Here is a 114,019-nt window from a genome sequence, read left to right on the forward strand (position 1 = left end):
GCCTTGAACTCCGGCGAATGGTTCTTCCGTTTCGACATCTCTAATCTCCTTATCGTCGAAGACCAGCAGACAACAAATCGTAGCTTACGTCAGTGTCCGAATTTCAGGGGGTAGCTCAACCGGTACGCTCGCGGTTGGTGTCATAAGTGTAGCGCAGCGCATGACCGTCCTGCTCGATCTCCAGCGCATATGAGGCAAGCGTATCGGGCAGTGTTTCAACCGGCTCCTGCAGCTCGATCACCAGTTCCTTTTGCCCCATCCGAGCCATGAGAGAGGCGGTTTTCTCGACCAGCAGCAATTCGCCCTTGGCAATCACACCAACCCGGTCGGCAATGGCTTCGGCCTCTTCGATGTAATGCGTGGTCAGGATGATGGTCACGCCCGAGCGCTTGAGATCGGCCACCACCTCCCACATCTCCTTGCGCAGCTCGACATCGACCCCCGCCGTCGGCTCATCAAGGAAGAGCACGCGCGGTTCATGGCTCAACGCCTTGGCGATCAGAACACGGCGTTTCATCCCGCCGGACAATTCCATGGTCGTGTTGTTGCGCTTGTCCCACAGGGACAGCTGTTTGAGGATTTTCTCAAGATAGGCATCATCCGGCTTGCAGCCAAAAAGCCCGCGGGTGAAACGCACCGCTTTCCACACAGTGGTGAACGGTTCCAGATGGATTTCCTGCGGAACAAGCCCAACCATCATGCGCGCCGCGCGATAGTCTGACTGGATATCATGGCCACCCACGCGCACCTGTCCGGCACTGGCATTCGTGATGCCGCAAACCGTAGAAATCAGCGTTGTCTTGCCCGCGCCGTTCGGACCCAGCAAAGCCAGAATTTCGCCTTCCTGTATGTCCAGATCCACGCCTCTGAGCGCTTCGAAACCGCCGTCATAGACCTTTTTCAGGCCGTTGATCTCAACGATGGGTGTCATGCGCGCCTCCCCTATTCGCGGTGGCAAACTAAACCAATCGGTTCAAATGGCAATGCGCAATCGCACCGGATTTGCGACATCGGCATGTCGCATCCAACCTGTCCCGTCCACCCGTGATGGGGTAGGCAAGGACATGCTTTCAGACGATCAGGACAAGCCTGGGCTTGGCATTGCCTTTATCTGCGCCGGGATTTTCGCGATTTCGATCAACGACTTGCTGATCAAGCTGCTATCGGGCGGCTATCCGCTGCACCAGATCGTGGCCACACGGTCGGCCATCGGGCTGATCTTTTCGCTGACATTCGTTCATTTCTCCGGCGGGTTCCGCATCCTGATCACGGATTGGCACCCGTTGCACCTTTTGCGGGGCCTTTTGGTGGTGATTGCCAACATGACCTTTTACGCCGCCGTTGCGGTCATGCCTCTGGCACAAGCCACAGCGCTGTTTTTCGTGGCACCTCTGTTCATCACCTTGCTGTCCATACCGTTTCTTGGCGAAAGCGTCGGGCCATGGCGGATTGGCGCGGTTGTGGTGGGTTTCCTTGGCGTTGTCGTGATGCAGCAGCCATGGGCCAGCGAGCCATTGAATGTCTCACGCGCGGCCCTGCTCCTGCCGGTGCTGGCGGCCCTCACATATGCGCTGATGCAGGTCCTGACCCGTAAACTGGGCGTCAAAAGCCGGGCTGCGGCCATGGCGGTCTATATCCAGACTATTTTTCTTTTGGTGTCCCTTGGCTTTTTCGTCATTGCCGGGGATGGCCGATATGCCGAAGGCGTCGAGGATGAAAGCATCCAGTTCCTGCTGCGGGCCTGGGTCGTTCCGCCGCCAACCGACCTTTGGACATTTGTCGGTCTGGGCTGTGCCTCGGGGATTATCGGCTATGCGCTCAGCGCCGCCTATCGGCTGGCCAATGCGGCGACCATCGCGCCGTTTGAATATCTGGGCCTGCCTTTGGCGATTTTCTGGGGCTGGGCGTTTTTTGCCGAATGGCCCAGTGCTGCGACATGGGCCGGATGTGCCTTGATCGTGGGCGCAGGGCTTGTGGTGTTCCTGCGCGAACAATTGCAGATGCGCCGCCCCAAAGGCTGGCGGCAGCGCCCGTTTCGGCGGTAGCGGTGGGCAGAAATGCCCACCCTACAGACTACATCGCGCGCACCGTGTCGATCATCAGCTGCACATTCTCCGGATCGGCATCCGGCGTGATCCCGTGACCGAGGTTGAAGATATGCGGACCCTTGCGGAACGCCTCGACGATGGCGCGGGTCTCGTTCACCAGCGCCTGACCGCCGGTGACCATATGCCTGGACGCAAGGTTGCCCTGCACACATCCATCGATCTGCACATGTTCTGCCGCCCATATGGCGTCGACCGAATTGTCCAGCGCCACGCAATCGGCCCCGGTGGCCTTGGCGAATCCCACGTATTTCTCCCCCGCCTCACGCGGGAAGGCGATGACCGGAATGCCCGGATGCTTTTCCTTCAGCGCGACAATGATGCGTTTCGCCGGTTCCAGTGCGTATTTGTCGAAATCATCGCCTTTCAGCGATCCAGCCCAGCTGTCGAACACCTTGACCACCTCGGCCCCCGCCTCGATCTGGCAGGACAGATAATCAATGGTCGCCTCGGTGATCCGGTGCAGAAGCGCCTCGAACACCGGGCGGTTCTCGTCCTTGAGCGCATGGGCCGGGCCCTGATCCGGCGTACCGCGCCCGGCAATCATATAGGTCGCCACGGTCCAGGGCGCGCCCGCAAAGCCAATGAGCGTCGTCTCTTTCGGCAGTTCCCGCGACAGGATGCGCACAGTCTCGTAGATCGGCGACAAGGTGTCGTGAATGTCAGAAGCGGGTTTGAGCGCATCGAAATCCGCCTGTGACGTGATCGTGGACAGCCGTGGCCCTTCACCGGTGACAAACCACAGATCCGCCCCCAGCGCCTGCGGCACCAGCAAGATATCCGCAAACAGGATCGCCGCATCGAACCCGTAGCGGCGAATGGGCTGCAACGTGACCTCGGCGGCAAGCTCCGGATTGTAGCACAGAGACAGGAAATCGCCGGCCTGCGCCCGCGTCGCACGGTATTCCGGCAGGTAGCGGCCCGCCTGCCGCATCATCCAGATCGGCGGGGTGGGCAGGGTTTCCCCGGCAAGGGCACGCAGGATCGTCTTGGTCGGCTGGGTCATGAAGGTCTCCGCTTGTTGCGCTGTTGGTCTCTTGCACGGGCGCGGTTGTCAAGGCGGGCGCTTGCCTCGCCCCCGGCGCGCGGCTAGGAAAGCCGCCATGACACATGCTTTGCCCTCCCCCGACGCACCGCTTAAAATCGGCACTCGTGGCTCGCCGCTGGCGCTGGCACAGGCCCACGAAACCCGTGGCCGGATCATGGCGGCGTTTGACCTGCCCGAAGAGGCCTTTGAAATCGTGGTGATCAAGACCACCGGTGACGACCGCGCTCTGATTGCGAGTGATACACCGCTCAAGGAATTGGGCGGCAAGGGTCTGTTCACCAAGGAAATAGAAGAGGCGCTGCTCTCGGGCGGGATCGACATCGCCGTGCATTCGATGAAGGATATGCCGGTCCTGCAGCCCGGTGGGCTGGTGCTGGAGTGTTACCTGCGGCGCGAGGATGTGCGCGACGCATTCGTGTCGCCCACGCTGGGCGGCATCGCAGAGCTGCCGGAAGGCGCGGTTGTGGGCACGTCGTCGCTCCGGCGGCGGGCACAATTGCTCAACCGCCGACCCGATCTGCAGGTGGTGCAGTTCCGGGGCAATGTGCAGACACGGCTGAAGAAGCTTGAGGACGGGGTGGCAAGCTGCACTTTCCTCGCCATGGCGGGGCTGACGCGGCTGGGGATGCTGGATCAGGTGCCTGCGGCGGCGATTGCGCCCGACGACATGCTGCCCGCGGTGGCGCAGGGCGCGATTGGCATCGAGCGGCGCGAGGGCGACACGGTCACCGCCGCGCTTCTGGAACCGCTGCATGACCGGGAAACCGGCGAACGGCTGGCGGCGGAACGCGCGTTTCTGGCGGCGCTGGACGGATCCTGCGAGACGCCGATCGCGGGGCTGGCGGAGCTGAGCGGCGGGATGTTGCGCCTGCGTGGCGAGGTTCTTCGGCCCGATGGGTCCGAAGTTTTGTCGGATGCAGAAACAGCACCCGTCGAAGATGGCGCGAAGCTGGGCCATGAGATGGGACGGCGGCTGCTGGAGCGCGCAGGCCCGGATTTCTTCAGCTGGCGCGGGTGACGGTGGGCAGAATTGCCCACCCTACGGCGGCCCGCAACGAAAGCGGTCCGGAATTTTTCACGAAACGCGGCGTCCTTTAGCGCTCACGTGACGATTTTGACCTGTTTCCCGCTTGCGCCAGCCTTTATCAACCGGTCTGAGAAGTTTCGGAATCGTGCCCGGTGGCGCGAAAACTCAAGGGAGACCCACGCATGAAGGTACTTGTACCGGTCAAGCGCGTGATCGACTACAACGTGAAGGTCCGTGTGAAAGCGGATGGCAGCGGTGTCGATCTGGCCAATGTCAAAATGTCGATGAACCCGTTCGACGAGATTGCTGTCGAAGAGGCCATCCGCCTGAAAGAGGCCGGCAAAGCCGAAGAAATCATTGCCGTCTCCATCGGCGTGAAGCAATCGCAGGAAACCCTGCGTACCGCTCTCGCCATGGGCGCGGATCGTGCGATCCTCGTGGTGGCCGCCGATGACGTGCATCAGGACATCGAGCCGCTGGCCGTGGCCAAGATCCTCGCCAAGGTGGTCGAAGAGGAACAGCCCGGTCTGGTGCTCTGCGGCAAGCAAGCCATCGACAATGACATGAACGCCACCGGCCAGATGCTTTCGGCGCTGATGGGCTGGAGCCAGGCGACCTTTGCCTCCAAGCTGGAGATCGAAGGCGATAGCGCGAAAGTCACCCGCGAGGTGGATGGCGGGTTGCAGACCATCGAAGTCAAGATGCCTGCGGTGGTCACCGTGGACCTGCGCCTCAACGAGCCGCGCTATGCGTCCCTGCCCAACATCATGAAAGCCAAGAAAAAGCCGCTGGATGAGAAAACCGCCGCCGATTACGGCGTCGATGTCACCCCGCGTCTGGAGATCGTGAAGACCGACGAACCCGCTGCGCGTGAAGCCGGTGAGATTGTCGGCTCGGTCGATGAGCTTGTTGCGAAACTCAAGGAAGCGGGGGCTGTGTAATGGCTGTACTTCTTTTGGCCGAAGTGAATGACGGCGCGCTGTCGATGGATGCCACCGCCAAGGCGGTCACCGCAGCGAAACAGCTGGGCGATGTGACCGTGCTCTGCGCCGGGGCCTCCGCTGCCGATGCGGCGGCAGAAGCCGCGACAATCGACGGTGTGGCGAAAGTGCTATGTGCCGAAGACTCGGGTCTGGGCCATCGTCTGGCCGAGGCCACCGCGGACCTGATCGTGGGTCTGGCCGGTGACTACAGCCATATCGTAGCGCCTGCCACGACCGACGCGAAAAACGTGCTGCCGCGCGTGGCGGCGATGCTGGATGTGATGGTGCTGACCGATGTGTCCGGCGTTGTCGATGCCGACACGTTCGAACGCCCGATCTATGCAGGCAACGCGATCCAGACGGTGAAATCCTCAGACGCGACAAAGGTCATCTCCTTCCGGACCTCGACCTTTGATGCGGCGGGCACCGGCGGCTCGGCCGCGGTGGAAAACATCGCGGGCGCATCCAATGACCTGTCCTCCTGGGTCGAAGACAAGGTCGCCGAAAGCGATCGTCCCGAACTGACCTCGGCGGGAGTGGTTGTCTCCGGTGGTCGTGGTGTCGGCTCCGAGGAAGACTTCGCGCTGATCGAGAAACTGGCCGACAAGCTGGGCGCCGCCGTTGGCGCATCCCGCGCCGCAGTCGATTCGGGCTTTGCGCCCAACGACTGGCAGGTGGGCCAGACCGGCAAGGTCGTGGCCCCGGATCTCTACATCGCCGTGGGTATCTCGGGCGCGATCCAGCACCTCGCGGGCATGAAGGACTCCAAGGTGATCGTCGCGATCAACAAGGACGAAGAAGCGCCAATCTTCCAGGTGGCCGATTACGGTCTGGTCGCAGACCTGTTTGAGGCAGTGCCGGAACTGACCGAAAAGCTCGGCTAAGCCATGCGGGATTGCCCCGCTCTTCGCTGAACCATGCAATAGGCCCATCAACTCCTGATGGGCCTATTTCGTGTCTAGTGACGTTTCTTGAGCAATCCGGACAGAGCCGCGCTGAGCGCATCCGCCGCCTCTTCATGTGCTGCGGGGCCCATAAGCTCTCGTGCGGCATTGACGTCCATGGGATCGTATACCATCCCTTCGGTTCCCGCAGACAAGGCGGCGCGGCTGACCTTGAGTTCGACAATATCGGCGACGAGCGGGCGCAGTTCCTCAAGCATGTCCCGATCCACGAAACAGGGATCTCGCATGCTGGTGTCGTCTCGCGGCGGTGGCGCGTGATCGGCAAACCAAAGCAACAGCACGGGGCTTCTGATACGCTGCAACAACAGGTGCATGCGCGCAGTCCAGGCCTGTTTCAATTCATCGCGCACCATGGCAAACCGGTCCGGGCCAATATATTGCAGTTTGGTCAGCATGTGGCGCGTAAAGTGGAATTCCGTAAAATCCACCTCTCGATAGATTGCCTGAAGCATCGTGGAGGCTTTTACAAACCGGTCATTGCGCCGGGGGTGCACCGAATAAAGACGGTTGGACATGTTTTGCGCCCCCATGATTTGCACCACCGTCGCGCGCGCGCGATTGGCGGCATCCATGAGTTCCGTATCGTTGACGAATGCGTCTATCCCGGCATTCACACAGCCGAAATTCACACAGACCGCGCCAATACGATCCTCTGCCAGATCCGGGAATGGTCGCTCAATGAATTTTCCATAGGTCTCCGTTCCGCCGAGCATCGCGACATAATCGCCCTCAAGCCGCCTGCGCGGACCGCGAAACACCAGACGTGACTTGCCATACCGGCACGGAAGATAGTCGGGGGCCGCGCCCCCGGGATTTGCAAAGGTCATAACACCCACCAATTTCTTTTCACCCGAGGCCAAATTCGCGTGATTCCCTTGCCAAATGCCTAAATGTCGGATTTGCCGCGAGTTTTAGACAGCTGCTGCGGAGGTCCTGCCCTTGCACGCAGGCGGTGAAGCTGCCTATTGTCGGCGCGAAACCTATGGGGGCCAGAGATGGACATTCAGACAATCGGCGTCATCGGTGCGGGCCAGATGGGCAACGGGATCGCGCATGTCATGGCGCTTGCCGGCTACGATGTGCTGATGACGGATATCTCGGATGACGCGCTCAAGGCCGCCGTGGCGCGGATCGACAAGAATATCGAACGGCAGGTGTCCCGGGGAAAGGTATCCGCAGAGGACAAGGCCGCAGCGATGGCGCGCATCCGCACAACGCTGACCCTGACAGATCTGGGCCAGACGGACCTTGTGATCGAGGCGGCGACAGAACGCGAAACCGTGAAACAGGCGATTTTCGAAGACCTTGTTCCGCATCTGAAACCAACGACGATCCTGACCTCCAATACCTCGTCAATCTCGATCACGCGGCTGGCAAGTCGTACGGATCGCCCGGAGAAATTCATGGGGTTCCACTTCATGAACCCTGTGCCGGTGATGCAGCTTGTGGAATTGATCCGCGGGATCGCCACCGACAAGGAAACCTATGAAGCCTGTCTGGCCGTCGTGGAGCGGCTTGGCAAAACCGCAGCCAGCGCCGAGGATTTCCCGGCTTTCATCGTCAACCGCATCCTGATGCCCATGATCAATGAAGCCGTCTATACGCTGTATGAGGGCGTGGGTAATGTCCGCTCCATCGATCAGGCGATGAAGCTGGGGACCAACCACCCGATGGGGCCGCTGGAACTGGCCGATTTCATTGGGTTGGACACCTGCCTTGCGATCATGAATGTGCTGCATGACGGGTTGGCGGATACCAAATACCGTCCCTGCCCATTGCTCACCAAATATGTCGAGGCCGGATGGCTGGGACGCAAGTCGCAGCGCGGGTTTTATGACTACCGTGGTGAGGAACCCGTTCCCACCCGGTGAGCCGGGCCAAATTTCTTACAAGAAATTTGCAAATTCCGTGAACGGAATTTGGTGACTGCGGCGATGTGCCGGTTCAGTTCCCGAGGCTGAGCGTGTGGCTGCGCAACCATTCCATCATCTCGCGCGGTTTTGTGCCCCATTTCCGGATTTCTTCGGCTGTGATGGGCTCCCCGATAATCGGGGATTGCGGGCGTTTGCAGGAATGAACCACTTCGTGCAGCAACAATCCCTGCCGCAGGGTGGCTGAAATGCGGTTGGCTATCTGGTAGACACGCGAATTCTGGCCCGGGAAATGGATCGGCACCACCGTTGCACCGGAGCGCGTGATCATCTTGGCTGTAAAGGGGTTCCACACGGCTTCAACCGCATCGCCAAAAAGCGTCTCAGACGCCGCGACCACACCGGACGGGAACAGCGCAATCACGCCACCATTCTTGAGGTGGTCCATGGCCCTCTGGCGCATGGCAAGGCTTTCCTCGCGGGCGTTTTCCTCATGCGGAAACGGCACTGGAATCATGAATTGTTCGATCTCCCGCACACCGGTCAAAAGGTTCCGGGTCAGGATCTTGTAATCGGTTCGCACCCGGCCGATCAGTTCCGCAAGCACCATTCCGTCCACCAACCCATGAGGGTGGTTGGCCACAACAATCACAGGACCTTCTGCAGGAATGCGCGCAATCTGCTCTTGCGGCGTGAGCAGGTCGATTTTCATCAGGCCCAAGGCCTGAGACCAGAACGCCTGCCCCTCGGCGGGGCCCATACGCTCGAACCGGCGGACAAGACGCAAGAGCGGTAGTTTGCCGGTCATCCACTCCATCGCGCGGATCGTGTTGGCTTTCCACGGGTTGGTAAAGGTATTGGCATAGGACAGCTTGCGCTTGTCATAGGGGACCGGTTGGCTCGCCGTTTGGTCGGCCCGGTCGGCGCCTGATTGCGAGGTGTCCACCATTCTACGTCGTCTGCGTCCTGTATCGCGGGTCATCTGACCCTAGCATTCTTCTCCGAACTTGTCCGCCACAAGCGCCTCGACCGCATCAGCCAGCGCCTCGGCATCCGGGCCAGAGGTTTGGACCTCAATAGTGGTTCCTTTGGACGCTGCCAACATCAAAAGCCCCATGATGGAATCGCCGCCAGCGCTCATGCCGTCGTTCGAAACCTCGGCACTGGCATCAAAGCCTTCCACAACCTCGACCAGTTTGGCCGAGGCGCGGGCATGAAGACCTTTTTCATTCACGATCTTCATCGAACGGGTCACGGTGTCAGTCATATGTCTCTAGTCCGGGGAAATGTTCAGGCTGTCAATATACTTGCGCCCCGCCTCGGTGGCGCGGCGCACCGCATCCGCGACGCTCAATTGGCGGGATTTGGCCAGTTTGATCAGCATCGGGAGATTGGCCCCATAGAGGATCCGGCGATTGTCCGGCGCACAGGCCCGCAAGGACAGGTTGGAGGGCGAGCCGCCGAACATATCCGTGACGATCACCACGCCGCCGCCCTGATCAACGGCATCGGCCGCTTCGCAGATTTCCGCCTGTTTGTCGGCCCGCACATGTTCGGGTTCGATCGCAATGGCGCGAATACCGGGCTGCTGCCCGACCACATGTTCGACCGCGGCCAGGTATTCCTTGGCCAGCCCGCCATGCGCCACGATCACGATTCCGATCACGGTCAGCCATTCCTCGCATTGTTATTGTCCGGGGCGATCAATCCATCGCCGCTTGGATCAAGGGCACGGCGCTCCAGTTCTCGATGCCTAATTGACACCTGCCAGCCCTCATGTGCAAGCCCATCTGCAACGGTTTCAGCCATCGCAACCGAGCGGTGCTTGCCCCCGGTACATCCAAAGCCCACCGCAAAATGCGCTTTGCCTTCGCCACGGGCAGCGGGCAATTGAAACAACAGCAGGTCAAGCACCTTTGCCCGGAAAGGCGCAAAGCAGTCATCCTGTTCGATATGTCGCGCGACTCGGGCATCAAGACCGGTCAGTTCGCGCAAATCGGGCACCCAGTGCGGATTGTCGAGAAACCGGCAGTCGAACACAACATCTGCGCCTCGGGGCAACCCACGTTTGTAGGAAAAGGACTGCACCGAGACCGCCATTCCGTGGGCCGCATTCGTCGCGAAAAACCGCTGCAACTCGATCCGCAATTCATGCGGCGACAGCTCGGATGTGTCGAGCAGGATGGTTGCGTGATCGCGAACCGGGGCCAGAAGTTCAAGTTCCCGCGCAATGCCCGTTTCCGGGGTTCCATCGGGCGCAAGCGGGTGTCGTCGGCGCGTTTCGGAATACCGCGCCTGAAGTACGTCCGGAGCCGCGTCGAGAAACACGAGATCCGCCGCCGCCCCCAAACGGTTGGCAAGTTCCGCCAGCAGGCCAACCAGAGCGGCAGGTGAAAAGTCCCGCGTGCGCACATCGATACCAAGCGCCATATCGCGTCCGGTCTCGCCGCTTTCGAACAAACGCGGGACAAGCGACAGAGGCAGGTTGTCGATGGTCTCGAACCCCAGATCTTCCAGAACGTTCAGCGCAGTCGAGCGTCCGGCCCCTGATGGTCCGGTCACCAATGTCAAACGGCGTTCCGCCTTTGGATCCTGTGGCATGGTTTTTGACGTCCTGATCATGCGCGTCGACCATGCATCACATATTGCCGGATCGCTGCGGGAAAACAGGACTGCGCAACATTGTGAAGCAAAGGCATGTCTACCCCCAAGAGGCGCGTGCTACGAAAGGGGGGAAGCCGGTCGGTTTCGCTCTTGTCCAGGTCAACCACGAGGCAGAGTTTTGTCGGCCCGGCAGCGTTTGCGTTCAACAACCCGACCGCGCGGGCCTCGATCATACCGGACAATGCGTTGGGACAATCTGCAACAACATGGTCTCCGGACCGTGACAGACAGGTCCGGTCATCTGCAACCAGGTCTGCTCCCATCGCCATGAGATTCAGCGCAAGCGTTGATTTCCCGGCCCCCGACACCCCCAGAACAAGCACGCCGCGACCATCAAAGGCCACGGCGCTTGCATGGATGATCTGCTCTGACCCCGGTGCGGACAAGGATCAGACCGGCAAACCGACGACGAAACGCGCGCCCAAGGGCTCAGACGTCACATCGGCTTCGGTCGGGCGGATGTTTTCGGCCCAGATCACCCCGTCATGGGCTTCGACAATCTGCTTGGAGATCGCAAGGCCAAGGCCGGAGTTGTTGCCGAAATCAGTCTCTGGCCGATGCGAATAGAAGCGTTTGAAAATCTTCGACAGTGCCTCGTCCGGTATGCCCGGACCGGTATCCTCGACCACAACGAGCACGCGATTTTCCCTTTGCCGCGCCCAGACGCGAATGGCGTCGCCATCTTCGCAAAAGCTGATCGCGTTGGTGATCAGGTTGACAAAAACCTGCGCCAACCGCGCCTCAAGACCGTGAATATGGATCGGTTTATCGGGCAGGTCGGTGATGAACTCGATGCCTTTGGTCTTGGCGTCTTCGCCAAGGTATTCAGCGAGATTGCCAACCATATCCAGAAGATCAAAGCGCGATTGCTCTTCCTTGACCAACTCGCTGTCCAGCCGCGACGCGTTGGAGATGTCGCTGACCAGCCGGTCAAGACGGCGCACGTCATGGTCGATCACATCGAGAAGCTTTTCGCGGTGATCCTCCCGCTTGACCATACGCAGGCTGCCTACGGCAGAGCGCAGCGATGCCAGCGGGTTTTTGATCTCATGCGCGACATCGGCCGCGAATTGCTCGTTGCCATCAATCCGGTCGTAGAGCGCAGATACCATGCCGCGCAAAGCGCCCGACAATCGCCCGATTTCATCAGGGCGCGCGGTCAGATCAGGGATGCGGATGCGTCCGCCCGCGCTTTTGCTTCGGTCGCGGTCCCGACCGATTTCGGCGGCATCCGCAAGGTCCGAAATCGGATTGGAAATCGTGGAGGCCAGAACCAGCGATAGCCCGATGGACACCAGCGTCGCCACGATGAACATCTGCAAAACGCGTTCCCGCTCGGAACGGACCAGACGGTCAATTTCGCCCGAGGCAGACACCAGCGCGACCGCGCCAACAACGCGATCCCCCTGAAAAATCGGCGTGCTGACCGAGAATACGGTGCCACCGTCAGGTGCCGACGTCGTCTGAACCCCGTTCTTGCCTTCTAGGCTTGGCTTGATCATGCGGGACAGTTCAGCTTCGAATTCGACGCGCGCCTCTTGCTCGGACGGGCCGGTCACAATGCCCGCAACCGCGCCCCAGATCCGGGCCAGCAAGTCCGTGATCAGCGTATTGCCTGTTTCCTCCTGTGGAGTGTTTTCCGCGAGCGGAGTCGCCTTGGTCCGGCCAATGATGGTGCTTTCGGGGTCAAAGACCAGCACCTCGGCACCGCGTCGCAAGTCAATCCCGTCCAGCGTCGCCGCAACATTCACTCCGTCGCCGGTCGCAAGATTGACTGGCGCGCTGCCGGGCAGCTGCGCCTCGAACACATCGGCGATCAGCTCCACCTCGGCCACCAGACCGGCCGCGCGCTGCGTGGCCAACCCGTCACGAGACGAATTCAGGTAGAGAATTCCCCCCACAAGAACGTTCAAAGCGATCAGGTTGAAGGTGATGATCTTGCGAGTCAGCGGAGACGAGCGCAAGGCCAGCAACCCGCCCCTGCGCTTTCGACTGTCCTGCAGCTCTTTTTCAACAGTGCCATCGGGCGCGACCCAGTCGTCACCCAGAACGACATCACCGCGCCGCTTGGAGCCTGCGTTCTGCACGCTCATCTCCTCAACCAGAGCCATTACTCTTCGTTGTAACGGTAGCCGATACCATACAGCGTTTCGATCGCCGAAAACTCGGGATCGACGCTGCGCATCTTTTTGCGAAGCCGTTTGATATGGCTGTCGATGGTACGGTCATCGACATAGACCTGATCATCATAGGCCACATCCATCAGCTGATCGCGGGATTTTACAAAACCCGGCCGTTGCGCCAGCGCCTGAAGCAAAAGGAACTCCGTTACGGTCAGCGACACTTCCTGACCTTTCCAGGTCACCGCATGGCGCAGCGGATCCATCCGCAATTCGCCGCGTTCCATGACCTTGGTTTCCTCGGTTTCGCCGACCGCGCCGGTTTCCATCGCGTCCTGACGACGCAGAAGGGCGCGGATACGTTCCACCAGCAAACGCTGCGAAAACGGTTTCTTGACGTAGTCATCCGCCCCCATCCGCAGGCCTAGAACCTCGTCAATCTCGTCATCCTTGGAGGTGAGGAAAATGACCGGCATGGTGGTTTTCTGGCGCAGGCGCTGCAACAGGTCCATCCCATCCATGCGCGGCATCTTGATATCAAGCACAGCCATGTCGGGAAGTTTCTTGTTGAACGCGTCCAGCGCGGATTGACCGTCGTTATAGGTTTCGACCTCAAAGCCCTCGGCTTCGAGTGTCATGGAAACCGATGTCAGGATATTCCTGTCATCGTCCACAAGGGCGATCTTAGACATTTTGCCTGTCCTTATACTGCTCTGCTGCATTATTTTTTCCTTACTATGCCTTGATTTCGCCGTGCCAATCAATCCCAAACTGCGAATCGCCCACGCGTGACGCATCAATGGAAGCGGAAAAATCCTTAGGAATGGCTAAATTGCCTCACCTTTCGGCACCCATCCGCCCATCACGAAATTTGATTGCGCTAAACGTATACTTGGTGGCGCTAACTGTGCGTTTGCGTCCTGTTCACCATCGCAACCGACATGTTAAGACCCGATCACCGGGACCGTTTACGGGGCCCGGCGATGGAGTGTTTCATCATCTGACTGAAGACAACCGCCCAGTATTGCGCGCGGACACAGGAGACAAGAAATGGCATTTGGACGGGTAAACCCGCAGTTCCGGCTTGAAGATCAAGGGATCGAAGGTCTGGGCAATGTCTATTATAACCTCATGGAGCCCGCGCTGATCGAAGAGGCGCTTCAGCGGAAAGAAGGCGCGCTGGGCCAGGGCGGGGCGTTCCTTGTCTCGACCGGCAAGTTCACCGGCCGTTCCCCCAAAGACAAGCATATCGTCAAGACCGACAGTGTTGCCGACAGCATCTGGTGGGAAAACAACGCCGAAATGTCGCCCGAAGGGTTTGACGCGCTTTACCAAGACATAATCGCCCATATGAAAGGGCGTGACTACTTCGTGCAGGATCTCGTCGGCGGTGCTGACCCGGCACATGCCATCGACGTGCGCATGGTCACCGAACTGGCCTGGCACGGGCTTTTCATCCGTCACATGCTGCGTCGCCCGGAACGCGAGGAACTTGATGAGTTCACCGCTGATTTCACCGTGATCAACTGCCCGAGCTTCCAGGCCGACCCAGAGCGTCACAACTGCCGTTCGGAAACCGTGATCGCGATGAATTTCGACCGCAAGCTGATCCTGATCGGCGGGACGGAATACGCGGGCGAGAACAAGAAATCCGTGTTTACCCTGCTGAACTACCTGCTGCCGGAAAAAGGCATCATGCCGATGCACTGCTCCGCCAACCACGCCGTCGGCAACCCGGTCGACACTGCTATCTTCTTTGGCCTGTCCGGCACCGGCAAAACCACGCTGTCGGCTGACCCGGCGCGGGTTCTGATCGGTGATGACGAACATGGCTGGTCGGATCGCGGCACCTTCAATTTCGAGGGTGGATGCTATGCCAAGACCATCAACCTCAACGCCGAGGCTGAGCCGGAAATCTATGCCACCACGTCCAAGTTTGGCACCGTGATCGAAAACATGGTTTATGATCCCGACACCAAGGAACTGGATTTCGAGGACGACTCTCTCACTGCGAATATGCGCTGCGCCTACCCGCTGGAATACATTTCCAATGCGTCGAGCACGGCACTGGGCGGGCATCCGAAAAACGTGATCATGCTGACCTGTGACGCGTTTGGCGTGCTGCCCCCGATCGCGCGGCTGACCCCGGCGCAGGCGATGTATCACTTCCTGTCGGGCTTCACCTCCAAGGTGGCAGGCACCGAACGTGGCGTGACCGAACCGGAACCCACTTTCTCGACCTGCTTTGGCGCGCCCTTCATGCCGCGCCGCCCCGAAGCCTATGGCAACCTGCTGCGCGACAAGATCGCCAAGCACGGTGCCACCTGCTGGCTGGTCAATACCGGCTGGACCGGCGGCGCCTATGGCACCGGCTCGCGCATGCCGATCAAGGCAACCCGTGCGCTGCTCACCGCGGCACTGGACGGCACTCTGGCCGAAGCCAAATTCCGCAAGGACCCGAATTTCGGCTTTGATGTTCCGGTGGATGTGCCGGGCGTGCCCGAGGTTCTGCTTGATCCGCGCCGCACCTGGGAGAACAAGGACGAGTATGACGCACAGGCCGCCAAGCTGGTGCAAATGTTCGCCGATAATTTCGAGCAATATGTGCCCTTTATCGACGACGACGTGAAAGCGGCGGCCATCGGCTGATCCGACTGCACCGAAAAAACGAAAAACCCCCGGCGCAAAATGGCACCGGGGGTTTTTTGATGTCCGGACGGTGTGGGCGTGTCTCACCTCGCCCTTAGATATCCGGCAACGGGATCAGCTTATGAAATCAGCATATCCTCAGGCGACACGCCACGCTCCAGTGCGGAGATAAACCACGCGGGTTTGCGGCCACGGCCGGTCCAGGTCTGCGATCCGTCGTCGGGATTGCGATACTTGGGTGCGGAGATCTTGCCACCTTTGCCCGTTGTCAGGTCGGACAGCGAAAAACCCATTTCCGCGGCCTTGGCTTCCAACGCGGCAAGCGCCTCTTTTTTCCTGCGATCTTCGAATGAAGATATCGCTTTGGTTACGTCTTTTTGCAGTTGCTTGAGCTCTTTCAGAGACAAGCTATCAAGATTGAAATCGGTCATTATTGCTCCCTTGAGTGTTAGTAATAATGGCCACAGCTAATTCAGCCTTGAGAATCAGTCAAATTCTTTCGCATTTACCTATGGTTAACGGGAATTCCTTGTTCTGGTTGGCGTCAATATTTCTAGCCATAGTTGCAATTTCAAAATCGCATGACGCGAATTAGAAGCAAAATCCGCTGTTCTGAATCAGGAGTGTGCCGGGTTTCCGATCCAGTAATTTAGGCGCCGCCGCTTCAGGAATTCAAGCCTTGGTGAATTCCGATCCGCAACTCCCGGATCAGAATAGCACCTGAGCCTGTCATGCATTTCGACCGGCAGACCATCCAACGCATTCGCTCGCGGATGCGCGATCGGCTACACGTCAAGGACGATCTTGCCAAACAAACCGCCGCGTTCCACAGCCTCATGTGCGCTCACGATATCGGCGAGCTTGTACCTCGCCTGAATATTGCCTTGCAGCCAGCCGTCCGAAAGTCCGTCGGTAATCTCGTTGATTGCGACCTGACGAAAGTCACAGGGTTGTTCCGAGCCGGAAATGAAATGCACTGTCAAACCGTGTACCTGGAACATCAGAACGGGAACGCGCGGGAACATGTCTTCCACAGATCCCACCACCACGACACGGCCATGTTTGCGAACATATTGCGTGTAATCGGCGCAATTGGCGCCAAAATTCAGATCAATGGCACAGTCAAACCCCGTCGGTCCCGCCTCGGCCTTGAACAGATCGAGCGCGTCGGGATCCGTGTAGCGCAGCGTTTGATCCGCACCCACGGCCCTGGCTGCCGCGGCCTTGGCGTCGTCGCTCACGCTTGCCACGACCCGTGCGCCGCGCCGCTTCAGGAATTGGATGGCGAACTGACCCACCATTCCGCCGCCGCCCTGAACAAGCACGGTTTGTCCCCGCACATCACCCAGCACCGAAACCGACCGGTGCCCGGTCAGCGCGGGCACGCCCAGCGCCGCGCAGATGTCATATTGTCCATCCGGGAGGTTCGCAGGCACCGGGACGGTTTGACGGGCGGGCAGTACGGAATATTCCGCCGCCGTCCCAAAGGGGCGTTTCCATTGCGCATTCCAAAGCCAGACCAGATCACCCTCCTTGCGGTCCATCACCCCCTGCCCCACAGCTTCGACATAGCCGTAGCCATCGGAATGCGGGATCACGATGGGAAACATCCGATTGCGTCCGGTTTCACCGGCCCGGCGCTTCACATCCGCAGGGTTGATACCCGAGCCTGCGATGCGCACACGGACTTCGCCCGGCCCCGGGAGGCGCGCATCGAATTCGTCAACGGCAAGCACGGTCTTGGCATGGCCGGTCTGGGTGTAAAAAGCTGCAATCATCTTGTTGCTCCGGATAAGGGGCGCCACGCGGCGCGGCTAAGGAAGGGATCAGGCACAGATTTCGCGAAACCGCATGAGTTCACGAAACAGGTAGAGCCCCTGATGAGAGGTGTGGTGATCAATCTCGATGCTGGGTCGGTTGCGCAGAACCTTGGTGGCATTCACATCGCGTGCGACCTGTTCGAAACGCGCCACATCTTCGGTGATGACGCTGACGGCCAGTGCCGTGTGCCCCTGCTTTTTCAGCGTTGAGCGGTTGAACAAGGCAACGACATCTTCATCGGCGCGGTAGGGCCGCAAGGCGCAGACCGGATAGGGCATTTCCTCAAGCAAAAGCGCGTCGTCATCGCTGGCCTGAACCAGAAGCACGTCCTTGTCATAGAGCACTTTGGAGCCGCCGATGCGCATATCCGTCACACGGCGCGCGTCGGAGGCCAGCCGTCCGATATCGGTATTGGGATCTTGCGGCGCACCACGGGTCAACGCGTCAGCCCCGGCCACAAGGCGCGCGGTGAGTCCCGCCATCATGGCTTCGGGCACAAAGACCTTCTTGGTCGAATAGCAGCGATTGCCCCGGTCCTCAGCCACGCCTTTCAACACGATCTCGGCTGCATGGTCCGGGTCCGCATCGTCCAGCACGATGGCGCCTGACCGCCCCGACAGAAAGGCGATCTTTTTGTGCGTGAGCGCCACGTCCGAGGAGCCGTAGATCGTCTGCAACGTGGCATCGGCGCCGTAAATCACCGATTGCGCGGTATTGCCGATCAGCTTGGCGGTTAGCGCTGTCGCATCCTCAGCCCCGGTGTCGATATAGAGCAGGTCCGGCACCTGTAGCCCGTATTCCATGACCTTGCGCAGGAACAGAACCGGCGCGAGCGGCTCGTATTTGCTGCCCTTGGCAATGGTCCGCGATCCCGACAACATCATATGGCTGAGCGCCAGCGGCCCCAACGCGCTGGCATCGCCCGCCAGAACCAGCGTCGAGGTCAACCCGCCGTGCCACAGCCCCCGCTCTGAGCGGTAGCCATCCGGCCCCCGTGTGCCCAGTTGCGAAACGAATTGCGGCAGCTCGGCCAACCACGCGTTGAGCCGTGCCATGGACTCGCCCAGATAGGAACGGGCACAGCCAACGCGGGCCGAAATCAGGTCCATATCCTCGTCGGTGATCCAGTCAGCGTTGCGCCCGATCTCGGACAAGACCTCGACCACGCGCCCGATATCGTTTGCAGGGCGATTGCGCGCGGATTTCAGCGCCATCGCAATGTCGCGCGGCGCGGCCGGCGGTATGGTCCAGCCGTCGAAGTCAAAGCTGTCTCGCACCGGTTGCGACCGGTTGCCGATAATGGCGGTGATGTCGTGGCGCTGGATGGTGGGGCTGATCTGGTTCATACCGCCACCTCGGTCGAGGCACAGCCCCGTTGCAGGCGCGCCATATCTTCAAACCTTGCGATGTCGCTCAGGCGCGGGGTGGTCTGGCCGCAACTGCACGGCCCGGTGTGGATCACTGCTTCGTCGCCCACAACATAGCGCAGATACCGGCTGCCCCCGCGCGTGGCGGTCACCACGACAATGCCGCGCTCGCCATCCGCCAGGGGCAGGCGTGTTTCGGGGTCCACCACCTCGGTATGGACAGGCCCGCCGGTCAGGTGCAGACCACCATGCTGGCAGCGCACGGCAGCGATCCCCACCTCGGCGGCCCCGTACCATTCGACGATCTGGATCGGCGGCTTGCCCGCCATTTCGGTCGCCTCATCCAATTGCTGGCGCAGGTCGAAATCACCCGAAGTAGCGGCCCCGGCTGTGATCACCGTGCGGATGTTCTCGCCGATCACATTGTCAAAGTCGTGCTCCAGCAGGTCGGCGATGGTTGCCCCCTTGGACACCGCGCCGGGCGTAAACGGCGGCGCCGCAAGGCAAGTGAAATTGCCCAATGTGCTGAACCCAAGCGTCAGTTGCGCAAGGACCTGTTCGGGCGTGGTGGCCGTATGATGGCGGTTCAGGACCAGCGACCCGAGCATCGGGAAAGCATCATTGATGAACCGTCCCGCGGAGTGGGTGGCGGCAAAACAGTTGAAGATGCGTGCAAAACCCGTCGGATCAGCCCCTGCCGTCAGGCGCGGAAGCGTCTCGCGGTAGTTGATCCAGTCGGCCTCGGTATACATCGAGAGTTTCGGCGCATTTCCGGAACTGGAACTGGTTTGCGAGATGCGTACGATGCGGTCTGCCTCGTCAAATCCGGCAACGCTTCCATCACGGATCGCGGCTGTCAGGCTGTCGGCCAGAATGGCCTGCGGACCCGCCGCGCTCACCTCGGCAGAGGTCATGAGCGGGACATCGGTGAAGTTGCGAATGGCCGCAGACTCGGGCAAACCGGCACGAGTCATCCTTTCGCGGTGGAAACTGCACATGGCATGGCTTTCCCGCGCATAGTCCAGCAGCACAGGAGGATAGGTTTGGGCGGCTTGGGTCATGTCAGTGCTCTTTTCAGGAAGTCTTGGAAATTCAGGCCTTGGCCGGTCTGCGGCGGGCGGCTTTTAGAGAGTTCGGCCCGCGTGATATGATCGCTCAGGCGCGGGCCGGAATCTGCCGCCATACTGTCCAGAAGGCTGGGCGTGCGGGCCGCCGGGCAAAGCGGGAAATCCGGCGGCAGCAATAGCGACAACGCCTTGAGTGGGCTCTCCGTATCGGCGTCAATCCGGGCGAGCCAGGTCTCGTAAGGGACAAGCGCGACCGGCGCGCCGGCCTTGGACAATTCATCGGCAAGCTCGCGCATGGACAGGGCATGTTCACCCACAAGGTGCAGCGCCTCAGCCTCGGATGTGCCGTGCAACACGGTGCCGACGATTGCGCCCGCCACATAATCCACCGGCGCAATCGACAGTCTGATCCCAATATCGGGCAAGGCACCGATGCGGATGGAACCGGTGATGAAATGGGTCAGGAAATCCGCCGGGTTGCCATGGCCCGTCTGGCTGTCCCAACCGATCAGACCGGGGCGGTAGATGGTGTTCTGAAGCCCGTCTCTCTCGGCCTCATGCAGCATCAGCTCCGCCGCAAGCTTGGTCTGGCAATAGCCCTGCGCCGCAGAAAACGCGCCGATCCGAGGCCGCGTGTCTTCGGTCACCTCGCAGCGGTTGAACGCGTGGGGCGAGAACACCGCAACGCTGGAGACGTGGTGCATCCGCATACCAAGGCTCGCGAGATGTAACAGGTGGCGCAGCGACATCACATTGGCGCCGCGTGCCTGAATGTAGCGGTCGGTAAAATTCACCCGTGCGGCACAGTTGATGATAGTGTCCGCCTGGGCAATCCGCGGCAAAAGCCCCGGGGTGTCCTGTACCGGCCGACTCAGGTCATGGGCCAGCACCTGCAACCCTGAGAGGTTCAGCCCCTCGGCTCCGGTCTTGGCAAGCGCCTCCAGAACCCTTTGCAGGGCGGTGTCATTGTCCGCGGCGCGGGTCAGGCAGGTGATGCGCGGCCCACCATTGCGTAAAAGCGCCGCCAACACATGGACGCCCAGAAACCCGGTCGCCCCGGTCAGGACAATGTGCTGCACCGGCGCGCCTTCGGAGACGGGTGTAAACACGAACCCCTGACCCAACTTGGCGTCCGCCGCGATTTTGCCGTCGAACCCCTGCGCGCCCTGTTGCAACATCTGAAGCGTGACGGCGCGTTTCTGCCCGGTTGATATCAATGTTTGCATGTCTTCATTCCGTCCTGTTTGCGGGCGCAGCGCCCTAGCGAATGATCTTGCCGGTGGCCGTTTCCGCGATGGCGTCCACGAACTCGATGGCGCGCGGGACCTTGTTCCTGGACAGTTGCCCGCGCAGGTGCTTGAGAAGCCCGACCTGATCGATGTCGACGCCCTCGGCGGGGACAACCTTGATCTTGATCGCCTCTCCCGCAGACGGGTGCGGCATGCCATAGGCCGCGCTTTTGACGACCCCGGGGAAGGCATTGACCGCGATCTCGACCTCGGTCGGCACGACGTTTTCGCCATTCACGATCACGATGTCCTTGAGCCGCCCCGACACATAAAGCTGCCCGTCCCGGAAGCTACCCAGATCACCGGTCATGAAATAACCATCGGAAAAGGATTTCCGCGTGGTCTCCGGATCGTCGAGATAGCCCTGCATCATGGACGGAGCACGAACGGCGATCTCGCCCGCACCGCTGGCATCATGGTTGAGGATCTTGACCTCGACCTCCGGCACAATGGCCCCCGACGATCCGGGCGGCGTCAGCGGTGTGCCAGGCTGGTCCATGGTGGCGAGGATGTATTCCGAACAGCCATAGCCATTGCGGACCTCGATCTGCGGATGGTTTTCCGTAATCTTGCGAATGGCCGCCACATTGGCCGGAGCGCCCCCTGTGATGATCCGGCGCAAATTGCTCAGATCAAAGCCACGGATATCACCGGCGGCAAGTGCAGACAGGACCGGCGGCGGCGCATGCATGAGCTGGATGTTGTGATCTTCCAGCATGTGCAGCGTTTCGGGGTAGGAAAAGCTGGTCAGTACGGTTTCGCATGCGGTCAGGCTCCCGGTCAGGATCACCGCCACCTGGCTCCAGACATGGTAGATCTGGTTGACCGACAGAACCTTGTCACCGGCTGAGAGGCCAAAACATGTGGAGGTGTTTTGTGCGGCGGCCAGCAAGCTGCGATGGGTGTGCACGATACCTTTCGGCAAACCGGTGGTGCCGGATGAGAACACGATGGACGCGGTATCCTCTGCATCCGGTTCGGCCCAGATCGGTGTATCAGACGACAAGACGCGGAGGTTCCGGACATTCGGACCGCAATCGTCATCGGCAAAGAAGGCCACCGGGGCCAGATCGCCATGATACGCCGACGTGATCTTGTCCAGACGGTCGGCCGCAAAGATATGCGCCTTGGCTTCGGCCCGCTTCAATGTCTGATGTAGCTGTGCGCCGTCCAGGTCCCCAATGGCCACCGGCACAGCGCCCAATTTCCAGATTGCCCAGAAACTGGCCCATGTCCAGCGCGAGGCCGTCATGCTGATGACAACCCGATCCTGTGCGCCAATGCTCGCCTTTCGCAATTCCAGCGCAATACCATCGGAAATCCGCGCCAATTCCAAAAACGTAACGGCACCTTCCTTATCATGAAGGATATTTCTCTGTCCATGCGCTTCAATTGCTGAGCGCAAGGCCTGCGGGATCGAATTTAATTGGGTCATCTGCCACTCCTGATATTCATATTTTCCGCCAATTCCATTTCAGATCACGCGGCCAAAAGAAGTGTGTCGTTAATTGCGCTCATGAGATCGCCAAACGTGTGGACCTGAATGCTTTCATCGTAAAGAAGCGCCTCACCGAGCGCTTGCTCGATGCGCAACTGAACGAACATCATGTCACTGGAATCCAATCCGATTTCGTCCCGCAGGTTCGAAGCGTCGTGGATTTCTGACACAGGAAACGCCACCAGCTCTGCGATGCGTTCCTTGATCCAGTTCTCTGAAATTGTTTCGGCGTACATTTTTTCCTGCCCCGATGTGGATTAAAGACAACAAGAAAATACGATACCGCCCGCACAACCGTCAATTGTATCAAGTGCTGTATTCCACCTCGGGACAAAACACTATTGATGTCGATATTCTGTGACATTCGGCTAATTCAAATTTTGTTTTGAGGCCTCAAATATGAGCAGGGCAGCAAGATAATTTCCGCCGGCAGAGTTTTTCAATGTCAGGACGGGCGGAAACGTTGATGCCAGACAAACCCGATTCGAATGCCCATGCTGCAAAACGACATGACCGGGGCAGCTTGGGTTGCTGCCCCGGTCACCAAACCTGCTCGATATTTGCTGGCGTCAGATTGTGGCGAACATCAGCCGTGCGCCCAACCCCATGAAACAGGCCGCAAAGCCATAGCGCATGGCGGTCAGTGTTTTGGGCTGGTTGAGGATCCGGTCACGGGCAAAAGAGGCGCCAAGCCCATAGACCACGAACACAGCAAAGGTGATCAGCGTGAACACCGCCCCCAGACCCAGCATATCGGCCGTGGGTGTGGCACTGTCCCGGGTGATGAACTGCGGCAGGAATGCCAGAAAGAACATCGACAGTTTCGGGTTCAGGATGTTGATCAGAACGCCCTTCGTTGCGATCCCGACAAATCCCGGCGTCTCTTCATGACCCACTTCGAATTTGCTGCGGTCCTTCAGGGTCAGCCAGGCAAGGTAGACGAGGTAACAGGCGCCTGCGTATTTCAGCAGGTTGAAAAGTGACGGGCTTGTCTGGAGGATGGCGACAAGGCCCAGCACTGCGGCCGCGAGATGCGGCAAGGTGCCCAAAGTCCCGCCCACAGCCGCGGCAAAGGCCGCCCTGCGCCCCCCCGATATGGCGCAGGCCAGGGTGAATACCACGCCGGTGCCGGGGGAAATGCAGACGATAAGGGCTGTGAGCAGAAACTCGGGGCTCATGGTGACGTCTTTCTCTTACAGACCAAGGGTCTCGATGACGAAATCGATGTCCTTGTCCCCGCGACCGCTGAGATTGAGGAGGATCGACTGATCGGGCGACATCTTGGGCGCCTGACGCATAGCGTAAGCGACAACATGCGCACTTTCGAGGGCAGGAATGATGCCTTCTGCGCGGGACAGCTCCATGAAGGCGGCGAATGCTTCTTTGTCGGTGGCCGATTCATAGCGCGCCCGGCCTGCGTCCTTGAGATAGCAATGCTGCGGCCCGACGCCCGGATAATCGAGACCAGACGCGACCGAGTGCACCGGCGACGGCTCACCATCGTCTTCCTGCAGGTAGTAGCAGCGGAAGCCATGCATGACGCCCGGCTTGCCCAGGGTCAGCGTCGCCGCATGATCCGATGTATCAAGCCCCTTGCCCGCCGGTTCGACACCGACCAGTTGCACATCGGGTTCATCGAGGAAGCCGGAGAACAGGCCAATCGCGTTCGATCCGCCGCCGACACAGGCCGCGACTTCGGTGGGCAGGCCGCCGGTCTGGTCGATGAACTGCTTGCGCGCCTCCTGACCGATGATGGACTGGAAGGCCTGCACCATGCGGGGGTAAGGCGCGGGGCCTGTAACCGAGCCGATGGCAAAGAACATGTTCTCGGGGTCTTTCATGTAGGAGATGAACGCACTGTCCACCGCGTCCTTGAGCGTGCCGGTCCCCATGGACACGGGCACCAGGTCACAGCCCAGGATCTTCATGCGGGACACGTTCGGGTGCTCCTTGGCGATGTCCACCACACCCATGTGGATTTCGCATTCCATATCCAGAAGCGCACAGGCGGTTGCCAGCGCGACACCGTGCTGACCCGCGCCGGTTTCGGCCAGAACGCGTTTCTTGCCCATGCGCTTGGCCAGCAGCACTTCGCCGATGCAGTGGTTGATCTTGTGCGCGCCGGTATGGTTGAGATCTTCGCGCTTCAGATAGATTTGCGCACCGCCCTCGGGCGACAGGTTGCGGGCGTGATAGACCGGGCTCGGGCGGCCAACGTAATGCTTGCGCAGGGACATGAGCTCATCGGTGTAGGTCGGGTCGGCCATGCATGTGTCGAAAGCGTCCGAGATCTCCTGCAGCAAAGCGGCGATCCGGGGGTCATCAATCGGTCCGCCATATTCGCCAAAATACCCGAATTCATCGGGTGCCAGCACGGCCATCCCACCCGGGTTTGCGTCAATTCTGATATTCATTGTTCGTCTCCTCTAGCATGCAATTCTAAGTTGCTTTGTCTTTTGACATGCCATGAAGCTAGCGCCTGACGCCGTGACTTAGTGTCGAATTATTTTCCGTATGGTAGCAGTTTGACGACCCCGCCCCATACAACGCCATCTTTCCTCACCTATCGCCACGTTCCAGCGGGTTTAGGCGCATATGGTCATAAATTCTTGGTTAATCTGCCAACCATGGATGACATCCCCCTTTGAAAACGCGTCACTCACCTCAGCGATATTCTACCCGAGGGGCGCGAATTTCATGCAAAGGAATCCGAACAATCGGTTCCGAGCGACATACGGAAATACAATTTCAGGTTGCTCTTCACGCACACCCAAACCACGGACGTGCTCAGATACGACAGACTTCCATTCGGAGGCTGCCGGACCTGAACCCGAATACTGGGGCAGTATGCCACGGAGGAAGGGCTTGCGCGGTCACGCAGCTGGGTATACGTCGGTATACAAATTCGCCAGGCCGGTTCACGAGCCCGACTCGCAGCCGGTTTATGTGCTCCCTTACACTCTAACAAGCCGAGACCGCCATGAGTTTGTATGCAGCCTACCTCGAAGAGATTGAAACACGCAAAGCACAGGGCCTGAGCCCCAAGCCGATTGATGACGGCGCGCTGACCAAAGAGATCATTGACCAGATCAAGGACAGCAACAATCCGCACCGCGCGGAGTCGCTGAATTTCTTCATCTACAACACCCTGCCCGGCACCACGAGCGCCGCAGGGGAAAAGGCCGAGTTCCTCAAGGACATCATCCTTGGCAAGGTGGATGTGCCGGAAATCACCCCCGATTTCGCCTTTGAACTGCTGTCGCACATGAAGGGCGGCCCCTCGGTTCGTGTTCTTCTCGATCTTGCGCTTGGCGACGATACGGCGATTGCCCAACAGGCTGCCGAAGTGCTCAAGACCCAGGTCTTCCTCTACGAGGCAGACACCGACCGTCTGAAAGAGGCCTTTGAGGCTGGCAACGCCGTGGCCAAGGAACTGCTGGAAAGCTACGTGCAAGCCGAGTTCTTCACGAAGCTTCCTGAGGTGGAAGAAGAGATCAAGGTCGTCAGCTATATCGCCGCCGAAGGCGATATTTCGACCGACCTTCTGTCGCCCGGCAACCAGGCGCATTCGCGCGCTGACCGCGAATTGCACGGCAAATGCCTGATCTCGGAAGACGCGCAGAAAGAGATCGAGGCGCTGAAACTGCAGCACCCCGACAAGCGTGTGATGCTGGTCGCCGAAAAGGGCACCATGGGTGTAGGCTCGTCGCGGATGTCCGGCGTGAACAACGTCGCGCTCTGGACCGGCAAGCAGGCCTCTCCTTACGTGCCTTTCGTCAACTACGCCCCGATCGTGGCAGGCACCAATGGTATTTCGCCGATTTTCCTGACCACCGTTGGCGTGACCGGCGGGATCGGTGTCGATCTCAAGAACTGGGTCAAGAAAGTGGGCGAGGACGGCAAGCCGATCCTGAACAATGACGGCAACCCGATCCTTGAGCAGAAATACTCGGTCGAAACCGGCACTGTTCTGACCATCAACACCAAGAAAAAGAAGCTCTACAACGAAGCAGGTGATGAGGAACTGGTGGACATGTCCTCTTCCTTCACCCCGCAAAAGGTCGAGTTCATGAAGGCGGGCAGCTCCTATGCCATCGTCTTCGGCAAGAAACTGCAGACATTCGCCGCCGAAACGCTTGGCGTCGAAGCACCGCTGGTCTTTGCCCCGTCCAAGGAAATCAGCCACGAAGGCCAGGGCCTGACCGCGGTTGAGAAGATATTCAACGACAACGCGCTGGGTGTGAATTCGGACGCACCGCTACACGCCGGGTCCGACGTGCGCGTCAAGGTCAACATCGTGGGCTCGCAGGACACTACCGGCCTGATGACCATGCAGGAGCTTGAGGCCATGGCGGCGACGGTCGTTTCGCCCAGCGTCGACGGCGCCTATCAGTCGGGCTGCCACACCGCGTCGGTCTGGGACCTCAAGGCCCAGGCCAACACCCCGCGCCTGATGAAATTCATGAACGATTTCGGGCTGGTGACCGGACGCGATCCCAAGGGCGTCTACCACCCGATGACAGACGTGATCCACAAAGTGCTGAACGACATCACCGTGGACGACCGCGCCATCATCATCGGCGGTGACAGCCACACGCGTATGTCCAAGGGCGTGGCATTCGGCGCAGACTCCGGCACCGTGGCGCTTGCGCTGGCCACTGGCGAAGCCTCCATGCCGATCCCGGAATCGGTCAAGGTGACCTTCAAGGGCAAGATGGCCGATCACATGGACTTCCGTGATGTGGTTCATGCCACACAACAGCAGATGCTCCAGCAACACGGCGACAACGTCTTCCAGGGCCGCGTGATCGAGGTACATATTGGCACGCTGCTGGCAGACCAGGCGTTCACCTTCACCGACTGGACCGCGGAAATGAAAGCCAAGGCATCGGTCTGTATCTCGGATGACGAGACGCTGGTCGGTTCGCTGGAACTGGCCAAGTCGCGCATCCAGATCATGATCGACAAGGGCATGGAGCATGAAAGCGGCATGCTTCAAAGGTTGATCGACATTGCCGACAAGCGCATTGCCGAGATCAAGTCCGGCGAAAAGCCCGCCCTGCGCCCCGATGACAACGCCAAATATTTTGCCGAAGTTGTCGTGGATCTGGATCAGATCGTCGAACCGATGATTGCCGACCCGGACGTGAACAATGCCGATGTGTCCAAGCGCTACACCCACGACACGATCCGCCCGATTTCCTTCTACAACGCCGAGAAGAAAGTGGATCTTGGCTTTGTCGGCTCCTGCATGGTGCACAAGGGCGACATCAAGATCGTCGCCCAGATGCTGCGCAACCTTGAAAAAGAGGCGGGCACAGTCGAGTTCAAGGCACCGCTGGTTGTCGCTGCGCCGACCTACAACATCATCGACGAGTTGAAGGAAGAGGGCGATTGGGAAGTGCTGCAGAAATACTCGGGCTTCGAGTTCGATGATGCCGCGCCCAAGACCAAGGCCCGCACCGAGTATGAGAACATCCTCTACCTCGAACGCCCCGGCTGTAACCTCTGCATGGGCAACCAGGAAAAGGCCGAAAAGGGCGATACGGTGCTTGCCACCTCGACCCGCCTGTTCCAGGGCCGCGTTGTGGCGGACAGCGAAACCAAGAAAGGTGAATCGCTGCTCGGTTCGACCCCGGTTGTCGTGCTCTCGGCGATCCTTGGCCGCACGCCCACGCTGGAGGAATACAAGACCGCGGTGGAAGGGATCGACCTGACCAAATTCGCGCCGCCGCTGCAAACGCCCGCAGGTGCACGGTCTGTGCATTTCTAAGACCGGTAAAAATCCGAAATCACAGAGCGGGGCGCCATGGTGCGCCCCGCTTTTTCATGTCCTCCCGGGTTGGATCAATCGGGCCTCATTCCTCCGGGAACAACGCATCCCGCAAACGTTCGGCTGCATCCACAAGCACGCCGCGCCGTTCAATGGCATCCGACAGGTCGATGCGCTGCGACGGTCCATGAAAGGCCAGCGCCGCGATGAAGCGCCCGTTCGGGTCACGGACCGGCACCGAAATCGCGACCATACCGTCGAGAAACTCCTCCCGGTCCAGCGAATAACCAAGCCGCGCGATCTCATCCAACTGGTCCAGCAATTCCTGCGGGTCGGTCAAAGTGGACGCGGTCATACGTGTCAGGTCAAGCGACGCCACGAAGGTCTGGCGCGCAGACGGGGCAAGGCTGGCCAAAAAACATTTGCCGCTTGCGGTGCAATGAAACGGTACATTGGTGCCGACCGGCAACTGGATGCGAAACGCCCATCCGGTCTCGACCCGATCCAGATAGCTCATACCGGTATCTTCGGGCACGACATAGTTGACCGTTTCGCCAAAATGCTGCGCCACATCGAGCAGGATTTGATGACGGACCATATGATCACGGGAATTGTAAAGCAGACCTGCCCCCAGTTCCCGCAAGCGCCGCGCCACCTGAAACCGGCGTGATTTGCCTTCGCGCGCGATGAAGCCGTTTGCCTCAAGCGTGATGCACAACCGGTGCACGGTCTGCTTCGGCAGCCCCAGTTCTGCATTGATTTCGGTCGCGGTCATCGCCCGGTCACTCTTCCCCAAAATCTCAAGGATCAGCAGCGTCCGCAGGTTTGTGGGGATACGCTCTTCCGCTGATGGCTCTGAAGCCGGCGATGGAAAATGAGTCTTGCTTTGCATGCGAATCATTGTAGCGTCTTACCTGAGCAAAAATCGAGATAAAAAGTCTCATTTTTTGAACTTCGGGGTGGTATGGAATTTGATTTCGTCGTTGTAGGCGCCGGTTCAGCCGGATGCGCATTGGCCAATCGGCTCTCTGCCGATGGCCGCCATACCGTCGCCCTGCTTGAGGCCGGCGGGCGCGACACCAACCCGTGGATTCACATTCCGGTTGGCTATTTCCGCACCATGGGCAACCCGAATACCGACTGGCGCTACAAGACACAGGCCGATCCCGGTATAGCCGGACGCTCCATTCCGTGGCCCCGTGGCCGGGTACTGGGCGGGTCGAGCTCGATCAACGGGCTGCTCTATGTCCGTGGCCAACCTCAGGATTACGATCACTGGGCCCAGCTTGGTTGCACGGGCTGGTCCTGGGACGATGTGTTGCCCTGTTTCAAACGCGCCGAGACATGGAACGGGCCGGATGACACCGGCTTGCGTGGCAGGGACGGCCCGCTTTCGGTTCAGAATTCGCGGCTGTCGCGCGACATCGTCGATCTCTGGGTCGATGCGGCAGAGGCGGCAGGCTACAAGCGCAACCCCGATTACAACGGCGCGGATCAGGAAGGCGTCGGGTATTTCCAGCTTACCATGAAAGGCGGGCGGCGATGCTCGTCGGCTTTGGCCTATCTGAAACCGGCGCGCGGGCGGCAGAACCTTGAAATCCTGACCAATGCCCAGACCGAAAAGCTGCTGATCGAAGATGGCCGCGCGGTGGGCGTCCGCGCCCGGGTGCATGGCAAGATGACGGATATCCGCGCGCGCTGCGAAGTGATCCTGAGCGCCGGGGCCATCGGCTCGCCGCAGATACTTATGCTGTCGGGCATTGGCGATCCGGACGATATCCGCCCGCACGGCATCGAGATGCAGGCCGAAGTGAAAGGCGTGGGCAAGAACCTGCAGGATCACCTTCAGGCCCGCCCGGTCTTCAAGACCGATCTCAGCACGATCAACACCGAGACCAATAACCTGTTCAAACAGGGCATGATCGCGCTGCAATATGCGCTGACCCAGCGCGGCCCCATGACCATGGCCGCCAGCCTTGGCACCGGGTTCCTCAAGACGGATGAGCGGCTGGAAACCCCGGATATCCAGTTCCACATTCAGCCCTTCAGCGCCGACAGCCCGGCAGAGGGCGCACATAAATTCTCGGCCTTCACCGCCTCGGTCCTGCAACTGCGCCCGGAAAGCGCGGGGCATCTGACGCTGAGCTCGGCCAATATGGACGACCACCCCGAGATACATCCGAATTACCTCGCCACAGACACCGATTGCCGGACCATCGTCAAGGGCATCCAGATTGCCCGCAGGATCGCACAGACCAACCCGCTCAAATACCATATCAGCGAAGAACACGCGCCCGGCGCCGGGGTGGCGTTTGACGATGAAGACGCAACGCTCGACTGGGCACGCCGCACGGCGGTGACAATCTATCACCCGACCGGCACCTGCAAAATGGGCGTTGACGCAATGGCCGTTGTCGATCCACGCTTGCGGGTGAAAGGCGTCGCCGGATTGCGCGTGGCCGATGCATCGATCATGCCGCAGATTGTCAGCGGCAATACCAACGCCCCCGCGATCATGATCGGGGAACGGGCCAGCGATCTCATTCTGGAGGACGCGGCGCGATGATCTGACAGGTTCGAATTTGCCCTTTCGGCGGCCGGAAGAGGAGCCGCGCCATCCGAAAGACAAACATGCCGGGGCAAGGCCTTCGCTCCCGGCAAAAATTCATAACCAAGAAGGCATCCATCAAGGGAGGAAAATTGATGATCAATCTCAAAACCCTAACTATTGGCGCAGCTGTGCTTGCCATGACGGCAAGTGCCGCCATGGCCGAAAAGGTCCTGCGCATCCAGTCGGTTCTGCCGAACACGGCCGACGAGGTCGTCATGCTGAAGGAATTCGGCAACGACGTTGCCGCCCTGACCAACGGCTCTCTGACCATTGAAGTGTTGCCTGCGGGTGCCGTGGTCGGCCCCCGCGACATTATGGATGCCGTTGACGCCGGTCTGGTCGAAGGCGGCTTTGCATGGACCCACTATTGGGGCGGCAAGCACGTGGCAGCCAACCTCTTTGGCGCACCTGTCGCCGGTGCGGGTGTTGGCCTCGACAACATCGCGTTCCTGAGCTGGTTCCAGTATGGCGGCGGCCGCGAGCTGTATGACCGCCTCTGGGACGAGATGGGCGTGAACGTCAAAGGCTTCATGCTGCAGCCGGTTGGCCCCGAGGCCCTGGGCTGGTTCCCCGAGCCGATCAAATCGATGGATGACTTCCGTCAGATGCGGTTCCGCGCCCCTCCGGGCATGGTTGGCGCGGCCTATGCTGACATCGGCGTTCCCGCCGTGGCAATGGGCGGCGGCGACATCCTGCCAGCGCTGGAAAAAGGCACCATCGACGCAGCTGAATGGTGCTGCCCCAAGCCTGACTCGGTCTTCGGCTTCCAGAAGGTGCTCAAGCACTACTACCTGCAAGGTCTGCACCAGGTCACCGTGAACGCGGACATGTATGTGAACCGCGACTTCTACGACAGCCTGACCGAGCAAGAGCAGATGGCGCTTGAAGTTGCGGCCAATGCCTCGCTGTCCAAATCGCTATCCTACCGGATCTACGAGAACGGCAAGGCGCTCAAGGACCTGACCGACAACCACGGCGTCATCCTTGAAGACACGCCTGCGGACTACTTTACCGAGTATTCCGCCGCCGCAAACAAGGCGCTTCAGGCCGCTGCGGACGAGAACGCGTTCTTCGCGGAAGTGTGGCAGTCCCAAAAGGACTTCGCCGAAATCGCCGTTCCGTTCTGGGCCGGCGCGCAGACCTCGAACGCGAGCCTTGGGCGCGCCTTCGCGGACACTCTGAAGTAACATCGTTTCAGAACGGGCCCCCGCGTGGGCCCGTTCGTTCTTCTTTTTCAAGCGCCGTAGCAGGGTGCTTCGAAAAGAAGAACGTGGATAAAAAATCCTCGTCGACGGGAGGGACCAACCATGGCCGCAGACGAACCGAATCCAGAAGATCTGGAAATCGCGGACGAGTTGATTGCAGAGCGCCGCGCCGAGGCTCCGGGCGAAACGCCCAAGGATATGACGGCATGGCAGCGCCCGATCACCGCGGCAATTGACGTGATCAACTATCGCGCGGGACAGCTCATTGCCCTGCTCATGGTGCCGCTGATCGTGGTGGTGGTTTACGAGGTGTTCTCCCGGAACCTCTTTGCGATCCTGCAGGACGCGGGCTTTGAGGACCTGGCGCGCTCGCTTGGCCTGGGTCCGACGCTTTGGGTCTATGACACCAGCCGGATGATCGCGGGTGTCCTGTTTATGGCGGCGGCAGGCTATGGCCTGATGCGCGGCGTGCATATCCGCGCCGATTTCCTCTATCGCAACTGGTCGGAAAAGACCCAGGCAACGGTGGATGCATCGCTGTACCTGTTGTTCTTCATGCCTTCGATGATCTTTTTTACCATCGTTTCGGCAGAATATTGGTGGCTGGCCTACACCACGGGCGAGACCCTCGCGCTCGACAGCGCCTGGCAGCCGATCCTGTGGCCCGCGCGTCTGGCGATGCCGGTAGGTGGCTTTCTGCTGATGCTGCAGGGCATCCCGGAAATCTTCCGCGCGTTCCATAAGATGGGCAAAGCACGCGAACGCTTGTTCGTGCGCGCGTTGCCGTTCTATCTCATCGGTCTGGCCTGGCTGATCATGGCGATTTTTGCGCCGGATTGGGTGCCGGGCGGCGAATGGTTCACCGACATAATGTCGGCCCGTCCGAACCTCGACAAAGCCACCATCGGGCTGATCATGCTGTTCGCGATGCTGTTTGTCATCTTCATCGGCTTTCCGATCTCGTTCACGCTGATCTTCCTGGCCTTCGTGTTCGGCATTTGGGGTGCCAATTTCAAGCTCACGACCCTGCTGATGACGCTGAACACCAACTCGACCATGCTGAACGACCAGCTTATGGCGGTTCCGCTCTTCGTTTTGATGGGGATCGTGATGGAAGCCGCAGGCCTGATGGAGCGGCTCTTTGCGTCGATCCAGATGATCATGGCGCGTGTCCGAGGCGCGCTGTTCATCGCCGTGTTGATCGTCTCGACGATCTTCGCTGCGGCAACGGGTATCGTCGGCGCATCGGTTACACTTCTCGGCATCATGGCCGGCGCCACCATGAGCCGTTCGGGATATAACGTGCAGCTGGCCGCGGGCACGATCACGGCGGGCGGTACGTTGGGCATTCTGATCCCGCCCTCGATCATGCTGATCGTCATGGGACCGGTGCTTGAGGTCTCGACACTTGATCTGTTCCGGGGGGCCTTCATTCCCGGGGCACTCCTCGCGTCGCTTTACCTGATCTACACGCTCGGGCGCTGTTGGTTGAACCCAAGCCTGGGTCCGATCCTGCCCGAGGAAGACCAGCCCGATACGTCCAATTATTACGGGGCCGAGGTGGCTTTGATCTGCCTGGGAATCCTGACCGTTTGCCGTGTCTTCGGGCTGGGACTTGGTGGTGCCTTTGGTGGGGTCGTCCCCTTTGGTGGCCTGATCGTGATAGGGATCACCGTCGCGGTGGCTTACGCAGCCTACCGCAAGCTGAACGTACTTCGGATCGTCCTCCCTATCGCGGTCCTGTTCCACCTCTATATGATCGTCGCTAATATCGGCGACGACGGCGGCCTGCCGACATGGTCCATCGTCTTTGCAGCCTTCACCGTGCTCCTGGCGGTGCTGGCCCGTCCGATCTACAGCCCGAACGCGGATGAAAGCTTCTACTTCTCCGAACTTTGGGATGAATTCTTTGCGGGGCTGATGCCGCCGACGATTCTGATCTCCTTTGCACTGGGGTCGATCCTCCTAGGTCTTGCAACACCGGCCGAGGCGGCCGCGATGGGGGCCTTTGGTGCGATCCTGCTGTCGATCGGATATCGCAAATTCACGATCCCCAGCTTCTTCGACAGCCTGATCAAAGCTCTGGAAATCACGGTGCTGATCATGTTCCTGGTGGCCGCGTCGAACTTCTTTGGCGCACAGTTCAGCGCCCTGGGTACGCCGAAGATGATGACAGAGCTTCTGCTCGGGTTGGAGATGTCGCCCTACCTCATCCTGTTGTTGGTCATGACGCTGATCTTCCTGCTCGGCTGGCCGCTGGAATGGGTGCCGATTGTGTTGATCGTCGTCCCGATCCTGCTTCCGACTGTCGAGGCACTCTCGGTCCATGGGCTTGAACGCTATGAATTGATGGTCTGGTTCGGGATCCTCGTGGCGGTGAACCTTCAGACGGCATGGCTCAGTCCGCCCGTCGCGCTTTCGGCCTACTTCCTGAAAGGCGTGGTGCCGAATTGGGACCTGCGCGACATCTACCTTGGCATGATGCAGTTCATGCTGGTGCAACTCTTCGGCCTGGCCCTGATCTTCATCTTCCCGCAGATCGTTCTGTGGCTGCCTGCCGTCCTTTCGGGGAACTGATGATGAGCGTGAAACGTAGCACACTCTCCTATCTCAAATGGCCGCTCATTGTCACAGCCGTCGGACTGTTCCTGTCCGGCTGGCTGGGATGGGAAACCGAAGGCACGCAGGCCGGTATCTGGTCCTTTCTGCTGATCGGATCGGTGCTGGCGGCGCTTGAAATATCGCTGTCCTTTGACAACGCGGTGGTGAACGCCAACAAGCTGGAAGATATGACCCCAGTCTGGCAACGGCGCTTCCTGACATGGGGGATCCTGATCGCCGTGTTTGGCATGCGCATCGTCTTTCCGCTGATCATCGTGGCTGTCTTTGCCTGGGTGAACCCGTTCGAGGCGGTACGGCTCGCGCTGGCGGACCCGGATGAATACGCCCGGATCATTGACCAGTCACATGGCGCCATCGCGGCCTTTGGCGGTACTTTCCTGATGATGGTGGCGCTCAGCTTTTTCGTGGATGAGGACAAATCCATCGACTGGATCGAGGCGCTGGAACGCCGCTTGCGCAAATGCGGATCGGTCCGGGGCTTCGAGATTGCCTTTGTGCTGATCATCGTGGCCTCCATCTGCATGGCACTGCCCGAAAGCTATCAGGCCACGTTCCTGTTCTCGGCCATCATGGGCCTGTTGGTGTTCACGATGGTGGACGGGTTGGGGACCTTCCTCGACCAATCCTCCAAATCCGTGGCCGAGATCGGCGCACGCGGCGGGCTGGGGGCGTTTCTCTATCTTGAGGTGCTGGACGCCAGCTTTTCCTTTGACGGTGTGATCGGGGCCTTCGCGCTCACCGCGAATATCCTGCTGATCGCCATCGGTCTGGGCATCGGCGCGATGTATGTGCGTTCCATGACGATCATGCTGGTGGAAAAGAGCACGCTGCAACAGTTCCGCTATCTGGAACATGGGGCGTTCTATTCGATCTTTGCGCTGTCGCTGATCATGTTCCTGCAATCCTTGGTGCACATCCCCGAAACCATCACCGGCGGCATTGGCGTTGCCTTGATCGGTCTGGCACTGATGTCATCCATCCGCCACAACAAGCGCGACGCGCTGGGGTGAACAACTGACACGGCCTCTCAATAGGCCGTGTCCCGCTTTTCCGTGACACTGTCCTCGCCGACGCCTGTTGCCTTGCGGAACGCGGCAACACTTGCAGACGCGGCACTGGCCAATAGCCGGGAATCCCCGCTGACCGTCACCATGTCAAAGCCCCAGCTAACCGCCCGCGCCGCATAGTCTGGCGTCCCGCAATGCAGCGCCGCCTTGATGCCGTTGCGGTGGCAGGCCAACACGATCTGTTGCAGGGCCTCGATCATCTCGGGTTCTTCCCGGTCCAGCCCCGGCGCATATTTCCCCTGATGCAGCGAAAAGGTCAGATCCGCCGGTCCCACGTAAATCCCGTCCAGCCCCGGCGTCGCGGCAATGGCGTCGAGATTGTCAAACGCCTGCTGCGTCTCCACCATGGCCCAGCCGATCACCTCGTCATTGGCGCGTGCTGTGAAATCAGACCCCTGGGCAAAGGCAGCCCGGGTTGGCCCAAAACTGCGCTGTCCCTTGGGCGGATAGCGCATGTAGCTGACGAATTCCGCCGCCTGTTCGGGGGTGTTCACCATAGGGCAGATGATTTGCATCGCGCCCGCATCCAGCATCTTCATGATGATCCCGGGTTCAAGCCACGGCACCCGCGCGCCGATCATCACGCCAGAGGCGCGCATCGCCTGAAACATTCCGAGCGCATCGGCGTAATCCACTGCGCCATGTTGCAGATCGACGGTCACGGCGTCATAGCCTTGTGCGGCCATGATCTCGGCGGTGAAGCTGTTGGCAATCGACAGCCACCCCTGCAGAACCGGGTCGCCCCCGGCCCAAACGTCTCTAAGCGTGTTGCTGATCATCGGCGTATCCTCCCTTGAACGCCGCTGATCAAAACGACGCTTTACGACATTTTGGCCAATCGGTCCAAAACCACAAGCCGAACAACCAGATCCTGCAGCTCATGCACCGGGATCATGTTCGACCCGTCCGAAGGTGCATTGTCCGGGTCTTCATGTGTTTCAATAAACACCGCCGCCACGCCGATGGACACCGCCGCGCGGGCCAGAAGCGGCGCGAACTCACGTTGGCCGCCGCTTGTGGTGCCTTGGCCCCCGGGCTGCTGCACCGAATGGGTGGCGTCGAAAACCACTGGATAGCCGGTCTCGGCCATGATCGGCAGACAGCGGAAATCGCTGACCAGCGTGTTATAGCCAAAGGATGTGCCGCGATCACAAAGCATGATCCGCTCATTCCCGGTCGAGGCGATTTTCTCGGCCACATTGCCCATGTCCCAGGGCGCAAGGAACTGACCCTTTTTCACATTGATCGCCGCGCCGGTTTCCCCGGCAGCCAGGAGCAGGTCGGTCTGACGACAAAGAAAGGCAGGGATCTGAAGCACATCGACCGCCTGCGCGACGGGCGCGCATTGCGCTTCGGAATGCACATCGGTCAGCACAGGACAGCCAAATTCTTCGCGGATCTTCGACAGGATGGTCAGCCCCTCCTCCATGCCCAACCCCCGCTGGGTCGAGATCGAGGAGCGGTTCGCCTTGTCATAGCTGGCCTTGAAGATGAACGGCGTGCGGGTCTTGGCGCAGGCCTCGGAAATCCGCTCTGCCATCATGCGCGCGTGGTCAAGGCTTTCAAGCTGGCAGGGACCGGTGATCATCACCAGAGGATCATTTGCCGAAATCGGGGCCTCGCCCACCTGCACTGTTTTTGCGTCAACCATCCTGCAATACCTTTTCGATCCGGGCCACATCGGCCGGGTTGTTCAACTCCCAGAATACACGGCCCCGGGCCTCGACCTCGACACAGCGCACCGGGGTGCCATGCACGAGAAAACGCAGCTGTTCCAGCCCTTCCAAGGTCTCAAGCGTGCTGACGCCCCAGCTTGTGTATGCCTTCAACGCTTCGGGCCGATAGGCATAGACACCCACATGGTGATAGACCGGGATATCGGTCGCGGGTACCTTGTCCGGGTCGATATAGGGCACGATTTCCTTGGAGAAATAGAGCGCGCGATTGTCATCGCCGAACACCGCCGTCGTGCCGCCCACGCGCCCGTTCTGCCGGTCCTCGACAAACATCGCATAGGTCGCCGGATCGCATTGCAGCACAGGTGTCGCCATTTGAGCATCCGGATCGGCCTTCATCGCCGCGATAAGATCCTCGACAAACCACGGCGGGGTGAGCGGCGCATCACCCTGAAAATTCACGATCAGTTCGGCCGAGACAGCGCCGTTGGCCACCGCTTCTGCACATCGCGCGGTGCCGTTTTCCGCCTCTGGCGAGGTCATGATGACCGACGCGCCAAACCCAGCCGCATGGTCGCGGATGCGCTCGTCATCGGTAACCACATGTACCGCGTCAACGCCCGCGATCTGCCCCGCCGCCTCCCAGGACATCTGGATCAATGTCTTTTCGCTGCCGTCCTTCTGGCGCAGTGTGGCCAGCGGTTTTCCGGGATAGCGCGTGGACGCGTAACGCGCCGGAATGAGAATGACCGTTTTCATGCAACACCTGCCCGCAACACATCGTGGATATGGACCACCCCCACGGGGCAGTTTTCAGCATCGACCACCATAAGCGCGCCGATCTTGCGCTCATTGAGAATGGCCAGCGCCTCGGCGGCCAGTATATCGGGCGTCACGGTCACCGGATTGCGGCTGGCCATTTCGCCTGCCGTCATTTCCATCAACCGGCCCATATTGCGCCGCAAATCGCCGTCCGAAACCACGCCCACCAGCTTGCCATCCTGCACCACAGCCGCGATGCCAAACCCCTTGGAGGTCATGGTCAACAGCGCGTCCCCCATGGCCATATCCGATGGCACCAGCGGCAGTTCTTCGCCGCCATGCATCAGATCCTCGACCCGGCTGAGCTGCGCGCCCAGTTTTCCGCCCGGGTGGAAGACCTGAAAATCCTCGGATTTGAACCCGCGCAACTCCATCACCGCCACGGCCAGCGCGTCCCCCAGCGCCAGCGTCAGCGTTGTCGATGTGGTGGGGGCCAGCCCCATCGGACAGGCCTCGGGCAGTTTCGGCAGGGTCAGACGGTAATCCGCCGCCTTCATCAAGGTGCTGTCGGGGTTCGACGAAATCCCGATCAGCGGAATCGAGAAGCGTTTGCAATGCAGGAGGATATCGCGCAGCTCCAGAGTCTCGCCCGAATTCGAGATCAATAGACACACGTCATGGCGCGTGATCATGCCAAGGTCACCATGGCTCGCCTCGGCCCCGTGCACGAAATAGGACGGCGTGCCGGTCGAAGCGAGTGTCGCGGAAATCTTGCGCCCGATATGACCCGATTTGCCGATACCCGAGATAATGACCCGCCCCTCAACTCCGGCCAGAAGCCGAACGGAGCGTTCAAAATCCGCAGGCAAATTGCCCGCAAGGGTCGTCAGGGCCTCCGCCTCGGTCCTGAGCACGCGGCAGGCCGTCTGGTCAATCTCGCCTTGGGCGTCTGTCATGGGAGCCTCGTTGTCAGTTGTCGCGCACCAGATACACGTTTGGCCCCGCATGTACCAGCAAGTCACGACCGCGCGGCTCAGGCCCCGGACGCGAATATCCCGTCTGCATGATCCGTCATGTAGACATGTAGCCAGGGCGTGAACCGGTCGGGATGGTGGGCCAGCTCCTCCAGCAACGCGCCGCGCGTCACCCAGCGCACGGCCTGAACCTCGTCCGGGTTGGGCGTCACAGATATAGCATCCATTGTCGTGACGACAAAAATCTCGACCACTTCATGCTCGATCAAACCGTCCCCCACATCCGCGCGATATTCGACCTGTTGCCGCCACTTCGGCGCGACACCGGTGATCCCAAGCTCTTCATCCAACCGGCGGATCGCACAGGTCTCGGGCGCTTCATCCCAGTGTGGATGGGTGCAGCAGGTATTCGCCCAAAGCCCCGGGGTATGATATTTGCCCTCTGCGCGTTGCTGCAACAATATCCCCTCGGGGCCGATGACAAAGACCGAAACGGCCTTGTGCCGCAGACCTTTGACATGCGCGTCCAGCTTGCCGACCGGGGTCAGCACGCCATCGACCCATGCCGGGATCTTGGTCGCCAGATTGTCGGTCTGTACCGTCACCATGCCGCCCTTTCTCTGTTGCGCCACTTTGGTCGGATCGCGTCATACCGTCATTCCATGTAAATCAACAGCACGAGACCAGCGCCTTGTTGCGCGTGGGCAATCTGTCGCGCCGCGCCGGGTTGACCATCCCCGTGCCATTTATATCTGTTTGCACCAGAAGCAGAGGAGACATCCAAATGAAGACTCTAGCCATCAGCGGCGCATTCGCCATGTTGCTTGCTGCCCCCGCATTCGCGGAAAGCCATGGTCCCGACCTGACCGCCACCGGCGACGCGGCCAAAGGCGAGAATGCATTCAAGAAATGCCAGTCCTGCCACGTCGTGCAAAATGACGAGGGCGAAGTGCTGGCCGGCCGCAACGGCAAGACCGGCCCGAACCTTTATGGTGTCGTGGGCCGCACTGCCGGCACTGTCGAAGATTTCCGCTATGGCAACGACCATATTGCCGCGGGCGAGGCAGGCATGGTGTTCGACGAAGCCACATTCGTGGCTTATGTCATGGATCCCAAAGCTGCCGTTCAGGAAGCCACTGGCGACGGCAAGGCCCGCTCCAAGATGAGCTACCGCGTGCGCAAGGAAGACGAGGCAAAAGACCTTTATGCCTTCCTCAAGTCGCTCGCGCCAGCGATGGACGAAGAGATGGAAGAAAGCGGCAGCTAAGCCGTCCACGGAATGCGAATTTGAAACCGCCGGTTCACGCCAGAACCGGCGGTTTTCTTTTGGGCCATGTCGATGCGCGCCTGCGTCATTCCGCGCATCCACGGGGGCCGGACCTGTCTCTCACGCGATACATTACCGTTTTATGCGCGCACCAGAGTTCCAACCCGTTCCGCCCAGCCCGTGAAAGGGGACCGGCATGACCGAAATTGACCCGCTCCGCTTTGTCCTCCTATGCCTGACCGAACCGTCCGAGCGCAGCATGTTCGCCCAGATCCGCCGCTGGTGGCGCGGAGAGAAAGCGCCGCTTTGATCGTTCCCAAGTGATGTAAATTCGGGATTTTCTTTTCCCGGGGAGCATGCCAGCCTGCACCGCGTCTGGAACGGGGGCGGCATGGATATCGCACATCTGCAAAGCTGGGTCGGCAAAAGCGAAACGCGCCTTGAACGTATCGCGCCTTTCCCGTCGAATGCGCTGGCCGCGACGCTGGATCGGGACGATCCGCCCTATGCGGACGGGACCGCGCTCCCGCCGCTGTGGCATTGGCTGCATTTCCTGCCGATCTTCAAGCTGAGCGATGCTGGCTATGACGGGCATCAGGCTTTGGGGGATTTCCTGCCGCCCGTGCCATTACCGCGCAGGATGTGGGCGGGAAGCCGGTTTCGCTTTCACGCGCCGATGCATATCGGAGAGACGCTGCAAAAGACCTCGACGGTCCAGTCGGTGACCCACAAATCCGGGCGCAGCGGGGATCTGGTCTTCGTCACGGTCAAGCACCTGGTGAGTTGCGAGGACCGGATCGGCATCGACGAGGAACATGACATCGTCTACCGCGACGCCGCCAAACCCGGCGCTGTGCCCCCTCCCCCGCCAATGGCCCCGGACAGGGGCGATTTTTCGCGAAACATCGACCCCGGCCCGGTACTGTTGTTTCGCTATTCCGCGCTGACCTTCAACGGTCATCGCATCCACTATGACCATCCGTTCTGCACCGGCACCGAAGGCTATGACGGGCTTGTCGTGCATGGCCCGCTGCTGGCGACGCTGCTGCTCGACCTGCTGCGAAGACAGTATCCAGACCGGATTGTGGCCAGTTTCGACTTCCGCGCCCTGTCCACCGTGATAGCCGATCACCCGTTTTCCGTCCATGGCGCACATGGCGACGACGGAGATATCCGCCTCTGGGTCCGCCGCCACGACGGCGCACTTGCCATGGACGCCACAGCAAGGTTGAAAGACGTATGACCGAGACCCATTCCGAATTGCGCGAGGCCATTCGTGCCCTCTGCGCCACGTTTCCACCGGAATATCACCGCAGGATCGACCGCAACCGCGCCTATCCCGAAGAGTTCGTGGACGCCCTGACCAAAGCGGGCTGGATGGCCGCGCTGATCCCCGAGGAATATGGCGGCTCAGGCCTTGGGCTTACCGAGGGGTCGGTGATCATGGAGGAAATCAACCGCTCGGGCGGCAATTCCGGCGCGTGCCACGGACAAATGTACAATATGGGTACGCTCCTGCGCCACGGATCGGAGACGCAGAAGCAAGAGTACCTGCCGCGCATCGCGTCGGGCGAGCTACGCCTGCAAAGCATGGGCGTGACCGAACCCACCACCGGCACCGATACGACAAAGATCAAGACCACGGCCAAACGCGTGGGCGACCGCTATGTGATCAACGGTCAAAAGGTCTGGATATCCCGCGTCCAGCATTCGGATCTGATGATCCTTCTGGCGCGCACCACGCCTTTGGCCGAGGTCACGAAAAAGTCGCGCGGCATGTCAATCTTCCTCGTCGATTTGCGGGACGCCATTGGCCAGGGGCTGACCGTGAAACCCATCGAGAACATGGTCAATCACGAATCCAATGAACTGTTCTTTGACAATCTCGAAATCCCTGCCGAGAACCTCATTGGCGAAGAGGGGATGGGCTTCAAATACATCCTCGACGGGCTCAATGCCGAACGCGCGCTGATTGCTGCCGAATGCATCGGTGACGGGCATTGGTTCATCGACAAGGTCACCGATTATGCCAGCACGCGCGAGGTGTTCGGCCGCCCCATTGGCCAGAACCAGGGCGTGCAGTTTCCCATCGCCGAGGCGCATATCGAGATCGAAGCCGCGAGCCTCATGCGTGACAAGGCCTGTGCGCTGTTCGACGCCGGACAACCCTGCGGGGCCGAGGCGAACATGGCCAAATACCTCGCCGCCAAGGCCAGTTGGGAAGCGGCCAATGCCTGCCTGCAATTCCATGGCGGGTTCGGCTTTGCCGCCGATTACGACGTGGAGCGCAAATTCCGCGAGACGCGGCTCTATCAAGTGGCTCCGATTTCGACCAACCTGATCCTGTCCTACGTCGCCGAGCATGTGCTGGGCCTGCCCCGGTCTTTCTGATCCCATGCAGCCGCTGAAACATATCACCGTTGTGTCACTGGAACAGGCCGTTGCCGCGCCCTTTGCCACCCGCCAGCTCGCCGATCTGGGCGCGCGGGTGATCAAGGTGGAGCGCCCCGGCACCGGCGATTTCGCCCGCGCCTATGACACCCGTGCGCGCGGTATCTCCTCGCATTTCGCCTGGACCAACCGGTCCAAGGAAAGCCTGACGCTGGATCTCAAGGACCCCGACGGGCTGGCCGCGCTGCGCAAGCTGATTGCTACGGCAGATGTTTTTGTCCAGAACCTCGCCCCCGGCGCGGCGGCCCGCATGGGGCTGGACGCGGGTGCGCTGCACGCCGATCACCCCGGCCTGATCCTGTGCAATATCTCCGGCTACGGCCCCGACGGCCCGCATCGCGACCGCAAGGCCTATGACCTTCTTATTCAGGCCGAAGCCGGATTCCTGTCGATCACCGGCACCCCCGAGACACCGGCCAAGGGCGGCATTTCTGCCGCCGATATTGCTGCAGGCATGTATGCCTATTCCAATATCCTCGCCGCGCTGATCGAACGCGGCCAGACCGGCAAGGGGCGCAATGTCAACATTTCCATGCTGGAGGCGCTGGCGGAATGGATGGGCTACCCGATGTATTACGCCACCGATGGTGCCCCGCCGCCCGAGCGTGCGGGCGCGTCCCATGCCACGATCTTTCCCTATGGCCCCTTTGCCACCGGCGACGGCGGCACGGTGATTCTGGGGCTTCAGAACGAACGGGAATGGGCGGTGTTCTGCAAATCCGTCCTGAAACAGCCGGATCTGACCAGTAATGCCAGCTTTGCCAGCAATGCCGCCCGCTCGGAAAACCGCGCAGCTCTGACCGCGCTGATCGAGGCGGGATTTGCCGATCTGGGCGCCGACGATGTCCTCGCGCGTCTCGACGACGCCGGCATTGCAAACGCCCGCATGAACGACATGGCAGGGCTGTGGGCGCATGAGCAACTGGCCGCCCGCAACCGCTGGCAAATGGTGGATAGCCCAACCGGGGCGCTGCCCGCGCTCCTGCCCCCGGGTCTGGATGCCGAGGATCACCCGAAAATGGCGGGCATCCCGACGCTTGGCGCGGATACCGATGCGATCCTTCAAAGCCTTGGCTATACGCCCGAACAGATCGAGGACCTGCGCGCACGCGGCGTGACCTGATCCCTCAGCTCAGCGCCAGTGCCGCCCAAATAATCCCGAGATATGTGATCTGGTGCAGGAACTGGTCCAGCCCGAGGACCAACCAGAACCCTCCGTCACCGGTGCCCAGCGCCTTGCCGGATACAATGCGCTCCTTGCCCCAGTCGATATGGTAATGCACAACCGCCTCGGCCACCGCGATGGCCGCCACCACACCGAAAGCCAGACCACCCAGCGCCAGAACACAGGCTGTCAGAACCCCATGCACCCCGGCATGGGCGATCCCGCCTGCCGCGCCATAGCGGCCCTTGCTTTCCAGCATCCAGCCAGATTGCAGAACATAATCAGCAAGAACATGTTTGACTTGCAGCCCCAGCAGCGCAAGCAGGAGCCATTGGACATCCGTGCTCACGGTGCCAGACACCGATACATGGATACGCGCCCTGGCACGGCCACGCTCCCGTCCGGTTGGACAAATTGCGCAAACTCCTTGCGAATGTCGCGGGCAATCTTTTCACGCGTTGCTTCGTCTGGTGACGTCAGACGATAGAGCGTTGAAATGGGGCCAACATACCGGATCGAATGCATCAGAGCCTCCAGCCCGTTGGGGTGACGGATCATGATCTCGGACCGCCATCCCCTGATGTCAGCGTAGCCTGCCTTGGTCAGGAGCTCTGTTACGTAGCTCACATCCGAAAACGCCAAAGGTCCGGGGGCGGGCGCACCGTCATTCGGCTCCTGCTCCAACGGACCCAGATAGGTTTCGGCGATCTTGAGCGGGATGGAAAACCACGGGTTTCCCTCATCCGCCCAACCATTAAAGGCGACCGTCGCCCCTTGGTTCAGATGCGCGCGAATATTGCCCAGTGCCAGCACCGGGTCGGAAAAGAACATCATTCCGAACTGCGCAGCACAGATGTCGAACCCGGTCTCGTCCAGCGTCTGTGTCTGAATGTCGAGGTCGCGAAACGCGACGTTGTGCATCTTGGCCGCCTCGGCCCGGCGTCGCGCCAGCGCAAGCAACTCCTTGGACACATCCAAACCCAGCACATATCCCGTCTCCCCCGCGATGCGGGCCATGTCCATCGACATGGTGCCAGAGCCACTGCCGATCTCCAGCGCGCGCAATCCGGGTTGCAGCGGCAATTGCGCCAAGAGCTGATTCATCGCATCCCGCAGGAAATCATCAAGATCGCGCTGGTTCTCGGCCCAGTCCTTGCCTGCCTCGCCGTTCCAGATGTCATGCGTCTTGTCGTTGCCGTCGTTGCTCTGTGCACTCATGTCACGCCTTTCTCTGCCCTCTCCACAGCCGTTCGCGCGGCCTTCAGATCCGATGTTTGCATAGTGGGGGGGAAATGCGCCAGTTCGGTCTGCATCGTGACGACCAGATCGGGTGCATGAGGCACGGCAAGGGTCAGCGCGCGCAATGCGCAAAAGCGGGATGTTTGCGACTGCGCGATCTCGATGGCCCTGCGGAAAACGGGCAAGGCTGCGTCGGTTCCGTCGCGCTCCAACAGGAGTTTTGCATGAACCCGCAGCACTTCAGGGAGCACCAAGGCCTCCTGCGAGACGTCGATACGCGCCATGGCCCGCTTTGAGAACTGCCAAGCCGCGTCCGCGTCGCCCCGGGCACCGGCGATGGTTGCCATGAGCGACAGGTAAAGCGGTTGCAACATATGGCTGCCGGAACTGGCGTATTCGGCATAGCCCTGCTCGATGACCGGCCATCCCTGATCGCAACGCCCGTCCTGACACAATCCCCACCCCAAAAGGATACGGCCCACTCCGGAATGGAAGGGAAATTCGAACTTGTCCGCATGCGCGACCGCGTCTTCGGCGATTGGCAAGAGACGGTCGAGGTCGCGCATCTGATGGTATGTAAACGCGGAAAAAGTCAGAGAGCGTGCCATACTGAACGGGTGATCAACCTGGCGGGCCTGTGCAAGCATATCTTCGCAGGTGGTGGCCGCGCGCTCCGGGTCCCCGAGATACCAGTGCGTCGCCCCAAGATAGGCCATACATCCCAGCCCCGGATCATCTCCGTAAAGCGCTACATGTTTTCCGGCATCCTGCGCCTGATAGCCGCGCAGCGCAGTTTCAAGATGGTGCCGCGCGGTTGTCAATTTGCCCAGCATGAATGCCGTTGCGCCCAACGCGCGATGCGCCTCAAGCCGAGCGGCTTCATGTTCCTGCAGCCCCGCATCCTCGGCCAGATCAAGCAGCGCCTGCCCGGAGGTTTCGGCGCGTTGATACTGCGCGCTCATCTGGTGATACATCCAGAGGCCGCGATGAACCGCAAAGCGATCCGGCACCGAGCCGAACCCTTCCGACAGGTCCGCCGCCTCGTGAAACAGCGTCCCGACAGAGTCTGCCCCATACCCATCAAGTGCGGACAGGACCGGCCCCAAAGCCAGCAAAATCCCAAGCCGTTTGACCCGGTTCGCTTCGCTTTCGGACATCCGGTCGAACAGGGCCAGCCCCCGGCGATAATGCTCCGCCGCCTCGCGCAGGGCCGAGCGCCGCGCGGCGCGATCACCCGCCCGTTTCCACCAATCCACCGCTGGTGAAAAACGTTCCGCCACGGTCATGTGATTGGCCACCTGAAGGGCGTCGGCAGCGGGCTGTGCAGCCATCAGATCCGCGATCCTGCCATGAACCTTGCGACGGCTTCGGCGTGGCTGGGATTGATAGGCCGCCTCCTGAATGAGCGCGTGGCGAAAAATATAGGTCGGCTCACCTTCATCCAGCGGCTCGACCAACGCCAGCGTCATCAGACGATCCAACCGACGTTGCACTTCATACTCTGTCTGGCCCGCCACTTTCACCAGCAAATCGCGCGCAAACTTGCGCCCGATGCAGCTCGCCACCTGTGCCAGCGGCTTGGCATCCTCGGCACTGTCCAGTCGCGATGACAGCACCCCTTGCAGGGTTGCCGGGATCGTCATGTGTTCGCCATCGCCCTGTGCGGTCTTGCGTTCCAAAAGCTCACGGGTCAGTTCGTGCACGAATAACGGAACGCCGTCCGATGCGTCGATGATACGCTGGCGGGTTACTGCGGTCAGACCGGAGGCCCCGGCCAACCCGTCAATGATCATTTCGGCGGCATCGCTCTCGACCCGCGACAGGTCCAGCAGGCGCGCATGCGGATGATCCACCCAGTTCGGCTCGAACATCTGCCGGGTGGTGGCCACGATCATGATCCGGCATGCCGTGCAATGCCCGGCGATATGATCCAGAAGCTCTTCGGTCAGCGGGTCGGTCCAGTGCAGGTCCTCAAGGACAAGCAATACCGGCGCACGTTCGGATATGGCGCGCAGAGCTGCCGTGATCGTGGCGAACCACGCGGCACGACGCGCCTCCGCCCCTTGTCTTTCCGGCACCTCGCCCAGTTCCAGAAGATCGCCCATCCCGTGCAGGAAATGCTGTGGATCCAGCCCTGCTTGGGTTGCGATCCGCTCAAAGGCATGACGCCGTCGCGCAACATCATCGCCGGGCTGTACCCCGGCACGGGTATTCAGACAGGACACGACCGGATAAAGCGTTGCATTTTCGTTATAAGGCCAGCACTGCAGCTCAAAGCTCGCAGCCCCCCCAAGCTGACAGGACCGCAGGAAATGCCCGACCAGGTGGCTCTTGCCAATGCCCGCCTCACCGGAAATGCGCACCATGCGCAGGCAATTCTGGTTCTGAGCTTCCTCCCACCAGTGCTGCAATTGCGCCACCGCCCCGTCGCGGCCCTGCAGCGCAATGGTATGACCCGGCGCATTGGCCCCGGTCGGAGCGCGCGCCGTGGTTTGCGACGCGTCCAGCCGCCAAACCCCCATCGGCTCGGAAAACCCCTTGAATGTGTCGGCCCCAAGGTCGCTCTTGGCAAAATGCCCCTCCGGCAAGAGCCGCGCGGTGGAAGCATCCAAAAGGACCTGCCCTGGCGCAGCCTTGGCCTCGAGCCGCGCGGCGAGGTTCGGGGGTTCGCCAAAGACGGTCTCGACCTCGCCCATGCCAGCCTCAAGCCGCCGACCGATCAGCACAAGTCCCGTCGCCATGCCCACCCGCATGGACAGGGCACGGCCATCAGGTCCGCGGAGACCGGCCACCGCCTCGAGCATCCGCAAGGACGCATGCGCCGCGCGTTGAGGGGCGTCTTCATAGGCTTGCGGCCAGCCGAAATAAACCATGATACCATCGCCGAGATAATTGGCGACATGCCCGCCCCAGCGTGACACTTCTTCCCGACACAGGCTCACCACCCGTTCGATCAGTGCCTCGAGATCTTCGGGGTCCATACGTGTGGCAAGCCCGGTGTAATCGACCAGATCACCAAATAGCACCGTGATCTGACGCCGCTCACCCAGTTCCGGCTTGGCCGCGTCTGACGCATCACGCAACGCGTTCATGAAACGTTTGCGCGCACCAAGCGGCAAACCGATCTCGCGCAGATCGTCATCGGTCAGGGTTGCCAGAATATCAACACCGACCTCATGTTCTTCAAACTGCGCAGCATACCGGTCCAGCCCGTGTTGCCGCAGCCATTCTTTCAACGCCACAGGTGTCCCCCGCAATCCTCAAAACCACCGGCACCACAGGAATCGTTAACACGGAAAAGAGTGATCTTGATCACACCTATACCGAATAACCAACGGTAACGATATACGCGACATTCGCTTTTTCACGGGAAGCGTGGCAGGCTTGGTCAGAAACGGGGGACTGGAACATGCACACGCGCAGGCAGATCATGGCGCTTGGGGCCGGAGGCGCGGCTGCCGGTGGCATGTTTGCGCTTGGCTGGTCGGGACAGGCCAGCGCGGACGCGCTTGCGCGGTTTGGGCTTGGCACCGGGGGCGATCTGCGCAATCCGCCCGAAATCAAGAGTGAAAACGGCGTCTTGCGCGCCACGCTCACCATCACCCTGGCGCAGGCGCTTGTGGATGAACAACCGCGCCTGCTGCGCCGCTACAACGGCGGCATGCCAGGCCCGACGCTGCGGGTCCGTCCCGGCGATGTGATGGAGATCGAGCTGGTCAATGACCTGCCGCCCAACATGCCGCTTCAACCCATACGCGACGAAAAGGCGGCGCATGATCATGATGGATCGGATGTTGTGCATGTAGCCCCGCATGATCTGAATACAACCAACCTGCATTTTCACGGCATGCATGTCAGCCCCAAGGGCAACAGCGACAATGTCTTTCTGACGGTCGAGCCGGGGCAGACGCAAAACTACCGTGTGGAAATCCCCGCCAACCACCCCACGGGGTTGTTCTGGTACCATCCGCATTGGCACGGCTCGGTCGCCGCCCAGATCGGCACGGGGATGGCCGGGCTGATCATTGTCGAGCCGGAAGGATACGTGCCCGAAGACCTGCCCGAGCGGCAATTGATCATCCAGACCGTGATTGGTGGCTCGGAAGCCGATTTTGACAATCCGAAGCAATTCATGTCGCTCACCGCGCCACGGTTCTTCACCATCAATGGAGATTTCCGCCCCACGATCCGTCTTCGCCACGGGGAGCGGCAGTTCTGGCGTCTTTTGCTGGCCAATGATTTCCAGTTCTGCCCGCTTGATTTCAAAGCGATGGGGCTCAAGGCATGGCTCATCGGGCGCGATGGCAATCCGCTGCCTGCGCCCGAGGAGATCGAGACGCTGCTGATGTCGCCCGGCAACCGCTTTGACGTAGTGGTCGAGGGGGTTGCACCCGGACTGACCGACCTCGTGCGCCAACCCTATCGTCACGGTCTGGTGGACCTGCCCGCCACGACCATCGGCGCGGTGCATATCGAGGCCAGCGATGCGCCCGCATCCGGCGCGATGCCCGCACAGGCCCCGACCCTGCTCGACATCACCGACGCCGAGATCGTGCGCGAACGGACCATCGTGCTGGGCGAGGTGAAAGACAGCCGCGCAGTGTTCGACCTCGCCTTCACAATCAACGGTCAAAGCTATGACCCCGACACTTGGGACCTCGACCCACGGCTGAACACCGCCGAGGAATGGACCTTTGTGAACACCACCGCCTATCCCCACCCGATGCATATCCATATCAACCCGTTTCAGGTGGTGGCGATCAATGGTGAACCGGTCCCGGACCGCCCCTGGTACGACACCCATATCGTGCCCGCCGCAGGCACGCTCACCATCCGGTCGCGGTTCGAGGATTTCGACGGGGATTTTGTCACCCATTGCCACATCCTGCCCCATGAGGACGCAGGCATGATGATGAATGTAAGGATTTTGCCATGAAGACGCTCACACTTGCCGCGCTCGCCCTTGTCGCCGCGCCCGCCTTTGCCAATCAAAGCGCCGGAATCGACACCCAGACCTGCCTGAGCTGTCACAGCGTCGATGGCGTGGCGCATATTGATCATATCCCGATCATTCACGGCCAGTCGCAGACCTATCTGCAAAACGCCTTGCACGCCTATAAATCCGGCCAGCGCTCCGGCGGGACTGCCGATGTGATGCAGGCCGTGGCCAAGCAGCTCTCGGATGCGCAGATCGACCAGATGGCGGCGTTCTTCGGCACCGATGCCTCGGTGGTTCAGACCGCGCCCATCGCCCATCTGATCAAGGCAAGTGTTGAGGGTGCCGATGACCGTCTGGTCTATCTGACCACACAGGAGGGCACCGACCGCATTCTCGAAAGCCGGTTCAACCGCGATTACTTCCTTGTGGCCCCTTATGTGGAAAGCGAAAAATTCCTGACCTTCTGCTCCATCGCCACCATGGCGGCGGTGCTGAATTCATTCGAGGACGCGCTGCCGCGCCCGATTGATCCCAAGCGCTACCCCTACCCCTATTTCACACAGGAAAACATCTTCAACGAAGACAATCAAAAGGTGAAGAGCTTTGAACAGGTGGTCACCGACGGGCTGACACTGGATCAGATCGGGCTCTACCTCACGCATCTTGATGTGGACGCCAGGACGATCTTTGCCGATGAAAATCCGGTGGACCAGATGCGCAACGCGATTGTCAAAGGCGTGTCGGACCCGTCTGTCCGGGTCATCGTGAACTACAATCGCGGCATCGTCGGCCAGAACGGCGGCGGGCATGTCTCGCCCGTGGCGGCCTATCACGAGGCTTCGGATTCGGTGCTCGTTCTCGATGTGGCGGGCTATAAATACCCGCCCGCCTGGATCCCGATGGAAATGCTCTACGAGGCAATGCTGGACAAGGACAGCGCGTCCGACCGGTCGCGCGGCCTCGCGCTTGTGAGGACGTTCTGATGGCGGGCTTTTCCCGACGTGATGTGGTCCGCCTGCTTGGTACAGCGATGGCAGGGGCCGCGACACCCGCTGCCGCACGGCTGGGGGTCGAGGATGACCTGACCGTGTTTCGCAACCTGATCCACGCCATTGGCGGCACCAATTATATGCCCGCCGAACTGGCCCGCGCGGCGGAGACCGAATTTGCCCGCGCCTACGGGGTCGAGGCTGTGTTCGACCTTGTCGCGCTGGCCCGCCGCCGCCCAACGCTGGAGAGCATGTCTGACGCCGCAAGCACGCTCGCCGCCGATCAGATGCGCTGGATCGCAACCTTTCTCTATACCGGTGAAGTAGACGGTGAGGTGCGCTATTACGATTACTGCCTTGGATGGCAGGCGCTGACATTTGCGACCGCGCCGGGGCTCTGCGGCGGGCCGTTTGGCCATTGGGCGGAGCCGAAACGATGACGGGCCCCATCCCGGATACAACCGATGTTCTGATTGTCGGCGCAGGCATGGCCGGATCGCATCTGGCGCTGGAACTGCTGGAGGCGGGGCGCCGCGTGACGATCCTGGAGGCCGGGCCGCGCAAGCCGCGCATGGACTGGATGTCGGTCTTTACCAACAACCCGACCAAAGGCCCGCAGGCCCCCTATCCCTCCAATGACTGGGCCCCGTTCCCGCAGGACAACGGCTATGGCACCTTCTATGATCAGGCCGGGCCGATGGAATTCGTGGGCGCGTACTTACGCATCTATGGCGGATCGACCTGGCACTGGACCGGCTTTGCCGACCGGCTGCGCCCGGCGGATTTCCGGATGAAATCCACCTATGGCGTGGCGCTGGACTGGCCCGTGTCCTATGACGATCTGCGCCCGCATTACGTGAAGGCCGAGAAAATCTGGGGCGTAGCCGGGTCCATGGACTACACTTGGGGCGCGCCGCGCGACGAACCCTATCCCATGCCGCCCATCCCGGCGAGCTACATGGACAGTCGCGTCGATATTGCGCTCAAGGAAATGGGCCTGCATTCCGGCATTTTCAGCCACGCGCGCAACTCGGTGCCCTTTGACGGGCGTCCGCCCTGCTGTGGCAACAACACCTGCGTGCCGATCTGCCCCATCGGGGCGAAACTCGACGGGTCGGTCATCGCCGACAAGGCCGAGGCGGCGGGGGCAGAGATCATCACCGAGGCCGTGGTGACCACGATCCATATCGGCGATGATGGTCAGGTCTCGGGCATGGAGGTCACCCGGCCCGATGGCTCCAAATCCACCATCACCGCCAATATCTACGCGCTGTGCTGCCACGCGATCGAAAACCCCCGCCTGCTATTGATGTCGGCGCAGGAGAACGCCCCCAACGGCGTGGCCAATGGCTCGGACGCGGTGGGCCGCTACCTGATCACCCAGGCCAATCAGGACACCAAGGGCGTCACAAAGGATCCCGTCTTCCCCTATCGCGGCCCGCAACAGACCAGCGGCCTATTGGAACTGCGCGACGGCGACTTCCGCTCGTCGCACGCCGCCATCGGCACCAGTTTCATGAATTCCGGCCATTCCGGCAATTCCGACGGAACGAATGTTGCCAAGCAACTGATTGATCAGGGTCTCAGGGGACAAGAACTGGCACAGGAACTGAACCGCATCGTATCCCGGCATTTGCGTCTGAACTCCAGCGGTGAAATCCTCCCCGATCCCGACAACCGCCTGACCCTGTCGGACGAGCTGGACAGCGCGGGCCTGCCCAAATCGCGCATCCATTACAGCATCGACGACTATACACGCGCGGGCATGGCCATTTCGCAAAAGATGAATACCGAGGTGCTGCAAAGGCTGGGCTCAACCGAAATATCCTCGAACGAGGTCTACCTGTCCAACGCCATCATCGGCGGCACGGCGCGGATGGGCGACGATCCGAACACATCAGTCGTGAATTCCCACCAGCAATCGCACCAGCACAGTAACCTCTACATCATGGGAAGCTCGGCCCATGTGACCATGCCGGTCAATGCGCCGACGCTGACGATCGCGGCGCTGGCCATGCGCACGGCGGGGCATATACTGGGCTGACACCTGCAAGGGGCGGGCGAAATTCCATTCATGGAATTTGCAAAATTCTTCGAAGAATTTTGGTGCGCCGCGACCTTTCCTCTGCGGAGTCATGGGGATATGTTAGCGCCCAAAATCACAGGGTAGCGCCATGTTTCTGGGAATCGATATCGGCACCTCTGCCGTCAAGGCCTCTTTGGTCGGTTCAGACCTGCAGCTTGTCGACAGTGCCGATGCGGCGATGCGCAGTTCGCATCCACAATCCGGCTGGAGCGAACAGCACCCGGACCTTTGGCGCAACGCAACGATCACAGCCGTTCAGGCGTTGATGTCACGCCACGATGCGGCCCGGGTCCGCGCCATCGGCCTGTCGGGACAGATGCACGGTGCAGTGCTGATGGACGCGACGCATCAGGTCCTGCGCCCGGCCATCCTTTGGAACGACGGGCGCGCGGCCGTAGAATGTGACGCTCTGCAACGGGACCATCCCGATCTTGCCCATGTCGCCGGGGTGCGCCCGATGCCCGGCCTGACCGGTCCGAAACTCCCCTGGCTTGCCAGACATGAGCCAGAAATTTACGGACGCATCGCCCATATCTGCCTGCCCAAGGATCATCTGGGGCATTGGCTGCACGGCGCGCTTGTCACCGATGCGAGCGATGCTGCAGGGACATGGTGGCTGGACCAGAAATCCCATGGCTGGTCCCCGGCGCTCTGCGCGGCGACGCAAACAAACCCAGATTGGCTGCCGCCGGTGCTGCATGGCACGGATATCGCAGGCCATCTGCGCCCCGAAGCGGCCGAAGCGCTGGGCCTGCCTGCGGGCATCCCCGTCTCCGCTGGCGCGGGCGATGCTGCGGCCGGCGCCGTTTCGCTAGGGGCGGTCGCGGATGGTACGGCCTTTATCTCGCTGGGCACGTCGGGGCAGTTCTTTGTGCCCACCACCCGCTGCCGCGCCGCGCCCGAAGTGGGTTTGCATTCCTTTGCCCACACCCTGCCGGACCTCTGGTTCCAGATGGCCGCAATGCTCAATGGCGCACGTCCTCTGAGTTGGTTTTCGGATGTGGCCAACCGCCCGATCCCGGAATTGCTGGCTATGGCGGCGGATGCCCCCGGTGCTACGCCGCTGTTTCTGCCCTACCTGACCGGCGAGCGCAGCCCGCATGGCGACGCGGCCATTCGCGGCGCGTTTTACGGGCTGGAAAACGACACGGGCCCCGGCGAGATGATGCGCGCCGTCATCCAGGCCATCGCCTACAGCCTCTGCGATGCGGCAGACTCCGTACGCCAGACAGCTGCAATCCCGGAACCGCTTTTGACGATTGGCGGCGGCACGCGCTCGGACATGCTTTTGCAGACGATCGCGGATGCCACCGGGCTGACGCTGGCCCGTGGGAAGGGTGCCGATGTCGGTCCCGCCGTGGGTGCGGCCCGCATGGCCGCGGTGGCCTGTGGCGCGGCCTCGGTCACCGACCTGGCACAACGCCCCGAGATCGACCGGGAATTCACGCCCGATCCTGAGCGCCGCTCCTATCATGACGAACGGCTGACACGGTATCGTGCGCTTTACGAGGCACTCAAACCCATGCGCACCTGAGCGGCCTGAAACCCATCTCACAGCGACGTGACGCGGCTGACATGAAATTGGACAAAAGCCCTGACCCACCCCAGATACGCTACATCACCATGTAGGAGGGCATGAATTGACATACCAAAAGAACCCCGACGTGATCGCCACCCTGACCCCCGAGCAATACCGGGTGACACAGGAGAACGGTACTGAGCGGCCCTTTACCGGCGAATATAACGACAACAAGGAACCGGGGATCTATGTGGACATCGTGTCTGGCGAACCGCTCTTTGCCTCGTCGGACAAATTTGAATCGGGCTGTGGCTGGCCCAGCTTTACCAAGCCGATCGAGCCCACTCATATCAACGAGCTGCGCGACACCACCCATGGCATGATCCGGACCGAGGTCCGCTCGGCCCATGGCGACAGCCATCTGGGTCACGTGTTCCCTGACGGTCCGCGAGACAGGGGTGGCCTGCGCTATTGCATCAACTCGGCCTCGCTGCGCTTCATCCATCGTGACGATATGGAGGCCGAAGGCTATGGTGCCTATCTGGATCAAGTGGAGGACGTGACATGACGGACAGGGCTGTTCTGGCCGGTGGCTGTTTCTGGGGCATGCAGGATCTGATCCGCAAGCTTCCCGGTGTTGAGAAAACCCGCGTCGGATATACCGGCGGCGACGTGCCCAACGCCACCTATCGCAACCACGGCACCCATGCCGAGGGGATCGAAATCCTGTTTGATCCCACGAAAATCAGCTACCGGCAGCTTCTGGAGTTCTTTTTCCAGATCCATGACCCGACCACGCTGAACCGGCAGGGCAATGACCTTGGCCTCAGCTACCGCTCCGCGATCTACTATGTGGACGAGGATCAGAAAGCCGTGGCGCTGGACACCATCGCCGATGTCGAGGCCTCCGGCATCTGGCCCGGCAAGGTCGTGACCGAGGTCGAGCCTGTGGGTGATTTCTGGGAAGCCGAGCCGGAGCATCAGGACTATCTCGAACGCTTCCCCGGCGGCTATACCTGCCATTTCCCGCGCGCCGACTGGGTCCTGCCCAAACGCGACGCGGCGGAATGACCTGACACGGCGGATGCCGCTCATGCGGCATCCGTCCCCCTTTGATCAGGACGCGCTTTTCTCAAAGCAAAACGTGTTGCCCGACCCGATGTTCAGCCAGCAATCGCCTTTCACCGGCTTGTCCGACCAGATCGTCTTGGCCTCCCGCCCATTGATCTTTGTATCGCCCCCGCGTTCCACCACGGTTTTAGCCCCGGACGGCCATGTAAAGGTACTGACGTCGCGCTCGGACAGGTTGGACTGAACCTGAATGCTGCGCTCAAACCCACAGGGATCGAAATCCAGTCGCTGGCTGCCCTTGAACACATAACATGTGCCCTGTTCGGTGCTCCGGTCGGTCGGCGTATGCGCCATCACGTCCCGCGTCGTGACATTGGCGTCCTCGGGACGGACCAATGCGGCCAGCGGGGTGCGCGGGTCAAAGAAGGTGGCGGCTGAAGCCTCGAACCCGATACCGTCCTCCCCCATCCGGATCGAGGCGTACTGCCCCCAAAGCCCATCCGCGTCATTGGCACCGGCAGCGGGATCGACATAGAGTTTGCAGTTCAGCGATCCTTCCTGCCCGAATCCGTCCATCACCGCTTCGATCCGGCCCGAGCGGTTCGAGATTTGCGGGCTCCAGCCCCAGCGCTGGGCCGGGTCGGGATCAAAGCCGAACCCGTTTGTCGCAAGCCGGTCCCCCGTCCAAGCGTAATATGAGTTGCAGGCATTCGACACGGCCAGCGGCGTGATCTCGGACGGGCGTACCGTCCCCACCACGGGGATCAGCCAGCGCCCGGCCTTGTGCACAGTATCGACATAGAACATTTCCTCCGGCGGGGTTTTCAGCATCTCGGCGATCAAGGTCTGCGACAGTTTCATGTCGCTCATCCGCGCCATGAGCTGGCCTAGCCCAAATACCGCGATTTTGTACGCCTTGTTGACCTGCGCCTCGGAATAGGCACCTTCGGCGACCTCAAGCGACGGCGCGTGAAAACCCAACCGCGCGCCTGCATGCAGCTTGCGGTTGGCAACGACACCGGCATCGCTTTCGGTGCTCTGCGAGCCGGCCATGAATACCACCGCACAGGCGGATTCACACCGCGCCCCGCGCGGGACGGCCGTGCCCATTGCGCCCTGGATCAGTTCAGCCATGCGCAGCCCTTCGGAAAAGGAACCGCCGGGGCTGTCAAGGCAGATGCGATGACCGTTCTCGTTCATGTATTCAAACCGGTCACCACGCGCGCCGCGCCGGATCAGCTCGGCTTTGAGGACACGCTCCAATACTTTGGCGTCGCCCGGCTGTATCACCCCTTCGATCTTGACGATGCAGCCCATATAAGGGTCGTCATATGCGTTGATTTCCGCCGCTTCCGCAACCTGTCCAAACCCGAGAAAAACGCCGGAACCAATCACCGCAGAAACAAGCCAATGCATCAATTTCATTGAATATTCTCCCTGATGTTTGGAAGAGCCTCCCGCGTGACCGGCCAAAGGTCAAGCGCCGGGCCGTCCTCACATTTGCGAAGCGACCAAATGCTGCGGCTTGCCGCATCCGGATTCCAAACTAACGTTTTGTCACGAACGTCTGAACAACCGACCGGAGAAAACCAATGCGTTTTGCACTTCCGATTGCCTTTGCGACCCTCGCCGCCGCCCCGGCACTTGCCGAGGATGTGAATTACACCGTCGATGGGGAGGCCTTTACCGGCTATTTTGCCGCTGCTGAAAATCCCAAGGGGCTCGTGCTGATCGTGCATGACTGGGATGGCATGACCGACTACGAACGCCAGCGCGCCGATATGCTGGCCGAGATGGGCTATAATGCCTTTGCGCTCGACATGTTCGGCGACGACACCCCGACCGAGACGATGGACCACCGGCGTGCCGCCACCGGCGCGCTCTATCAGGACCGTGACCGTATGCGGGCGCTGATCTCTGCCGGGGTCTCACAGGCGCAAAGCCGCTCCGCAGATCTGCCGATGGTGGTCAAGGGCTATTGCTTTGGCGGGGCCGTGGCGCTTGAAATGGCGCGCAGCGATATCGGCGGCATGGCCCAGGGTTACGCGACCTTCCACGGCGGCTTGTCCACGCCCGAGGGCCAAAGCTGGGATGGGGATGAGCCACCGATCCTTGTGCTGCATGGCGGCGCGGATACGTCGATCACCATGCATGACGTGGCCACATTTGCCGAAGAACTGGAGGCTGCTGGCACCGCCTATGAGATCGAAGTCTATTCCGGCGCACCGCACGCATTTACCGTCTTTGGCTCGAACCGCTATCAGGAGCGCGCCGACATGCAAAGCTGGGCGGCCTTCTCAAACTTTCTGGACAAACGTCTTTGAGGAAGACCGGGGCGGGCCGATGCGCCCGCCCTATCCTGACTCTTTGCCCTTGGAATTTCGCGCGTCGCGACACAGGTTAAGGGCATGACACATCACACGCCCCTTTTTCGCTTCGACAACAGCTATGCCCGCGATCTCGACGGATTCTATGTGCCGTGGGAAGGCGACAAGGTGCCAGAGCCGCGCATCGTGCTGCTCAATGCCGGGCTGGCCCATGATCTGGGACTTGATCCCGACGCATTGGACACGGACGAAGGCGCGGCCATCTTTTCCGGGGCCAAGGCCCCCGAGGGGGCCAACACGCTGGCACAGGCCTATGCCGGACATCAGTTCGGCGGCTTTTCTCCGCAGCTGGGCGACGGGCGCGCAATCCTTCTTGGGGAAATCATCGGCCCGGACGGACAACGCCGCGACATCCACCTCAAGGGCTCGGGCCGCACGCCGTTTTCGCGCGGCGGCGATGGCAAGGCTGTGCTGGCCCCTGTCCTGCGCGAATTCCTGATCGGTGAAGCGATGCATGCGCTGCACATCCCGACCACCCGCGCGCTGGCCGCCACCACCACCGGCGAGATGATCCATCGCGAAGGCCCAAAGCCCGGCGCGGTTCTGGCCCGCGTGGCCGCCAGCCACCTGCGCGTGGGCACGTTCCAGTTCTTTGCCGCGCGCGGCGAACATGCCCGGGTCCGGCAACTGGCCGATTATGCCATTGCCCGCCATGATCCATCGCTTGCCGATGCGCCGGATAAATACCTCGCCTTCCTGAACGCCGTGATCCGTCGGCAGGCCACGCTTTTGGCGAAATGGATGCATGTGGGATTTGTCCACGGCGTGATGAACACAGACAACACAACGATTTCCGGCGAGACCATCGATTACGGCCCCTGTGCCTTTATCGACGCCTATGACCCCAAGGCCGTGTTCTCTTCGATCGACCGGCAGGGACGTTACGCCTATGGCAACCAGCCGGTCATCGCCCAGTGGAACCTTGCGCGGCTGGCGGAAACGCTGATCCCGCATCTGCACGAGGATCAGGACGAGGCCATCCGCATCGCGACCGAGGCCGTGCAGGGCTTTACCGCGCTTTACATGGCGGACTGGGTGGCCGGCATGCGGCCCAAACTGGGGCTGAACACCGCAGAAGACAGCGATACGGATCTGGCCAACGGGTTCTATGCAGCGATGGAGGGACAAGGGGTCGACCATACGCAGGCCTTCCGTGCCCTGACATTGGCGACAGAGGGCAACAACGCACCGCTGCGCGATCTGTTTGATGATCCCTCCGCGCTGGACGCGTGGCTGCCTGCATGGCAGGACCGGCTGGCCCGCGATCCGGCACAGAACCGCGCCGCGGCAATGAACGCCGTCAACCCGGTCTACATCCCGCGCAACCATCTGGTCGAAAGCGCGCTGCAGGCTGCCGAACGCGACGGTGACATGACCGAGATCACCACGCTGTTGGAGGTGCTGCGCGATCCGTTCACCGCGCGCGACGGGCTGGAGGACTACGCCCAACCCGCGCCGGACGGGTTCGGACCCTACACCACCTTCTGCGGAACCTGACCCATATCAAAGACGACTGCAAAATCTTGCGCGCAAACTCTGATCTGACGCGAACAGCATGAGGCACAAAATGGACAAAACGGCACTCAAGACCCGGCTTCTGGAACTGGCCCAATCCGACTATGAGGACGCCCGCGCGAAATACCAATCGACCGTGGCCGACGCCCGGGTCGCGCGTGGCGAAACCGTCGAACGGAGCGAGCAATCGCAGGCCGAGGCGGCGGGCGAACTGGCCGCCGCGCTGGACGAGGCCATGCATGACGACGAGGCGCGGCTGACCCGCCTATCCGAGATCGACTTTGCCGCCAGGGATACGGTCGGAGAGGGTGCCGCAGTTCACTTGGACGACCGGCTTCTGGTGGTCTGCGTCTCCACGTCGGAATTCGACTTTGACGGGCTGAGAACAATGGGCATCTCCCCCGCCGCGCCGATCTACAAGGCGATGGCCGACCTTGGCGCGGGCGACAGTTTTACGTTCAATGGCACCGAGCACGAGATCAAGGGGGTTTACTAACGCCCGGCAAACGCTAAGCCTCCGGGAACAGAGTTCGGGAGGTTCCATGCGTTTGCTATTGAGTGTTGTCGTGATCCTGTTGCTGCCACTATCGGCGTTGGCCGAATGTGTGGGCACGGATCTGCGACCGGGGCTGAGCGACACAGAGCGTACCGCCCTGCAAGCCGCAGAACGTGACACCCCGTTTCCGCGTGGCAATCACTGGCTGGCGGAAAAGGACGGCCAAATCATCCGCGTGATCGGCACCATGCATCTGGGTGATCCGCGTATGGACGCGCTGACCGAACAGCTTGCCCCGCATATCGAAACCGCCGACCTGCTGTTCCTTGAAATCACCCGGGACGAAGAAAAGCGCATGGAGCGGATGATGGCCTCCGATCCCGGCCTGTTGCTGCTCACCGACACGACGCTGCCCGAGGCGCTGGACGAAGAGACATGGGCTCTGATCGCGGATGCCGCCCGCGCCCGGGGTCTGCCACCCTTCATGGCCGCAAAAATGCAGCCCTGGTATCTCTCGGTGATGCTGTCGATCCCGGCCTGCATGATGGAAACGCTGGCCTCGGACGACAATCCCGGTCTGGACGACCGGCTCATTACAGTGGCCGAAGACGCGGGCACGCCCATGCGCTCGCTGGAGCGGATCGAGGACGTGATCTCGATCTTCACCGAAGAGCCGTTCGAGAAACAGGTATCCTTTCTTGTGGCCAGCCTTATGCCGGAACGGGTGAGTGACGACATGATGGCCACCACAACCGAAAGCTATTTCGACGAGGCCAATGCCGAAAGCTGGGCGCTGGCCCGTGTACTGGCGGATCGGTACATGGATATGGAAACGTCCGAGTTGGATGCGGCCTTTGCCGATTTTGAGCAAAGCCTGCTGATCGACCGTAACCTTTCCTGGATGGCGCATATCGAACGCGCGACCGAGACCAATATCGTGATCGCGGTCGGCGCACTGCACCTGATGGGCGAAAGCGGGGTACTGAACCAGTTGGAAAAGCGCGGCTACACGCTGACCCGTCAGCTGTTCTGAGGCCGACGCCTAGGCCGCCAATCCACGCCCCTTGAGCAACGCCTCGACCCCAGGCATCTTGCCCCGAAAGGCCAGATAAAGCGCCTCGGCCTCGTCCGAACCGCCCGCCGAGAGGATATGCTCCTCCAGCTTTGCCGCCATCTCCGGGTCGAATGCCCCGCCCGCTTCCTCGAAAGCGGCAAAGGCGTCGGCATCCATCACTTCGGACCACATATAGCTGTAATACCCGCTGGAATATCCGTCGCCCGCAAAGACATGCGCGAAATGCGGTGTCGCGTGGCGCATTCCAATGGCATGTGGCATGCTCAGCGCTTCCAGCACCTCGGCCTGTTTCGCCATCGGATCACCCGGCGCAGCACCCTCATGGAACGCCAGATCGACCAAGGCCGAGGCGACATATTCCACCGTCTGGAACCCCTGATCGAAATTCGCGGCCTTGAGCACCTTGTCCAGCATCTCCTGCGGCATCGCCTCGCCGGTCTCCACATGGGTGGCGAAACGCCGCAACACCTCGGGCACCTCAAGCCAGTGCTCATAAAGCTGGCTGGGCAGTTCCACGAAATCACGCGCCACGGAGGTACCGGAAATCATGTCATAGGTGACATCCGACAGCATCTGATGCAGCGCGTGGCCGAATTCGTGAAACAGCGTGCGCGCGTCGTCATAGGACAAAAGCGCCGGATCGCCCTTGGCGAAATTGCAGACATTGACCACGATGGGGCGCTGCTCTTGCGGGAACTTCGCCTGCGACCGCATCGCCGAACACCATGCGCCCGAGCGTTTGGAGCCACGGGCAAAATAGTCTCCGATGAACACCGCGACATGCGCGCCCCCGCGCGTCACCTCCCATGCACGGGCATCCGCGTGATAGAGCGGCACATCCAGTGCCCGGAACTCCAACCCAAAGAGCCGGTTGGCGCAATCAAACGCCGCTGCGATCATCTGATCCAGCGACAGGTAAGGCTTCAGCGCCGCCTCATCCAGATCATGCTCCGCCTTGCGCCGTTTCTCGGCGTAGTAACGCCAGTCCCATGGCTCCAGCGCGCCGTTGATGCCGTCGTCTCGCATCATCTCTTCCAGCACGCGCCCATCCGCTTCGGCCCGCGCCTTGGCCGGCTCCCAGACCGCCATGAGCAACTCGCGCACCTTGTCCGGATTGCCCGCCATCTCGGTTTCCAGCTTGTAAGACGCGAAATCCGGATATCCGAGCAGCTTTGCTCGCTCCTCGCGCAGCGCCAGAATTTCCGCCGCAATGTCCCGGTTGTCGGTCTCGCCACCATTGGCCCCGCGCGCGACCCAGGCCTTGTAGGCCCGCTCACGCAGGTCCCGACGCGGCGAGAATTGCAGGAACGGCGTGATCAGCGACCGCGATAACGTCACAACCGGCCCCGTTGTGCCGCGCTCCTTGCCCGCCGCGCGGGCCGCATCCACGGCAAACCCCGGCAACCCATCAAGATCATCTTCGGACAATTCCATGAACCAGTCGCGCTCATCCGCCAAAAGGTTCTGGGTAAACGCCGTGCCCAACTCCGCCAGCCGCTGTTTGACCGCTTTCATGCGCTCGGCTGCGTTCCCTTGCAGCGCAGCGCCCGCGCGGACGAAATTGCGATGGGTCAGCATCAGCACCCGGCGCTGTTCGTCGTTCAGGTCGAGCGAGTCACGTGCCTCCCAAACCGCATTGATCCGCGCAAACAGCTTTTCATTCCCGTAGATCGCTGATGAATGCGCCGCGAGCTTGGGCGAAAATTCCCGCATCAACTCTTCGCGCCTGGGGTTGCTGTCACTGCCCGCGATGTTGAAAAACACCCCCGCAACCCGGTCCAGCGCCGCGCCCGTCGCCATCAGCCCCTCGATCGTATTGGCAAATGTCGGCGGCTCGGAATTGTTGGCCACGGCCTCCACCTCGGCCAGATCCTCGGCCAGCGCGACCTCCAGCGCCGGGGCAAAATCCGCATCGGTGAAATCGCCAAAGGGCGGCAACCCGAACGGCCCGTCCCATTCCTTCAACAAGACATTGTCCACGCTCACCCCTCCTGTTTCTCACCACATACCGGGCAATCCGCCCGCCGCTTCAGCCCGATCTTGCGCGTCTCGCTCCAGAGCGCATCGTAAATCAGCATCTCACCGCGCAAAGGCGCGCCCGCATCCGCCAAAAGCTTGATCGCCTCCACCGCCATCATCGCCCCCACCACGCCGGGCAGCGGTCCCAAAACCCCCGCCTCGGAACAGGACGGGGCCAGCCCCGGCGCGGGGGCCTCGGGGAAGACGCATTGATAGCACGGCGCGCCACGGGACGGGTCAAAGATGCTCAATTGCCCCTCCCACTGGCTCAACGCACCTGAGATCAGAGGCACCCCTTTGGCGACCGCCGCCCGGTTGGCCAGATAGCGGGTGTCGAAATTATCCGTCCCGTCCAGCACCAGATCGTAATCGTCGAACAGCTCCCCGGCGATCTCCTCGGTCAGCCGCCGGTGATAGGGGCGAACCGTCACATAGGGGTTCTGCGCCTCCATCGCCGCCTTGGCGGAAAATACCTTGGGCATGCCGATGTCAGCATCGCGGTGGATCACCTGCCGCTGCAGATTGGCGTTTTCGACCACATCGTCATCGATCACCCCGATGGTCCCCACACCCGCCGCCGCGAGATATTGCAACGCAGGCGCGCCCAGCCCCCCCGCGCCAATCACCAGAACCCGCGCGCGCCGCAGACGCATCTGACCCGGCCCGCCCAACTCGCGCAGCACAATATGGCGCGCATAGCGCTCCAGCTCTGTTTCACTCAGCTTGTCCGTCATAGGCTTCGGCGCATCCTTTTCTTCCTGCCCTCTGGCCCTGTCCCTGACGCGGCCCAGCACCCGGCGATACCCCATCACCAGCGCGACGCCCCCCGCCAGAATCAGCCACAATGCCGGATCGCCGCCGGTCGCCTCGCGCAGCGGATGGCCATCGGGAAACAGCAGCTGTATCCCCATCACGGCCACGAACAAAAGCCCGATCAACGGCCAGCGCGCCGCGCGCGGCATGCCCAGCGCCCAGCCCGCGCCCCAGATCGCCGCCGCCATGGCCAGAACCAACAGCATCAGGACACTCCTGTTGAGCCGAAACCACTCGCCCCGCGCGCCGTTTCATCAAGGCTCTCGACGAGTTCGAAGGCCGCCTGCACCACCGGTGCCAGCACCATCTGCGCGATACGCATACCGTGCGTGATCTCGAACGGCGCATCCCCGGCATTCATCACGATCACCCCCAAGGGTCCGCGATAATCACTGTCAATCGTGCCGGGCGCATTGGGCAGCGTGATCCCGTGTTTGAGCGCCAATCCGGAGCGCGGCCTGATCTGCACCTCGAACCCCTCCGGCACCGCCACCCGCAGTCCCGTGGGCACCAGCACCCGCGCGCCCGGATGCAACACCACCCCGTCGCACTCCGGAAAATTCGCCCGCAGATCGGCCCCCGCCGATCCTGCAGTCTCATAGCACGGCAAGCCAAGCGACCGATCAGCGCCTGCATCCCACATGAGTTTCAAAGCAACCACGCCCCGCCCTTCATCTTGCCAAATAAACTCCCGCCGGAGGCTCCCGAAATCTCAACCAAGCGCCTCCGCCAGCCTCTGTGCCAACCGCTCAGCGACCTGATCCTTGCCCATGCGCGGCCATGCCTCGGCCCCGTCATCAGAGATCAGCACCACGGCATTCTCGGACCCGCCCATGATCCCGGTCTCCGGGCTCACATCATTGGCGACGATCCAGTCGCAGCCTTTGCGCTCCCGTTTGGCCGTGGCATGGGCGACAACATCATCCGTTTCGGCCGCAAACCCCACCACCAATCCCGGCCGCCCGGTCTTCATCTGCGCCACTGTGGCAAGGATGTCGGGGTTTTCCGCAAAGCTTAGGGTGGGCATTTTGCCCACCTCTTTCTTGATCTTGGACGCGCTCGCCCCGTCCACCCGCCAATCCGCCACCGCCGCGGCAAAGATCGCGGCATCGACCGGCAGGGCGGCCTCAACCGCCTCCAGCATCTGTTGGGCTGTCTCTACCTGGTGCAGCACCACACCATCCGGCGGGGCCACATCCGCAGGCCCCGTCACAAAGACCACCTGGGCCCCCAGCGACACCAGGGCCCGCGCAATCGCCGTCCCCTGCGCACCCGAGGACCGGTTGGCGATATAGCGCACCGGGTCAATCGGCTCATGCGTGGGCCCGGAGGTGACCAGCACGCGCCTGCCCGCCAATGGCCCTGCGTTGAAATGCGCCTCCAGCGCCGCAATGATGTCGGGCACCTCCGACAACCGCCCTGGCCCGAACTCACCACAGGCCATATCGCCCGCCTCCGGCCCGACAACGCGCACACCGTCGCCCCGCAGAAGCGCGAGATTGCGCTGCGTCGCGGGATGCTCCCACATACGCACATTCATCGCGGGCGCGATCATCACCGGCGTATCCGTGGCCATAAGCAGGGTCGTGGCCAGGTCGCCCGCCAATCCCTGCGCCATTTTCGCCATCAGGTCCGCCGTTGCCGGGGCCACCAACACAAGATCGGCCACGCGGGACAGCTGGATATGCCCCATCTCCGCCTCTTTGGTGAGATCAAAGAGGTCACGATGCACCTCTTCCCCCGCCAGGGCCGACACGCTCAGCGGAGTGACGAGTTCCTCTGCCGCGCGCGTCATGACCGGCGTCACCGACGCGCCGCGTTCGCGCAGGCGGCGGATCAGGTCAAGACACTTGTAGGCGGCAATCCCGCCCCCGATGATCAGCAAAATCCGTTTGCCTGCCAGCATGTTGTGCATCCCTGTTACCCGCCCCAAAGCTTACGGCCTGTCCAGCATCACCACAACCCATCCAAACGGTTGACCTCTAGGGTGGCAGCCTTCAGGCTTCGCAAAGCGATACGGAGTTTGCCATGCGTCGCCTGATCCTCTTTCTTGCCAGTCATGGCCTTGTTTTTGCCGCAGGCTTCGCGCTTGGCATCTACCTTTTGCCGATCCTGACCGCACCGGACAATCCCGATGCCGCCATGCTCGAAGCCCGGTCGCAAAACGCCCGGTTTGAGGCCGCGTTCACCCGCGATCTTGCAGGCAGTGATTTCCTGCACTGGGGCGAAGGCCGCGTCAGCCTCACCGACAGTCAGATCGTGCATATGGGGGCGTTGGCGCCCGGCCCCGATTACAAGCTCTACCTGACCACCGCATTTGTCGAGGACGAGGCCGGGTTTGAAGCACTTAAATCCGATGCCGCCCTGATCGGAGATGTAAAAACCTTTGGTGGGTTTCTGCTCGATATACCCGAAGGGGTCGACATCACCGAATACACCACGGTTGTCGTGTGGTGCGAAAGTTTTGGGGAATTCATCACCGCCGCGAAATATCGCTGAGCCACCCTGCTAGCGAAAAGTGGCGCATGGATCATCCCGTTCCGGCGCATCGCTTGTCGCCATCTGGTCAAATGACCCGTGTGGCGGTTGATCCGGTTCCCCCTGCCCCAGCGCAAAGACCGCGATCCCCGGTTGCACCCGCGCCAGATAGACCGGAACACCCCAATCCTTGCGCGCATGGCCGTTCCCGGTGATCAGCACCACGGGCGCGCCATATCTGTCCAGAACCGCCAGCACAGAGCGCGCGAAACTCGCGTCCCGCAGCCGCTGCGCCTCGACCATGCCGCCCATCATCTCCATCGGCATCGCCTCGCAATGGGCGGCGAATTGCAGCGCTTTGCGGGCCTCAAGCTCCTCTGGTGACAGCGCCTCGGTCAGCCCATAGGCATCGGCCTCTTCGCCGAACACCGCCGCCGCGCCATTGGAAAACGCCTGCCGCACCTGCTCATGTGGCAACGCCGCCCCAAGGATGCGCGGAGAGGCCACCAGAACCCCGGCATAGTCCGACATATTGAACCACGCCACATCCTGTGCCGCCCCGGCCATGACCTCAGGATCGCGCGCCACGCCGTCCAACATCGCGGCTTCATCCGGTGTCAGCATCTCGAACACCACGGCGCGCGGCGCGATCTCGCGGATCAGCGCGGCCTGCCGCGCGTGGTGGCCGGGATTGTCATGCAACTCCCCCAAAATCACCACATCCGCATCAAAAGAGCCCGCCGCCCAAACGGGCCACGGGCTCAGCATCACCAGAAACGCAATCACATATCTCATGCGAGGAAGTGTTGCACCTCGCGGCTCTGGCCTTCAAGCGACTTGCGCATCTTCTGGAAGGCCGCAGCCTCAAGCTGGCGCACGCGTTCCTTGGACAGGCCCAGCTCATTGCCAAGACTTTCCAGTGTGCGGGCATCCTCGCGCAGCTTGCGTTCGCGCACGATAAAGCGCTCGCGCTCGTTCAACCCGTTCATCGCGGTCACAAGCCATTCACGCAGCTGTTCGGTGTCATGGGAATGCTCAACCTGCTCAGCCGCCTGCGGGCCTTCGTCCTCCAGCGTGTCGATCCATTCCCGGCCCTCATCCTCGACCGATTGCGTGGCGTTGAGCGAAAAGTCGGACCCGGACAGACGCCCTTCCATCATTTCCACATCCGCCAAAGGCACGCCGATCTCGGCGGCGATCTTGTGGCGCAATTGCCAGCCGTCCAGTTCCTCGCCCTGTTGTGCGGCCTCGCGCTCGATCTGGGCCTGAACACGGCGCATGTTGAAAAACAGCGATTTCTGCGACGAGGTCGATCCGGTACGCACCATCGACCAGTTGCGCATCACGTAATCCTGAATGCTCGCCTTGATCCACCAGACCGCATAGGTCGAAAAGCGCACGCCGCGATCCGGGTCAAACTTGTCCGCCGCTTTCATAAGGCCAAGACCGGCCTCCTGAATCAGATCATTCATCGGAGCGCCGTAGCGCCGGAATTTGGCCGCCATGGAGATGGCGAGCCGCATGTAGGCGGTGATCAGCCTGTGCAGCGCCTCTTCGTCGCGCTCATCCCGCCACGCATAGGCCAGTTTCCGTTCCGTCTCCGCATCCAGCAACTCGGCTTTCATTGCCGCGCGGGACAAGCGTCTGTCGTCTGTCATGTCCAGTGCCATGTTCGCTCCCCCGGTTTGACTTTGTTTCTGTGTCTGACACCGTGTCTACGCAGGTCATTGCAAACCGGATCAAAAGAAACACCTGAAACTCTCCTTTAGACATGGGTACCCAAAAGCCATTTCACAATCCGTGATGGAGGGCCGCACAATTGGCAATTGGACGGCAAACAGACATCGCGATAGCGTTCGCGCCATGACAGATATGCTTTATATCGGCGATTACGCCTATTCTTCCTGGTCCTTGCGCGGCTGGCTGCTGTTCCGCCGCTTCGGGCTTCCCTGTGCCGTGCAACGGGTGGATTTCCATGCCGCCGAGGTGCGTGAACAACTGACTGATATTGCCCCTGCGCGCACGGTCCCGTCAGTGAAATTCTCGGATGGCGGGTTGGCGTGGGACTCGCTTGCGCTGGCCGAGGAACTGGCCAGCCGCCACCCCAAGGCCGGGCTGTGGCCCGTCGATCCGGTCCTGCGCGCCACCGCCCGCAGTCTGGCTGCCGAAATGCATTCGGGCTTTGGCGCGTTGCGTGGATTTTGCCCGATGAACACACGGACTGCCTACACGGATGTCCCGGTCTCGGAAGCGCTGCAGGCCGACCTGACCCGGATCGAGGAGATCTGGGACTTCGCTCTGGCGCAGTCAGGCGGGCCATGGCTCTGCGGCGACTATTCGGTTGCAGATGCGTTTTACGCGCCGGTCGCGGCCCGGGTCGCGGGGTATTCGCTGCATGTGGGCGACACCGCGCGTGCCTATGTGGAGCGCCACCTTTCCGACCCGGCCTTCCGCCAGTTCCGCGCCATGGGGCTGGTCTCCGGCGTCACCTTGCCCTGGTATGAACAGGCGTTCCCGAAAATCGATTGGCCCGGCCCCGCGCCACGCCCGGCCCACCCTGTGGACGCTGGCCCATCGGTCAACGCGGCCTGCCCCTATTCCGGCAATCCGGTCACGCATTTCATGGAAATGGACGGACAGGTCTGGGGCTTCTGCAACGCCTTCTGCCGGGACAAGACCGTGGCCGACCCCGAAGCCTGGCCCGAGTTCATGGCCATGGTCGAGACCGGTTGAAACGCTTGCAGCGCGTCAGTTCCCGGCGCGCTGCATCATCATCTCATGTACCGCCTGCATGCCGCGTTCCGCCATATCGGTCACTTCCGCCGCATGGACCTGCATCGCTTCAACCACGTCCGGATCATCGGAGGTCTGGATCACGACAAGGCCCTCATCCGTCACCTCTACATCCGACAGGATGCGCTCGCCCCGGGCAAAGAAGATGTCCAGCGTCGGGCTCTGGATGAAAATCCTGGGGTCATCCTTTTGCCCTACCCGGTCGATCATGCCCACCGCATGGCTGACCAGCGCTTCCATCACCGCCGGGTCCGAAGACCGCGTCACGGTGCGAATGCCATTGGGCAGGTTTTCAACCTCGCGGCTCAGCGTCTGGAAGTTCCGGAACAGAACCGCAAGTTCGGCGCTTTCCTCGGGCGTGGCGTTTTCTCCGCGCAGACCGGGCATATTGACCTCGTCATGGCCCGTCCCGTCGTCCCCATGCATGTGACCATGCCCGCCGCCATGACCGTGCATCTGTGCAAACGCCGCATAGCCACCGCCCAGCGTCAGCACCACTCCGATCACCGCAACCGTGCGCCGTGCAAATTTCGCCATCTCAATACCCCATCACATTCAAAATAATTGATACATCAATCCAGAACGGGCGCATAGCCCGCATGTCTCACCTCTGCGCGAGGTTTCTGGCAGCGCGTTAACCAATCCTAAACGCCTGCGCTCGCAAAACTGGTTAACAGCTTTTCAACATGGGGAGCGGGCATGGTCGCCCTTGCCTATACCGTCGCCTTTGAGGGTGTCACCGCCCGCCCGGTCGAGGTGCAATGCGCCGTAACCCCGGGCACGCCCGCCTTTTCCATCGTGGGCCTGCCGGACAAGGCCGTGTCCGAGGCGCGCGACCGGGTGCGCAGTGCGCTCACCTCCATGGCCATCGCGCTGCCGTCGAAACGGATCACCGTTAACCTGTCGCCCGCCGACCTGCCCAAGGAAGGATCGCATTTCGACCTGCCCATCGCGCTTGGCCTGCTCGCGGCACTCAATATCATCCCCGAAGATGCGGTGCAGGGGATCGTCGCACTGGGCGAATTGTCTCTGGATGGCGGCCTGATCCCGGTGATCGGCGCGCTGCCCGCGGCCATGGCCGCCGCCGAGGACGACCGCGCGCTGCTCTGCCCGCGTGCCTCGGGTCCCGAAGCGGCCTGGGTCGGGGCCTGTCAGGTCATCGGCGCGGCGTCTCTGTCGGACGTTGTGCGCCATTTCACCGGGCAATCCCCGCTGGCCCCGTCCGAACCCGGCGAAGTCCTCCGCGCCCCGCCGGGGCGCGACCTGCGCGATGTGCGCGGGCAGGAACGGGCCAAACGCGCGCTGGAGATTGCCGCCGCAGGTCGTCATCACCTTTTGATGGTGGGCACGCCCGGATCGGGCAAATCCATGCTTGCCGCGCGCCTTCCCACGATCTTGCCGAATCTGAGCGCGGTGGAGGCGCTGGAAACCTCGATGATCCATTCGCTTGCCGGGCTGCTGGATCAGGGCGGCATTTCCCGCACCCGACCCTTTCGCGAACCGCATCACACCGCCTCCATGGCGGCCATTGTCGGCGGTGGTCGCGGTGCCAAACCGGGTGAGATCAGCCTTGCCCATAACGGCGTCCTGTTCCTGGACGAATTTCCCGAATTTCCCCGCACCGTGCTGGAAACACTGCGCCAGCCCATTGAGACCGGCGAGGTCATGGTCGCCCGCGCCAATGCGCATGTGAAATACCCCTGCCGCTTTATGCTCGTGGCCGCCGCCAACCCGTGCAAATGCGGCTACCTGCCCGACCCGGCGCGCGCCTGCTCCCGCGCGCCGGGTTGCGGCGAAGATTACATGGGCCGGATATCCGGACCGCTCATGGATCGGTTCGACCTGCGCGTTGATGTGCCCCCGGTGGCGTTCAGCGATCTCGACCTGCCCGAATCCGGTGACAGCTCCGCCGACGTTGCCGCCCGGGTCGAGGGCGCGCGACAGATCCAAAGCGAACGCTATGCCGATGCGCCTGGTGTCCGTGTGAATTCCGATGCCGAGGGCAAGCTGCTTGATGCCCATGCCGCACCGGATGACGAAGGCCGGGCGCTGCTGCTCAATGCCGCCGAGCGGTTCGGGCTGTCTGCGCGGGGCTATCACCGGGTGCTGCGCGTCGCCCGGACCATCGCCGATCTGGATGGTGAGCCTCTGGTGCGACGCCCCCATATCGCCGAGGCGCTCAGTTACCGGTTGATGGGGGTCAAAGACGTCTGATCCAGTCCGACACCTGACCCAGTGTGGCGCGCGCCTCGGGCAGAAGCGTGTGAAAAAGCGGCCAGACATGCGGCAGATCATGGGCGATCACTTCCGTGACCTGCACACCCTGCTCCCTCAGCCGCTCGGTCATGCGCCGCGTATCGTCCAGCAGGATTTCGGTATCTCCGGCACATAGCCAAACCGGCGGTGCACCGGTGAAGGCAGCAAAAAGCGGTGACGCGCGCGGGTCGTTAGGGTCCGCGCCCTGCAGATACATGTCGGTCATATCCCCCGTCCGCTCTGCGGGCAGTACAACATCCGACGCCGCGTTGCTGCGCAAACTTTCTCCGGAACCGGTAAAATCCGTCAGAGGAGAAAAGGCAAACAGCCCCTTTGGCAAGGGCAGGCCAAGGCGCAGGATTTCCGCTAGAAGCGCCAGGGCCAACCCGCCCCCGGCGCTGTCGCCGCCCAAGACAACGCCGCCGGGCGTCTCCATGACCGCGCTGTAGACCTCCAGCGCATCCTCGACAGCGGCGGGAAAGGGATGTTCGGGCGCTTTGCGATAGTCCGGCAGGATCAGCCCGCACCCGACACGGCGCGCGATCTGCGCCAACATCGCCTTATGCGTGGTGGGCGAACCAAAGACATAGCCGCCGCCGTGAAAATACAGCAGCAATGGCGCCACCCCGTCGCGCCGCAGCACCGGCACACCCGCGATCCGGGTCTTGGTAAACCCGCGACCCCGTGGCAGGAAGAACAGCCGCGCGTTGACCTCAAGCGCCCGGCGCAGGGCTCCCGGCGACTTGGCATTGCGCAACCGCCGCTTCTCCATCACCCGTAGATAAGGGTTGAGAAGGCGGCGCATCAGGCTCATCCGAGCTTGGCCTCGATGGCCTCCCAGATCTTTTCTGCCACGTTGATCCCGTCAAAACGCTCCAGTTCCTGGATACCGGTAGGCGAGGTCACATTGATTTCCGTCAGCCAGTTGCCAATCACGTCAATACCGACAAAAACCTGACCCTTTTCGCGCAGAAGCGGCCCGATCCGGGCGCAGATTTCGCGGTCCCGGTCGCTCAGCTCCACCTTTTCGGGGCGTCCGCCCACATGCATGTTCGACCGGGTCTCGCCCTTGGCGGGAACCCGGTTGATCGCGCCGACCGGCTCGCCATCAACGAGGATCACGCGCTTGTCGCCCTTGCTTACGTCGGGCAGGTATTTCTGCGCGATCAGCGGCTCCCGCGAGAACCCGGTGAACAGCTCATGTAGCGAGGTCAGATTGTTGTCACTGGAGAGCAGCTTGAATACCCCGGCACCGCCATTGCCGTAGAGCGGCTTGAGGATCATGTCGCCATGCTTGTCGCGGAATGCCTTGAGCGTGTCGAGATCGCGGGCAATCGTGGTCGGCGGCGTCAGGTCGGGAAAATCCAGAACCAGCAGTTTTTCAGGGTAATTACGCACCCAGAACGGATCATTGACCACCAGCGTCTGACCGCGAAGCCGGCCCAGAAGATGGGTCAGCGTGATGTAATGCATGTCAAACGGCGGGTCCTGGCGGAGCCAGACCACGTCAAACTCGCCCAGATCAACCTCACGCATCTCGCCCAGTTCGGCGTGAGCGCCCTGCACCCGTTGCACGCGCAGGTCCTGACCGCGTGCGGTGATCCGCCCCTCCTGATAGGCGAGATGATCGGGCAGATAGTAGAAAAGCTCGTGCCCCCGTGCCTGCGCCTCCTCGGCGATACGGAACGTGCTGTCGGCATTGATATCCACGGCCCCGATCGGGTCCATCTGAAAGGCGATTTTCATGGGCGACCCCCGCTGTTGTCGCCTCTTCATGACCCAAGCGGGGGGCAGGATCAACTCGGTCAGTAGCCCAGCAGGGCATTCTCTTCGATCTGCACCCGGCCCTGCCCGTCCACCAGAGCGGCATCAAAACGCCGTTCCGTCAATTGGCCCTGCGGGCGCAGACCAACATATTCCTCGCCCGCCGCATGCAGGCGCGCGATCTGCTTTGGAGTGATTAGAGCCATGGCACTATCGAAATCGCGGCTGGTTTTTACCTCGACAAAAACAACGGTTCCGTCCGCCTCAAGAAAGACGAGGTCAATCTCGCCCGAACGCCCGCGCCAGCGCCGCTCGAGCGGCTCCAGCCCGGCCGCGCGGTAAACACGTTCTACTGCCGCTTCCGCGGCCAGTCCTGACAGGTGGTTGCGCCGCCCCCGGTGGTGCAGCGCGCTATCCGTGTCATGACCCAAGGAACCCAGCGACATCGCCTCCTCCTCTCAGTCCTCCGCCGAGAGTTTTAGGGCCAGTGAATAAATTTTTCGTTTATTCACGCCCTGTCCCTTGGCCACCATCTCGGCGGCATCTCGTACCGACATGGTTTTCAGTGCCTCGCGCAGCTGGGTTTCCACATCGTCCTCGCTGGCCTCTTGTCCGGTGCCGCGCCCGATCACGACAACAACCTCCCCCTTGACCGGCGCGGTTTCAACGCCCTGTGCCAGTTCGCCCAGCGTACCACGGCGCACCTCTTCGAATTTCTTGGTCAGTTCCCGACATAAGGCCGCTTCACGCTCCTCCCCGAGAACCCGCGCGGCGTCTGCCAGCATCGCGCCCACCCTGCGGGGCGATTCGTAAAACACCAGCGTTGCCGCCACATCCGCCATATCCGCCAGCGCGCTTCGGCGGGCGGCCTTGCTGGAAGGAAGAAAGCCCGCGAACAGGAACCGGTCCGTCGGAAGCCCCGCGACATTCAGCGCCGTCAGCACCGCCGATGCCCCCGGCGCGGCCTGAAGCGGCAGCCCCTGCTCAACCACAGCGCGAGAAAGATCAAACCCCGGATCCGAAATCAGCGGCGTGCCCGCCTCCGACGCATAGGCCACAGATTTGCCCTCGGACAGCGCCTGCAACAGCACCGGGCGCATTTTGGCCCCGTTATGTTCGTGATAGGCCAGCACCTTGCGCCCCTCCAACGGAATTCCATGGATTTCCATCAGCTTGCGCAGCGACCGCGTGTCCTCGGCCACCAGCAGATCCGCCGCGGCCAATACATCCATGGCGCGTAACGTGATGTCGCGCGCATTGCCGATGGGCACGGCCACGAAATACAATCCCGGTCGTAGCGCGCGGGCATCCCATTGCCGGTTTCCGGTCTCTTCCCGATTCCCCACTGGACCCGCCTCGCTCTGTGATTATTATCGCGCCTGACCTCCGCGAACGCCCAAATGCCCAACAGAAGTGAGATTTGCCCATGTTTGCCGTTTTGTCCGCCGCCCGCAAGCGGCTGAACCCGCGCCGTTTTACCCGTGTCACTTCCGCGATACTCGGATTGGCGGCCCTGTCCGCCTGTGGTCCGGTGAGCCTTGGCGGGGTGAGCGGCGGCAGCAGCGGACCGCGCATCAACACCGATACGCCGGTCCCGGTCGCGCTTTTGATTCCCAAAAGCGATGCAGGCGCGGGCGTGGTGGCTCAATCGCTTGAGAATGCCGCGCGTCTGGCGATTGCCGATCTGGACGGTGTGAAGATCGACCTGCGGGTCTATGACACGGCAGGCAACCCCGCACGCGCCGGGGCAATGGCGCAACAAGCCGTCGATGAAGGCGCCAAGATCATCCTTGGGCCACTCTTTGCCGAGGCCGCTGTCGCGGCGGGCAATGCGGTTGCCGATGATGGCGTCAATGTTCTGGCCTTTTCCAACAATCCCGCCATCGCGGGCGGCAATGTCTTTGTGCTTGGACCGACCTTCCGCAACACCGCGAACCGGCTGATGAGCTTTGCCAAGCAACAGGGCAAGAGCAGCGTGGCGGTTGTCTATCCCAATAATGTCGAAGGCCAGTTCGGCAAGGCCGCGATTGAAGCCGCCGCCGGGGCCAACGGCATCCGCGTGGCGGGATCGGAGAGCTTCGAATTCTCGCAACAGGGCGTGATCGCCGCCATGCCGCGCATCGCCAATGCAGCGGCGGGGGCAGATGCCGTGTTCCTGACCTCTGGGTCGGCAGGTGCCCTTCCGCTTCTGGTTCAGCTTTTGCCCGAAAACGGCATCAGCCCCGAGGCCAAGCAATATATCGGTCTTGCGCGCTGGGACGTGCCGCCGCAAACACTGGAGCTGCCCGGGGTACAGGGCGGCTGGTTCACCCTGCCCGATCAGACCATGACTGCCAATTTCAATGCGCGCTATCAGGGCGCTTACGGCAAGGCCCCGCATCAGCTTGGCGGGTTGGCCTTTGACGGGGTTGCGGCAATCGGCGCGCTTGTGTCGCAGGGCAAATCCGATGCACTCACCACCGGTGCGCTGACCCAGGGCGCTGGTTTCCAGGGTGTTGGCGGTGTATTCCGCCTGCGCGCCGATGGCACAAACGAACGCGCTTTGGCCGTGGCCACCGTGCGCGACAAGAAAGTGGTAATCCTTGACCCAGCACCCAGACGTTTCGGCGGCGCAGGATTCTGAACAGGCGCCGGACCAATCCGCAGACCTGACACCTTATTTCGAGACCGAAGGGCTGATCCGCCCTTCGGTTGAAATCCTTGACGCCAAGGCCTTGCGTGCGGAAATCGACGCGTTGGACCGGGATGACCCGGGCGCGCTGCGCTCGGCAGTGGTCAGGCTTCTTCTGGCCCGGCGCAAGGCCGGTATGGCCGCCATTGCAGACGGTTTCCGCGCCCAGCCGTTGGAGGCCCGGGCCGCGACACGCAGCTATACCTGGCTGACGGATCAGCTTGTGCTGAATGCCTGGCATGTTGCGCATGACATCCTGCACCCGAACCCCACCCCGACCGAGGGCGAAAAGCTCGCGCTGATTGCGGTGGGCGGGTACGGGCGCGGTGAAATGGCACCGCAATCCGATGTCGATCTGCTGTTTCTGACCCCGTACAAGATCACGTCATGGGCCGAAAGCGTCATTGAATCCCTGCTCTATATCCTGTGGGATCTGCGGCTGAAGGTCGGGCATGCCTCGCGCACGATCAAGGATTGCATCCGGTTGGGCGGCGATGATTTCACCATCCGCACAGCGCTGCTTGAACATCGGTTTCTTGACGGGGACGCCGCGCTGGCTGCGGAACTGAACGCCCGCCTGACGTCCGACCTGTTCAAGGGGTCAGAGCGTGAATTCGTCGAGGCCAAGCTCGAAGAACGCGACGCGCGCCACCGCAAGCAGGGCGGTCAGCGTTACATGGTCGAGCCCAATGTCAAGGAAGGCAAGGGTGGGCTCCGCGATCTGCAATCACTCTACTGGATTGCAAAATACGTGCATCATGTGGACCATTCCTCGGATCTGGTGCCCATGGGCGTGTTTCGCCCCGAAGAATACGACACCTTTCAGATGGCCGAGGCCTTTCTCTGGGCAACACGCTGCCACCTGCACCTGATCACCGGGCGCCCGCAGGAACAGCTCACATTCGATCTGCAAGTCGAAGTGGCCGAAGCGATGGGGTATGAGGACCGTGGCGGTCGTCGGGCCGTCGAGCATTTCATGCAGGATTACTTCCGCCACGCCACGTCGGTGGGCGATCTGACCCGCATTTTCCTGACGTCGCTTGAAGCCGATCACACCAAGGGGCCGCCGCTGCTTGAACGCATCTTCAGCCGCCGCCGCAAGGTCAAGGAGGGCTATGAAGTATCCCACGGGCGGCTCAACATTTCCGACCCCGAAGGCTTTCTCAAGGACAAGCTCAACATGCTGAGCCTGTTCGAAGAGGCGCTGCGCACCGGGTTACTGATCCATCCCGACGCCATGCGGCTGGTCAAGGCGAACCTGAACCTGATCGACGATCAGATGCGCAACGATCCCCTGGCGGCAAAGCTCTTCCTTGATCTGCTGCTGAAACATGGCAATCCCGAACGCGCCCTGCGCCGGATGAACGAACTGGGCGTGCTGTCGACCTTTATCCCCGAGTTCGAGCCCATCGTCGCGATGATGCAGTTCAACATGTATCACCACTACACGGTGGACGAACACACGATCCAGGTGATCCACCATCTGGCCGAGATCGAGCGCGGAGAACTGGGCGAGGAGCTGCCCGTCTCGACCGAGATCATCGAAACCGGTATCGACCGGCGTGTGCTTTACGTGGCGATGCTGCTGCACGATATCGGCAAGGGTCGCGACGAGGATCATTCGATCCTGGGCGCCCGCATCGCCCGTACCGTCGCGCCGCGCCTGGGCCTGAACAAGGACGAAGCGGATACCGTGGAATGGCTGGTGCGCTATCACCTGCTCATGTCCGACATGGCCCAGAAACGCGACATCGCCGATCCGCGCACCGTGCGCGACTTTGCCAAGGCGGTAAAGACGATCGACCGGTTGAACCTTCTGACGGTGCTGACCGTCTGCGACATTCGCGGCGTCGGGCCGGACACCTGGAACAACTGGAAAGCCGTTCTGATCCGCGCGCTTTACCGCCAGACCCGCCGCGCGATGGAAGACGGGATGGAGGCGCTCAACCGCGAGAACCGCGGTGCCGAGGCCAAGAAGCTTTTGCGCGACAAGCTTGGCGATTGGCCCAAGAAGGATATCAAGACCGAAACCGCACGCCATTACCCGCCTTATTGGCAGGGCCTGCACGTCACCGCGCATGTGGTCTTTGCCAACCTGCTGCGCGACCTGGGCGATGACGAGATCGCCATTGATCTGGCCGTGGACGAAGACCGCGACGCGACCCGGGCCTGTTTCGCCATGGCCGATCACCCGGGCATCTTCAGCCGCATGTGCGGTGCGCTCACGCTTGTGGGGGCCAATGTGGTCGATGCACGGACCTTTACCACCAAGGACGGGTTCGCCACGGCGGCGTTCTGGATTCAGGATGCCGAAGGCTCGCCTTTTGAACAGTCCCGCCTGCCGCGCCTGCGCGACATGATCCACAAGACCCTGATGGGCGAGGTCGTGGCCCGCGACGCGATCCAGTCCCGCGACAAGATCAAGAAACGCGAACGCGCCTTCCGCGTGCCGACCCATATCACCTTTGATAATGACGGCTCCGAGATCTACACGATCATCGAGGTGGACACCCGCGACCGGCCGGGCCTGCTTTATGATCTGACCCGGACGCTGGCCAATGCCAATGTCTATATCTCCTCGGCCGTGATCGCCACCTATGGCGAACAGGTGGTGGACAGCTTCTATGTCAAGGACATGTTCGGGCTGAAATTCCATTCGCCGTCGAAACAGGCGGCGCTGGAGAAGAAACTGCGACTGGCGATAACCGAAGGGTCCGAGCGGGCGCATAGCTGATCCGCGTCTGCTTCTTTCCACCACGGCCTTTGGTCGCCGCCGGGCAGCATTCCCCGATGTCCGGCCTTCCCCCGCTCTGTCCTTTGCTCTAATCCAGAGGCGAGGCAAGCCGAGGATAACATGAAACCCATCCGCCTGATAACGGGCATCTTTACCGTCGGGCTGTGGACGCTCCTGAGCCGTGTTCTTGGCGTCGTGCGCGAAGTGCTGATCCTTGGCCTCATCGGTCCTGGTCCGGTGATGGATGCCTTTGTCGCGGCCTTCCGGCTGCCCAACATGTTCCGCCGCTTCTTTGCCGAAGGTGCCTTCAACGCGGCCTTTGTGCCGATGTTTTCCAAGCGGCTTGAGGCGCAGGACAACCCCGAACGCTTCGCCTCCGAGGCATTTTCCGGGCTGGCCTTTATCCTCATGGTGCTGACCGGGTTGTCGCTGGTTTTCATGCCTGCGCTGGTCTACGCCACTGCCGAAGGGTTCGCAGGCACAGAACGCTTTGATCTGACCGTCGAATTCGGGCGCGTGATCTTTCCTTATATCCTGTTCATCTCTCTCGCAGCATTGTTTTCCGGCATGCTCAACGCCGCAGGGCACTTCGCCGCCGCCGCCGCTGCGCCGGTGCTGCTCAATATCTTTGTCATCACTACCATGGGATTGGCCGCCGTACTGGATGGCCCGATTGTGAAGGTGTTGATCTGGACCGTTCCTTTCTCGGGCGTGGCACAGCTTGCGCTGGTCTGGATCGCCACGCGGCGCGCCGGGTTCCGGCTGGACTGGAAACTGCCGCGCCTGACGCCGGATATGAAACACCTGGCTATCGTCGCCCTTCCCGCCGCGCTGGCCGGTGGGGTGATGCAGATCAACCTGCTGGTCGGCCAACAGGTGGCGTCGAATTTTGAAAAGGCCGTGGGCTGGCTCTATGCCGCCGACCGGCTGTATCAATTGCCGCTGGGCGTGGTGGGCATTGCCACCGGTATCGTGCTCTTGCCGGACCTGTCCCGCCGGCTCAAGGCACAGGATGACACCGGAGCGCGAGAGGCGTTTTCCCGCGCCAGCGAGATTGCACTGGCGCTCACCATCCCCTGCGCCGTGGCGCTGTTCGTGATCCCGCTGCCGCTGGTCTCGGTGCTGTTCGAACGTGGTGCGACCACCTCCGACGACAGCGCCGCCATGGCCGTGGCGGTGGCCATTTACGGGCTCGGCCTGCCCGCCTTTATCCTGCAAAAGCTGTTGCAGCCGCTTTTCTTTGCCCGCGAAGACACCAAGAGCCCGTTCCGCTTTGCTGTCTGGGCAATGATCGTGAACGCCGTGCTGGCGGTTGGCCTGTCCTATGTGCTGGGCTGGATCGCCCCGGCCATTGCCACTACGCTGGCGGGCTGGGCGATGTTTGTCATGCTTGCCTTTGGTGCGCGCCGCATGGGCGATGTCGCCCGGTTCGATCCGCGCTTTCGCCGCCGTATCTGGCGCATTGTGCTGGCCTCGCTGCTGATGGGGGTCGTGCTGTGGGGGCTGAACGCGGCGCTGGGGCAATATCTGTTCATGGATTACGTCCGCTACCCGGCACTGGCGGTGCTGATCACGCTGGGATCACTCAGCTATTTCGGCTTTGGCCAGGTGCTGGGCGCGTTCTCCTGGCGCGAGCTTCGGGACACGCTGCGGCGCAGGAGGTCAGGCACGTGACGCTCACGCCACTGATCACTGCGGCGCAGGGATTTCCGGCGCTGGAACGGCTTGTATCCGAGGCGCGCGAAGAGGTGTTCCTGTCCTTCCGGATCTTTGACCCGGAGACACCGCTGCGCCTGCCTGAGGTACGGGCGCGCGGCCTGACCACCTGGACCGACCTTCTGGCCGAGGTTGCCCGTCGCGGCGTGTCCCTGCGCATCCTGCTGGCCGATTTCGACCCGCTCTTTACCGCCGATCTGCATCGTCTGGCCTGGCGTTCTGCACAACTTATCAAAACCGCTGTTGCGGGCGACACCCGCGTGCTCTGTGCCCCGCACGGGCAGGAGGCCGGGCCGCTCTGGCATCTGCTCATGCGCGGCAGGATCAAACGCGCGCTGGACAACCTGCGCAGCCGCGATCCCGGTGACCTCACGCCGGTGGAACAGACCATCCTGCGCGGCAGCACCGTGTTGCGCCCGGTCACCATTCACCAGAAATTCGCCGTGGCCGATGGCCGGGTCAGCGTAATTGGCGGGCTGGACATCAACGAACGCCGCTTTGACACGCCCGACCATGACCGCCCCGCCGATGAGACATGGCATGACATGAGCATGCAGGTCACCGACGAACGCTTTGGCGCGGCGCTGCGCCACCATTTTGCCCAAAGCTGGAACAGCGCGCTGGACTGCGGGGCCAGCCCGTCAGACGGCGATCTGACACCTCTGGACGTTGCCGCACCGGAACGGCTGGAGGATCCGGCACTTGTGCGCACCCTGTCTGCGCCCTGTCGCGGGGCCGGGCGGCTGAGTCCCGACAACCGGATTGCCGAACATGAAGAAACGCTGATCACCGCCATCCGCGATGCCCGCAACAGCATCTATCTGGAAACCCAGTTCCTGCGCCACAAACCCATTGCCAACGCATTGGTACAGTCCGCCGGGCAAAACCCGGACCTCAACCTCATCGCGCTCATGCCGCCCTTTGCAGAACGGGTGCTGTTCAACAGCGACCATGGCTGGGATGCCCGCCACGCCCATGCGCTACAGGTCCGCGCGCTGGCCCGCATTCGCGATGCATTCGGCCCGCGCGCCGCGCTTGTGGCCCCGGCCCGGCCCATCGCGGCGGATGATGTCGGCCCGGCCCTGCATGGCGCCGAACCGGTCTATGTGCATTCCAAGGTAACGCTGATCGACGATGATTTCGGGCTTGTCGGCTCGGCCAATCTCAACGGCCGGTCCTTGCGCTGGGATACCGAAGCCTCGGTCCGCTTCCATGATCCCGGCACGGTGGCCGATCTGCGGGCGCAACTGGCAAACAAATGGTTGGGCGAGGCCGCGAAGGGTGCGGACATCACCCGCGCCGCCACATGGCAGGAGGCCGCCAAACGCAATGCCCGACGCGCGCCCGAGGCGCGCGTCGGGTTCGTTCTGCCCTATCCGCTGGAGCAGGTTCAGCGGTTCTCGCGCAGCCTGCCCTTTCTGCCGGACGACATGTTCTAGATCACTGCGCCAAAGACCAGCCCGGACAGGATCGCGCCCGAGATACCCAGCCCGAGATAGGCGGCAAAGACCCGTGGTTTGACCAGCGACCAAACCGCCGCCATCGCCGGGATCGAACTGACCGCGCCCGCGATCATGAAGGACATGGCTGCCCCCGCCGTCATCCCCTGCTCCATCAACCCGGCCAGAAGCGGCGGAGCCACATAGGAATTGAGATAAGCGGGCATGCCGACAAAGGCCGCGATCACCACGGGCAACGCCCCTTCACCGCCCACGACACCGGCGATCAGTTCTGCCGGGACATAGGTGACCAGAAGCGCCTCAAGCATATAGGCCAATGCCAGCCATTTCATCAGGAACAGCGCGTTCTCGACCAACTGCACACGGAACTCGTCGCGGCGGTTGTCCTTGGTCCAGAAACGCCAGACCGGACTCCCCTCGAACGGCGACGGACCACAGCCGCAGCAGCCGCCCGACTGGCGCGGGCGCAGGACATTCGTGAACGCTCCCGTGCCCATCACTGCCTTCAGAGCAAAGCCGCCAAACAGCCCCAGGGACACAGCCGCCACCGCCTTGCCAATAGCAAAGGGCCAGCCCAGCGCCGCCGCGGTGATCAGCAAGGTTGGCGGGTCGATCAGAGGCGAAGACAGCCAGAACGCCATCACCGCCGGAAGCGGCGCACCCAGCGCCAGAAGCCCGGCGATAAACGGGATTACCTCGCAGGAACAGAATGGGGCCAACCCGCCGAACAGCGCGGCCATGATGATGCTCTGCGTCTGACGGCCCTCAAAAGCCTGCGCAATCATCGCCTCGGCCCCGGCGGCCTTGAGATAGGCGAGCATCAGCACTGCCACGATGATGAAGGGCAGTGTGCCGCCCAGCGCGCGCACGGCAAACGTGATAATCTCGCCAGTGCGGGCAGGGTCCAACAGCGCCACAAGCATCGGGATCAACACCACCAGCGTCCAGGGCGTTTTCAGATGCGCCAGCCAATCACGTTTCGGGGTTTGTGTCACATCAACCATGGTTGGCCGCCTCTCGAGGCTCATCCGCACAGCATTCGCTGAGAATGAATTGCGCAAGATCGCGCAGCTGGGAGTAATCAGCCCGGTTGATGGTCATCCGGCCCTGTTTCTTCTGCACGATCACCCCCGCGCCCGAGAGGAATTTGAGGTGATGCGCCAGCGTCGAGGGCGCTATGCCGCTGCGCTCCTGCAAGTCAGACACGGTCAATCCGCCCTCTCCTGCCCTGATCAGCAGGCGCAGCACCTGTAGCCGTGCCTCTGACCCCATGGCGGCAAATCCTGCCGCGGCCTGTTCCCAATCCATGTCGCCACCTATTTATTCGATATAACTAGTTTTATAGTTTTTATGTCGATCGCGCAACCGCGATGTTTCTGAACCTGACACGGCATGGGTCAGGCGGCAGAAATCACTGGCGAAATGGTCAGGGGGCGGGTGTGAGCCCGAAGGGGACGTGGCCCGCGCGGAATCAAGGCCGAAGGCCGCCGCGCGATCGCCAGACCGCCCGCAAGGGCTGGCGATTTGGGGGCAACGGCGCGTCCTTCAGGGCTTTTGCGGGTTTGGCAAAGATAAAGTGGCCCTAACTGCCGTTGGATCGCCATCCCGCGGTCTGGCCATCGCGCGTCGTGCGCAATGCCCGCTTTGTCCCGCATGTCGGTCACTCGCCACCCAACTTTACAAAGCCCGCTTTCTGCGCGTACCCGACGCTCGAAGCCTCGCAAAGCGGCACCACGCGTCCCTACACGGCTTCACCGGCGCAACCGTTCGAGCATCTTCTGCCACCCGCCCGGGACGAACAGGATCGACAGCCCGAACCCCGCGCCGAACCCCACGAAATCCGCCAGCCAGGTGGCATCGGTCCCATAAAGCAGCGCAAATACCAGCCGGATGAACAGCAACCCGCCGATCAGAATGAAGGCGCGGATCTGCGGCCCGCCCTCTTCGCCAAGACGTTGCCAGAGCAGAAAGGTGAACCCGCCGATCAACCCGTAGACACCCGGAAACCCACCAAAGAGCGGTGCCGGGTCGTCCAATACCAGCGCATAGCCCAAGGCACCCAGAACCGATGCGCCAAAGAAAATCACCAGCGTCGCAATGCTGCCCATGGCCTCGGCCACCATCTTGCCCAGCGCCAGAAGCAGCACACAGACAAACAGGGCATGACTGAAATTGGCCTGCACGAAGGGATAGGTGACAAAGCGCATCAGCTGATCGGCCGGATAGTTCCCATTGGCGATCATCCAGTCGAACACCGCTCCGGAAAAAGCATAGGCCTGCAGCGCCTCCAGCCGCCAGCCCACGGCCCCCGGCCCGCCGACAAAACCGCGCGCGCCCGCCATGAACACCAGTTCGATCCCGGCGATTACCAGGAACAGCGCCACCACCACCGTTGGCAAGGGATTGACCGGCGGCTGATTGTGGGGCTCGGGGGATAAAGGGTCTGACATGCTGGCGCTCCGGCTTCACGGGGCCGGCATCTGCTTGACGGCCCATTGGGGCATGGGTAAGCGACCATGAACCAGAAATCCAGACGGAGACATCCCATGACAGAGGGCGTCCAAACCCCATCTGCCTTCACCCCGCGCGTATTCTCGGGCATCCAGCCGTCGGGCGGGCTGACCCTTGGCAATTACCTCGGGGCGATCAAGCGCTTCGTGGACATGCAGGACAGCGGCGTCGAGACAATCTATTGCGTGGTCGATCTGCACGCGATCACCGCCACCCTGTTCGAACCGGAGACGCTGCGCCGCCAGACCCGCGAACTGGCCGCAGGCTATATCGCCTCGGGGCTGGACCCGGCGAAATCCATCCTGTTCAACCAGTCGCAGGTCTCCACCCACGCGCAGCTCGCCTGGATTTTCAACTGTATCGCCCGCATGGGCTGGATGCAGCGCATGACCCAGTGGAAGGACAAGGCCGGCAAGAACCAGCAGAACGCCTCGCTGGGGCTGTTCGCCTATCCGGCGCTGATGGCGGCGGATATCCTCGCCTATCACGGCACCCATGTGCCGGTGGGCGAGGACCAGAAACAGCACCTGGAACTGACCCGCGACATCGCGATCAAGTTCAACCATGATTACGGCGTCGATTTCTTCCCCATCACCGAACCGGTGATCGAGGGCGCGGCCACGCGGGTCATGTCGCTGCGCGACGGTTCCAAGAAGATGTCGAAATCCGATCCCTCGGACGCCAGCCGCATCAACATGACCGACGATGCCGACACCATCGCCAAAAAGATCCGCAAGGCCAAGACCGACCCCGAGGGCCTGCCCTCGGACGTTAAAGGATTGGAAGACCGCCCCGAGGCACGCAACCTCGTGAATATCTACGCCGCGCTGAATGACCAGAGTGTCGAGGATGTGCTGCGCGACGTGGGCGGCAAACAGTTCTCCGAATTCAAACCGATGCTGTCCGATCTGGCGGTCGAGAAACTGTCGCCGATCTCGGGCGAAATGGCCCGGCTTATGGCCGACCCGGCCGAGATCGACCGCATCCTGTCGGACGGCGCCGACCGCGCCCGGGCAATTTCCGAGCCGATCCTGAAGCGAACCTACGAGATCATCGGGATGGTTGGGGCGTAAGGCCCCGATTCCTTCAAAAGAGTGAGGCTGGAAAACTGTCCGGGGGACAGTTTTCCAGCTGAACGGGCCGAAGTCTTTGAAAGACTCCGGTCCCCCTCACGGCAACTCGTGGCCCAGCGCCAGCGTGTACAGCTCGAACCATGTCTGCCGGTCCATCTCCACGCGTAGTGCGTCGGACAGGCTGGCAATCCGGGACAGGGTATTCGTGCCCATTACCGGCAGGATACGGGCCGGATGGGCCAGCAGCCACCCCACCGCCACCGCCGCGCGGTCCACGCCCTGTTCGGCGGCAATCCGGTCCAACGCCGCCTGTACCGGTCCATCCGCCGTCATCAGCCCGCCGCCACCCAGCGGCGACCAGGCCATTGGCGCGATGCCGCGTTCCTGGAGGAAGGCGAGATCACCGTTGGAGAACGGCTCCGGGCGATTCAGCGAAATCTCGATCTGGTTGGTGACCAGTGGTGTCGCCATGGCGGATTGCAGCAGCGTCCAGTCATACAGCCGGAAATTCGACACGCCCACCGCGCGCGCCTTGCCCGATTGCACCAACGCATCCAGCGCCTGCCCGGTCTCGGCGGCATCCATGAACGGGTCGGGCCGGTGGATCAGCAAGAGGTCGATGCGGTCGGTCTTCATCAGCCGCAGCGAATTCTCGACAGATGCCGTGATATGCGCGGGAGAGGTATCGTAATATTTCACTCGCCGGTCGGCAAAAGGCCCCTCGGGCAGGACGATATCGCATTTCGTGACGATCTCGATCCTGTCGCGCAGTTCCGGGACAAGCGCCGCGCCCATGATTTCCTCTGCCCGGTAGCCGCCGTAGATATCGGCCTGATCCATCGTGGTGATCCCCTGCTCGAGACAGGCTTCGATCTTGGCGCGCACATGCGCAGGTGAGGTGTCACTGTCATCAGCCACCCGCCACATGCCGTAGACAATGCGGCTGAGAGAAAGGTTAGGGCTCAGGTCGATGCGTGGTATCATGGCGAAAAACGCTCCTGCGCCGTCTGGCGTCTGCTTGGTGTATCGCGGCCGCACTGACACGCGCGACGACGCCGTTCTTTTGACCAATTGTCGTATCGGACACAACACCGGCTCGATATGCAGCACTGTGCGCCAATGTCGAGCCGCCTGTGGCCCCAGGTGCATTGCGCACCGCTGCCGGACAGCGCATTTAAACCGAAACAGGAGTTACCACCATGCCCCATGCCCCCGCCCAAACCCGTATTGGCCATGTCCATCTGAAAGTGTCCGATCTCGACCGTTCGATCCGCTTTTACCGCGATGTGATCGGGTTTGAGGTGATGCAACGCTACGGCCCGGGTGCCGCCTTCATGTCGGCAGGCGGCTATCACCATCATCTTGGACTGAACACATGGGAAAGCCTTGGCGCGACGCCCCCACCGGCGGGGCATACCGGTCTCTACCACACGGCCTTTCTCTATCCCGACCGCGCCTCGCTTGGTGCGGCCCTAGCCCGGATCCGTGATGCGGGTATTCCGCTGGACGGGGCCGCCGACCATGGCGTGAGCGAAGCGATCTACCTGCGCGACCCGGATGATAATGGCGTCGAGCTCTACCGCGACCGCGACGAGGCGGAATGGCCGCGCGACGCCAAGGGCGATCTGGCGATGTATAACCGCCCGCTCGATCTCGATGCGTTGCTGGCCGAGGCCGCGGATTAGAACTGGACCTCCCCGTCCCGCGCGCCTAGCTTCGCCCGCGGGAGGACCAAAGACATGGCATCAGGCACCGATATCCGCACCTATTACGACGGCAAATGGCACGAGGGCGACATTCCCGTGATGAAGGCCGCCGATCACGGGTCCTGGCTGGGCACGACGGTATTCGACGGCGCGCGGATGGTGGACGGGATGACCCCGGATCTGGAGCTGCATTGCGCCCGGGTGAACCGCTCGGCCGAGGCGCTGATGATCACGCCGTCTGTCACGACCGAAGAAATGGTAAGCATCGTGAAAGAGGGACTCCGGGCCTATACCCCGGGCACCGCGGTCTATATCCGGCCGATGTATTGGGCGCTTGAGGGCGATTACCTCGCCATCGTGCCCAAAGCCGATGCAACCGGTTTCGCCATCTCGCTCGAAGCCATTCCCATGGCCCCAAAGGATGCCTCGACCACGCTGACCACCACGCGGTTCCGCCGCCCCGTGCTTGAGGATGCGGTGGTCAATGCCAAGGCCGGCTGCCTCTATCCCAACAATGCCCGCATGCTGGCCGAAGCGCGCGCCAAGGGCTTTGGCAATGCGCTGGTGGCCGACGCTTTGGGCAATGTGGCCGAAACCGCCACCGCCAATATCTTTGCGGTCAAGGACGGCGTCGTCTTTACCCCCATCCCCAATGGCACGTTCCTCGCCGGGATCACCCGCGCGCGGCATATCTCGAACCTGCGCGCTGATGGGGTCGAGGTGGTGGAAAAGGTCATGGGATTTGACGAGTTCCACGACGCGGACGAGGTGTTCATGTCCGGCAACATGATGAAGGTCACGCCGGTCACCGCCTTTGACGACACGCAGTATCAGGTCGGGCCGGTCACGCGCCGGGTGCGCGATCTCTATTGGGACTGGGCCGCGTCGCACTAAAGCGTTTCCAGTTTTCATTGAAACAAGGCATCGCCAATGTCCCGAGAGCGCGGCAGGCGTGGCAGGGTATTGCCGATTCAACTTAAACTGGAAACGCTATAGCATGACCGATACTCCCGCACTGGAATTCTGGTTCGAGTTTGCCTCGACCTACAGCTATCCCGCCGCCATGCGCGTCGAACGGCTCTGCCGCGAAGCTGGCGTGGCGCTGAACTGGAAACCCTTCCTGCTGGGACCGGTGTTCAAACGCTTTGGCATGTCGGATTCCCCTTTCAACCTTAATCAGGCCAAGGGGGCCTATATGTGGCGCGACATGGAGCGGATCTGTGCCGAACAGGGCCTGACCTTCCGCAAACCGTCCGCCTTTCCGCGCGGCTCGCTTCTTGCGGCGCGGGTGGTCTGCGCGCATCCCGATGCGCCCTGGCTGGGCGGGTTCGTCCGTGCGGTCTATGACGCGAACTTTGCCCGCGACGCCGAGATCGGCACACCGCAGGTGGTGGCCGATTGCCTTGCCTCCTGCGGGGTCGACCCCGCCCCGGCCCTCGCCGCCGCCGACAGCGACCACGCCAAATCCGCCCTGCGCGCCCAGACCGATGCAGCACTGGACAAGGGCATTTTTGGCGCGCCGACCTGTATCGTCGGCGGCGAGCTTTTCTGGGGCAATGACCGACTCGATGCGGCGGTCATGCATGCCACGGGTGCTGGACAGGCCAGCACGGCTCGGCCATGATCATGGCGAAGGAGATCACCCATGCGTAAGTTTATGGTGGTGCTGGACGACAGCCGCGAATGTCTCAACGCCATGCGGTTCGCCGCCATGCGCGCCGCGAAAACCGGCGGTGGGGTCGAGATTTTGTCGGTGATCCCGCCGGACGAATTCAACCACTGGATCGGTGTGGGCGAAGTGATGCGCGAGGAAAGCCGCGAACGCATCCACGCCCATTTCGAGGTTTTCGCCAAATGGATGCGCGACAAACAAGGCGTCGATCCGGAACTGGTGATCCGCGAAGGCGAGCCGGTCGAAGAGATCATCGCGCAGGTGCACGACGATCCCGAGGTCGGCGTGCTTGTTTTGGGCGCTGGCACCGGCAAGAAAGGCCCCGGCCCGCTGGTCACGCAACTGACCAAGAACTCCGGCTCCCTGCCGATCCCGATCACGATCGTGCCGGGGGACATGACCAAGGAGCGGCTGGAAGCGATCACCTGACCCCCCAGCCGATTTTTTTGCAAAGCCGTGATCACCGGCCGCCCCCAAGGACTGTGGGTGCCGCTCATAATCCGTCTCGTGCTTCTTTGGCTCAAAAATATCCCGGGGGAGTCGCGCAGCGACGGGGGCAGAGCCCCCAAATGCCCTGCCCGACACGGGGCACAACAACTTAGAACCATTCCAAACGTTGACATTCGCGCCCCTCAGGCTCATATCTGAGCAAAGCGATAAGGAACCTCACAGATGTTCATTCAGACCGAGTCGACCCCGAACCCCGCCACGCTGAAATTCCTGCCCGGCCAGACCGTGATGGAGACCGGCACCGCCGATTTCCCCTCGTCCGAAGGCGCGTCCGCCTCCCCGCTGGCGCAGCGCATCTTTGCGGTGGACGGCGTGACAGGCGTTTTCTTTGGCAATGATTTCGTCACCGTGACCAAGGCTGAGAGCGCTGAATGGGATCATCTGAAACCGTCGATCCTTGGCGCGATCATGGAGCATTTCCAATCCGGCCAACCGGTCATGGCAGGCGAGGCCACGGCCCCCTCCGGTCATAATGAGCATTCCGGCGAAGACAGCGAGATCGTCGGCCAGATCAAGGAACTTCTCGACAGCCGCGTGCGCCCCGCCGTGGCACAGGATGGCGGTGACATCACCTTCCACGGCTTTGATCGCGGCGTGGTCTACCTGCATATGCAAGGGGCCTGCGCGGGCTGCCCGTCCTCCACCGTGACGCTCAAGATGGGCATCGAGAACCTGCTGCGCCACTACATCCCCGAAGTGACCGAGGTACGCCCGGTCGCCGTCTGATCCATGCCGACACCGGCATGACATCCGATCCGATCATACTCGGGTTCGACACGTCGGGCCCCTATTGTGCGGCGGCCCTGATCAAGGGGCCGCTGATCATCTCCAATCGGCATGATGACATGGCGCGCGGTCAGGCAGAACACCTTTTTCCCATGCTGGAAGAGATGCTGTTGTCGTCAGGCTCTCGCTGGCAGGACCTGAGCGCGATTGGCGTCGGCATCGGGCCCGGCAACTTTACCGGTATCCGTATTTCCGTGGCGGCGGCGCGGGGGCTATCGCTGTCGCTGGGCATCCCGGCAGTCGGGGTCACGGCATTTGACGCGGCCAGCCTGGGTGTCGAGCGCCCGGTTACTGCCGTGGTCGATGCGCGGCGCGACCGGGTCTATGCCCGCGACTATCCCGGTGAGGCACCGGTTCTCGTGACGCTGGACGATCTGCGGGCGGCCCATGTCACCGGCCCGGCGGCAGAGATCGCCGCGCAGCATTGCGGTGCCGATATACGGCAGAGCCCCTACCCTGTGGCCGAGGCCATTGCACGGGTCGCGCGGCAGCGCTTCCCGGAAACCTCCGATCCACCCGCCCCGCTCTATATCCGCCCGGCTGACGCGGCACCTGCGCGTGACCTGCCGCCGGTCATCCTCGATGACGCCTGAGGCGCTGGCCGGTCTGCATGGCCGTGTCTTTGAGCGCGGCTGGAGCGCCGCAGATTTCGCCGCTTATCGCGACGACCCGGCCTGTGTGCTGATTGCACGGCCCGAAGGGTTCGCGCTGGCCCGGGTGACGCTGGATGAGGCCGAAATACTGACCATTGCCACCGCCCCGGAGCAGCGGCGCAAGGGCATTGCACGCCTGCTTCTCGCCGATCTTCTGGACCGGGTCAGCACGCGCGGTGCCCGCCACATCTTTCTCGAAGTCGCCGCCGACAACGCCCCGGCACGGGCGCTCTACGACGCTGCAGGTTTCAAGCAGATCGCTGTACGCAAGGGCTACTACCCGCGCCATGATGGTCCGCCAGCAGACGCGCTTGTCCTCCGCAAACCCCTGCCGTGACAGTGTTTCCGCAAGGGAAGCGGGCAAGAATCGGTTGACCCTTTCGGTGCAACACGGCCTTAATTGTGCATGATCCGGACCAACCGGGCCAATCCATGAACGCGCAGGGCAAAACCTGCGCGGCAATCAACGGGAGCACTTCATGTCCTTCATGCATAAAATTCTTGCCACCTCTGCGGCGCTGGCTCTGTCCGCAGGCGCGGCGCTGGCCGAACCGGCGCTGATCTATGATCTGGGCGGCAAGTTCGACAAATCCTTTAACGAAGCGGCCTTTAACGGCGCCGAGAAATTCGCCGCAGAGGGCGGCAGCTACCGCGATATCGAACTGCAATCCGAGGCCCAGCGCGAACAGGCCCTGCGCCGCTTTGCCGAAGCAGGTTTCAACCCGGTGATCACCACCGGCTTTTCCATCGCCTCGATCCTGGGTGAAGTGGCCAAGGATTACCCCGACACCAAATTCGTGAACATCGACGGCTGGCTGCCCGAAGTGCCGCCGAATGTGCAGCTGATCGGCTTTCAGGAACATCAGGGCTCCTATCTCGTGGGAATGATGGCGGCTATGGCGTCTGAATCGAACACCATCGGTTTCATCGGCGGCATGGATATCCCGCTGATCCGTCACTTTGCCTGCGGCTATGCGCAGGGCGCCAAGGCGGTGAACCCCGATATCGAGATCATCGCCAACATGACCGGCACCACGCCCGCGGCATGGAATGACCCGGTGAAAGGCTCCGAGCTGACCAAAGCGCAAATCTCCCAGGGCGCGGATGTGATCTATGCCGCGGCGGGCGGCACCGGTGTGGGCGTGCTGCAAACGGCGGCGGATGAGGGCATCCTGTCCATCGGCGTGGACAGCAACCAGAACCACCTGCACCCGGGCAAGGTCCTGACCTCGATGCTCAAGCGCGTGGATGTGGCTGTCTACAACTCGATGAAGGCGGGCACCGATCTGGAAACCGGCGGCTTCACCACGCTGGGTCTGGCGGAAAATGGCGTAGGCTATGCGCTGGACGACAACAACGCGCCGCTGGTCTCGGACGAGATGAAGGCCGCCGTGGATACCGCGCGCGAACAGATCATCAACGGTGAGCTGAACGTGGTGGCCTACTATGAGAACGACAGCTGCCCGGCGCTGAACTTCTGATCGCCAAATCCAAAATCTAGGAGGTGGTGACCTAACGGTCGCCACACTCAATTCAGAAAGTTCACTATGCGCACTGCAATTTCGATCACTCTCCTTGCAATTCTGGGAGCGTGTGTTCCAGTCGATTTATGGTACCGTGAAGGCGCCTCGATTGCGACGCTGAATGAAGACTTAACAAACTGTAGGATTCGCGGCGTCCAATCGGTACCGGTGAACCAACAAATTAGAACCACACCAGTCTACACCACGCCTGCTCAAACGAACTGCTATTCAGTTGGTTATTCGGTTCAGTGCTACACTACCGGAGGTCAAGTATACGGTGGCAACACCTACTCCTACGACGCCAACTCGGAGCTAAGAAATGAACTTGTTTCACAGTGCATGAGCAAAAGAGGTTACCAACTGATTTCGTTGCCAAAATGCACTGAACAGCAATCGGCAAGCAAATCGATAGTTAACAGCAAACTTCCGAAAATTGGCCCGAATGCCTGTGCCGCGGAAACTTCAAAGGGCCATTGGGCAATCATTAATCCTTAGAGGTTCCCAAATTGGGGAAAGGAACACGCGCAAATGGCGAGAACGGGAGCAGTTTCAGCAGCCATCGAACTCAAGGGCATATCCAAGGCCTTTGGCCCGGTGCAGGCCAACAAGGATATCTCGATCCGTGTGATTCCCGGTACGATCCATGGCATCATCGGAGAAAACGGCGCGGGGAAATCGACGCTGATGTCGATCCTTTATGGGTTTTACAAGGCGGACAAGGGCGAGATTTTCATTCAGGGGCACAAGACACAAATCCCCGACAGTCAGGCGGCGATTGCCGCTGGCATCGGCATGGTGTTCCAGCATTTCAAGCTGGTGCCAAATTTCACGGTGCTGGAAAACGTCATTCTGGGGGCCGAGGATGGCGCGCTTCTCAAACCCTCCATTGCCAAGGCGCGCAAGGCGCTGACCGATCTGGCCGAGGAATATGAGTTGAAGATCGACCCCGACGCGGTGGTCGAGACGCTGAGCGTAGGCCACCAGCAGCGGGTCGAGATCCTCAAAGCGCTCTATCGTCAGGCCGATATTCTCATTCTGGACGAGCCCACCGGCGTGCTGACCCCGGCCGAAGCCGATCAGTTGTTCCGTATCCTCAACCGGCTGCGAGAAGAGGGCAAGACGATCATCCTGATCACCCACAAACTGCGCGAGATCATGGATATCACCGACACGGTGAGCGTGATGCGGCGCGGCGAGATGACCGCCACGGTCAAAACCTCCGAGACCAGCCCCGACCAGCTCGCTGAACTCATGGTGGGCCGCAAGGTGCTCTTGCGCGTGGACAAGCAGCCCGCTCAACCCGGCGCACCCGTGCTGAAAATCCACGACCTGCGCGTGGTGGACAAGGACGGGGTCGAGCGCGTCAAGGGCATCGACCTTGAGGTGCGGGCCGGTGAAATCCTTGGCATTGCCGGGGTGGCGGGCAATGGGCAGTCGGAACTGCTTGAGGTTTTGGGCGGATTCCGCGCCGCCACCGGCACGATCGAAATGAACGGCCAGCCCATTGACCTGACCGGCAAGCACTCCGATGGACAGTCGCGACGCGCGCGCGGCATTGCCCACGTCCCCGAGGACCGGCAGCGCGAGGGGCTGATCATGGATTTCCACGCCTGGGAAAACGTGGCCTTTGGCTATCACCACGATCCCGCGTACCAATCCGGCCCGCTGATGAACAATGCGGCGATCAAAGCCGATACCGAGCGCAAGATGGAGAAATTCGACGTCCGCCCGCCCAACCCGATGCTGACGGCCAAGAATTTCTCGGGCGGGAACCAGCAAAAGATCGTCGTGGCGCGCGAGATCGAGCGTAACCCGGATCTGCTTTTGGTGGGCCAACCGACGCGCGGCGTGGATATCGGCGCCATCGAATTCATCCACCAACAGATCGTTTCCCTGCGTGATGCAGGAAAAGCGGTGCTGCTGGTCTCGGTGGAACTGGACGAGATCCTGTCGCTTTCCGACCGGGTGGCCGTGATGTTTGACGGGCATGTGATGGGCGAACGCGACCCGAAACAGACCGATGAGAAAGAATTGGGCCTGCTTATGGCCGGGATCACCGAGATGCCGGACAAACCGATCATCGAAGCGGTGGAAGAGCAGTTGAAAGCCAAGCAAGCACGGGAGGCGGCGCAACATGGCTGACCGGGGAACGAACCTACCGTTTTCTTTAAAAGAAAACGGACCGAAATCTTTTGAAGATTTCGGCACCCCAAGCGGAGCACTGACCGATGGATAGAATGCCCGCATGGGCCGACGCGGTCCTTGTTCCTCTGTTCTCGCTGGTGCTGGCCGCAATCCTGTCGGCGCTGGTGATCATCGGCATAGGCGAAGACCCGGTGGCCGCCTTCAAACTCATGGTCGATGGCGCGCTGATGCGCTCGTCCGGTTGGGGCTATACGCTCTATTACGCCACCAATTTCATCTTTACCGGGCTGGCCGTGGCCGTGGCCTTTCATGCGCGCATGTTCAATATCGGCGGCGAAGGTCAGGCGATGATCGGTGGGCTGGGGGTGGCCTTGGTCTGTCTCTACCTCCCATGGCCGCATTGGACGCTGGCGCTTCTGGGCTCGGCGGCGGGGGCGGCTTTGTTCGGGGCGCTCTGGGCGCTGATCCCGGCCTATCTGCAGGCCAAACGCGGCTCTCACATCGTGATCACCACGATCATGTTCAATTTCATCGCGGCAGCGCTGCTGAACTATATCCTCGTCAACCTGCTGCGCCCGCCCGGGGCGATGGACCCCGCCTCGGCCAATTTCCCCGAGGCAACCCACCTGCCCACCTTCCGCGACATGTTCTCGACCGCCGACACGATCCTGTTCCGCGGCGCGCCCGCCAATGTGACCTTTTTCATCGCGGTGCTGGCCTGTGTGTTGGTCTGGCTGCTCATGTGGCGCACGCGGCTGGGGTACGAGATTCGCGCTTTTGGCCACTCTGAAAGTGCCGCGAAATACGCGGGCATTGCCCCGGTGCGCATCACCGTTGTCGCCATGCTGATCTCGGGCGCTCTGGCCGGGCTGATGGCGCTCAACACCACCCAGGGCGAAAGCGAGCGGCTGATCCTGAACGCCACCGAGGGCGCGGGATTTATCGGCATCGCCGTGGCGCTGATGGGGCGGTCGCATCCGGTGGGGGTGTTCCTCGCCGCGATCCTGTTCGGGTTCCTCTATCAGGGCGGTGCAGAACTGGCGCTGTGGACAAATATCCCGCGCGAATTGATTGTCGTCATTCAGGCGCTGGTGATCCTTTTCACCGGGGCGCTGGACAATATGGTGCGCATGCCGCTGGAACGGTTGTTCCTGGCGTTCCGGCGCAAGGAGGGCTGAGCCATGGACCTGTTGACGATCCTGCAAGTGCTCGATTCCACCGTGCGGCTGGCCACTCCGCTGCTGCTGGCCTGTCTGGCGGGTCTCTTTTCGGAACGCGCGGGCATCATTGATATCGGGCTAGAAGGCAAGATGCTCGGCTCGGCTTTTTTTGCCGCTGCCATTGCATCGCTCTCGGGATCGGTCTGGTTGGGCCTGCTGGCCGGGATCGGCGCGTCACTGGTGCTTTCGGCGATCCACGGGCTGGCCTCGATCACCTATCGCGGCAATCAGCTGATCTCGGGGCTGGCGATCACCATGCTGGCGCAGGGCATGACCGTGCTGATCGCGCAGGACTGGTTCAAACAGGGCGGGCGCACCCCGTCGCTTGAGGGCGGCGCGCGGTTCGAGCCGATCACCCTGCCCTTTGCCGAGGCGCTGCAGGGCGTGCCGGTTCTGGGGCCGATCTACCATGACCTGATCTCCGGTCACACGATCCTCGTCTACGTGGCCTTTATCATGGTGCCCGTGACCTGGTGGGTGCTATTTCGCACCCGGTTCGGACTGCGCCTGCGTGCGGTCGGGGAAAACCCGGCGGCGGTGGATACGGCGGGCGTGTCGGTCGTGGGCTTGCGTTTCGCGGCGGTGATGATCTGCGGCGTGCTCTGCGGATTGGCGGGGGCCTATCTGGCCACCGGGTTACAGGCGGGTTTCGTCAAGGAGATGACGGCCGGGCGGGGCTATATCGCGCTGGCGGCGCTGATCTTTGCCAAGTGGCGGCCGTGGTACGCACTATATGCCTGCCTGCTCTTTGGCCTCTTGCAGGCCGTGGCGCTGCGTTATCAGAATATCGATCTTGGTGCCTTTGTCCTGCCGGTGCAGTTCATGGATGCGCTGCCCTATATCCTGACCGTGGTGATCCTTGCCGGTTTCGTGGGCAAGGCCATCCCGCCGCGCGCAGGGGGTGAGCCCTATGTCAAGGAGCGGTAAGAGCAGCCCTGTTGCCACCCCGCAGATAAGTCCAGTTGCCCGCATCCATAGCGCCAAGGACAATTTCCCGGCCTGGCGGGGTGTAAATCCCCGCCAACAGCTTGAAACCGTTTCAGTCTCGGGTCTAATTGGGGCATGCAAATATACCTGCCCATAGCCGAGGTCTCGGTGAATGCCTTTCTCCTTCTGGGGTTGGGCGGGCTGGTGGGCATCCTGTCCGGCATGTTCGGCGTTGGCGGCGGGTTTCTCATGACGCCGCTGTTGTTCTTTATCGGCATTCCCCCCGCCGTGGCCGTGGCGACCGAGGCGAACCAGATCGTTGCCTCGTCCTTTTCCGGCGTGCTGGCCCATCTCAGGCGAAAGACCGTGGACCTCCGAATGGGGGTCGTGCTGCTGATCGGGGGATTGGTCGGCGCGGCGCTCGGGGTTCTGGTCTTCAACTACCTGAAATCGCTGGGGCAGGTCGATCTCCTGGTGCGGCTTTGCTACGTCGTTTTCCTCGGTGTGATCGGTGCGCTGATGTTCGTCGAAAGCCTGCGCGCCATTCGCAAGGCCAAGCGCTCGCCGGGCACACCGCCGTCGCGGCGTAAGCATCGCGGTTGGGTCACGGCGCTACCGTTCAAGATGCGCTTTCGTACCTCGGGGCTTTATATCTCGGTCATTCCGCCGCTGCTGATCGGGGTCGCGGTCGGCATCCTCGCGGCGATCATGGGCGTGGGCGGCGGGTTCATCATGGTGCCCGCGATGATCTATCTCTTGCATATGCCCACCAAGGTGGTTGTCGGCACTTCGCTGTTCCAGATCATCTTTGTCACCGGCTTCACCACGCTTCTGCACGCGACCACGAACTTTACGGTGGATATCGTGCTGGCAGTCCTGTTGCTGGTGGGGGGCGTGGTCGGCGCGCAGATCGGCACGCGGATCGGCACGCGGCTCAAGGCAGAACAGCTGCGCATCCTCTTGGCGATCATGGTGCTGGTGGTCTGCGGCAAGCTGGCGCTCGACCTCCTCCTGACGCCCTCGGAGCTTTATTCGCTTGGCGCGGCGGGAGGGCATTGATGCGCATCCTGCTGGCCCTCCTCATGCTGCTTGCCGCGCCGCTTCATGCGGCCACGGAAGAGGTGGTACTGGGCCTGTCGCAGAACCGTGTGTCGATCACCACGAATTTCGACGGCTCCAATATCCTGATCTTTGGTGCGATCAAGCGCGAAACGCCCCTGCCCGAGAGTGACCTGCATGTGATCATCGCCATCGCCGGCCCGTCCGAGTCGCTGATGGTGCGCAAGAAGGACCGACGGCTTGGCATCTGGGTCAATACCGAATCCGTCGAAGTGGACGCCGCCCCCAGTTTCTACGCGGTGGCCACGTCCGGCCCGATGAAACAAATCCTGACCGAAATCGAGGACCTGCGACACAAGATTTCCATCCCGCGCGCGATCCGGTCGGTCGGGGCTCCAATGGAGATCGAAAACGCCCAGAGCTTTGCCGAGGCGGTGATCCGCATCCGCAAGGACAATGGGCTTTACCAGGTGCATGAGAACAGCGTCGAGGTGGCCGAGCAGACCTTGTTTCGCACCTCGGTCCAGATGCCCGCGAACCTGACCGAAGGGGATTACCTCACCCGGGTGTTCCTTGTCCGGGACCGCAAGGTGGTATCGGATTTCGAGACCGTGATCGACGTGCGCAAGGTGGGGCTGGAAAGGTGGCTCTATACCTTGTCGCGCGAACAACCGCTCGTATACGGGTTGATGTCGCTGTTCATCGCGATTGCCGCCGGATGGGGGGCGTCCACCGCGTTTCGGATGTTGAAATCGGGATGAGCCGGGCGCGGAGCGATTATCCGTGGACCATCGACATGCCCACCCGCTGGGCGGATAATGACCAGTACGGGCATCTCAACAACGCGACCTATTTCTCGCTTTTCGACACGGCGCTCACCCATTGGCAGATGGGCGCGGGACTGTTGTCGGACGCGCCGGATGCGCCGCGGTTCCTGGTGGTGGAAAACGGCTGCACCTATCACGAGGAACTGGCCTTTCCCGATCTGATCGTGGCGGGCGTGAAATGCGGCCATGTGGGGCGCTCATCCTTTCGGCTGGACCTGGCGCTGTTTCGGGGTGAGGCGACCGAGGCCGCCACCACCGGGTTCTTTGCGCAGGTGCAGGTGGATGCAGGCACGCACAAGCCGCTGGCGCTGGATGACAGGGCGCGGACGATCCTTCAGGAAATCAGTCGTTAACCGCGATAGCGAAACACCCCGGTGCCGGTGGCTACGATGATCCCGGTTTCGTCCCGCACCGTACCCTCGGCAAAGAACGTCCGCCGCCCGCCGCCGGTCTTGCGCCCTTCGGCGATGAACCGTGTGCCCTCGGGCCGGGACAGGTAATTCACCGACAGGTTCAGCGTCAGGCAAAGCTGTACGTTATCCGGATCGCCGGTCCAGCAGCCCGCATAGCCCATGCAGGTGTCCAGAAGCGTGGCGTGAATGCCGCCATGCGGCGTACCGTGGCGGTTTTGCGTATGCTCGGCCAGCGGCAGTTCGAGCCGCGCGAAATCGGCGCGCCATTCGGTCAGGTCCATGCCGATATGGGCGGCAAAAGGATATGGCCTTTCCCAGCTTGCCCCGTTTTCATCCGCCATGCGCCGCCTCCAGTCCCAGTTCCGCGAAACGGGGCACATAAGCCCCGAGCTTTGCTGCTTTATCAGGGTTCGAGGCATTGCCGTCCAGCGCCCGTTTCTTGACCCCTTGCAGGATGGCGGCCATGCGGAAAAACGCGAAAGCGACGTAGTAGGCGAAGTTTTGCGGTGGCTGCATCTGGCGGCGCGCGAAATACTGCGCGACGAAATCCGCATCCGAGGGCAGGCCCAGTTGCGCCCGGTCCAGCCCGGACAGCCCGCGCCCCTCGTCTCCTGGCGGCAATTGCCATTGCATGATGACGGCGGCGAGATCGGCGTATGGATGGCCCAGCGTGCTGAGCTCCCAATCGAGCACGGCGCGGATTTTGGGCGCGTCGGGCGCGTAAAGCAGATTGTCGATGCGGTAATCACCATGCACCAGACAGCGCTGGCCATCATCCTCGGGCAAATGTGTCTCAAGCCATGAGATGAGGTCGTTCATGGCAGGCAGGGTTTCGGTCTCGGTCGCGCGGTATTGCTTGGTCCAGCGCGCCAGCTGGCGGGCATAGTAATCGCCGGGTGGGCCGTAATTGGACAGGCCGACGGAGTCGACATCCACGTCATGGATGGCGGCCAGCACGCGGTTCATCTCATCCATGATGGCGGCACGATCGCCGGGTGACAGGCCGGGCATGGAGGGATCAAAGATCACCCGCCCCTCTACATGGTCCATGACATAGAACATGGAGCCGATCACGCTGTCATCGTCACAAAGCGCATGCATACGGGCGACCGGCACGGCGCTGTCCGCCAGTGCGCGCTGCACGCGGAATTCACGGTCCACCGCATGGGCGGATTTCAAAAGCTCGCCGGGCGGTTTGCGGCGCAGCACATAGGTGCCGGAGCCCGCATCAATGCGAAAGGTGGGGTTGGACTGGCCGCTATCGAATTTCTCAAGGCGCAATGGCCCGGAAAACCCCGGCACATGGCTCTGCAACCAAGCTTCCAGCGCCTGCTCATCCATGATCCCTCTGTCCTTCTTCTCTTTGGCAAATACGCAAAAGCCCGACCCGCGCCTCACGCGCTCCGGTTCGAATATTTGCGCAGCTCCGCGCGAGCCACTTGACGTCGATGCACCGCATCCGGCCCATCGGCAAAGCGCAGGGTGCGCACATGGGTGCACATATGGGCAAGGTCCATGTCCTGAGAAATCCCTTTGGCCCCATGCAATTGCATCGCCTCGTCGATCACCTTGCCTGCCATGAGCGGCGCGACGACCTTGATCTTAGATATCCAGGGCTGGGCCGCGCGCACGCCTGCTGTGTCCATCATCCAGGCGGCCTTGAGGCACAAAAGCCGCGCCATCTCGATCTCCATACGCGCATTGGCAAGGATATCGTAATTGGCGCCCAGTTCGGCGATGGGTTTGCCGAAAGCCTCGCGTTCCAGACCCCGGCGGCACATGAGTTCCAACGCCTTTTCGGCCTGACCGATGGCGCGCATGCAGTGATGGATACGCCCCGGTCCAAGCCGCCCCTGCGCCACCTCAAAGCCGCGCCCCTCGCCCAGCACGATGTTTTTCGCAGGCACCCGCACATCGGTAAAGCGGATATGCATATGCCCATGCGGCGCGTCGTCCTGTCCGAAGACATGCATAGGGCGCAGCACCTCGATGCCGGGCAGGTCGGGGTCCAGCACGAACATGGTGTGGCGGGCATGCTTGGCGGCATCCGGATCGGTGCAGGCCATGAGGATATAGAGCGCACAGCGCGGGTCCCCTGCGCCGCTGATCCACCATTTCTCACCATTCAGGACAAAATCATCACCGTCGCGTCGCGCCTCAAACGCCAGTTGCGCGGCGTCAGAACTGGCCACGTCGGGTTCTGTCATGACATAGGCCGAGCGGATGTCACCGGCGAGAAGCGGCGTCAGCCAGCGCTCTTTCATCCAGTCTTCGCCGTAGCGTTCCAGCACTTCCATATTGCCGGTGTCGGGCGCGTTGCAGTTGAACACCTCGGCGGCGATGGCGACCTTGCCCATCTCCTCGGCCAGATAGGCATATTCCACGGTAGAGAGCCCATAGCCCCGGTCACTGCCCGTGAGCCAGAAGTTCCACAAGCCCCGCTCGCGCGCCTTGGCTTTCAACCCGTCAAGGATTTCCGACTGCCGGTCGGTGTGCTGGAACCGGTCGCCCGAGGGATGCTTGCCCACCTCGGCGTGATATTCCGCGTCCAGCGGCGCAATCTCGCCCTCGACCATGGCGCGCACGGCGTCGATCAGCGGTTTGATCCGCTCGGTTACTCCAAGATCCATCTCTTATCCTTCTGGCAGGTCGGGCAGAACGTAATCGGCAAACTGGGCGCGGAGCGTGCGTTTGGAGACCTTGCCCGTGGCCGTGAGTGGCATTTCGTCGACGAAGACCACGTCGTCAGGCAATTGCCATTTGGCGAAATGCGGCTCCATCAGCGCGTGAATGTCCTCCAGCGTCACGTGTGCCTCGCCCTTGGGCACCACGACCAGCAGCGGGCGTTCATCCCATTTCGGATGGGCGATGGCGATGACCGCGCAATTGGCGACCTCCGGATGAGCCAGCGCGCAGCTTTCCAGGTCAATCGAGGAAATCCATTCGCCCCCCGACTTGATCAGGTCCTTGGCGCGGTCCTGAATGGTCAGGAACCCGGCGGCGTCAATGCTGGCCACGTCGCCCGTGCCGAACCAGCCTTCGGCATCCATCGCAGCCTCGGTCGCCTCATCGTTGTGGAAATAACCCGCGATCACCTGATTGCCGCGCACATATAGCTCGCCCACCGCCTTTCCGTCATGGGGGAGCCGCTGGCCCTCCTCGTCCACGATCTTCATCTCGCAGCCAAAGACCCGGCGGCCCTGTTTGGATTGCAGGTCCATGCGCGTTTCGAACGGCAGGTCCTGCATGGAGGCGTTGAGAATGCCATGAGTGCCCACCGGCGACATTTCGGTCATGCCCCAGGCATGGCAGACGGAGACGCCGCTTTGTTCAAAGGCTTCGATCATGGTCCGCGGCGCGGCAGAGCCGCCGATCACCACCTGTTCGAACCCCGCCGGGTTGCCGCCACGTGCGGCGATCTCGTTTTGCAGTCCCAGCCAGACGGTTGGCACGCCCCAGGCGGAGGTCACGTTTTCGCCATCCATCAAGTCCCAGAGCGACGGCCCGTCCAGCCCCGGCCCCGGCATGATCAGCGACGCGCCGGTGAGCGGCGCGGCATAGGGCAGACCCCAGGCGTTAACATGGAACATCGGCACCACAGGAAGGATATTCGCGCCTTCGCGGAGCGAGGAATTCAACGCAAGCCCCACGGCAAGGGCGTGCAAGACCGTAGAGCGGTGGGAATAAAGCGCGCCTTTGGGATTGCCGGTGGTGCCGGAGGTGTAGCACAGGCCCGCAGCCGTATTTTCATCCATGTCGGGCCAGTCATAACTGTCGGGTTTGCCGTCCAGCAGATCCTCGTAACAGATCAGTTCCAGCGGACTGTCGGGCATATGCGCGCGGTCGGTCATGACGACAAAGCGCATGCCCTCGGGCAGCTTGTCCGCCAGCGCGTGGACAAGCGGCACGAATGTCAGGTCCACGAACAAAAGCCGGTCTTCGGCATGGCCGATGATATAGAGCATCTGTTCGGGCGAGAGCCGCGGGTTCAGCGTGTGGCAGACCGCGCCCATGCCCGAGACCGCATAGTAGATCTCGAAATGCCGGTGCGTGTTCCAGGCCAGTGTGGCGATCCGGTCACCGGGCTGTACCCCCCGTTCCGCCAGCCCATGAGCAAGTTGCGCGACGCGGGCCATGGTTTCGGGATAGCTCTGCCGGTGAATGTCGCCTTCGCAACGGCGCGAGACCACGCCAGCCTCGGGAAAAATCTCTGCACCGTAACGCAACAATTCGATGATCTGCAGCGGGCGCTGCATCATTTGACCCATCATGGGGTGATCCTCCCTATGCGGCTTGTCTCCGGACAAGCTCTTTGCTCTACCTTGGCGAGGAAGCGGGCGGCGGCGCAACAAAAATCCACCCCGCGTCGCAGCGTCAGGAGGCATGACAATGGCAGCACAGCGAATCGTTTTGGCCAGCAGGCCCGAGGGAGAGGCCGAATTGGAGAATTTCCGGCTAGAGACGTTCGAGCCGCCCGCACCCGGTGACGGCGAGGTGTTGATCGAGGTGAGCCACCTGTCGCTGGACCCCTATATGCGCGGGCGGATGAATGCGGTGAAATCCTATGCGCCCTATGTGGAACTGGACGCGGTGATGACCGGTCAGGGCGTGGGGCATGTGGTGGCCTCACGGGCCGAGGGGTTCGCCGAGGGCGATCTGGTCACCGGCATGACGGGCTGGCAGAGCCATGCGGTGCTGCCCGGGGCGGAGGTCCGCAAGCTGGACGACAGCCTGCCACCCTCTGCGGCGCTGGGGGTGTTGGGCATGCCGGGCTTTACCGGCTGGGTGGGCCTGAACACGTTCGGGCGGCCCAAGCCGGGCGAGACATTGGTGGTGGCCGCTGCCACCGGGCCGGTTGGATCAATGGTGGGGCAATTGGCGAAACGCGCGGGCCTGCGCACCGTGGCGATTGCCGGCGGGGCCGAGAAATGCCGCATCGCGCAGGAGACATTCGGCTTTGACGCGGCGATTGATCACCGGGCCTTTGACACTGTGAAAGACCTGCGCGCCGCCATCGCCGCCGCCGCGCCGGATGGTATCGACATTTACGTGGAAAACGTTGGCGGCGATGTATTGCGCGCGGTGTTGCCGCTGCTCAACGATCATGCGCGGGTGCCGGTGATCGGCACGATTGCGTGGTATAGCGGCGCGGATTTGAGCGGGCCGGATACCTTGCCGAACCTCTGGCGTCAGGTGCTGGTCAAGCGGCTGTCGATCAACGGGCTGATCATTTTCGACCATTGGGGCGACTACCCGGCATTCCTTGAAGAGGTCGGCCCGCTGGTGGCATCCGGGGAGATCGCCTCGCTTGAGGATGTGGCCGAAGGGCTGGAAAATGCGCCCGAGGCATTTCTGCGCATGCTCAAGGGCGGCAATATGGGCAAGCAGGTGGTGAAGCTGTAGCGCTCCGGCCGGCAGATCCAGCGGAACGACAGTCGGTTGATTGAGACGTGGTGGCGGACCGATTGGCCGCTTTGAAACCCTGCTGAAAAATTATGTGTTTCGCATGAATGCCTGCTAAGTTGGGCAAAACAGGGTTCCAATGCCATGGAAACGAACAAGGCGCAGGCTGACTACTGGGCGTCCCCTGCGGGCCTGAAATGGATTGAGCACGAACATGCTCTGGATAGCGCAATGGCCGGTATGCTGCGCATGATGCTCGACGTGGCTGAAATCGGCGCGTCGGACCGCGTCATCGACATCGGGTGTGGAACCGGAGCAAGCACGCTCGACGCCGCGCGGCGCGCTCCTGACGGCACCGTGCTCGGGGTGGACATTTCGGACCCGCTTCTCGCACGTGCTGCCGACAGAGTGAACGCGTCAGGCTTGAAAAATGCGTCGTTTTTGTTGGCCGATGCTCAAACCTATGATTTTTCTGCCCAGCCCTTTGATCTTTTGGTGTCTCGCTTGGGTATGAGCTTCTTTTCCGACTCGGTTGCGGCCCTGAAAAATCTGTCCAATGCACTCAATAAAGATGGCAAAATGGTCTTCGTCTGCTGGGCATCGGTGGAGAAGAACCCGTGGTTTGCGATTCCAAAAAGCGCAGCGGAAGAAAGATTAGGGGCGCTGCCCAAGGGTAATCCACTTGCGCCCGGCCCAACCGCCTTTCAGGATTGCGATCGGGTGGCGGATCTGATGGACCGGGCGGGCGTGTCCGATATCGAAGCGCGTCCAGTAGACATTCTGCTTACACCTCCGGGTGGCGTGGAGGGGGCAGCACGCGCGGCCAGCAAGGTCGGTCCTGCAGCGCGTATCATGAAAGCCCATAATGGGACCAAAGCTGATGAGGCGGCGATCGAAAACGCCGTGATGGAAGCCTTTGAAGGCTTTGACGATGCAGGTACGGCACGGGTTCCCGCTGTGGTTAACCTATTCACCTGTTCGCGGTGAGATCGACAGCAAATTCCAGATTGTCGAAAAGCAGCCGTTCACACGCCTCCACGCGACCGCAGGAATGTCCCGCGGTCCTGCCCCTCACTTCTCGGTAAATTTCAGCTCGATCCGGCGGTTGCGGGCGCGGGCCTCGGCGGTGTTGGCGGTATCCACCGGCTGAAACTGGCCAAACCCGTTGGCGGCTAGGCGCCCTGGCTCGATGCCCAGGAAATTGATCATGTATTTCACCACTGACAAGGCGCGCGCTTGCGACAATTCCCAGTTATCGGCAAACTCGGAAGAGCCGACAATCGGCACATTGTCGGTATGGCCGTCCACCCGGATCACCCAGTCGATCTCTGGCGGGATGTCGGCGGCGACCGCTTTGAGAATACGCGCCACCTTGGCAATCTCCTGCTCGCCCTCGCGCGACAGGGTCGCGTCGCCCGAGGCGAAAAGCACCGAGGACGCAAAGACGAACCTGTCGCCCTCGATCCGGACACCTTCCTGATTACCCAGAAGATCGCGCAAACGGCCAAAGAATTCCGAGCGGTAGCGTTCCAGATCGCGGGCCTTTTCTTCAAGCAGGCGGTTGCGCTCGGCAAGAAGGTCGGCGCGCTCGGTCTGGAGGCGGGCCTTTTCCTCTTCGGCCTGACGGCGGCGCTGTTCTTCGAGCGCCTTTTGCGCCAGCGCTGCATTGAGATCCTGACCAAGGTTTTCAAGCTGGATGCGCGCGGCGGCATCGCGTTCCTTGGCGTCGTCCAGGAGCGACTGTAACTCGCCCAGCTGGGTGCGTAGCGCCGCAACCTGCCGGTTCAAAAGCGTGGCGCGTCGCTGGGCTTCGGTCGACACTTCGGTCTGCTGGGCCAGTTCCTCGCGGGCCGCGGCCAGAAGCGCGGCGCGGTTGGCCGCCTCGGAACGGCGGGCCTCGGCTTCTTGCTCGGCCGCTTGCGCCGCCTGTTCCGCAGCCAGCTTCGCGGTGATGGCATCGGCCAGTTGACGGCGGATTTCATTGCGGTCCTGTTCGGCCTGTACTGTGGCGGCCAGCGCGGCGGAGAGCTGGTCCCGCAGGCTGGTTTCTTCGGATTGCGTTTCGTTCATCGTGGCGCGCAGATTGGCCAACTGGCTTTCCAAGGACGCCGCCTCGGATTGCGCCGCGTCGAGCTGGTTTGACAGGGTCTCGGCCTGTTGTTGCGCGGACAGCTGCGCGGCCAGAGCCTCGGCCAGTTTGTCCTCAAGCGATTTGGTTTCGCCCTGCGCCTCGGTCAATTGCGCCTGGGCGGTGGCAAGCTGGCCTTGGGCGTTGTCCCGGGCCTGTTCCGCGGCGATCTGCGCGGCCACGGCGGCGGCAAGCTGGTCCTGTATCTCGGACAGGTCGGTATCGGCCGCGTTCTGCGCCGCCAGTGCCTGCGCCAGTTCCTCTTCAAGCGTGGCTTTATCCGCTGCGGCGGCCTGCGCGGATTCATTTGCGTCGCGGGCTACACGCTCAGCGCTCAGCTTCGCGGCGAGGGCCGAAGCCAACTGCTCTTCCAGCGCCCCGCGTTCCTCGGCGGTTGCGGCGCGCAGGCTTTCGAGCGCCTGTTCAAGCTCGCCAATGCGGGCTGACTGGTCCTGCGTTGTCAGGAGCGCGGCAGCAAGCTGTGCCTCCAACGCGGTGAGTTGCGTGGAGCGTTGCTCGTCATCGGACAAGGCCGTCTGGAGGTCTGCGGCCAGCGCGACATTGCGGACTTCTGCGGCCTCCTGGGCCAACAGGGCGGCCGCCAATTGCGCTTTCAATGCGTCAGCGTCCTCGGCGCTGCTGGCCAAGGCGTCATCGAGCTGGGCGATCCGCGCCTCGGCCGCCTGTTGCGCCAAAAGCGCGGCGGACAGGCGGGTATCAAGGTCTTTTTCCACCGCCTGTGCGGCGGCGAGCATGGACAGGGTTTCCTCGGCTTTGCGGCGTTCTTCTTCCAGTGCCAAGGTCATGGCAGAAAGCTCCGCATCCGCCGTCATCAGCTTTTCGCGCAGCGCCTGGGCCGCAGCGGCCTCGGCCAGTCGGCGGGCCTCTTCCTCGGAGAGACGGTCTTCCAGATCGGCGATTTCACCCGACATCGCGGCTTGTTGTTCCGTCGCCTCGGTGCGCAACTCGGCGATCATGGCCTCCAGCGCGTCGGCCTGGGCCGCCGCCAGCCGCGCCGCTTCGGTCTCGGCATCGATCTCATCGCGCAGTTGGGCCAGCGCCAGTTGCATGGCTTCTTGTTCCGAGAGCAATTCAGCTTCGCGCGTCTCCAGATCACCGATGCGGCTGGTGGCGCGGTCCTGTTCCGCCAAGAGGCCCGCGATCTGCTCCTCGAAACTGGCAATCCGGGCATTGGCCGCGCCCAGCGCGTCGTTGCGCGCCTGCAGATCGCTGCGCAGCGTCGCGATCAGGGCGGCCTGTTCCGCTGCGCGGGACTCGGCATCGTTCAGGGTGGAGCTCAACTCACCCACTTCGTTTTCCAGCGCAGCGCTGCGGTCGCGCTCCAGACCCAGCGCATCGGCCAGCGCGGCGATCTCGGCGGAGAGCTCGTTCAACTCGCTTTCCTGCCCGGTGATGGTTTCGCGCAGGGTGAACTGCACCACCATGAAAATGGTCAGCACGAACATCAGAACCAGCAAAAGCCCGGTCATGGCGTCAACGAAGCCGGGCCAGATCGAGGCCTGAAACCGTTGTCCGGTGCGGCGGGACAGGGACATGGCCTAGCCCTCCTGCTCCGGTGTTTCGACCCGTGGCGGGCGCTTGTTGCGGTTGGGGCGCGGAGCGGCGACCGCAGCCTGACGGGCCGCATTGAGCGCGCGGGTCAGGGCCGACAATTCGGTGCGCAGCTCGGCCATGCTTTCCTGTCGTCCGGCGGACATCTCTTCGAGAATGCGCAGCATCTGCACGTCGATCGAGCGCAGGCGCATGCGGCTTTCGGCATCGATCCCTTCCGTTGCCGGGCGATTTTCCAACGCGTCGATGAGCCGTTCCTGCCCTTCGGCCAGACGGGTCAGTGCCATTGTCGGCGCGGCCTGCGCTTCCAGCCGTTCTGTCATGCGCTCGACGCCATCGGCGAGCTTGGACAGTTTATCGTCCACCATGGCCCGGCTGACATCGGACTGGGTGAACATCTGTTGCAGGCTTTCCATCTGCTCGGACATGTGATCGACGACCGCGACAAGCAATTGCTGGTCACTGCCCTCGCCATCACCGGACCCGGCATAGCCCAGCCGCGTGATGGTCGAGAGCCATTCCTCCAGCTCGCGGTAGAACCGGTTCTGCCCATGTCCCGCGAAGAGCTCCAGAAGCCCAACGACAAGCGACCCCGCCAGCCCCAGAAGGGAGGAGGCAAAGGCCGTGCCCATGCCGCCAAGCTGGGCCTGCAGCCCTTCTTGCAGCCGCTCGAAAATCTGCCCGCCGGTCTCGCCCGGCGCGGGCGTGAGCGAACGGATCGTGTCGACCAGCGCGGGCACGGTGGTGGCCAGCCCGTAGAAGGTGCCCAGCAGACCCAGAAAGATCAGCAGGCTGACGATATAGCGGGTGATCTCGCGCGCCTCGTCGATCCGCTGCCCCACGGAATCGAGGATCGAGCGCGACGAGGTAGCCGAGATTTGCATCCGCTTGCCGCGCGAGCGCATCAACGCGGCAAGCGGGGCAAGGATACGCGGCGCTGTATGCCCAGCATCACGTTCGGCCACGAAATTCTCGATCCAGCGGACCGACCCGATCAACTGCACCACCTGCCAGAACGTGGCCAGCACACCGATGACGAAGACGACGACGATGAACCCGTTGAGATATGGATTGGCCAGAAACACCGGCAGGATACGCGGCAAGGCCAGCACCAGACCGGCACAGACCAGCCCGAGAACGGTGATCATGAAGAGCACCTGTCTGACGGGCTGGGAAAATCTCGGCTCGGCCTCGAGGTCCGGCTGGTCCACCATGAGGGACGGTTCCTGACGCTGTTGTTTACGTCCGGACTCTAGGCACGATCCTCAGGCAAGCCAAGGAATTATCGGCAAATGTCACGAACCCGTGCGGCCAACCATTGCAAATCTGCATCCTCGATCCCCAGTTCGGCCAGATGCGCGGCGGTGTTCCAGAGATATTCGGTGTTGGGTCCACGCCCGCCCACGGCACGTGCGATGATCTGCGCCTGTTTCTCAAGATCCATGCCCCGGCAATATTGCCAGTGATCGGCATTGATCACATAGGCCAGCGCCTCGACCTTGCGACCATCCTCCAGACCCAGCATCACATGGCGTTCGACATAGGCCGAGGAGACCAGTTCACGTTCACGCAGATAGGCAAGGGTCTCGTCCTCGGTCCCCGGCTCGGCGCGCAGGGCCACCCCGTCACAGACCGCTCCGGGCGCTTCATCCAGCGCCAAGACCAGTCCCGGCTCCGCCTCGGTGCCGCGATGATGGATGGAATGCATGCAGAAGCTGCGGTGATAATCCTCAAGCGAGGCCAGCCGCTGTTCGGCGACCGGGAACCCGGGGTTCCACAAAAGCGAGCCGTAGCCAAACACCCAAAGCGCCATGATGCCTTTCCCTTCCAGCACAGGTCTCGTAAACCATCCCCGTTCCGGGTGAAACCCCGGTGGGTTGAACGGGGTGCGCCATGTTGAAGCGTCTGACATTTCTGGTGATCGCGGCGGCGTTGGGCTGGTCGGCCTGGTGGTACTGGGGCGCATCGCAATTGCGTGGCAGTTATGAAGACTGGTTCGCCGAGCGCCGTGACGATGGCTGGCAAGCGGGGTATTCCAGCATGGAGATCCGCGGCTTTCCCAACCGGCATGACACCACATGGAGCGATGTGCAGATTGTCGATCCCGACAGTGGGCTGGGCTGGGACGCGCCGTTCTTTCAGCTTTTCCTGCTGAGCTACAACCGCAACCATGCCATCGCCGTCTGGCCAGACACCCAAAGTATCCTGACCCCCGACGGGCGCTATGACGTGTCCAGCGACAGCCTTCAGGCAAGCCTGATCACCGAAAGCTCCGACCACCTGCTGTTGCGCAGCAATCTGGCGGCGGATGTGGTGAATGTCACCGATCCGGGTGGCGACACCACCGCGCTGGCAGCCCTGCGCGCGTCAGTCGCGCGGGTCGAGGGGACGGTGGACAGCTATGATATCGCGCTGGGGGTTGAGGGGCTGGCGCTGTCCAACCCGTTCCTGCGCGCTGCTGAAGGTGCGGTTCCCGATACGTTTCAGGAAACCCGCCTTCAGGCACAGGTGACGTTTGATCGCCCGATCTCGGTCGGGTCGCTGTCCGGGAACCGCCCCCGTCCCACGGCGCTGGACCTGACATTGGCAGAGCTGAAATGGGGGCCGATGGGGCTGCGCCTGACTGGTGAGATGAAGATCGACGGCAAGGGCTGGATCGAAGGAGACCTGCATATCCGCGCCGAAGACTGGCGTGAAATGCTGCGCGTGGCGCGCAATTCTGGCGAGGTGCCGCAGGCAATGGTCGACGGTCTTGAGGGGGTCCTGGGGTTGCTGTCTCAGATCTCGGGCGGCGGCCAAAACATCGACGTGTCCTTGCGCTTTGACGACAAGCGCACGCTTTTGGGGCCGCTGCCGGTTGGCCCCGCGCCCCGGATCGAGCTTCGCTAGCACTTGCGCCGCGTCTCCCCGCGCGCAAGACTGCGCCGCGAAAGGGGAATGCGATGCAGGACATTCACGAGCGGTTGAAAGCAGAGATCGCGGCGCGGCGCGAGGAGTTGATCGCGCTGACGCAGGACCTGATCCGCATTCCCACGCTCAACCCGCCGGGCGAGAATTACCGCGAAATCTGTGACTATCTGGCAAAACGGCTGGGGGCCAAGGGGTTCGAGGTGCAACTGATCCGGGCCGAAGGCGCACCGGGTGACAGCAACCGTTATCCGCGCTGGAACGTGCTTGCCCGGCGCGACGGCGCGCATCCCGGCGATTGCGTGCATTTCAACTCGCATACCGACGTGGTCGAGGTGGGCCATGGCTGGACATTTGATCCCTTTGGCGGGGAGGTGTCAGAGGGCCGGATCTATGGCCGCGGTGCCTGTGACATGAAGGGCGGGCTGGCGGCGTCGATCATCGCGGTGGAGGTGTTCGTGGACCTCTGCCCCGATTTCGCCGGTGCCATCGAGATCAGCGGCACGGCGGATGAGGAATCCGGCGGCTATGGCGGCGTCGCCTATCTTGCGGAACAGGGCTTTTTCGCGCCCGCCCGCGTGCAGCATGTGATCATCCCCGAACCGCTGAACAAAGACCGCATTTGCCTGGGTCATCGCGGCGGATGGTGGGCGGAGATCGAAACCAAGGGAGAGATCGCCCATGGCTCCATGCCCTTCCTCGGCGATTGCGCGGTGCGCCATATGGGGGCGGTGCTGGACGCGTTTGAACGCGAGTTGTTTCCGGCCATGGCGGCGCGGCACACGGATATGCCCGTGGTCCCCGAAGGCGCGCGGCAATCGACGATGAACATCAACTCGATCCATGGGGGACAGGCCGAACAGGACCCGGATTACACCGGCCTGCCCGCCCATTGTGTGCCGGATTCATGCCGCATTGTGATTGACCGGCGCTATCTGCCGGAAGAGAGCCATGAGAGCGTGTCGCGCGAAATCCGGGAGTTGCTGGAGGCGCTCAAGAGCAACCGGGCGAAATTCGAATATCGCCTCGACGAGATCAACCACGTGGCCCCGTCCATGACCGACCGCAACGCGCCGGTGGTCACCACCGTGGCCGAGGCCATCGAACAGGTGCTGGGCAAGGCGCCTGACTATGTCGCCTCGCCCGGCACCTATGACCAAAAACATATCGACCGGATCGGCAAGCTGAAGAACTGTATCGCCTATGGGCCGGGCGTGCTGGAACTGGCGCATAAACCGGATGAATGGGTGGGCATCGACGACATGGTGGAAAGCGCCCAGGTCATGGCGCTGTCACTGGCCGCGCTCTGCCTGCCAGTGTCGGGCTAGCGGAGGCGAGCCCACGCACCCTGACTTCATCTTGCCGGACAAACTCCCGCCGGAGGCAAGAAAGTCAGGGAGCGCCGGTCAGCTCAGCAGCGGCACGTCGATATTGTCGATCAGCCGCACGCCCGCCAGATGCGCCGCCGCAAAAAGCCGCGCCGGGCGTGTGGGGCGGTCCAGCAAGGACAGGTCGTCACAGGCCCGCAGTTCCAGATAGTCGATGGACAGGAAATCCGCATTCATCAGCCGTTTTTCCGCAGCCGGGTAAAGATCGCTCATGGCTTCGCCTCTGCCCAGCGCCTCGGCAATGCCTTCCATCACCTCATGCATTATCGGTGCCTTGACCCGGGCACGGTCGCTGAGCAGCAGGTTGCGCGACGACATAGCCAGCCCGTCAATCTCGCGGATCGTGGGACAGCCCACCACCTCGACCCCCAGATCCAGATCGCGGGCAAGGCGGCGGACGACCTGCAATTGCTGGAAATCCTTTTCCCCGAAAAACGCCAGATCGGCAGAGGTCTGGGTGAAGAGCTTGGTCACCACCGTGGCGACCCCGTCGAAATGGCCCGGGCGGTGCGCCCCGCAGAGGACATCGGTCAGCCCATCGACGGAGACCGTGGTGGAAAATCCCTGTGGGTACATCGTGTCGCCATCGGGGACATAGATCGCGTCCACCGCAAATCGTTCCAGCTTGCGCGCATCCTCGTGTTCGGTGCGCGGGTAATTGGCCAAGTCTTCAGGATTGTTGAACTGTTTCGGGTTTACGAAAATCGTGACAATCACCCGGTCGGCGCGCGATTTGGCCGCCGCCACAAGGCTGAGATGCCCATCATGCAACGCGCCCATGGTGGGGACCACGCCGATGGTTTCACCCGCCATGTGCCACGCCTTCGTCATGGCGCGCAGCTCTGGCAGGGACCGGACGATGGGCGCGGTCATTGTTTGCCCTCCGGTTTCGTATCGGGCAGTTTGTCGCTGAATACATGCTCCAGCGCCGGGAACTTGCGCGCGCGCACATCGGCAGCATAGGCGGCAATCGCGGCCTCGCCGTCATCGCCCAGCCGGGCGTAGCGTTTGACGAATTTCGGCTTGAACGCGGTAAACAGCCCCAGCATGTCATCGACCACGAGGATCTGGCCGTCACAGCCGACGGATGCCCCGATCCCGATGGTGGGAATGGTGATCTTGGCGGTGATTGCATCGGCCAGCACTTCCGGCACCTTTTCCAGCACCACGGAAAACGCCCCGGCACGGGTGACGGCCTTGGCATCCTCGGTCAGTTGTTTGGCCGCGTCGCCACGGCCCTGCACCTTGTAACCGCCCAGCGTGTTGATCGACTGCGGCGTCAGCCCGATATGCGCCATGACCGGCACGCCCCGCGCGGTGAGGAACGCAATCGTGTCTTCCATATGCGCGCCACCTTCGAGCTTGACGGCAGCCGCGCCGGTCTCGCCCATGATGCGAGACGCATTTCGGAACGCCTGTTCGGGGCTTTCCTCGTAGGAGCCAAAGGGCATGTCGACGACCATCATGGATTTGGCAAGCCCGCGCGCCACGGCCCGGCCATGCAGGATCATCATGTCCATGGTCACGCC

The 114,019-nt window shown here is 61.8% G+C and carries 105 protein-coding genes (1 of these 105 cut by a window edge); 52 read left to right on the forward strand and 53 right to left on the reverse strand.

Annotated features, from left to right (window positions below; genetic code table 11):
- Nucleotides 1-115: 115 nt before the first annotated feature.
- Nucleotides 116-931 (reverse strand): ABC transporter ATP-binding protein, encoded by an 816-nt coding sequence (locus PGB28_RS12290; protein ID WP_271421805.1) that lies wholly within the window; start codon nt 929-931, stop codon nt 116-118.
- 133 nt (nt 932-1,064) lie between these two features.
- Here PGB28_RS12290 and PGB28_RS12295 point away from each other — a divergent pair, with 133 nt between their 5' ends.
- The gene (locus PGB28_RS12295) at nt 1,065-2,045 is read left to right on the forward strand and encodes a DMT family transporter (protein ID WP_271421806.1); all 981 of its coding nucleotides are present in this window, start codon (nt 1,065-1,067) and stop codon (nt 2,043-2,045) included.
- 28 nt (nt 2,046-2,073) lie between these two features.
- On the opposite strand, the gene hemE is transcribed toward PGB28_RS12295, so the two are convergent.
- Complete coding sequence (gene hemE / locus PGB28_RS12300; protein ID WP_271421807.1) at nt 2,074-3,111, reverse strand: uroporphyrinogen decarboxylase; 1,038 nt, start codon at nt 3,109-3,111, stop codon at nt 2,074-2,076.
- Between the two features lie 97 nt (nt 3,112-3,208).
- On the opposite strand from hemE, the gene hemC reads away from it, so the two are divergent.
- From hemC to PGB28_RS12315, 3 genes are all read left to right on the forward strand, one after another.
- A complete protein-coding gene (gene hemC, locus PGB28_RS12305) occupies nt 3,209-4,171 on the forward strand; it encodes a hydroxymethylbilane synthase (RefSeq protein WP_271421808.1) in 963 nt (320 codons plus the stop codon).
- Between the two features lie 191 nt (nt 4,172-4,362).
- The gene (locus tag PGB28_RS12310; protein WP_271421809.1) at nt 4,363-5,121 is read left to right on the forward strand and encodes an electron transfer flavoprotein subunit beta/FixA family protein; all 759 of its coding nucleotides are present in this window, start codon (nt 4,363-4,365) and stop codon (nt 5,119-5,121) included.
- Nucleotides 5,121-6,047 (forward strand): electron transfer flavoprotein subunit alpha/FixB family protein, encoded by a 927-nt coding sequence (locus tag PGB28_RS12315; protein ID WP_271421810.1) that lies wholly within the window; start codon nt 5,121-5,123, stop codon nt 6,045-6,047. The genes PGB28_RS12310 and PGB28_RS12315 overlap by 1 nt, the downstream gene beginning before the upstream one ends.
- Before the next feature lie 74 nt (nt 6,048-6,121).
- On the opposite strand, the gene PGB28_RS12320 is transcribed toward PGB28_RS12315, so the two are convergent.
- On the reverse strand, nt 6,122-6,955 hold the full coding sequence (locus PGB28_RS12320; protein WP_271421811.1) for a DUF6473 family protein: 834 nt from the start codon (nt 6,953-6,955) through the stop codon (nt 6,122-6,124).
- Between the two features lie 168 nt (nt 6,956-7,123).
- Here PGB28_RS12320 and PGB28_RS12325 point away from each other — a divergent pair, with 168 nt between their 5' ends.
- Nucleotides 7,124-7,999, forward strand: a complete 876-nt coding sequence (locus PGB28_RS12325; protein ID WP_271421812.1) for a 3-hydroxybutyryl-CoA dehydrogenase — start codon at nt 7,124-7,126, stop codon at nt 7,997-7,999.
- A 73-nt stretch (nt 8,000-8,072) separates the two neighbouring features.
- Here the strand turns inward: PGB28_RS12325 and PGB28_RS12330 are convergent, their stop codons facing one another.
- The 7 genes from PGB28_RS12330 to PGB28_RS12360 are packed head-to-tail and all read right to left on the reverse strand — an operon-like array spanning nt 8,073 to nt 13,475.
- Nucleotides 8,073-8,948, reverse strand: coding sequence for a lysophospholipid acyltransferase family protein (locus PGB28_RS12330; protein ID WP_271421947.1), 876 nt, complete (start codon nt 8,946-8,948; stop codon nt 8,073-8,075).
- 39 nt (nt 8,949-8,987) lie between these two features.
- Nucleotides 8,988-9,266 carry an HPr family phosphocarrier protein gene (locus tag PGB28_RS12335; RefSeq protein WP_271421813.1) on the reverse strand — a complete coding sequence of 93 codons (279 nt, stop codon included), beginning with the start codon at nt 9,264-9,266 and terminating at the stop codon, nt 8,988-8,990.
- A 6-nt stretch (nt 9,267-9,272) separates the two neighbouring features.
- Complete coding sequence (locus PGB28_RS12340; protein WP_271421814.1) at nt 9,273-9,665, reverse strand: PTS sugar transporter subunit IIA; 393 nt, start codon at nt 9,663-9,665, stop codon at nt 9,273-9,275.
- A 2-nt stretch (nt 9,666-9,667) separates the two neighbouring features.
- Nucleotides 9,668-10,600: an RNase adapter RapZ gene (rapZ, locus tag PGB28_RS12345; protein WP_271421815.1), complete on the reverse strand. Its 933-nt coding sequence runs from the start codon at nt 10,598-10,600 to the stop codon at nt 9,668-9,670.
- Nucleotides 10,601-10,617: 17 nt separating this feature from the next.
- Nucleotides 10,618-11,007 carry an HPr kinase/phosphorylase gene (locus tag PGB28_RS12350; RefSeq protein WP_333908240.1) on the reverse strand — a complete coding sequence of 130 codons (390 nt, stop codon included), beginning with the start codon at nt 11,005-11,007 and terminating at the stop codon, nt 10,618-10,620.
- Nucleotides 11,008-11,052: 45 nt separating this feature from the next.
- On the reverse strand, nt 11,053-12,774 hold the full coding sequence (locus PGB28_RS12355) for a sensor histidine kinase (protein ID WP_271421817.1): 1,722 nt from the start codon (nt 12,772-12,774) through the stop codon (nt 11,053-11,055).
- Nucleotides 12,774-13,475 (reverse strand): response regulator transcription factor, encoded by a 702-nt coding sequence (locus PGB28_RS12360; RefSeq protein ID WP_271421818.1) that lies wholly within the window; start codon nt 13,473-13,475, stop codon nt 12,774-12,776. Before PGB28_RS12360 ends, PGB28_RS12355 begins: the two co-directional genes overlap by 1 nt.
- A gap of 358 nt (nt 13,476-13,833) precedes the next feature.
- Here PGB28_RS12360 and PGB28_RS12365 point away from each other — a divergent pair, with 358 nt between their 5' ends.
- Entirely contained in the window at nt 13,834-15,432 is a 1,599-nt protein-coding gene (locus tag PGB28_RS12365) for a phosphoenolpyruvate carboxykinase (RefSeq protein ID WP_271421819.1), read from the forward strand.
- 119 nt (nt 15,433-15,551) lie between these two features.
- Here PGB28_RS12365 and PGB28_RS12370 read toward each other — a convergent pair whose 3' ends face one another.
- The 9 genes from PGB28_RS12370 to trpB form a co-directional block, all read right to left on the reverse strand.
- The gene (locus PGB28_RS12370; protein WP_271421820.1) at nt 15,552-15,863 is read right to left on the reverse strand and encodes an H-NS histone family protein; all 312 of its coding nucleotides are present in this window, start codon (nt 15,861-15,863) and stop codon (nt 15,552-15,554) included.
- Between the two features lie 354 nt (nt 15,864-16,217).
- On the reverse strand, nt 16,218-17,210 hold the full coding sequence (locus tag PGB28_RS12375) for an NADPH:quinone reductase (RefSeq protein ID WP_271421821.1): 993 nt from the start codon (nt 17,208-17,210) through the stop codon (nt 16,218-16,220).
- A gap of 48 nt (nt 17,211-17,258) precedes the next feature.
- Entirely contained in the window at nt 17,259-18,599 is a 1,341-nt protein-coding gene (locus PGB28_RS12380; RefSeq protein WP_271421822.1) for an aldehyde dehydrogenase family protein, read from the reverse strand.
- A complete protein-coding gene (locus PGB28_RS12385; protein ID WP_271421823.1) occupies nt 18,596-19,681 on the reverse strand; it encodes a phenylacetate--CoA ligase family protein in 1,086 nt (361 codons plus the stop codon). The genes PGB28_RS12380 and PGB28_RS12385 overlap by 4 nt, the downstream gene beginning before the upstream one ends.
- Complete coding sequence (locus PGB28_RS12390) at nt 19,678-20,913, reverse strand: SDR family oxidoreductase (protein ID WP_271421824.1); 1,236 nt, start codon at nt 20,911-20,913, stop codon at nt 19,678-19,680. Before PGB28_RS12390 ends, PGB28_RS12385 begins: the two co-directional genes overlap by 4 nt.
- A gap of 34 nt (nt 20,914-20,947) precedes the next feature.
- The gene (locus PGB28_RS12395; RefSeq protein ID WP_271421825.1) at nt 20,948-22,411 is read right to left on the reverse strand and encodes a class I adenylate-forming enzyme family protein; all 1,464 of its coding nucleotides are present in this window, start codon (nt 22,409-22,411) and stop codon (nt 20,948-20,950) included.
- 44 nt (nt 22,412-22,455) lie between these two features.
- Complete coding sequence (locus tag PGB28_RS12400; protein WP_271421826.1) at nt 22,456-22,710, reverse strand: acyl carrier protein; 255 nt, start codon at nt 22,708-22,710, stop codon at nt 22,456-22,458.
- 333 nt (nt 22,711-23,043) lie between these two features.
- The gene (locus PGB28_RS12405) at nt 23,044-23,652 is read right to left on the reverse strand and encodes a LysE family translocator (RefSeq protein ID WP_271421827.1); all 609 of its coding nucleotides are present in this window, start codon (nt 23,650-23,652) and stop codon (nt 23,044-23,046) included.
- Nucleotides 23,653-23,667: 15 nt separating this feature from the next.
- On the reverse strand, nt 23,668-24,888 hold the full coding sequence (trpB, locus tag PGB28_RS12410) for a tryptophan synthase subunit beta (RefSeq protein ID WP_271421828.1): 1,221 nt from the start codon (nt 24,886-24,888) through the stop codon (nt 23,668-23,670).
- 566 nt (nt 24,889-25,454) lie between these two features.
- On the opposite strand from trpB, the gene PGB28_RS12415 reads away from it, so the two are divergent.
- A complete protein-coding gene (locus PGB28_RS12415; RefSeq protein WP_271421829.1) occupies nt 25,455-28,247 on the forward strand; it encodes a bifunctional aconitate hydratase 2/2-methylisocitrate dehydratase in 2,793 nt (930 codons plus the stop codon).
- A gap of 85 nt (nt 28,248-28,332) precedes the next feature.
- Here the strand turns inward: PGB28_RS12415 and PGB28_RS12420 are convergent, their stop codons facing one another.
- On the reverse strand, nt 28,333-29,148 hold the full coding sequence (locus PGB28_RS12420) for an IclR family transcriptional regulator (RefSeq protein ID WP_333908238.1): 816 nt from the start codon (nt 29,146-29,148) through the stop codon (nt 28,333-28,335).
- A 63-nt stretch (nt 29,149-29,211) separates the two neighbouring features.
- Here PGB28_RS12420 and PGB28_RS12425 point away from each other — a divergent pair, with 63 nt between their 5' ends.
- The 4 genes from PGB28_RS12425 to PGB28_RS12440 all read left to right on the forward strand — a co-directional run bounded on the left by PGB28_RS12425 (nt 29,212) and on the right by PGB28_RS12440 (nt 35,695).
- Nucleotides 29,212-30,813, forward strand: a complete 1,602-nt coding sequence (locus PGB28_RS12425; RefSeq protein ID WP_271421831.1) for a GMC family oxidoreductase — start codon at nt 29,212-29,214, stop codon at nt 30,811-30,813.
- Between the two features lie 137 nt (nt 30,814-30,950).
- Entirely contained in the window at nt 30,951-32,045 is a 1,095-nt protein-coding gene (locus PGB28_RS12430) for a TRAP transporter substrate-binding protein (protein ID WP_271421832.1), read from the forward strand.
- Nucleotides 32,046-32,165: 120 nt separating this feature from the next.
- Nucleotides 32,166-34,640 carry a TRAP transporter large permease subunit gene (locus tag PGB28_RS12435; RefSeq protein ID WP_271421833.1) on the forward strand — a complete coding sequence of 825 codons (2,475 nt, stop codon included), beginning with the start codon at nt 32,166-32,168 and terminating at the stop codon, nt 34,638-34,640.
- A gap of 2 nt (nt 34,641-34,642) precedes the next feature.
- Nucleotides 34,643-35,695: a DUF475 domain-containing protein gene (locus tag PGB28_RS12440; protein WP_271421834.1), complete on the forward strand. Its 1,053-nt coding sequence runs from the start codon at nt 34,643-34,645 to the stop codon at nt 35,693-35,695.
- A 17-nt stretch (nt 35,696-35,712) separates the two neighbouring features.
- Here the strand turns inward: PGB28_RS12440 and PGB28_RS12445 are convergent, their stop codons facing one another.
- From PGB28_RS12445 to idi, 5 genes are all read right to left on the reverse strand, one after another.
- Nucleotides 35,713-36,531 (reverse strand): HpcH/HpaI aldolase family protein, encoded by an 819-nt coding sequence (locus tag PGB28_RS12445; protein WP_271421835.1) that lies wholly within the window; start codon nt 36,529-36,531, stop codon nt 35,713-35,715.
- Nucleotides 36,532-36,572: 41 nt separating this feature from the next.
- Nucleotides 36,573-37,403 carry a 3-deoxy-8-phosphooctulonate synthase gene (kdsA, locus tag PGB28_RS12450; RefSeq protein WP_271421836.1) on the reverse strand — a complete coding sequence of 277 codons (831 nt, stop codon included), beginning with the start codon at nt 37,401-37,403 and terminating at the stop codon, nt 36,573-36,575.
- The gene (locus PGB28_RS12455) at nt 37,396-38,187 is read right to left on the reverse strand and encodes a 3-deoxy-manno-octulosonate cytidylyltransferase (RefSeq protein WP_271421837.1); all 792 of its coding nucleotides are present in this window, start codon (nt 38,185-38,187) and stop codon (nt 37,396-37,398) included. The genes kdsA and PGB28_RS12455 overlap by 8 nt, the downstream gene beginning before the upstream one ends.
- Entirely contained in the window at nt 38,184-39,146 is a 963-nt protein-coding gene (locus PGB28_RS12460) for a KpsF/GutQ family sugar-phosphate isomerase (protein ID WP_271421838.1), read from the reverse strand. The genes PGB28_RS12455 and PGB28_RS12460 overlap by 4 nt, the downstream gene beginning before the upstream one ends.
- Nucleotides 39,147-39,223: 77 nt before the next feature.
- Nucleotides 39,224-39,748, reverse strand: coding sequence for an isopentenyl-diphosphate delta-isomerase (idi, locus tag PGB28_RS12465; protein ID WP_271421948.1), 525 nt, complete (start codon nt 39,746-39,748; stop codon nt 39,224-39,226).
- 200 nt (nt 39,749-39,948) lie between these two features.
- On the opposite strand from idi, the gene PGB28_RS12470 reads away from it, so the two are divergent.
- The 4 genes from PGB28_RS12470 to PGB28_RS12485 all read left to right on the forward strand — a co-directional run bounded on the left by PGB28_RS12470 (nt 39,949) and on the right by PGB28_RS12485 (nt 44,005).
- Complete coding sequence (locus tag PGB28_RS12470; protein WP_271421839.1) at nt 39,949-40,431, forward strand: c-type cytochrome; 483 nt, start codon at nt 39,949-39,951, stop codon at nt 40,429-40,431.
- A gap of 391 nt (nt 40,432-40,822) precedes the next feature.
- A complete protein-coding gene (locus tag PGB28_RS12475; RefSeq protein ID WP_271421840.1) occupies nt 40,823-41,674 on the forward strand; it encodes an FAS1-like dehydratase domain-containing protein in 852 nt (283 codons plus the stop codon).
- The gene (locus tag PGB28_RS12480; protein ID WP_271421841.1) at nt 41,671-42,822 is read left to right on the forward strand and encodes an acyl-CoA dehydrogenase family protein; all 1,152 of its coding nucleotides are present in this window, start codon (nt 41,671-41,673) and stop codon (nt 42,820-42,822) included. The genes PGB28_RS12475 and PGB28_RS12480 overlap by 4 nt, the downstream gene beginning before the upstream one ends.
- Nucleotides 42,823-42,826: 4 nt before the next feature.
- Nucleotides 42,827-44,005: a CaiB/BaiF CoA transferase family protein gene (locus PGB28_RS12485; RefSeq protein WP_271421842.1), complete on the forward strand. Its 1,179-nt coding sequence runs from the start codon at nt 42,827-42,829 to the stop codon at nt 44,003-44,005.
- A gap of 4 nt (nt 44,006-44,009) precedes the next feature.
- On the opposite strand, the gene PGB28_RS12490 is transcribed toward PGB28_RS12485, so the two are convergent.
- Genes PGB28_RS12490 through PGB28_RS12500 form a run of 3 tightly spaced genes read right to left on the reverse strand, consistent with a single transcriptional unit; the run spans nt 44,010 to nt 48,528 of the window.
- Nucleotides 44,010-44,396, reverse strand: a complete 387-nt coding sequence (locus PGB28_RS12490) for a DUF3307 domain-containing protein (protein ID WP_271421843.1) — start codon at nt 44,394-44,396, stop codon at nt 44,010-44,012.
- On the reverse strand, nt 44,393-45,265 hold the full coding sequence (locus PGB28_RS12495; protein ID WP_271421844.1) for a class I SAM-dependent methyltransferase: 873 nt from the start codon (nt 45,263-45,265) through the stop codon (nt 44,393-44,395). Before PGB28_RS12495 ends, PGB28_RS12490 begins: the two co-directional genes overlap by 4 nt.
- The gene (locus tag PGB28_RS12500; RefSeq protein ID WP_271421845.1) at nt 45,262-48,528 is read right to left on the reverse strand and encodes an adenylate/guanylate cyclase domain-containing protein; all 3,267 of its coding nucleotides are present in this window, start codon (nt 48,526-48,528) and stop codon (nt 45,262-45,264) included. Before PGB28_RS12500 ends, PGB28_RS12495 begins: the two co-directional genes overlap by 4 nt.
- A 167-nt stretch (nt 48,529-48,695) precedes the next feature.
- On the opposite strand from PGB28_RS12500, the gene PGB28_RS12505 reads away from it, so the two are divergent.
- The 7 genes from PGB28_RS12505 to msrA all read left to right on the forward strand — a co-directional run bounded on the left by PGB28_RS12505 (nt 48,696) and on the right by msrA (nt 55,890).
- On the forward strand, nt 48,696-50,222 hold the full coding sequence (locus tag PGB28_RS12505; RefSeq protein WP_271421846.1) for a multicopper oxidase family protein: 1,527 nt from the start codon (nt 48,696-48,698) through the stop codon (nt 50,220-50,222).
- A complete protein-coding gene (locus PGB28_RS12510) occupies nt 50,219-51,208 on the forward strand; it encodes a phytochelatin synthase family protein (protein WP_271421847.1) in 990 nt (329 codons plus the stop codon). The genes PGB28_RS12505 and PGB28_RS12510 overlap by 4 nt, the downstream gene beginning before the upstream one ends.
- Nucleotides 51,208-51,654 (forward strand): hypothetical protein, encoded by a 447-nt coding sequence (locus PGB28_RS12515; protein WP_271421848.1) that lies wholly within the window; start codon nt 51,208-51,210, stop codon nt 51,652-51,654. Before PGB28_RS12510 ends, PGB28_RS12515 begins: the two co-directional genes overlap by 1 nt.
- The gene (locus tag PGB28_RS12520; protein ID WP_271421849.1) at nt 51,651-53,258 is read left to right on the forward strand and encodes a GMC family oxidoreductase; all 1,608 of its coding nucleotides are present in this window, start codon (nt 51,651-51,653) and stop codon (nt 53,256-53,258) included. The genes PGB28_RS12515 and PGB28_RS12520 overlap by 4 nt, the downstream gene beginning before the upstream one ends.
- Before the next feature lie 130 nt (nt 53,259-53,388).
- Entirely contained in the window at nt 53,389-54,834 is a 1,446-nt protein-coding gene (gene xylB / locus PGB28_RS12525; protein WP_271421850.1) for a xylulokinase, read from the forward strand.
- 106 nt (nt 54,835-54,940) lie between these two features.
- A complete protein-coding gene (gene msrB, locus PGB28_RS12530) occupies nt 54,941-55,387 on the forward strand; it encodes a peptide-methionine (R)-S-oxide reductase MsrB (RefSeq protein WP_271421851.1) in 447 nt (148 codons plus the stop codon).
- Nucleotides 55,384-55,890 (forward strand): peptide-methionine (S)-S-oxide reductase MsrA, encoded by a 507-nt coding sequence (gene msrA, locus PGB28_RS12535; protein ID WP_271421852.1) that lies wholly within the window; start codon nt 55,384-55,386, stop codon nt 55,888-55,890. Before msrB ends, msrA begins: the two co-directional genes overlap by 4 nt.
- A 45-nt stretch (nt 55,891-55,935) precedes the next feature.
- Here msrA and PGB28_RS12540 read toward each other — a convergent pair whose 3' ends face one another.
- The gene (locus PGB28_RS12540) at nt 55,936-57,315 is read right to left on the reverse strand and encodes a COG3904 family protein (protein ID WP_271421853.1); all 1,380 of its coding nucleotides are present in this window, start codon (nt 57,313-57,315) and stop codon (nt 55,936-55,938) included.
- 167 nt (nt 57,316-57,482) lie between these two features.
- On the opposite strand from PGB28_RS12540, the gene PGB28_RS12545 reads away from it, so the two are divergent.
- The 4 genes from PGB28_RS12545 (at nt 57,483) to PGB28_RS12560 (ending at nt 61,321) form a co-directional block, all read left to right on the forward strand.
- Complete coding sequence (locus tag PGB28_RS12545; protein WP_271421854.1) at nt 57,483-58,214, forward strand: dienelactone hydrolase family protein; 732 nt, start codon at nt 57,483-57,485, stop codon at nt 58,212-58,214.
- A gap of 84 nt (nt 58,215-58,298) precedes the next feature.
- Complete coding sequence (locus tag PGB28_RS12550) at nt 58,299-59,774, forward strand: protein adenylyltransferase SelO (RefSeq protein WP_271421855.1); 1,476 nt, start codon at nt 58,299-58,301, stop codon at nt 59,772-59,774.
- 70 nt (nt 59,775-59,844) lie between these two features.
- On the forward strand, nt 59,845-60,288 hold the full coding sequence (locus PGB28_RS12555; RefSeq protein WP_271421856.1) for a hypothetical protein: 444 nt from the start codon (nt 59,845-59,847) through the stop codon (nt 60,286-60,288).
- 46 nt (nt 60,289-60,334) lie between these two features.
- Nucleotides 60,335-61,321, forward strand: a complete 987-nt coding sequence (locus PGB28_RS12560) for a TraB/GumN family protein (RefSeq protein ID WP_271421857.1) — start codon at nt 60,335-60,337, stop codon at nt 61,319-61,321.
- 9 nt (nt 61,322-61,330) lie between these two features.
- Here the strand turns inward: PGB28_RS12560 and PGB28_RS12565 are convergent, their stop codons facing one another.
- The 4 genes from PGB28_RS12565 to coaBC all read right to left on the reverse strand — a co-directional run bounded on the left by PGB28_RS12565 (nt 61,331) and on the right by coaBC (nt 66,101).
- A complete protein-coding gene (locus tag PGB28_RS12565; protein ID WP_271421858.1) occupies nt 61,331-63,343 on the reverse strand; it encodes a M3 family metallopeptidase in 2,013 nt (670 codons plus the stop codon).
- Between the two features lie 2 nt (nt 63,344-63,345).
- Nucleotides 63,346-64,401 carry a HesA/MoeB/ThiF family protein gene (locus PGB28_RS12570; RefSeq protein WP_271421859.1) on the reverse strand — a complete coding sequence of 352 codons (1,056 nt, stop codon included), beginning with the start codon at nt 64,399-64,401 and terminating at the stop codon, nt 63,346-63,348.
- A complete protein-coding gene (dut, locus tag PGB28_RS12575) occupies nt 64,401-64,838 on the reverse strand; it encodes a dUTP diphosphatase (protein WP_408636256.1) in 438 nt (145 codons plus the stop codon). The genes PGB28_RS12570 and dut overlap by 1 nt, the downstream gene beginning before the upstream one ends.
- A gap of 69 nt (nt 64,839-64,907) precedes the next feature.
- Nucleotides 64,908-66,101, reverse strand: a complete 1,194-nt coding sequence (gene coaBC / locus PGB28_RS12580) for a bifunctional phosphopantothenoylcysteine decarboxylase/phosphopantothenate--cysteine ligase CoaBC (RefSeq protein WP_271421861.1) — start codon at nt 66,099-66,101, stop codon at nt 64,908-64,910.
- A gap of 122 nt (nt 66,102-66,223) precedes the next feature.
- Between coaBC and PGB28_RS12585 the strand changes: the two genes are divergently transcribed.
- Nucleotides 66,224-66,694: a DM13 domain-containing protein gene (locus tag PGB28_RS12585; protein ID WP_271421862.1), complete on the forward strand. Its 471-nt coding sequence runs from the start codon at nt 66,224-66,226 to the stop codon at nt 66,692-66,694.
- A gap of 9 nt (nt 66,695-66,703) precedes the next feature.
- Here the strand turns inward: PGB28_RS12585 and PGB28_RS12590 are convergent, their stop codons facing one another.
- Together PGB28_RS12590 and PGB28_RS12595 are read right to left on the reverse strand one after the other, a co-directional pair.
- Entirely contained in the window at nt 66,704-67,468 is a 765-nt protein-coding gene (locus tag PGB28_RS12590; RefSeq protein WP_271421863.1) for a ChaN family lipoprotein, read from the reverse strand.
- Nucleotides 67,465-68,343 carry an RNA polymerase factor sigma-32 gene (locus tag PGB28_RS12595; RefSeq protein WP_271421864.1) on the reverse strand — a complete coding sequence of 293 codons (879 nt, stop codon included), beginning with the start codon at nt 68,341-68,343 and terminating at the stop codon, nt 67,465-67,467. Before PGB28_RS12595 ends, PGB28_RS12590 begins: the two co-directional genes overlap by 4 nt.
- Before the next feature lie 193 nt (nt 68,344-68,536).
- Here PGB28_RS12595 and PGB28_RS12600 point away from each other — a divergent pair, with 193 nt between their 5' ends.
- Complete coding sequence (locus tag PGB28_RS12600) at nt 68,537-69,406, forward strand: glutathione S-transferase (protein WP_271421865.1); 870 nt, start codon at nt 68,537-68,539, stop codon at nt 69,404-69,406.
- Nucleotides 69,407-69,421: 15 nt separating this feature from the next.
- Here the strand turns inward: PGB28_RS12600 and PGB28_RS12605 are convergent, their stop codons facing one another.
- Nucleotides 69,422-70,003, reverse strand: a complete 582-nt coding sequence (locus PGB28_RS12605) for a hypothetical protein (RefSeq protein ID WP_271421866.1) — start codon at nt 70,001-70,003, stop codon at nt 69,422-69,424.
- 162 nt (nt 70,004-70,165) lie between these two features.
- Here PGB28_RS12605 and PGB28_RS12610 point away from each other — a divergent pair, with 162 nt between their 5' ends.
- Nucleotides 70,166-71,680 (forward strand): YifB family Mg chelatase-like AAA ATPase, encoded by a 1,515-nt coding sequence (locus PGB28_RS12610; protein ID WP_271421867.1) that lies wholly within the window; start codon nt 70,166-70,168, stop codon nt 71,678-71,680.
- Here the strand turns inward: PGB28_RS12610 and PGB28_RS12615 are convergent.
- From PGB28_RS12615 to rsmI, 4 genes are read right to left on the reverse strand one after another with little or no spacing between them, the layout of a single operon-like run.
- Complete coding sequence (locus PGB28_RS12615) at nt 71,667-72,527, reverse strand: alpha/beta hydrolase (RefSeq protein WP_333908239.1); 861 nt, start codon at nt 72,525-72,527, stop codon at nt 71,667-71,669. The two genes, PGB28_RS12610 and PGB28_RS12615, sit on opposite strands and share 14 nt — an antisense overlap.
- Before the next feature lie 5 nt (nt 72,528-72,532).
- A complete protein-coding gene (gshB, locus tag PGB28_RS12620) occupies nt 72,533-73,468 on the reverse strand; it encodes a glutathione synthase (RefSeq protein ID WP_271421869.1) in 936 nt (311 codons plus the stop codon).
- Between the two features lie 59 nt (nt 73,469-73,527).
- The gene (locus PGB28_RS12625) at nt 73,528-73,932 is read right to left on the reverse strand and encodes a YraN family protein (RefSeq protein ID WP_271421870.1); all 405 of its coding nucleotides are present in this window, start codon (nt 73,930-73,932) and stop codon (nt 73,528-73,530) included.
- A 12-nt stretch (nt 73,933-73,944) separates the two neighbouring features.
- Nucleotides 73,945-74,832, reverse strand: coding sequence for a 16S rRNA (cytidine(1402)-2'-O)-methyltransferase (gene rsmI / locus PGB28_RS12630; protein ID WP_271421871.1), 888 nt, complete (start codon nt 74,830-74,832; stop codon nt 73,945-73,947).
- 80 nt (nt 74,833-74,912) lie between these two features.
- Here rsmI and PGB28_RS12635 point away from each other — a divergent pair, with 80 nt between their 5' ends.
- From PGB28_RS12635 to PGB28_RS12650, 4 genes are all read left to right on the forward strand, one after another.
- Nucleotides 74,913-76,109 carry a penicillin-binding protein activator gene (locus PGB28_RS12635; RefSeq protein WP_271421872.1) on the forward strand — a complete coding sequence of 399 codons (1,197 nt, stop codon included), beginning with the start codon at nt 74,913-74,915 and terminating at the stop codon, nt 76,107-76,109.
- On the forward strand, nt 76,069-78,891 hold the full coding sequence (locus PGB28_RS12640; RefSeq protein WP_408636255.1) for a [protein-PII] uridylyltransferase: 2,823 nt from the start codon (nt 76,069-76,071) through the stop codon (nt 78,889-78,891). Before PGB28_RS12635 ends, PGB28_RS12640 begins: the two co-directional genes overlap by 41 nt.
- 120 nt (nt 78,892-79,011) lie before the next feature.
- On the forward strand, nt 79,012-80,565 hold the full coding sequence (gene murJ / locus PGB28_RS12645; protein WP_271421873.1) for a murein biosynthesis integral membrane protein MurJ: 1,554 nt from the start codon (nt 79,012-79,014) through the stop codon (nt 80,563-80,565).
- Nucleotides 80,562-82,046, forward strand: a complete 1,485-nt coding sequence (locus PGB28_RS12650) for a phospholipase D-like domain-containing protein (RefSeq protein ID WP_271421874.1) — start codon at nt 80,562-80,564, stop codon at nt 82,044-82,046. The genes murJ and PGB28_RS12650 overlap by 4 nt, the downstream gene beginning before the upstream one ends.
- Here the strand turns inward: PGB28_RS12650 and PGB28_RS12655 are convergent.
- The 3 genes from PGB28_RS12655 to PGB28_RS12665 all read right to left on the reverse strand — a co-directional run bounded on the left by PGB28_RS12655 (nt 82,043) and on the right by PGB28_RS12665 (nt 84,517).
- A complete protein-coding gene (locus tag PGB28_RS12655; RefSeq protein WP_271421875.1) occupies nt 82,043-83,071 on the reverse strand; it encodes a permease in 1,029 nt (342 codons plus the stop codon). The two genes, PGB28_RS12650 and PGB28_RS12655, sit on opposite strands and share 4 nt — an antisense overlap.
- Entirely contained in the window at nt 83,064-83,375 is a 312-nt protein-coding gene (locus PGB28_RS12660; protein WP_271421876.1) for an ArsR/SmtB family transcription factor, read from the reverse strand. Before PGB28_RS12660 ends, PGB28_RS12655 begins: the two co-directional genes overlap by 8 nt.
- Before the next feature lie 443 nt (nt 83,376-83,818).
- The gene (locus PGB28_RS12665; protein ID WP_271421877.1) at nt 83,819-84,517 is read right to left on the reverse strand and encodes a rhomboid family intramembrane serine protease; all 699 of its coding nucleotides are present in this window, start codon (nt 84,515-84,517) and stop codon (nt 83,819-83,821) included.
- A gap of 96 nt (nt 84,518-84,613) precedes the next feature.
- Between PGB28_RS12665 and trpS the strand changes: the two genes are divergently transcribed.
- A complete protein-coding gene (trpS, locus tag PGB28_RS12670) occupies nt 84,614-85,651 on the forward strand; it encodes a tryptophan--tRNA ligase (RefSeq protein WP_271421878.1) in 1,038 nt (345 codons plus the stop codon).
- 96 nt (nt 85,652-85,747) lie between these two features.
- Here trpS and PGB28_RS12675 read toward each other — a convergent pair whose 3' ends face one another.
- A complete protein-coding gene (locus PGB28_RS12675) occupies nt 85,748-86,632 on the reverse strand; it encodes an aldo/keto reductase (RefSeq protein ID WP_271421950.1) in 885 nt (294 codons plus the stop codon).
- A gap of 218 nt (nt 86,633-86,850) precedes the next feature.
- Between PGB28_RS12675 and PGB28_RS12680 the strand changes: the two genes are divergently transcribed.
- The 14 genes from PGB28_RS12680 to PGB28_RS12745 all read left to right on the forward strand — a co-directional run bounded on the left by PGB28_RS12680 (nt 86,851) and on the right by PGB28_RS12745 (nt 99,032).
- The gene (locus tag PGB28_RS12680) at nt 86,851-87,336 is read left to right on the forward strand and encodes a VOC family protein (RefSeq protein ID WP_271421879.1); all 486 of its coding nucleotides are present in this window, start codon (nt 86,851-86,853) and stop codon (nt 87,334-87,336) included.
- Between the two features lie 54 nt (nt 87,337-87,390).
- Nucleotides 87,391-88,251 carry a branched-chain amino acid aminotransferase gene (locus PGB28_RS12685; RefSeq protein ID WP_271421880.1) on the forward strand — a complete coding sequence of 287 codons (861 nt, stop codon included), beginning with the start codon at nt 87,391-87,393 and terminating at the stop codon, nt 88,249-88,251.
- A 103-nt stretch (nt 88,252-88,354) separates the two neighbouring features.
- Nucleotides 88,355-88,981, forward strand: a complete 627-nt coding sequence (locus PGB28_RS12690; protein ID WP_271421881.1) for a 2-hydroxychromene-2-carboxylate isomerase — start codon at nt 88,355-88,357, stop codon at nt 88,979-88,981.
- A gap of 21 nt (nt 88,982-89,002) precedes the next feature.
- A complete protein-coding gene (locus tag PGB28_RS12695) occupies nt 89,003-89,458 on the forward strand; it encodes a universal stress protein (RefSeq protein WP_271421882.1) in 456 nt (151 codons plus the stop codon).
- 243 nt (nt 89,459-89,701) lie between these two features.
- On the forward strand, nt 89,702-90,265 hold the full coding sequence (locus PGB28_RS12700) for a NifU family protein (RefSeq protein WP_271421883.1): 564 nt from the start codon (nt 89,702-89,704) through the stop codon (nt 90,263-90,265).
- Between the two features lie 17 nt (nt 90,266-90,282).
- Nucleotides 90,283-90,918 (forward strand): tRNA (adenosine(37)-N6)-threonylcarbamoyltransferase complex dimerization subunit type 1 TsaB, encoded by a 636-nt coding sequence (tsaB, locus tag PGB28_RS12705; protein WP_271421884.1) that lies wholly within the window; start codon nt 90,283-90,285, stop codon nt 90,916-90,918.
- The gene (gene rimI / locus PGB28_RS12710) at nt 90,908-91,315 is read left to right on the forward strand and encodes a ribosomal protein S18-alanine N-acetyltransferase (protein WP_271421885.1); all 408 of its coding nucleotides are present in this window, start codon (nt 90,908-90,910) and stop codon (nt 91,313-91,315) included. Before tsaB ends, rimI begins: the two co-directional genes overlap by 11 nt.
- A gap of 142 nt (nt 91,316-91,457) precedes the next feature.
- Entirely contained in the window at nt 91,458-92,459 is a 1,002-nt protein-coding gene (locus PGB28_RS12715; RefSeq protein ID WP_271421886.1) for a BMP family lipoprotein, read from the forward strand.
- 570 nt (nt 92,460-93,029) lie between these two features.
- Nucleotides 93,030-94,643 (forward strand): ABC transporter ATP-binding protein, encoded by a 1,614-nt coding sequence (locus PGB28_RS12720; protein ID WP_271421887.1) that lies wholly within the window; start codon nt 93,030-93,032, stop codon nt 94,641-94,643.
- A gap of 86 nt (nt 94,644-94,729) precedes the next feature.
- Nucleotides 94,730-95,824 (forward strand): ABC transporter permease, encoded by a 1,095-nt coding sequence (locus tag PGB28_RS12725; protein ID WP_271421888.1) that lies wholly within the window; start codon nt 94,730-94,732, stop codon nt 95,822-95,824.
- A 3-nt stretch (nt 95,825-95,827) separates the two neighbouring features.
- The gene (locus PGB28_RS12730) at nt 95,828-96,793 is read left to right on the forward strand and encodes an ABC transporter permease (protein WP_271421889.1); all 966 of its coding nucleotides are present in this window, start codon (nt 95,828-95,830) and stop codon (nt 96,791-96,793) included.
- Nucleotides 96,794-96,928: 135 nt separating this feature from the next.
- The gene (locus PGB28_RS12735; protein ID WP_271421890.1) at nt 96,929-97,852 is read left to right on the forward strand and encodes a sulfite exporter TauE/SafE family protein; all 924 of its coding nucleotides are present in this window, start codon (nt 96,929-96,931) and stop codon (nt 97,850-97,852) included.
- Entirely contained in the window at nt 97,852-98,613 is a 762-nt protein-coding gene (locus tag PGB28_RS12740; RefSeq protein ID WP_271421891.1) for a TIGR02186 family protein, read from the forward strand. The genes PGB28_RS12735 and PGB28_RS12740 overlap by 1 nt, the downstream gene beginning before the upstream one ends.
- Entirely contained in the window at nt 98,610-99,032 is a 423-nt protein-coding gene (locus PGB28_RS12745) for an acyl-CoA thioesterase (protein ID WP_271421892.1), read from the forward strand. The genes PGB28_RS12740 and PGB28_RS12745 overlap by 4 nt, the downstream gene beginning before the upstream one ends.
- On the opposite strand, the gene PGB28_RS12750 is transcribed toward PGB28_RS12745, so the two are convergent.
- The 4 genes from PGB28_RS12750 to PGB28_RS12765 are packed head-to-tail and all read right to left on the reverse strand — an operon-like array spanning nt 99,029 to nt 103,363.
- On the reverse strand, nt 99,029-99,433 hold the full coding sequence (locus PGB28_RS12750) for a PaaI family thioesterase (RefSeq protein WP_271421893.1): 405 nt from the start codon (nt 99,431-99,433) through the stop codon (nt 99,029-99,031). The two genes, PGB28_RS12745 and PGB28_RS12750, sit on opposite strands and share 4 nt — an antisense overlap.
- Nucleotides 99,423-100,433: a phosphotransferase family protein gene (locus PGB28_RS12755; RefSeq protein ID WP_271421894.1), complete on the reverse strand. Its 1,011-nt coding sequence runs from the start codon at nt 100,431-100,433 to the stop codon at nt 99,423-99,425. Before PGB28_RS12755 ends, PGB28_RS12750 begins: the two co-directional genes overlap by 11 nt.
- A 53-nt stretch (nt 100,434-100,486) precedes the next feature.
- The gene (locus PGB28_RS12760; protein ID WP_271421895.1) at nt 100,487-101,722 is read right to left on the reverse strand and encodes an acyl-CoA dehydrogenase family protein; all 1,236 of its coding nucleotides are present in this window, start codon (nt 101,720-101,722) and stop codon (nt 100,487-100,489) included.
- Nucleotides 101,723-101,725: 3 nt separating this feature from the next.
- Nucleotides 101,726-103,363 (reverse strand): long-chain-fatty-acid--CoA ligase, encoded by a 1,638-nt coding sequence (locus tag PGB28_RS12765; protein ID WP_271421896.1) that lies wholly within the window; start codon nt 103,361-103,363, stop codon nt 101,726-101,728.
- Between the two features lie 112 nt (nt 103,364-103,475).
- Here PGB28_RS12765 and PGB28_RS12770 point away from each other — a divergent pair, with 112 nt between their 5' ends.
- Both PGB28_RS12770 and PGB28_RS12775 read left to right on the forward strand, forming a co-directional pair.
- Complete coding sequence (locus tag PGB28_RS12770; protein WP_271421897.1) at nt 103,476-104,495, forward strand: NADP-dependent oxidoreductase; 1,020 nt, start codon at nt 103,476-103,478, stop codon at nt 104,493-104,495.
- Between the two features lie 144 nt (nt 104,496-104,639).
- Nucleotides 104,640-105,482, forward strand: coding sequence for a class I SAM-dependent methyltransferase (locus PGB28_RS12775; protein WP_271421898.1), 843 nt, complete (start codon nt 104,640-104,642; stop codon nt 105,480-105,482).
- Nucleotides 105,483-105,566: 84 nt separating this feature from the next.
- On the opposite strand, the gene PGB28_RS12780 is transcribed toward PGB28_RS12775, so the two are convergent.
- From PGB28_RS12780 to PGB28_RS12790, 3 genes are all read right to left on the reverse strand, one after another.
- The gene (locus PGB28_RS12780) at nt 105,567-108,179 is read right to left on the reverse strand and encodes a peptidoglycan -binding protein (RefSeq protein ID WP_271421899.1); all 2,613 of its coding nucleotides are present in this window, start codon (nt 108,177-108,179) and stop codon (nt 105,567-105,569) included.
- A gap of 3 nt (nt 108,180-108,182) precedes the next feature.
- Nucleotides 108,183-109,406: a biopolymer transporter ExbB gene (locus PGB28_RS12785; RefSeq protein ID WP_271421951.1), complete on the reverse strand. Its 1,224-nt coding sequence runs from the start codon at nt 109,404-109,406 to the stop codon at nt 108,183-108,185.
- A 71-nt stretch (nt 109,407-109,477) separates the two neighbouring features.
- Nucleotides 109,478-110,008: a gamma-glutamylcyclotransferase gene (locus PGB28_RS12790; RefSeq protein WP_271421900.1), complete on the reverse strand. Its 531-nt coding sequence runs from the start codon at nt 110,006-110,008 to the stop codon at nt 109,478-109,480.
- Between the two features lie 80 nt (nt 110,009-110,088).
- Between PGB28_RS12790 and PGB28_RS12795 the strand changes: the two genes are divergently transcribed.
- Together PGB28_RS12795 and PGB28_RS12800 are read left to right on the forward strand one after the other, a co-directional pair.
- The gene (locus PGB28_RS12795) at nt 110,089-111,084 is read left to right on the forward strand and encodes a DUF2125 domain-containing protein (RefSeq protein ID WP_271421901.1); all 996 of its coding nucleotides are present in this window, start codon (nt 110,089-110,091) and stop codon (nt 111,082-111,084) included.
- A 53-nt stretch (nt 111,085-111,137) separates the two neighbouring features.
- Nucleotides 111,138-112,430 (forward strand): acetylornithine deacetylase/succinyl-diaminopimelate desuccinylase family protein, encoded by a 1,293-nt coding sequence (locus PGB28_RS12800; RefSeq protein ID WP_271421902.1) that lies wholly within the window; start codon nt 111,138-111,140, stop codon nt 112,428-112,430.
- A 78-nt stretch (nt 112,431-112,508) separates the two neighbouring features.
- Here PGB28_RS12800 and panC read toward each other — a convergent pair whose 3' ends face one another.
- Nucleotides 112,509-113,363, reverse strand: a complete 855-nt coding sequence (gene panC / locus PGB28_RS12805) for a pantoate--beta-alanine ligase (RefSeq protein WP_271421903.1) — start codon at nt 113,361-113,363, stop codon at nt 112,509-112,511.
- Nucleotides 113,360-114,019, reverse strand: the 3' portion of a protein-coding gene (gene panB / locus PGB28_RS12810; RefSeq protein WP_271421904.1) for a 3-methyl-2-oxobutanoate hydroxymethyltransferase. Its footprint extends 186 nt past the window's final position; 660 of the gene's 846 nt are visible here — the last part of the coding sequence; its start codon lies beyond the right edge, outside the window — the gene reads right to left on this strand; it ends in the stop codon at nt 113,360-113,362. The genes panC and panB overlap by 4 nt, the downstream gene beginning before the upstream one ends.

The organism is Primorskyibacter aestuariivivens, assembly GCF_028023675.1.
GTDB lineage: Bacteria > Pseudomonadota > Alphaproteobacteria > Rhodobacterales > Rhodobacteraceae > Marinovum > Marinovum aestuariivivens.

Bases quoted from the DNA above. Each gene is read 5' to 3' on its own strand.
- tsaB (WP_271421884.1), top strand. From the start codon at position 90,283: ATGACATCCGATCCGATCATACTCGGGTTCGACACGTCGGGCCCCTAT.
- PGB28_RS12550 (WP_271421855.1), top strand. From the start codon at position 58,299: ATGACACATCACACGCCCCTTTTTCGCTTCGACAACAGCTATGCCCGC.
- PGB28_RS12430 (WP_271421832.1), top strand. From the start codon at position 30,951: ATGATCAATCTCAAAACCCTAACTATTGGCGCAGCTGTGCTTGCCATG.
- PGB28_RS12685 (WP_271421880.1), top strand. From the start codon at position 87,391: ATGGCATCAGGCACCGATATCCGCACCTATTACGACGGCAAATGGCAC.
- PGB28_RS12680 (WP_271421879.1), top strand. From the start codon at position 86,851: ATGCCCCATGCCCCCGCCCAAACCCGTATTGGCCATGTCCATCTGAAA.
- PGB28_RS12625 (WP_271421870.1), bottom strand. From the start codon at position 73,932: ATGTCGCTGGGTTCCTTGGGTCATGACACGGATAGCGCGCTGCACCAC.
- PGB28_RS12600 (WP_271421865.1), top strand. From the start codon at position 68,537: ATGACAGATATGCTTTATATCGGCGATTACGCCTATTCTTCCTGGTCC.
- PGB28_RS12310 (WP_271421809.1), top strand. From the start codon at position 4,363: ATGAAGGTACTTGTACCGGTCAAGCGCGTGATCGACTACAACGTGAAG.
- rapZ (WP_271421815.1), bottom strand. From the start codon at position 10,600: ATGCCACAGGATCCAAAGGCGGAACGCCGTTTGACATTGGTGACCGGA.
- PGB28_RS12390 (WP_271421824.1), bottom strand. From the start codon at position 20,913: ATGCAAACATTGATATCAACCGGGCAGAAACGCGCCGTCACGCTTCAG.
- PGB28_RS12545 (WP_271421854.1), top strand. From the start codon at position 57,483: ATGCGTTTTGCACTTCCGATTGCCTTTGCGACCCTCGCCGCCGCCCCG.
- PGB28_RS12495 (WP_271421844.1), bottom strand. From the start codon at position 45,265: ATGAGTGCACAGAGCAACGACGGCAACGACAAGACGCATGACATCTGG.
- PGB28_RS12570 (WP_271421859.1), bottom strand. From the start codon at position 64,401: ATGCTGTTGGTTCTGGCCATGGCGGCGGCGATCTGGGGCGCGGGCTGG.
- PGB28_RS12665 (WP_271421877.1), bottom strand. From the start codon at position 84,517: ATGTCAGACCCTTTATCCCCCGAGCCCCACAATCAGCCGCCGGTCAAT.
- PGB28_RS12385 (WP_271421823.1), bottom strand. From the start codon at position 19,681: ATGACCCAAGCCGCCCAAACCTATCCTCCTGTGCTGCTGGACTATGCG.
- PGB28_RS12425 (WP_271421831.1), top strand. From the start codon at position 29,212: ATGGAATTTGATTTCGTCGTTGTAGGCGCCGGTTCAGCCGGATGCGCA.
- PGB28_RS12585 (WP_271421862.1), top strand. From the start codon at position 66,224: ATGCGTCGCCTGATCCTCTTTCTTGCCAGTCATGGCCTTGTTTTTGCC.
- PGB28_RS12370 (WP_271421820.1), bottom strand. From the start codon at position 15,863: ATGACCGATTTCAATCTTGATAGCTTGTCTCTGAAAGAGCTCAAGCAA.
- PGB28_RS12725 (WP_271421888.1), top strand. From the start codon at position 94,730: ATGGATAGAATGCCCGCATGGGCCGACGCGGTCCTTGTTCCTCTGTTC.
- trpS (WP_271421878.1), top strand. From the start codon at position 84,614: ATGACAGAGGGCGTCCAAACCCCATCTGCCTTCACCCCGCGCGTATTC.
- PGB28_RS12515 (WP_271421848.1), top strand. From the start codon at position 51,208: ATGGCGGGCTTTTCCCGACGTGATGTGGTCCGCCTGCTTGGTACAGCG.
- PGB28_RS12320 (WP_271421811.1), bottom strand. From the start codon at position 6,955: ATGACCTTTGCAAATCCCGGGGGCGCGGCCCCCGACTATCTTCCGTGC.
- PGB28_RS12605 (WP_271421866.1), bottom strand. From the start codon at position 70,003: ATGGCGAAATTTGCACGGCGCACGGTTGCGGTGATCGGAGTGGTGCTG.
- PGB28_RS12510 (WP_271421847.1), top strand. From the start codon at position 50,219: ATGAAGACGCTCACACTTGCCGCGCTCGCCCTTGTCGCCGCGCCCGCC.
- PGB28_RS12780 (WP_271421899.1), bottom strand. From the start codon at position 108,179: ATGTCCCTGTCCCGCCGCACCGGACAACGGTTTCAGGCCTCGATCTGG.
- coaBC (WP_271421861.1), bottom strand. From the start codon at position 66,101: ATGCTGGCAGGCAAACGGATTTTGCTGATCATCGGGGGCGGGATTGCC.
- PGB28_RS12480 (WP_271421841.1), top strand. From the start codon at position 41,671: ATGACCGAGACCCATTCCGAATTGCGCGAGGCCATTCGTGCCCTCTGC.
- PGB28_RS12755 (WP_271421894.1), bottom strand. From the start codon at position 100,433: ATGGATGAGCAGGCGCTGGAAGCTTGGTTGCAGAGCCATGTGCCGGGG.
- PGB28_RS12290 (WP_271421805.1), bottom strand. From the start codon at position 931: ATGACACCCATCGTTGAGATCAACGGCCTGAAAAAGGTCTATGACGGC.
- PGB28_RS12355 (WP_271421817.1), bottom strand. From the start codon at position 12,774: ATGGCTCTGGTTGAGGAGATGAGCGTGCAGAACGCAGGCTCCAAGCGG.
- dut (WP_408636256.1), bottom strand. From the start codon at position 64,838: ATGTGGGATGCAGGCGCTGATCGGTCGCTTGGCTTGCCGTGCTATGAG.
- PGB28_RS12635 (WP_271421872.1), top strand. From the start codon at position 74,913: ATGTTTGCCGTTTTGTCCGCCGCCCGCAAGCGGCTGAACCCGCGCCGT.
- kdsA (WP_271421836.1), bottom strand. From the start codon at position 37,403: ATGGTTGACGCAAAAACAGTGCAGGTGGGCGAGGCCCCGATTTCGGCA.
- PGB28_RS12475 (WP_271421840.1), top strand. From the start codon at position 40,823: ATGGATATCGCACATCTGCAAAGCTGGGTCGGCAAAAGCGAAACGCGC.
- PGB28_RS12700 (WP_271421883.1), top strand. From the start codon at position 89,702: ATGTTCATTCAGACCGAGTCGACCCCGAACCCCGCCACGCTGAAATTC.
- PGB28_RS12730 (WP_271421889.1), top strand. From the start codon at position 95,828: ATGGACCTGTTGACGATCCTGCAAGTGCTCGATTCCACCGTGCGGCTG.
- PGB28_RS12750 (WP_271421893.1), bottom strand. From the start codon at position 99,433: ATGGCGGATGAAAACGGGGCAAGCTGGGAAAGGCCATATCCTTTTGCC.
- xylB (WP_271421850.1), top strand. From the start codon at position 53,389: ATGTTTCTGGGAATCGATATCGGCACCTCTGCCGTCAAGGCCTCTTTG.
- PGB28_RS12440 (WP_271421834.1), top strand. From the start codon at position 34,643: ATGAGCGTGAAACGTAGCACACTCTCCTATCTCAAATGGCCGCTCATT.
- trpB (WP_271421828.1), bottom strand. From the start codon at position 24,888: ATGAATATCAGAATTGACGCAAACCCGGGTGGGATGGCCGTGCTGGCA.
- PGB28_RS12330 (WP_271421947.1), bottom strand. From the start codon at position 8,948: ATGGTGGACACCTCGCAATCAGGCGCCGACCGGGCCGACCAAACGGCG.
- PGB28_RS12660 (WP_271421876.1), bottom strand. From the start codon at position 83,375: ATGGATTGGGAACAGGCCGCGGCAGGATTTGCCGCCATGGGGTCAGAG.
- PGB28_RS12445 (WP_271421835.1), bottom strand. From the start codon at position 36,531: ATGATCAGCAACACGCTTAGAGACGTTTGGGCCGGGGGCGACCCGGTT.
- PGB28_RS12560 (WP_271421857.1), top strand. From the start codon at position 60,335: ATGCGTTTGCTATTGAGTGTTGTCGTGATCCTGTTGCTGCCACTATCG.
- PGB28_RS12770 (WP_271421897.1), top strand. From the start codon at position 103,476: ATGACAATGGCAGCACAGCGAATCGTTTTGGCCAGCAGGCCCGAGGGA.
- PGB28_RS12435 (WP_271421833.1), top strand. From the start codon at position 32,166: ATGGCCGCAGACGAACCGAATCCAGAAGATCTGGAAATCGCGGACGAG.
- PGB28_RS12555 (WP_271421856.1), top strand. From the start codon at position 59,845: ATGGACAAAACGGCACTCAAGACCCGGCTTCTGGAACTGGCCCAATCC.
- PGB28_RS12595 (WP_271421864.1), bottom strand. From the start codon at position 68,343: ATGGCACTGGACATGACAGACGACAGACGCTTGTCCCGCGCGGCAATG.
- PGB28_RS12690 (WP_271421881.1), top strand. From the start codon at position 88,355: ATGACCGATACTCCCGCACTGGAATTCTGGTTCGAGTTTGCCTCGACC.
- PGB28_RS12720 (WP_271421887.1), top strand. From the start codon at position 93,030: ATGGCGAGAACGGGAGCAGTTTCAGCAGCCATCGAACTCAAGGGCATA.
- PGB28_RS12505 (WP_271421846.1), top strand. From the start codon at position 48,696: ATGCACACGCGCAGGCAGATCATGGCGCTTGGGGCCGGAGGCGCGGCT.
- PGB28_RS12395 (WP_271421825.1), bottom strand. From the start codon at position 22,411: ATGACCCAATTAAATTCGATCCCGCAGGCCTTGCGCTCAGCAATTGAA.
- PGB28_RS12775 (WP_271421898.1), top strand. From the start codon at position 104,640: ATGGAAACGAACAAGGCGCAGGCTGACTACTGGGCGTCCCCTGCGGGC.
- PGB28_RS12325 (WP_271421812.1), top strand. From the start codon at position 7,124: ATGGACATTCAGACAATCGGCGTCATCGGTGCGGGCCAGATGGGCAAC.
- PGB28_RS12740 (WP_271421891.1), top strand. From the start codon at position 97,852: ATGCGCATCCTGCTGGCCCTCCTCATGCTGCTTGCCGCGCCGCTTCAT.
- PGB28_RS12540 (WP_271421853.1), bottom strand. From the start codon at position 57,315: ATGAAATTGATGCATTGGCTTGTTTCTGCGGTGATTGGTTCCGGCGTT.
- PGB28_RS12295 (WP_271421806.1), top strand. From the start codon at position 1,065: ATGCTTTCAGACGATCAGGACAAGCCTGGGCTTGGCATTGCCTTTATC.
- PGB28_RS12520 (WP_271421849.1), top strand. From the start codon at position 51,651: ATGACGGGCCCCATCCCGGATACAACCGATGTTCTGATTGTCGGCGCA.
- PGB28_RS12400 (WP_271421826.1), bottom strand. From the start codon at position 22,710: ATGTACGCCGAAACAATTTCAGAGAACTGGATCAAGGAACGCATCGCA.
- PGB28_RS12405 (WP_271421827.1), bottom strand. From the start codon at position 23,652: ATGAGCCCCGAGTTTCTGCTCACAGCCCTTATCGTCTGCATTTCCCCC.
- rimI (WP_271421885.1), top strand. From the start codon at position 90,908: ATGACGCCTGAGGCGCTGGCCGGTCTGCATGGCCGTGTCTTTGAGCGC.
- panC (WP_271421903.1), bottom strand. From the start codon at position 113,363: ATGACCGCGCCCATCGTCCGGTCCCTGCCAGAGCTGCGCGCCATGACG.
- PGB28_RS12765 (WP_271421896.1), bottom strand. From the start codon at position 103,363: ATGATGGGTCAAATGATGCAGCGCCCGCTGCAGATCATCGAATTGTTG.
- PGB28_RS12790 (WP_271421900.1), bottom strand. From the start codon at position 110,008: ATGGCGCTTTGGGTGTTTGGCTACGGCTCGCTTTTGTGGAACCCCGGG.
- PGB28_RS12800 (WP_271421902.1), top strand. From the start codon at position 111,138: ATGCAGGACATTCACGAGCGGTTGAAAGCAGAGATCGCGGCGCGGCGC.
- hemE (WP_271421807.1), bottom strand. From the start codon at position 3,111: ATGACCCAGCCGACCAAGACGATCCTGCGTGCCCTTGCCGGGGAAACC.
- PGB28_RS12365 (WP_271421819.1), top strand. From the start codon at position 13,834: ATGGCATTTGGACGGGTAAACCCGCAGTTCCGGCTTGAAGATCAAGGG.
- PGB28_RS12760 (WP_271421895.1), bottom strand. From the start codon at position 101,722: ATGGATCTTGGAGTAACCGAGCGGATCAAACCGCTGATCGACGCCGTG.
- PGB28_RS12655 (WP_271421875.1), bottom strand. From the start codon at position 83,071: ATGGTTGATGTGACACAAACCCCGAAACGTGATTGGCTGGCGCATCTG.
- PGB28_RS12375 (WP_271421821.1), bottom strand. From the start codon at position 17,210: ATGATTGCAGCTTTTTACACCCAGACCGGCCATGCCAAGACCGTGCTT.
- PGB28_RS12695 (WP_271421882.1), top strand. From the start codon at position 89,003: ATGCGTAAGTTTATGGTGGTGCTGGACGACAGCCGCGAATGTCTCAAC.
- hemC (WP_271421808.1), top strand. From the start codon at position 3,209: ATGACACATGCTTTGCCCTCCCCCGACGCACCGCTTAAAATCGGCACT.
- PGB28_RS12415 (WP_271421829.1), top strand. From the start codon at position 25,455: ATGAGTTTGTATGCAGCCTACCTCGAAGAGATTGAAACACGCAAAGCA.
- PGB28_RS12735 (WP_271421890.1), top strand. From the start codon at position 96,929: ATGCAAATATACCTGCCCATAGCCGAGGTCTCGGTGAATGCCTTTCTC.
- PGB28_RS12460 (WP_271421838.1), bottom strand. From the start codon at position 39,146: ATGACAGACGCCCAAGGCGAGATTGACCAGACGGCCTGCCGCGTGCTC.
- PGB28_RS12610 (WP_271421867.1), top strand. From the start codon at position 70,166: ATGGTCGCCCTTGCCTATACCGTCGCCTTTGAGGGTGTCACCGCCCGC.
- PGB28_RS12315 (WP_271421810.1), top strand. From the start codon at position 5,121: ATGGCTGTACTTCTTTTGGCCGAAGTGAATGACGGCGCGCTGTCGATG.
- PGB28_RS12420 (WP_333908238.1), bottom strand. From the start codon at position 29,148: ATGATTCGCATGCAAAGCAAGACTCATTTTCCATCGCCGGCTTCAGAG.
- PGB28_RS12795 (WP_271421901.1), top strand. From the start codon at position 110,089: ATGTTGAAGCGTCTGACATTTCTGGTGATCGCGGCGGCGTTGGGCTGG.
- PGB28_RS12715 (WP_271421886.1), top strand. From the start codon at position 91,458: ATGTCCTTCATGCATAAAATTCTTGCCACCTCTGCGGCGCTGGCTCTG.
- PGB28_RS12455 (WP_271421837.1), bottom strand. From the start codon at position 38,187: ATGAAAACGGTCATTCTCATTCCGGCGCGTTACGCGTCCACGCGCTAT.
- PGB28_RS12360 (WP_271421818.1), bottom strand. From the start codon at position 13,475: ATGTCTAAGATCGCCCTTGTGGACGATGACAGGAATATCCTGACATCG.
- PGB28_RS12380 (WP_271421822.1), bottom strand. From the start codon at position 18,599: ATGAACCAGATCAGCCCCACCATCCAGCGCCACGACATCACCGCCATT.
- msrA (WP_271421852.1), top strand. From the start codon at position 55,384: ATGACGGACAGGGCTGTTCTGGCCGGTGGCTGTTTCTGGGGCATGCAG.
- PGB28_RS12745 (WP_271421892.1), top strand. From the start codon at position 98,610: ATGAGCCGGGCGCGGAGCGATTATCCGTGGACCATCGACATGCCCACC.
- PGB28_RS12335 (WP_271421813.1), bottom strand. From the start codon at position 9,266: ATGACTGACACCGTGACCCGTTCGATGAAGATCGTGAATGAAAAAGGT.
- PGB28_RS12485 (WP_271421842.1), top strand. From the start codon at position 42,827: ATGCAGCCGCTGAAACATATCACCGTTGTGTCACTGGAACAGGCCGTT.
- PGB28_RS12590 (WP_271421863.1), bottom strand. From the start codon at position 67,468: ATGAGATATGTGATTGCGTTTCTGGTGATGCTGAGCCCGTGGCCCGTT.
- PGB28_RS12470 (WP_271421839.1), top strand. From the start codon at position 39,949: ATGAAGACTCTAGCCATCAGCGGCGCATTCGCCATGTTGCTTGCTGCC.
- murJ (WP_271421873.1), top strand. From the start codon at position 79,012: ATGAAACCCATCCGCCTGATAACGGGCATCTTTACCGTCGGGCTGTGG.
- gshB (WP_271421869.1), bottom strand. From the start codon at position 73,468: ATGAAAATCGCCTTTCAGATGGACCCGATCGGGGCCGTGGATATCAAT.
- PGB28_RS12615 (WP_333908239.1), bottom strand. From the start codon at position 72,527: ATGCGCCGCCTTCTCAACCCTTATCTACGGGTGATGGAGAAGCGGCGG.